This is a genomic window from Escherichia sp. MOD1-EC6819 (assembly GCF_002965765.1).
Taxonomy (GTDB): domain Bacteria; phylum Pseudomonadota; class Gammaproteobacteria; order Enterobacterales; family Enterobacteriaceae; genus Escherichia; species Escherichia ruysiae.
In genome coordinates, this window is the sequence record NZ_PTRG01000006.1 from 171,557 (window position 1) to 286,899 (window position 115,343).

Annotated in this window: 93 protein-coding genes (2 of these 93 running past the window's edge); 30 read left to right on the top strand and 63 right to left on the bottom strand. The window is 51.8% G+C overall.

What is annotated here, in order from left to right; all coding sequences use genetic code 11:
* Positions 1–787: the 5' portion of an NADP-dependent oxaloacetate-decarboxylating malate dehydrogenase gene (gene maeB / locus A7Z06_RS10620; protein ID WP_000342666.1), read on the bottom strand. 1,493 nt of this gene lie to the left of the window's left edge; 787 of the gene's 2,280 nt are visible here — the first part of the coding sequence; it begins with the start codon at positions 785–787; the stop codon falls past the left edge of the window.
* A gap of 285 nt (positions 788–1,072) precedes the next feature.
* Between maeB and tal the strand changes: the two genes are divergently transcribed.
* Both tal and tkt read left to right on the top strand, forming a co-directional pair.
* A complete protein-coding gene (gene tal, locus A7Z06_RS10625; RefSeq protein ID WP_001003728.1) occupies positions 1,073–2,023 on the top strand; it encodes a transaldolase in 951 nt (316 codons plus the stop codon).
* Positions 2,024–2,042: 19 nt separating this feature from the next.
* A complete protein-coding gene (gene tkt, locus A7Z06_RS10630; RefSeq protein WP_000087340.1) occupies positions 2,043–4,052 on the top strand; it encodes a transketolase in 2,010 nt (669 codons plus the stop codon).
* Between the two features lie 89 nt (positions 4,053–4,141).
* Here the strand turns inward: tkt and A7Z06_RS10635 are convergent, their stop codons facing one another.
* The 3 genes from A7Z06_RS10635 to aegA all read right to left on the bottom strand — a co-directional run bounded on the left by A7Z06_RS10635 (position 4,142) and on the right by aegA (position 7,933).
* Positions 4,142–5,185: a DUF1176 domain-containing protein gene (locus A7Z06_RS10635; protein ID WP_001270499.1), complete on the bottom strand. Its 1,044-nt coding sequence runs from the start codon at positions 5,183–5,185 to the stop codon at positions 4,142–4,144.
* 125 nt (positions 5,186–5,310) lie between these two features.
* Entirely contained in the window at positions 5,311–5,886 is a 576-nt protein-coding gene (gene nudK / locus A7Z06_RS10640) for a GDP-mannose pyrophosphatase NudK (RefSeq protein WP_010344584.1), read from the bottom strand.
* Positions 5,887–5,953: 67 nt separating this feature from the next.
* Positions 5,954–7,933, bottom strand: a complete 1,980-nt coding sequence (aegA, locus tag A7Z06_RS10645; RefSeq protein ID WP_001078905.1) for a formate-dependent uric acid utilization protein AegA — start codon at positions 7,931–7,933, stop codon at positions 5,954–5,956.
* A 205-nt stretch (positions 7,934–8,138) separates the two neighbouring features.
* Between aegA and narQ the strand changes: the two genes are divergently transcribed.
* Positions 8,139–9,839 (top strand): nitrate/nitrite two-component system sensor histidine kinase NarQ, encoded by a 1,701-nt coding sequence (gene narQ, locus A7Z06_RS10650; protein WP_024212552.1) that lies wholly within the window; start codon positions 8,139–8,141, stop codon positions 9,837–9,839.
* Positions 9,840–10,002: 163 nt separating this feature from the next.
* Complete coding sequence (gene acrD, locus A7Z06_RS10655; RefSeq protein WP_001263108.1) at positions 10,003–13,116, top strand: multidrug efflux RND transporter permease AcrD; 3,114 nt, start codon at positions 10,003–10,005, stop codon at positions 13,114–13,116.
* A 98-nt stretch (positions 13,117–13,214) separates the two neighbouring features.
* Here acrD and ypfM read toward each other — a convergent pair whose 3' ends face one another.
* Positions 13,215–13,274 carry a protein YpfM gene (gene ypfM, locus A7Z06_RS10660; RefSeq protein WP_001386977.1) on the bottom strand — a complete coding sequence of 20 codons (60 nt, stop codon included), beginning with the start codon at positions 13,272–13,274 and terminating at the stop codon, positions 13,215–13,217.
* Positions 13,275–13,652: 378 nt separating this feature from the next.
* On the opposite strand from ypfM, the gene A7Z06_RS10665 reads away from it, so the two are divergent.
* From A7Z06_RS10665 to A7Z06_RS10675, 3 genes are read left to right on the top strand one after another with little or no spacing between them, the layout of a single operon-like run.
* The gene (locus tag A7Z06_RS10665) at positions 13,653–14,009 is read left to right on the top strand and encodes an ArsC family reductase (RefSeq protein WP_000258248.1); all 357 of its coding nucleotides are present in this window, start codon (positions 13,653–13,655) and stop codon (positions 14,007–14,009) included.
* 3 nt (positions 14,010–14,012) lie between these two features.
* On the top strand, positions 14,013–15,140 hold the full coding sequence (gene dapE / locus A7Z06_RS10670) for a succinyl-diaminopimelate desuccinylase (protein ID WP_001277782.1): 1,128 nt from the start codon (positions 14,013–14,015) through the stop codon (positions 15,138–15,140).
* 27 nt (positions 15,141–15,167) lie between these two features.
* Positions 15,168–15,368 (top strand): YpfN family protein, encoded by a 201-nt coding sequence (locus tag A7Z06_RS10675; RefSeq protein ID WP_000383836.1) that lies wholly within the window; start codon positions 15,168–15,170, stop codon positions 15,366–15,368.
* Between the two features lie 128 nt (positions 15,369–15,496).
* Here A7Z06_RS10675 and ypfH read toward each other — a convergent pair whose 3' ends face one another.
* From ypfH to dapA, 6 genes are all read right to left on the bottom strand, one after another.
* A complete protein-coding gene (gene ypfH / locus A7Z06_RS10680; RefSeq protein WP_000679839.1) occupies positions 15,497–16,195 on the bottom strand; it encodes an esterase in 699 nt (232 codons plus the stop codon).
* A 73-nt stretch (positions 16,196–16,268) separates the two neighbouring features.
* Positions 16,269–18,284, bottom strand: a complete 2,016-nt coding sequence (tmcA, locus tag A7Z06_RS10685) for a tRNA cytosine(34) acetyltransferase TmcA (RefSeq protein ID WP_105279418.1) — start codon at positions 18,282–18,284, stop codon at positions 16,269–16,271.
* A gap of 14 nt (positions 18,285–18,298) precedes the next feature.
* Positions 18,299–19,162, bottom strand: coding sequence for a KPN_02809 family neutral zinc metallopeptidase (gene ypfJ, locus A7Z06_RS10690; protein WP_001267512.1), 864 nt, complete (start codon positions 19,160–19,162; stop codon positions 18,299–18,301).
* 167 nt (positions 19,163–19,329) lie between these two features.
* On the bottom strand, positions 19,330–20,043 hold the full coding sequence (gene purC, locus A7Z06_RS10695) for a phosphoribosylaminoimidazolesuccinocarboxamide synthase (protein WP_010344579.1): 714 nt from the start codon (positions 20,041–20,043) through the stop codon (positions 19,330–19,332).
* 212 nt (positions 20,044–20,255) lie between these two features.
* Positions 20,256–21,290 carry an outer membrane protein assembly factor BamC gene (bamC, locus tag A7Z06_RS10700; RefSeq protein WP_010344578.1) on the bottom strand — a complete coding sequence of 345 codons (1,035 nt, stop codon included), beginning with the start codon at positions 21,288–21,290 and terminating at the stop codon, positions 20,256–20,258.
* A gap of 16 nt (positions 21,291–21,306) precedes the next feature.
* Positions 21,307–22,185: a 4-hydroxy-tetrahydrodipicolinate synthase gene (gene dapA / locus A7Z06_RS10705; RefSeq protein ID WP_010344577.1), complete on the bottom strand. Its 879-nt coding sequence runs from the start codon at positions 22,183–22,185 to the stop codon at positions 21,307–21,309.
* 146 nt (positions 22,186–22,331) lie between these two features.
* On the opposite strand from dapA, the gene A7Z06_RS10710 reads away from it, so the two are divergent.
* Both A7Z06_RS10710 and bcp read left to right on the top strand, forming a co-directional pair.
* Complete coding sequence (locus A7Z06_RS10710) at positions 22,332–22,904, top strand: glycine cleavage system transcriptional repressor (protein WP_000176182.1); 573 nt, start codon at positions 22,332–22,334, stop codon at positions 22,902–22,904.
* Positions 22,904–23,374 (top strand): thioredoxin-dependent thiol peroxidase, encoded by a 471-nt coding sequence (gene bcp / locus A7Z06_RS10715; RefSeq protein ID WP_001068678.1) that lies wholly within the window; start codon positions 22,904–22,906, stop codon positions 23,372–23,374. Before A7Z06_RS10710 ends, bcp begins: the two co-directional genes overlap by 1 nt.
* Positions 23,375–23,449: 75 nt before the next feature.
* Here the strand turns inward: bcp and A7Z06_RS10720 are convergent, their stop codons facing one another.
* Positions 23,450–24,511: an AI-2E family transporter gene (locus A7Z06_RS10720; RefSeq protein WP_000892038.1), complete on the bottom strand. Its 1,062-nt coding sequence runs from the start codon at positions 24,509–24,511 to the stop codon at positions 23,450–23,452.
* A gap of 212 nt (positions 24,512–24,723) precedes the next feature.
* On the opposite strand from A7Z06_RS10720, the gene bepA reads away from it, so the two are divergent.
* Positions 24,724–26,187, top strand: coding sequence for a beta-barrel assembly-enhancing protease (gene bepA / locus A7Z06_RS10730; RefSeq protein ID WP_105279419.1), 1,464 nt, complete (start codon positions 24,724–24,726; stop codon positions 26,185–26,187).
* A gap of 20 nt (positions 26,188–26,207) precedes the next feature.
* Entirely contained in the window at positions 26,208–26,567 is a 360-nt protein-coding gene (gene arsC / locus A7Z06_RS10735; protein WP_000166470.1) for an arsenate reductase (glutaredoxin), read from the top strand.
* A 137-nt stretch (positions 26,568–26,704) separates the two neighbouring features.
* Here the strand turns inward: arsC and A7Z06_RS10740 are convergent, their stop codons facing one another.
* The 3 genes from A7Z06_RS10740 to upp all read right to left on the bottom strand — a co-directional run bounded on the left by A7Z06_RS10740 (position 26,705) and on the right by upp (position 29,502).
* Complete coding sequence (locus A7Z06_RS10740) at positions 26,705–27,406, bottom strand: DnaA inactivator Hda (RefSeq protein ID WP_001307333.1); 702 nt, start codon at positions 27,404–27,406, stop codon at positions 26,705–26,707.
* Between the two features lie 94 nt (positions 27,407–27,500).
* Complete coding sequence (gene uraA / locus A7Z06_RS10745; protein WP_000198328.1) at positions 27,501–28,790, bottom strand: uracil permease; 1,290 nt, start codon at positions 28,788–28,790, stop codon at positions 27,501–27,503.
* An 85-nt stretch (positions 28,791–28,875) separates the two neighbouring features.
* Complete coding sequence (upp, locus tag A7Z06_RS10750; protein ID WP_001295473.1) at positions 28,876–29,502, bottom strand: uracil phosphoribosyltransferase; 627 nt, start codon at positions 29,500–29,502, stop codon at positions 28,876–28,878.
* A gap of 324 nt (positions 29,503–29,826) precedes the next feature.
* On the opposite strand from upp, the gene purM reads away from it, so the two are divergent.
* From purM to ppx, 4 genes are all read left to right on the top strand, one after another.
* On the top strand, positions 29,827–30,864 hold the full coding sequence (gene purM / locus A7Z06_RS10755) for a phosphoribosylformylglycinamidine cyclo-ligase (protein ID WP_010344571.1): 1,038 nt from the start codon (positions 29,827–29,829) through the stop codon (positions 30,862–30,864).
* A complete protein-coding gene (gene purN, locus A7Z06_RS10760; protein WP_001028605.1) occupies positions 30,864–31,502 on the top strand; it encodes a phosphoribosylglycinamide formyltransferase in 639 nt (212 codons plus the stop codon). Before purM ends, purN begins: the two co-directional genes overlap by 1 nt.
* Before the next feature lie 170 nt (positions 31,503–31,672).
* Entirely contained in the window at positions 31,673–33,739 is a 2,067-nt protein-coding gene (ppk1, locus tag A7Z06_RS10765; protein ID WP_010344570.1) for a polyphosphate kinase 1, read from the top strand.
* A 4-nt stretch (positions 33,740–33,743) separates the two neighbouring features.
* The gene (ppx, locus tag A7Z06_RS10770) at positions 33,744–35,285 is read left to right on the top strand and encodes an exopolyphosphatase (protein ID WP_105279420.1); all 1,542 of its coding nucleotides are present in this window, start codon (positions 33,744–33,746) and stop codon (positions 35,283–35,285) included.
* Positions 35,286–35,329: 44 nt separating this feature from the next.
* Here ppx and A7Z06_RS10775 read toward each other — a convergent pair whose 3' ends face one another.
* Positions 35,330–37,573 carry a bifunctional diguanylate cyclase/phosphodiesterase gene (locus A7Z06_RS10775; RefSeq protein WP_085461011.1) on the bottom strand — a complete coding sequence of 748 codons (2,244 nt, stop codon included), beginning with the start codon at positions 37,571–37,573 and terminating at the stop codon, positions 35,330–35,332.
* Positions 37,574–37,754: 181 nt separating this feature from the next.
* The gene (locus A7Z06_RS21865) at positions 37,755–37,907 is read right to left on the bottom strand and encodes a hypothetical protein (protein ID WP_000019880.1); all 153 of its coding nucleotides are present in this window, start codon (positions 37,905–37,907) and stop codon (positions 37,755–37,757) included.
* 17 nt (positions 37,908–37,924) lie between these two features.
* Here A7Z06_RS21865 and A7Z06_RS10785 point away from each other — a divergent pair, with 17 nt between their 5' ends.
* The 3 genes from A7Z06_RS10785 (at position 37,925) to A7Z06_RS10795 (ending at position 39,499) form a co-directional block, all read left to right on the top strand.
* Positions 37,925–38,116: a YfgG family protein gene (locus A7Z06_RS10785; RefSeq protein WP_000075999.1), complete on the top strand. Its 192-nt coding sequence runs from the start codon at positions 37,925–37,927 to the stop codon at positions 38,114–38,116.
* Between the two features lie 309 nt (positions 38,117–38,425).
* Positions 38,426–38,944: a glycine zipper 2TM domain-containing protein gene (locus A7Z06_RS10790; protein WP_010344568.1), complete on the top strand. Its 519-nt coding sequence runs from the start codon at positions 38,426–38,428 to the stop codon at positions 38,942–38,944.
* Between the two features lie 15 nt (positions 38,945–38,959).
* Positions 38,960–39,499, top strand: coding sequence for a DUF5384 family protein (locus A7Z06_RS10795; protein ID WP_000756785.1), 540 nt, complete (start codon positions 38,960–38,962; stop codon positions 39,497–39,499).
* Between the two features lie 92 nt (positions 39,500–39,591).
* Here the strand turns inward: A7Z06_RS10795 and guaA are convergent, their stop codons facing one another.
* The gene (guaA, locus tag A7Z06_RS10800) at positions 39,592–41,169 is read right to left on the bottom strand and encodes a glutamine-hydrolyzing GMP synthase (RefSeq protein WP_000138265.1); all 1,578 of its coding nucleotides are present in this window, start codon (positions 41,167–41,169) and stop codon (positions 39,592–39,594) included.
* 68 nt (positions 41,170–41,237) lie between these two features.
* The gene (gene guaB, locus A7Z06_RS10805) at positions 41,238–42,704 is read right to left on the bottom strand and encodes an IMP dehydrogenase (RefSeq protein WP_001299507.1); all 1,467 of its coding nucleotides are present in this window, start codon (positions 42,702–42,704) and stop codon (positions 41,238–41,240) included.
* A gap of 161 nt (positions 42,705–42,865) precedes the next feature.
* Here guaB and xseA point away from each other — a divergent pair, with 161 nt between their 5' ends.
* A complete protein-coding gene (gene xseA / locus A7Z06_RS10810) occupies positions 42,866–44,242 on the top strand; it encodes an exodeoxyribonuclease VII large subunit (RefSeq protein WP_000937959.1) in 1,377 nt (458 codons plus the stop codon).
* Between the two features lie 68 nt (positions 44,243–44,310).
* Here xseA and A7Z06_RS10815 read toward each other — a convergent pair whose 3' ends face one another.
* From A7Z06_RS10815 to yfhM, 14 genes are all read right to left on the bottom strand, one after another.
* Complete coding sequence (locus A7Z06_RS10815; protein ID WP_105279421.1) at positions 44,311–50,760, bottom strand: adhesion domain-containing protein; 6,450 nt, start codon at positions 50,758–50,760, stop codon at positions 44,311–44,313.
* Positions 50,761–50,875: 115 nt separating this feature from the next.
* A complete protein-coding gene (locus tag A7Z06_RS10820; RefSeq protein WP_000683616.1) occupies positions 50,876–51,841 on the bottom strand; it encodes a SinI family autotransporter-associated protein in 966 nt (321 codons plus the stop codon).
* 55 nt (positions 51,842–51,896) lie between these two features.
* On the bottom strand, positions 51,897–54,077 hold the full coding sequence (gene sinH / locus A7Z06_RS10825; protein WP_000946974.1) for an intimin-like inverse autotransporter SinH: 2,181 nt from the start codon (positions 54,075–54,077) through the stop codon (positions 51,897–51,899).
* 211 nt (positions 54,078–54,288) lie between these two features.
* Complete coding sequence (locus tag A7Z06_RS10830) at positions 54,289–54,504, bottom strand: zinc ribbon domain-containing protein (RefSeq protein ID WP_000422358.1); 216 nt, start codon at positions 54,502–54,504, stop codon at positions 54,289–54,291.
* A 62-nt stretch (positions 54,505–54,566) separates the two neighbouring features.
* Positions 54,567–56,039 carry a ribosome biogenesis GTPase Der gene (gene der / locus A7Z06_RS10835; protein WP_024165069.1) on the bottom strand — a complete coding sequence of 491 codons (1,473 nt, stop codon included), beginning with the start codon at positions 56,037–56,039 and terminating at the stop codon, positions 54,567–54,569.
* A gap of 117 nt (positions 56,040–56,156) precedes the next feature.
* Positions 56,157–57,335 carry an outer membrane protein assembly factor BamB gene (gene bamB / locus A7Z06_RS10840; RefSeq protein WP_001177079.1) on the bottom strand — a complete coding sequence of 393 codons (1,179 nt, stop codon included), beginning with the start codon at positions 57,333–57,335 and terminating at the stop codon, positions 56,157–56,159.
* A gap of 10 nt (positions 57,336–57,345) precedes the next feature.
* On the bottom strand, positions 57,346–57,966 hold the full coding sequence (yfgM, locus tag A7Z06_RS10845) for an ancillary SecYEG translocon subunit YfgM (protein ID WP_000409213.1): 621 nt from the start codon (positions 57,964–57,966) through the stop codon (positions 57,346–57,348).
* A 17-nt stretch (positions 57,967–57,983) separates the two neighbouring features.
* Positions 57,984–59,258 carry a histidine--tRNA ligase gene (hisS, locus tag A7Z06_RS10850; protein ID WP_001107176.1) on the bottom strand — a complete coding sequence of 425 codons (1,275 nt, stop codon included), beginning with the start codon at positions 59,256–59,258 and terminating at the stop codon, positions 57,984–57,986.
* A 110-nt stretch (positions 59,259–59,368) separates the two neighbouring features.
* Positions 59,369–60,487, bottom strand: a complete 1,119-nt coding sequence (gene ispG / locus A7Z06_RS10855; protein ID WP_000551807.1) for a flavodoxin-dependent (E)-4-hydroxy-3-methylbut-2-enyl-diphosphate synthase — start codon at positions 60,485–60,487, stop codon at positions 59,369–59,371.
* Between the two features lie 26 nt (positions 60,488–60,513).
* Positions 60,514–61,521: a cytoskeleton protein RodZ gene (gene rodZ, locus A7Z06_RS10860; protein WP_001090827.1), complete on the bottom strand. Its 1,008-nt coding sequence runs from the start codon at positions 61,519–61,521 to the stop codon at positions 60,514–60,516.
* Between the two features lie 284 nt (positions 61,522–61,805).
* Positions 61,806–62,960, bottom strand: a complete 1,155-nt coding sequence (locus A7Z06_RS10870; protein ID WP_000003318.1) for a bifunctional tRNA (adenosine(37)-C2)-methyltransferase TrmG/ribosomal RNA large subunit methyltransferase RlmN — start codon at positions 62,958–62,960, stop codon at positions 61,806–61,808.
* Between the two features lie 149 nt (positions 62,961–63,109).
* Positions 63,110–63,541: a nucleoside-diphosphate kinase gene (gene ndk, locus A7Z06_RS10875; RefSeq protein ID WP_000963837.1), complete on the bottom strand. Its 432-nt coding sequence runs from the start codon at positions 63,539–63,541 to the stop codon at positions 63,110–63,112.
* Between the two features lie 148 nt (positions 63,542–63,689).
* A complete protein-coding gene (gene pbpC / locus A7Z06_RS10880) occupies positions 63,690–66,002 on the bottom strand; it encodes a peptidoglycan glycosyltransferase PbpC (protein WP_105279422.1) in 2,313 nt (770 codons plus the stop codon).
* Positions 66,003–70,961 (bottom strand): alpha2-macroglobulin, encoded by a 4,959-nt coding sequence (yfhM, locus tag A7Z06_RS10885; protein WP_105279423.1) that lies wholly within the window; start codon positions 70,959–70,961, stop codon positions 66,003–66,005.
* Between the two features lie 205 nt (positions 70,962–71,166).
* Between yfhM and sseA the strand changes: the two genes are divergently transcribed.
* Complete coding sequence (gene sseA / locus A7Z06_RS10890; RefSeq protein ID WP_000108601.1) at positions 71,167–72,012, top strand: 3-mercaptopyruvate sulfurtransferase; 846 nt, start codon at positions 71,167–71,169, stop codon at positions 72,010–72,012.
* A gap of 602 nt (positions 72,013–72,614) precedes the next feature.
* Positions 72,615–72,740, top strand: coding sequence for a small toxic inner membrane protein TimP (gene timP / locus A7Z06_RS22250; RefSeq protein WP_249940739.1), 126 nt, complete (start codon positions 72,615–72,617; stop codon positions 72,738–72,740).
* A 31-nt stretch (positions 72,741–72,771) separates the two neighbouring features.
* On the opposite strand, the gene sseB is transcribed toward timP, so the two are convergent.
* The 11 genes from sseB to trmJ all read right to left on the bottom strand — a co-directional run bounded on the left by sseB (position 72,772) and on the right by trmJ (position 81,766).
* Complete coding sequence (sseB, locus tag A7Z06_RS10895) at positions 72,772–73,548, bottom strand: enhanced serine sensitivity protein SseB (protein ID WP_024212542.1); 777 nt, start codon at positions 73,546–73,548, stop codon at positions 72,772–72,774.
* Positions 73,549–73,689: 141 nt separating this feature from the next.
* Positions 73,690–74,973, bottom strand: a complete 1,284-nt coding sequence (pepB, locus tag A7Z06_RS10900) for an aminopeptidase PepB (RefSeq protein ID WP_000133564.1) — start codon at positions 74,971–74,973, stop codon at positions 73,690–73,692.
* Between the two features lie 57 nt (positions 74,974–75,030).
* Positions 75,031–75,231 carry a Fe-S cluster assembly protein IscX gene (gene iscX, locus A7Z06_RS10905; RefSeq protein ID WP_000523619.1) on the bottom strand — a complete coding sequence of 67 codons (201 nt, stop codon included), beginning with the start codon at positions 75,229–75,231 and terminating at the stop codon, positions 75,031–75,033.
* Positions 75,232–75,242: 11 nt separating this feature from the next.
* Positions 75,243–75,578 (bottom strand): ISC system 2Fe-2S type ferredoxin, encoded by a 336-nt coding sequence (gene fdx, locus A7Z06_RS10910; protein WP_001124471.1) that lies wholly within the window; start codon positions 75,576–75,578, stop codon positions 75,243–75,245.
* 1 nt (position 75,579) lies between these two features.
* Positions 75,580–77,430 carry a Fe-S protein assembly chaperone HscA gene (hscA, locus tag A7Z06_RS10915; protein WP_105279424.1) on the bottom strand — a complete coding sequence of 617 codons (1,851 nt, stop codon included), beginning with the start codon at positions 77,428–77,430 and terminating at the stop codon, positions 75,580–75,582.
* Positions 77,431–77,446: 16 nt separating this feature from the next.
* On the bottom strand, positions 77,447–77,962 hold the full coding sequence (hscB, locus tag A7Z06_RS10920) for a co-chaperone HscB (protein ID WP_000384413.1): 516 nt from the start codon (positions 77,960–77,962) through the stop codon (positions 77,447–77,449).
* A 95-nt stretch (positions 77,963–78,057) separates the two neighbouring features.
* Positions 78,058–78,381 carry an iron-sulfur cluster assembly protein IscA gene (iscA, locus tag A7Z06_RS10925; RefSeq protein WP_000028953.1) on the bottom strand — a complete coding sequence of 108 codons (324 nt, stop codon included), beginning with the start codon at positions 78,379–78,381 and terminating at the stop codon, positions 78,058–78,060.
* Between the two features lie 16 nt (positions 78,382–78,397).
* Positions 78,398–78,784: a Fe-S cluster assembly scaffold IscU gene (gene iscU / locus A7Z06_RS10930; RefSeq protein WP_000331707.1), complete on the bottom strand. Its 387-nt coding sequence runs from the start codon at positions 78,782–78,784 to the stop codon at positions 78,398–78,400.
* A gap of 27 nt (positions 78,785–78,811) precedes the next feature.
* A complete protein-coding gene (gene iscS / locus A7Z06_RS10935) occupies positions 78,812–80,026 on the bottom strand; it encodes a cysteine desulfurase (RefSeq protein WP_001295373.1) in 1,215 nt (404 codons plus the stop codon).
* Positions 80,027–80,266: 240 nt separating this feature from the next.
* A complete protein-coding gene (gene iscR, locus A7Z06_RS10940) occupies positions 80,267–80,755 on the bottom strand; it encodes a Fe-S cluster assembly transcriptional regulator IscR (RefSeq protein WP_001241355.1) in 489 nt (162 codons plus the stop codon).
* Positions 80,756–81,025: 270 nt separating this feature from the next.
* Positions 81,026–81,766: a tRNA (cytosine(32)/uridine(32)-2'-O)-methyltransferase TrmJ gene (trmJ, locus tag A7Z06_RS10945; protein ID WP_000940019.1), complete on the bottom strand. Its 741-nt coding sequence runs from the start codon at positions 81,764–81,766 to the stop codon at positions 81,026–81,028.
* 118 nt (positions 81,767–81,884) lie between these two features.
* On the opposite strand from trmJ, the gene suhB reads away from it, so the two are divergent.
* The 3 genes from suhB (at position 81,885) to csiE (ending at position 85,142) form a co-directional block, all read left to right on the top strand.
* Positions 81,885–82,688: an inositol-1-monophosphatase gene (suhB, locus tag A7Z06_RS10950; RefSeq protein WP_000553455.1), complete on the top strand. Its 804-nt coding sequence runs from the start codon at positions 81,885–81,887 to the stop codon at positions 82,686–82,688.
* 144 nt (positions 82,689–82,832) lie between these two features.
* The gene (locus A7Z06_RS10955) at positions 82,833–83,693 is read left to right on the top strand and encodes an alpha/beta hydrolase (protein ID WP_001207720.1); all 861 of its coding nucleotides are present in this window, start codon (positions 82,833–82,835) and stop codon (positions 83,691–83,693) included.
* A gap of 174 nt (positions 83,694–83,867) precedes the next feature.
* The gene (gene csiE / locus A7Z06_RS10960; protein ID WP_000983033.1) at positions 83,868–85,142 is read left to right on the top strand and encodes a stationary phase inducible protein CsiE; all 1,275 of its coding nucleotides are present in this window, start codon (positions 83,868–83,870) and stop codon (positions 85,140–85,142) included.
* On the opposite strand, the gene A7Z06_RS10965 is transcribed toward csiE, so the two are convergent.
* Positions 85,143–86,282 carry a 3-phenylpropionate MFS transporter gene (locus A7Z06_RS10965; protein WP_000244207.1) on the bottom strand — a complete coding sequence of 380 codons (1,140 nt, stop codon included), beginning with the start codon at positions 86,280–86,282 and terminating at the stop codon, positions 85,143–85,145.
* Positions 86,283–86,538: 256 nt separating this feature from the next.
* Here A7Z06_RS10965 and A7Z06_RS10970 point away from each other — a divergent pair, with 256 nt between their 5' ends.
* Positions 86,539–86,961, top strand: a complete 423-nt coding sequence (locus A7Z06_RS10970) for a DoxX family protein (RefSeq protein WP_001094720.1) — start codon at positions 86,539–86,541, stop codon at positions 86,959–86,961.
* Positions 86,962–87,008: 47 nt separating this feature from the next.
* Here the strand turns inward: A7Z06_RS10970 and A7Z06_RS10975 are convergent, their stop codons facing one another.
* From A7Z06_RS10975 to A7Z06_RS11000, 6 genes are all read right to left on the bottom strand, one after another.
* Complete coding sequence (locus A7Z06_RS10975) at positions 87,009–87,881, bottom strand: aldose 1-epimerase (RefSeq protein WP_001029469.1); 873 nt, start codon at positions 87,879–87,881, stop codon at positions 87,009–87,011.
* 11 nt (positions 87,882–87,892) lie between these two features.
* Positions 87,893–88,987 (bottom strand): zinc-dependent alcohol dehydrogenase family protein, encoded by a 1,095-nt coding sequence (locus A7Z06_RS10980; protein WP_000700831.1) that lies wholly within the window; start codon positions 88,985–88,987, stop codon positions 87,893–87,895.
* Between the two features lie 32 nt (positions 88,988–89,019).
* Complete coding sequence (locus A7Z06_RS10985; RefSeq protein WP_001276660.1) at positions 89,020–90,018, bottom strand: ABC transporter permease; 999 nt, start codon at positions 90,016–90,018, stop codon at positions 89,020–89,022.
* Positions 90,019–90,042: 24 nt separating this feature from the next.
* Entirely contained in the window at positions 90,043–91,554 is a 1,512-nt protein-coding gene (locus A7Z06_RS10990; RefSeq protein ID WP_105279425.1) for a sugar ABC transporter ATP-binding protein, read from the bottom strand.
* Between the two features lie 22 nt (positions 91,555–91,576).
* The gene (locus A7Z06_RS10995) at positions 91,577–92,560 is read right to left on the bottom strand and encodes a substrate-binding domain-containing protein (protein WP_001124876.1); all 984 of its coding nucleotides are present in this window, start codon (positions 92,558–92,560) and stop codon (positions 91,577–91,579) included.
* A 96-nt stretch (positions 92,561–92,656) separates the two neighbouring features.
* Positions 92,657–95,938 (bottom strand): DUF5107 domain-containing protein, encoded by a 3,282-nt coding sequence (locus tag A7Z06_RS11000; RefSeq protein ID WP_010344297.1) that lies wholly within the window; start codon positions 95,936–95,938, stop codon positions 92,657–92,659.
* Between the two features lie 117 nt (positions 95,939–96,055).
* Here A7Z06_RS11000 and A7Z06_RS11005 point away from each other — a divergent pair, with 117 nt between their 5' ends.
* Entirely contained in the window at positions 96,056–97,249 is a 1,194-nt protein-coding gene (locus A7Z06_RS11005) for an ROK family protein (protein WP_010344299.1), read from the top strand.
* A gap of 63 nt (positions 97,250–97,312) precedes the next feature.
* Here A7Z06_RS11005 and glyA read toward each other — a convergent pair whose 3' ends face one another.
* Complete coding sequence (gene glyA / locus A7Z06_RS11010) at positions 97,313–98,566, bottom strand: serine hydroxymethyltransferase (RefSeq protein WP_000919164.1); 1,254 nt, start codon at positions 98,564–98,566, stop codon at positions 97,313–97,315.
* 327 nt (positions 98,567–98,893) lie between these two features.
* Between glyA and hmpA the strand changes: the two genes are divergently transcribed.
* Entirely contained in the window at positions 98,894–100,084 is a 1,191-nt protein-coding gene (hmpA, locus tag A7Z06_RS11015; protein WP_000883132.1) for an NO-inducible flavohemoprotein, read from the top strand.
* Between the two features lie 43 nt (positions 100,085–100,127).
* Here the strand turns inward: hmpA and glnB are convergent, their stop codons facing one another.
* The 5 genes from glnB to purL all read right to left on the bottom strand — a co-directional run bounded on the left by glnB (position 100,128) and on the right by purL (position 108,694).
* On the bottom strand, positions 100,128–100,466 hold the full coding sequence (gene glnB / locus A7Z06_RS11020; RefSeq protein WP_000717694.1) for a nitrogen regulatory protein P-II: 339 nt from the start codon (positions 100,464–100,466) through the stop codon (positions 100,128–100,130).
* 60 nt (positions 100,467–100,526) lie between these two features.
* Complete coding sequence (gene glrR / locus A7Z06_RS11025) at positions 100,527–101,861, bottom strand: two-component system response regulator GlrR (RefSeq protein ID WP_000018522.1); 1,335 nt, start codon at positions 101,859–101,861, stop codon at positions 100,527–100,529.
* Complete coding sequence (gene qseG / locus A7Z06_RS11030; RefSeq protein ID WP_010344382.1) at positions 101,851–102,564, bottom strand: two-component system QseEF-associated lipoprotein QseG; 714 nt, start codon at positions 102,562–102,564, stop codon at positions 101,851–101,853. Before qseG ends, glrR begins: the two co-directional genes overlap by 11 nt.
* A gap of 164 nt (positions 102,565–102,728) precedes the next feature.
* Positions 102,729–104,156: a two component system sensor histidine kinase QseE/GlrK gene (gene qseE, locus A7Z06_RS11035; protein ID WP_024165054.1), complete on the bottom strand. Its 1,428-nt coding sequence runs from the start codon at positions 104,154–104,156 to the stop codon at positions 102,729–102,731.
* A 650-nt stretch (positions 104,157–104,806) separates the two neighbouring features.
* On the bottom strand, positions 104,807–108,694 hold the full coding sequence (gene purL / locus A7Z06_RS11040) for a phosphoribosylformylglycinamidine synthase (RefSeq protein ID WP_000970149.1): 3,888 nt from the start codon (positions 108,692–108,694) through the stop codon (positions 104,807–104,809).
* Positions 108,695–108,951: 257 nt separating this feature from the next.
* Here purL and mltF point away from each other — a divergent pair, with 257 nt between their 5' ends.
* On the top strand, positions 108,952–110,508 hold the full coding sequence (gene mltF / locus A7Z06_RS11050; RefSeq protein ID WP_000734183.1) for a membrane-bound lytic murein transglycosylase MltF: 1,557 nt from the start codon (positions 108,952–108,954) through the stop codon (positions 110,506–110,508).
* Here mltF and tadA read toward each other — a convergent pair.
* Entirely contained in the window at positions 110,505–111,008 is a 504-nt protein-coding gene (tadA, locus tag A7Z06_RS11055) for a tRNA adenosine(34) deaminase TadA (protein ID WP_024165055.1), read from the bottom strand. The two genes, mltF and tadA, sit on opposite strands and share 4 nt — an antisense overlap.
* Before the next feature lie 57 nt (positions 111,009–111,065).
* Positions 111,066–111,701 (bottom strand): phosphatidylglycerophosphatase C, encoded by a 636-nt coding sequence (yfhb, locus tag A7Z06_RS11060; protein ID WP_000190664.1) that lies wholly within the window; start codon positions 111,699–111,701, stop codon positions 111,066–111,068.
* 208 nt (positions 111,702–111,909) lie between these two features.
* On the opposite strand from yfhb, the gene A7Z06_RS11065 reads away from it, so the two are divergent.
* Together A7Z06_RS11065 and yfhL are read left to right on the top strand one after the other, a co-directional pair.
* On the top strand, positions 111,910–112,758 hold the full coding sequence (locus A7Z06_RS11065) for a MurR/RpiR family transcriptional regulator (protein ID WP_001013782.1): 849 nt from the start codon (positions 111,910–111,912) through the stop codon (positions 112,756–112,758).
* Between the two features lie 55 nt (positions 112,759–112,813).
* Positions 112,814–113,074 (top strand): 4Fe-4S dicluster ferredoxin YfhL, encoded by a 261-nt coding sequence (gene yfhL / locus A7Z06_RS11070; protein ID WP_001196294.1) that lies wholly within the window; start codon positions 112,814–112,816, stop codon positions 113,072–113,074.
* 193 nt (positions 113,075–113,267) lie between these two features.
* On the opposite strand, the gene shoB is transcribed toward yfhL, so the two are convergent.
* From shoB to recO, 4 genes are all read right to left on the bottom strand, one after another.
* Positions 113,268–113,348, bottom strand: coding sequence for a type I toxin-antitoxin system toxin ShoB (shoB, locus tag A7Z06_RS11075; RefSeq protein ID WP_000128779.1), 81 nt, complete (start codon positions 113,346–113,348; stop codon positions 113,268–113,270).
* 441 nt (positions 113,349–113,789) lie between these two features.
* Positions 113,790–114,170 (bottom strand): holo-ACP synthase, encoded by a 381-nt coding sequence (gene acpS / locus A7Z06_RS11090; protein ID WP_000986026.1) that lies wholly within the window; start codon positions 114,168–114,170, stop codon positions 113,790–113,792.
* Positions 114,170–114,901 (bottom strand): pyridoxine 5'-phosphate synthase, encoded by a 732-nt coding sequence (gene pdxJ / locus A7Z06_RS11095; RefSeq protein WP_001309669.1) that lies wholly within the window; start codon positions 114,899–114,901, stop codon positions 114,170–114,172. The genes acpS and pdxJ overlap by 1 nt, the downstream gene beginning before the upstream one ends.
* Before the next feature lie 11 nt (positions 114,902–114,912).
* A protein-coding gene (recO, locus tag A7Z06_RS11100; RefSeq protein ID WP_000399406.1) for a DNA repair protein RecO crosses the window boundary here: on the bottom strand, positions 114,913–115,343 show its 3' portion. It continues 298 nt past the right edge of the window; the window shows 431 of its 729 coding nt (coding positions 299–729); its start codon lies off the right edge, out of view — the gene reads right to left on this strand; the stop codon is at positions 114,913–114,915.

The following is a 115,343-nucleotide window of genomic DNA, read 5'->3' on the forward strand; positions in this document are numbered from 1 at the left end:
AGCCAAGGAAAATATCCGCGCCTTCAATTACATCGTCGAGAGTACGTTTACCGTCATCCACCACCGCATAAGCGGCTTTGGTTTCCGCCATGTTCGGCTCTCGACCCTGATAGATAACGCCTTTCGAGTCACAAACCACGATGTTATGTTTTTGCAGCCCCAGTGCCACCAGCAGGTTCATACAGGCGATGGCGGCTGCCCCCGCGCCGGAAACCACCATCCGCACGTCGGAGATGTTTTTCTCTACCACGCGCAAGCCGTTAAGGATAGCGGCGGTGCTGATGATTGCCGTTCCGTGCTGGTCGTCGTGGAATACCGGAATGTTCATCCGCTGGCGCAGTTTCTGCTCAATATAGAAGCACTCTGGCGCTTTAATGTCTTCGAGGTTGATGCCGCCAAAGGTCGGTTCCAGCGCAGCGACCACTTCGATAAATTTGTCCGGATCGAGTTCATCAACTTCAATGTCAAACACATCAATCCCGGCGAATTTCTTAAACAGAACGCCCTTGCCTTCCATCACTGGTTTGCCTGCCAGCGCGCCAATGTTGCCTAACCCCAGTACCGCCGTACCGTTGGAGATCACCGCCACCAGGTTACCGCGCGCAGTATATTTGTAGGCTTTTAACGGATCTTTCTCGATTTCAAGACAAGGCGCGGCGACGCCAGGTGAGTAGGCCAGCGCCAGATCGCGCTGCGTGGCCAGAGGTTTAGTGGGAGAAACCTGGATTTTCCCTGGAACTGGAAATTCATGGAAATCAAGTGCACTTTGTTTTAACTGGTCATCCATTTGGTTGTTCCTTTCACGTAACGTTCACAAAAATGCGTGGGCAACTGCCTCAGCCCACAACATGGCGCACATTATTACCTTGCCGGAGCTTTCAGACTTTGAGCAAGTCCAAACTCTCCTCATAAAAATAATATTTTGGCAATAATCCTATAACACTGATGTTACCTGCTTAATCCGGCAATACCATGCCTGTCTGCTATGCTTTTTTGATGCGATTAGCAAAATTTCTCAGAAGTGTGAATTAACGCACTCACCTAACACTTTACTTTTCAAGGAGTATTTCCTATGAACGAGTTAGACGGCATTAAACAATTCACCACTGTCGTGGCAGACAGCGGCGATATTGAGTCCATTCGCCATTATCATCCTCAGGATGCCACCACCAATCCTTCGCTATTACTCAAGGCTGCCGGATTATCACAATATGAGCATTTAATAGACGATGCTATCGCCTGGGGTAAAAAAAATGGTCAAACGCAGGAACAACAAGTGGTAGCTGCCTGCGATAAGCTGGCGGTCAATTTCGGTACAGAAATTCTCAAAATCGTACCCGGTCGTGTATCGACAGAAGTTGACGCACGCCTCTCTTTTGATAAAGAAAAGAGTATTGAGAAAGCGCGTCATCTGGTGGATTTGTACCAGCAGCAGGGCGTTGAGAAATCACGCATTCTGATCAAGCTAGCTTCAACCTGGGAAGGGATCCGCGCGGCAGAAGAGCTGGAAAAAGAAGGCATTAATTGCAATCTGACGCTGCTGTTTTCCTTTGCTCAGGCACGCGCCTGTGCAGAAGCGGGCGTTTTTCTGATTTCGCCATTTGTCGGGCGTATTTATGACTGGTATCAGGCGCGCAAGCCGCTGGATCCGTATGTGGTGGAAGAAGATCCGGGCGTTAAGTCGGTGCGTAATATCTACGACTATTTCAAGCAGCACCGCTATGAAACCATTGTGATGGGCGCAAGTTTCCGCCGTACCGAGCAAATCCTCGCTTTAACCGGTTGCGATCGTCTGACTATCGCGCCGAACTTGCTGAAAGAGTTGCAGGAAAAAGTCTCGCCAGTCGTCCGCAAATTGATCCCGCCTTCTCAGACGTTCCCACGCCCTGCCCCCATGAGCGAAGCGGAGTTCCGTTGGGAGCACAATCAGGATGCGATGGCGGTAGAAAAACTGTCTGAAGGCATCCGCCTGTTCGCCGTCGATCAACGCAAACTGGAAGATCTTCTTGCCGCCAAACTATAAACCAGCCACGGAGTGTTATATGTCCCGAAAAGACCTTGCCAATGCGATTCGCGCGCTCAGTATGGATGCGGTGCAAAAAGCCAATTCTGGTCATCCCGGCGCGCCGATGGGCATGGCCGATATTGCCGAAGTGCTGTGGAACGATTTTCTTAAACATAACCCCACCGATCCAACCTGGTATGATCGCGACCGCTTTATTCTCTCCAACGGTCATGCCTCGATGCTGCTCTACAGTTTGCTGCATCTGACCGGTTACGACCTGCCGCTGGAAGAGCTGAAGAACTTCCGTCAGTTGCATTCGAAAACCCCAGGACACCCTGAGCTTGGCTATACGCCAGGCGTTGAAACCACCACAGGGCCGCTGGGGCAAGGGCTGGCGAACGCGGTTGGACTGGCGATAGCAGAACGTACGCTGGCGGCGCAGTTTAACCAGCCGGATCATGAAATTGTCGATCACTTCACTTATGTGTTTATGGGCGACGGCTGCCTGATGGAAGGTATTTCTCACGAAGTCTGTTCGCTGGCGGGCACGCTGGGGCTAGGCAAGCTGATTGGTTTTTACGATCACAACGGTATTTCCATCGACGGTGAAACCGAAGGCTGGTTTACCGACGATACGGCAAAACGTTTTGAAGCCTATCACTGGCATGTTGTCCATGAAATCGACGGTCACGATCCGCAGGCGGTGAAAGAAGCGATTCTCGAAGCGCAAAGCGTGAAAGATAAGCCGTCGTTGATTATCTGCCGCACGGTGATTGGCTTCGGTTCGCCTAATAAAGCGGGTAAGGAAGAGGCGCACGGCGCACCACTGGGGGAAGAAGAAGTGGCGCTGGCACGGCAAAAACTGGGCTGGCACCATCCGCCATTTGAGATCCCTAAAGAGATTTATCACGCCTGGGATGCCCGCGAAAAAGGCGAAAAAGCGCAGCAGAGCTGGAATGAAAAGTTTGCAGCTTATAAAAAAGCCCATCCGCAACTGGCAGAGGAGTTTACCCGCCGGATGAGCGGAGGTTTGCCGAAGGACTGGGAGAAAACGACGCAGAAATATATCAATGAGTTGCAGGCGAATCCGGCGAAAATCGCTACCCGTAAGGCGTCGCAAAATACGCTTAACGCTTACGGCCCCATGCTGCCGGAACTGCTCGGCGGTTCGGCGGATCTGGCTCCCAGTAACTTAACCATCTGGAAAGGTTCGGTGTCGCTGAAGGAAGATCTGGCAGGGAATTATATTCACTACGGAGTGCGTGAATTTGGTATGACCGCCATCGCCAACGGCATCGCGCACCACGGTGGATTTGTACCGTATACCGCGACGTTCCTGATGTTTGTTGAATACGCCCGCAACGCCGCACGTATGGCGGCGCTGATGAAAGCGCGGCAGATTATGGTTTATACCCATGACTCGATTGGTCTGGGGGAAGATGGCCCGACGCACCAGGCGGTTGAGCAACTGGCCAGTTTGCGCTTAACCCCGAATTTCAGCACCTGGCGACCGTGCGATCAGGTGGAAGCAGCGGTGGGCTGGAAGCTGGCGGTTGAGCGCCACAACGGACCGACGGCACTGATCCTCTCAAGGCAGAACCTGGCCCAGGTGGAACGTACGCCGGATCAGGTAAAAGAGATTGCTCGTGGCGGTTATGTGCTGAAAGACAGCGGCGGTAAGCCAGATATTATTTTGATTGCTACCGGTTCAGAGATGGAAATCACCCTGCAAGCGGCGGAGAAATTAGCAGGAGAAGGTCGCAATGTTCGCGTGGTTTCCCTGCCCTCGACCGATATTTTCGACGCCCAGGATGAGGAATATCGGGAGTCGGTGTTGCCTTCTAACGTTGCGGCTCGCGTGGCGGTGGAAGCAGGCATCGCCGATTACTGGTACAAGTATGTTGGTCTGAAAGGGGCAATTGTCGGGATGACAGGTTATGGGGAATCTGCTCCGGCGGATAAGCTGTTCCCGTTCTTTGGCTTTACCGCCGAGAATATTGTGGCAAAAGCGCATAAGGTGCTGGGAGTGAAAGGTGCCGGATGCTGATCGCCTGATGCTGATTGCCGGATGCGACGCTGACGCGTCTTATCCGGCCTACAGCGTCTTATCCGGTCTACATGTCCCCGCCATTTTGTTTAACGGGTGATCCACAACGTGGGCCAGGCGTCTGGCCCATGCCAGTTATCGCAGGTGGGTTCGGCAGCGTAACGCACCAGACGAAAACGCTGGCCGTCAAAACGCCAGCGCGTCTGGATACCACAATCGCTTAATCCACGGCCTTTCGCTAACGTCACCAGTTCACGCGATTTTTCATCAAATGTCGCGTTCATCAGTTCCAGTTCATTCGTCTCCTGACCGTTATTGAACGGCAAACGCAACCGTACCGGACGCGAGGCCAGCGGCTTTTTACGCGACACAATCCATGCCAAATCAATGGTGTTATAGGCCCCTGCCTCACAGCTAATCATCATCAGCGCTTTATCATCAGTCAGCGCAGTGACATTCACCTCACGACGCAATGGATCAAGCGAGCAGCGCAGACCATTCATCCGCCAGTTTCCATAATCCAGCAAATCGTTGCGTTCTTCGAGTGAGAGTGGCGTCGGCGTTGGGTTAACCACCACAACCTCTTTCAGCGCAGGCGCGGGCGGTACGCTGAGTGGCGGCTCGTCTCCTTTCTTGATCCACGCAGTTTCACTGCCAACGCGCTTTTGCTGGGCATCAATAAACAACAACGCCGCTTTTAATCCATTAAGAGAAATGGTCTGATCGCCGTCGCGTAAGGTAATTGCCTTCCCTTCCTGAATCATTTGCAAAAACGCGGTGATGGTCGCCGTATCATCGGTCACTAATAACCACGGCGAAATCCGCCACTTGTCCCCGCTTAACGCCAGCGGCTCGCCATCTAACAGCAGTCGTGGCGCTATCGCCTCTTCCGACGCATCCGGCGACTTCAACCCGCCGCGCTCAATACGTAAAACGGCATCGGTATGCGCCCCGGCACTGCGACTGAGAGTCATCACCAGTCCATTATGATTGCCAGTGTTGCGCGCTACGCAGAAATTTTGGTTGTTACAGGTGACCTGCCAGTCGGAAAACGTCCGCTGCGCTGGTGCTGCCCACGCGAAAGACGTCGGCAACAAAGCGAAAAAAAAGAGAAGGAAAATGCGATAGCGCATGGACGGTACGACCCCAGAAGTTCAAACAAACAGCACAAGTCGTATCTTCGTTGCGCAGGTAGCGCGGCTCAATCGGATTTATCGGATTGAGCCAATAATAAACAACGAAATATTATTGTTATTTTTCAGTCCATTAAATGTGACGTTTGTAAATAGTTAAGCAATAACACCGTCTTACCGTCACGTATCTCGCCGGTATTAATCATCTCAAGCGCCTGGCTGAACGGCAGCTCAAGCACTTCAATATCTTCATCTTCGACGCCGCCCCCCGCGTTAGCACGCTGACTGTCACTGTATTCGGCGATAAAAAAGTGGATTAGCTCGGTCACACCGCCAGGCGACATATACAGTTCAAATAATTTGCGTACTTCGCCAACCTCATAACCCGTCTCTTCAATCGCTTCTTTGCGAATGCACACTTCGGGTTCGTCGTTGTCCAGCAGCCCGGCACAGGTTTCAATCAACTGCCCGCTTTCATTGCCATTAACCCAGGTCGCGACGCGGAACTGACGAATCAGAACTACGGTCTTTTTCTTCGCGTTGTACAGGAGGATCGTCGCGCCATTGCCGCGATCGTAAACTTCACGTTTATGGCGGATAACTTCGCCATCTTTGCGGGTGAGATCGTAGGTAATGTTGTGCAGGGTGAAATAGTTATCGGAGAGAATTTGGTCTTTGATGAGGGTGATTTGTTGCGTCATACCGACTCCACAGCGCGAAATGAACAAGTATCTTACGCTGTGAAGTCGGGTTTGTCTGCGGATGGAATTAGTGAGATTTGACTGATTTTATCCCCAGCCAGTCAATAATTCCCTGCGCCGCATGGCGCCCTTCCGCCATTGCAGTCACCACGAGATCCGCACCGCGCACGGCATCGCCACCAGCGAAGATTTTCGGGTTCGTCGTCTGGTAACGGTACTGACTTTCAACATCAGCCACGATGCGCCCCCATTTATCCACCGTTACACCGTGTGACTGAAGCCACGGCATATCATGCGGATTAAAACCAAACGCCATAATCACCGCGTCGGCAGGCATGACAAATTCACTGCCTTCCACCGGCACCGGACGCCGACGCCCTTGGGCATCCGGCTCGCCAAGACGCGTGCGCAGGAAACGAATCCCGCAGACGTGACCTTGCTCATTCAATTCAAGCGCCACTGGCTGGACGTTAAATTCGAAGTTAGCCCCCTCTTCGCGGGCGTTCTTCACCTCTTTTTTCGAACCGGGCATGTTAGCTTCATCACGACGATAGGCGCAGGTGACGTTACTTGCGCCGTGGCGCAGCGCGGTGCGCACACAGTCCATCGCGGTGTCGCCGCCGCCCAGTACAACGACATTTAGCCCGGCTGTATTGATAAACGGCTCTTCCGGTAGCTCTTCAAGCCCCATCACCTGTTTGGTGTTGGCAATAAGGAACGGCAGAGCGTCATAAACGCCCGGCGCATCTTCATTGGGTAAGCCCGCTTTCATGGAACGGTAAGTGCCGACGCCAACGAAGACTGCGTCGTATTGTTCGAGCAGCGAATCCAAAGAGACATCTTTACCCACTTCACAATTGAGTTTGAAGTGAATCCCCATTGCGCTGAAGATTTCCCGACGGCGCGCCATCAGCGATTTATCCAATTTGAAAGAAGGAATGCCAAAGGTGAGCAAACCACCGATTTCTGGATGGCGATCGTATACCGTCACCTCCACGCCGCTGCGGGTCAGGACGTCCGCACAGGCCAGCCCCGCAGGCCCCGCACCGATAATCGCCACTCGCTTGTCCACTTTGGTGACATGGCTTAAGTCAGGACGCCAACCTTTCGCCAACGCCTGATCTGAAATGTAGCGTTCAATGTTGCCGATAGTCACCGCGCCGTGCTCATCGCGAATGGTGCAGGCGCCTTCACACAAGCGATCTTGCGGACAGACGCGTCCGGTAATTTCTGGCAGGGTGTTGGTCTGGTGAGAAAGCTCGACGGCGGCGTCGATATTTCCGGCTTTCACCAGTTCAATCCACTGCGGAATATGGTTATGCAGCGGGCAGGTCCATTCACAGACGCTATGCTCGCCGCACTTCAGGCAGCGCGAGGCTTCCCGTTGTGCCTGGTCGGTGCGGAATGGCAGATAAATTTCATCAAAGCCGGTTTTGCGCGCTTCAATTGCCAGTTTATCCGGCTCGCCGCGCGCGGGCGTTGCCTGCATTTGCTCGACTTTACTCATTACCGGCATTTCTTGTGCCGCTGTACTGGTATGCCACGGTTGATGTTCCTGACGTGCAGTGCGCAAGCGGCGAGATTTCGCTATGCCGGAGAGTGCGGCGTCGGTGACCAGTTGCAGCGCATCCGCCGGGCAGTTTTCGACACAGGCGGGGCCGTTTTCTCGCCCTGCGCACAGGTCGCATTTATGTGCCGTGGCTTTCACTTTACCCGCTGTGACGGGTGTCAGGACAATCTGCATGGTGCCAAACGGACAGGCCACCACACAGGATTTACAGCCAATACACTTTTGCTGATTGACCTGAATGCTGTCATCAACGTGGCTGATTGCGCCATTGGGGCAGCTACGGGCACAGGGCGCATCTTCGCAATGGTGACAGGTCACTGCACTACGTTGCTGCTGATGTTTGATAACCGTAATTCGGGGATGAAAATGGTGTTGGCTCAGGACATGTTGCTCATCATTGTGAGCCATGACACAGGCGATTTCACAAGCATGACAACCCAGACATTGCTGACTGTTGGCCATAATAAAACGATTCATAACGACCTTCTTTTTTGGTTGTAAAAACCTTATTCTTTATATGAGTGTTGTTATTACCCGACTTGCAGGGGAATCGGCAATGTCCATGTGCCCAGAATAAGTAACTATTTCGCTATAAACTGTGGCAGATCAAATAATCCCATCACTGACTAAATTGCGTTTCAACAACCTGGAACATTAATGATTTTATGTGGAGAAGACGCGTGTGATTGTTAAACGCCCCGTCTCGGCCAGTCTGGCCAGGGCCTTTTTTTACATTGTGCTGCTGTCGATTCTTTCCACGGGTATCGCTCTGCTAACTCTGGCGAGCAGTTTGCGCGACGCTGAGGCGATCAATATTGCCGGATCGCTGCGTATGCAGAGTTACCGCCTGGGCTACGACTTGCAAAGTGGCAGTCCACAACTCAATGCGCATCGCCAGTTGTTCCAGCAGGCACTGCATTCACCGGTATTAACCAATCTCAACGTCTGGTATGTGCCAGAGGCAGTAAAAACCCGCTATGCGCATCTGAATGCCAACTGGCTGGAGATGAATAATCGGCTCAGCAAGGGGGATTTGCCGTGGTATCAGGCCAATATCGATAATTATGTCAATCAGATAGACCTGTTCGTGCTGGCTTTACAGCACTACGCTGAACGCAAAATGCTGCTGGTGGTGGCGATTTCGCTGGCTGGCGGCATCGGTATTTTCACGCTGGTCTTTTTTACTCTGCGCCGCATACGCCATCAGGTCGTTGCCCCACTGAATCAACTGGTTACCGCCAGTCAGCGTATTGAACACGGTCAGTTCGACTCACCGCCGCTGGATACCAGCCTGCCCAATGAGCTGGGACTGCTGGCCAAAACCTTTAACCAGATGTCGAGCGAACTGCATAAATTGTACCGTTCGCTGGAAGCGTCAGTAGAAGAAAAAACCCGCGATCTCCACGAGGCCAAGCGCCGTCTGGAGGTGTTGTATCAGTGTTCGCAGGCGCTGAACACCAGCCAGATTGATGTGCATTGTTTCCGCCACATTTTGCAGATTGTTCGCGACAATGAAGCGGCTGAATATCTGGAGTTAAATGTCGGTGAAAACTGGCGGATTAGCGAAGGAAAGCCCAACCCGCAACTGCCGATGCAGATTTTACCGGTGACCATGCAAGAGACGGTTTACGGCGAGCTGCACTGGCAAAACAGCAACGTGTCGGCCTCCGAACCGCTGCTTAATAGCGTTTCATCGATGCTGGGGCGCGGTTTGTACTTTAACCAGGCACAGAAACATTTTCAGCAATTGCTGTTGATGGAGGAACGCGCGACCATCGCCCGCGAATTACACGACTCGCTGGCTCAGGTGCTTTCTTATTTGCGTATCCAGTTGACGTTACTGAAGCGTTCGATACCGGAAGATAACGCCACCGCACAAAGTATCATGGCCGATTTTTCCCAGGCATTGAATGATGCGTATCGGCAGTTACGCGAGCTGCTGACCACTTTCCGCCTCACGCTGCAGCAGGCGGATCTCCCTTCCGCGCTGCGGGAAATGCTGGATACATTACAAAATCAAACCAGCGCCAAACTGACCCTCGACTGCCGCTTGCCAACCCTGGCGCTGGATGCGCAAATGCAGGTGCATCTGTTGCAAATTATTCGTGAAGCGGTGCTGAATGCGATGAAGCACGCCAACGCCAGCGAAATCGCTGTTAGCTGCGTCACCGCACCGGACGGCAACCACACGGTCTATATCCGTGACAACGGGATTGGCATCGGTGAACCGAAAGAACCTGAAGGCCATTATGGTCTGAATATTATGCGCGAGCGCGCGGAACGACTGGGCGGAACGCTGACATTTTCGCAACCTTCCGGCGGCGGCACGTTAGTGAGTATTAGCTTTCGCTCTGCGGCGGGTGAGGAAAGTCAACTGATGTAATACCTCTTGTTGACCAAAGAATACGGGCACTTAAGGTTCAGTATAAAAGGGCATGATAATTTACATTATCTCCTTTTTTTCTCCACGATTGGCTCGTACCTTGCCGCTACAGTGAAGCAAGTCAAGCCTACAACGATACGCAGAAACACGAGGTCCTCTTTTAATGGCGAATTTCTTTATTGATCGCCCCATTTTTGCCTGGGTGCTGGCAATCCTGTTGTGTCTGACAGGTACCCTGGCGATTTTTTCATTGCCCGTTGAACAATACCCCGATCTCGCGCCACCGAATGTGCGAGTGACCGCTAACTATCCCGGCGCATCGGCCCAGACGCTGGAAAACACCGTGACCCAGGTTATCGAGCAAAATATGACTGGCCTCGATAACCTGATGTATATGTCGTCACAAAGCAGTGGCACCGGTCAGGCATCTGTCACCTTAAGTTTTAAAGCCGGAACCGACCCGGACGAGGCGGTGCAACAGGTGCAAAACCAGCTGCAATCGGCCATGCGTAAACTCCCACAGGCGGTACAAAACCAGGGCGTGACAGTACGTAAAACCGGCGATACTAACATCCTGACCATTGCTTTCGTCTCTACCGATGGTTCGATGGATAAACAAGATATTGCCGATTACGTTGCCAGTAATATTCAGGATCCGTTAAGCCGCGTTAACGGCGTTGGTGATATCGACGCCTATGGTTCACAGTACTCGATGCGTATCTGGCTTGATCCGGCAAAACTGAACAGCTTCCAGATGACGGCTAAAGATGTAACCGACGCCATTGAGTCACAGAACGCGCAGATTGCGGTCGGACAGCTTGGCGGTACACCTTCTGTAGATAAACAAGCATTGAACGCTACCATTAACGCCCAGTCGCTGTTGCAAACGCCTGAACAGTTCCGCGATATCACCTTGCGGGTAAATCAGGATGGTTCGGAAGTGAAACTGGGCGATGTTGCCACCGTCGAAATGGGGGCGGAGAAATACGATTATCTTAGTCGCTTTAATGGTAAGCCTGCCTCCGGTCTGGGAGTAAAACTGGCTTCCGGCGCGAACGAAATGGCCACGGCGAAGCTGGTACTGAACCGGCTCGACGAACTGGCGCAATACTTCCCCCCCGGTCTGGAATATAAGGTGGCGTATGAAACCACCTCGTTTGTTAAAGCCTCCATTGAAGACGTGGTGAAAACCCTGTTAGAAGCTATCGCGCTGGTTTTCCTCGTCATGTATCTGTTCCTGCAAAACTTCCGCGCTACATTGATTCCAACTATCGCCGTGCCGGTGGTGTTGATGGGCACTTTCTCCGTGCTTTACGCCTTCGGTTACAGCGTCAACACCTTAACCATGTTTGCGATGGTGCTGGCGATCGGTCTGCTGGTGGATGACGCCATCGTGGTAGTGGAAAACGTCGAACGTATTATGAGTGAGGAAGGACTCACTCCTCGCGAAGCTACACGTAAATCGATGGGGCAGATCCAGGGGGCACTGGTCGGGATTGCGATGGTGCTGTCGGCGGTATTTGTGCCAATGGCCTTCTTTGGCGGCACGACCGGAGCTATCTATCGCCAGTTCTCTATTACCATTGTTGCGGCGATGGTGCTGTCGGTGCTGGTGGCGATGATCCTCACTCCGGCGCTGTGTGCCACGCTACTTAAGCCACTGAAAAAAGGTGAGCATCACGGGCAGAAAGGCTTTTTTGCCTGGTTTAACCAGATGTTCAACCGTAACGCCGAACGCTACGAGAAAGGGGTGGCGAAAATTCTCCACCGCAGCCTGCGCTGGATTTTGATTTACGTCCTGCTGTTAGGCGGTATGGTGTTTCTGTTCCTGCGTCTGCCGACGTCATTCCTGCCACTGGAAGACCGTGGCATGTTCACCACGTCGGTGCAGCTACCCAGCGGTTCGACCCAGCAACAGACGCTGAAAGTGGTGGAACAGATCGAGAAGTATTACTTCACTCATGAGAAAGACAATATCACGTCGGTATTTGCCACGGTCGGTTCAGGCCCTGGCGGCAACGGGCAAAACGTGGCGCGTATGTTTATCCGCCTGAAAGACTGGAGTGAGCGCGACAGTAAGACCGGCACTTCGTTTGCCATTATCGAACGTGCAACGAAAGAATTTAATAAGATTAAAGAAGCCCGCGTTATCGCCAGCAGCCCGCCGGCAATTAGCGGTCTTGGCAGTTCTGCGGGTTTTGATATGGAGTTGCAGGATCACGCCGGAGCGGGTCACGATGCGCTGATGGCTGCACGTAACCAGTTGCTGGCGCTGGCAGCGGAAAATCCGGAATTAACCCGCGTGCGCCATAACGGTCTTGATGACAGTCCGCAGTTGCAGATTGATATCGACCAACGTAAAGCTCAGGCGCTGGGCGTTGCCATTGACGATATTAACGACACGCTGCAAACCGCGTGGGGTTCAAGCTATGTAAATGACTTTATGGATCGCGGTCGCGTGAAGAAAGTCTATGTGCAGGCCGCCGCGCCGTATCGGATGCTGCCGGATGATATCAACCTGTGGTATGTGCGTAACAAAGACGGTGGGATGGTGCCCTTCTCTGCCTTCGCGACCTCTCGCTGGGAGACAGGTTCGCCGCGTCTGGAACGCTATAACGGCTATTCTGCGGTAGAGATTGTCGGGGAAGCCGCACCGGGCGTCAGTACGGGTACAGCGATGGATATTATGGAATCGTTAGTGAAGCAGTTGCCGAACGGCTTTGGACTGGAGTGGACGGCGATGTCGTACCAGGAACGACTTTCCGGTGCGCAAGCTCCGGCGCTGTATGCCATTTCATTGCTGGTGGTATTCCTGTGTCTGGCTGCACTTTATGAAAGTTGGTCAGTACCGTTCTCGGTAATGCTGGTTGTACCGCTGGGAGTTATCGGCGCACTGCTGGCAACCTGGATGCGTGGGCTGGAAAACGACGTTTACTTCCAGGTGGGTTTATTAACGGTCATTGGTTTATCGGCGAAAAACGCCATCCTCATTGTCGAGTTCGCTAACGAGATGAACCAAAAAGGTCACGACCTGTTTGAAGCGACGCTTTATGCCTGCCGCCAGCGTTTACGCCCGATACTGATGACCTCGCTGGCGTTTATCTTCGGCGTACTGCCGATGGCAATCAGCAGCGGTGCCGGTTCCGGTGGTCAACATGCGGTGGGTACTGGCGTAATGGGGGGAATGATCTCCGCCACCATTCTGGCGATTTACTTCGTGCCGCTGTTCTTTGTGCTGGTACGCCGTCGTTTCCCTCTGAAGCCACGCCCGGAATAAGCAATAAAAAAGGCGACATGCCAACGTGTCGCCTTTTTCAACTTTCTGATAAAGAACCTGTTCATCAGGTTCTTTCATTTTACCTTCTGTCCTGGTAATTACTTGCGAAGCATAACTTCGATAAAGTCTTTCCAGTTCCCCAGTTCACGTTCAATCATAACAACCTCTCTTATAATTATGGGTATTCTACGGAAACAATATACCGTGGTGAAGCTAATTTATTCGATTGCAGTGATTACTACCTCCGGGGCAAAACCTATGTAAATACTATGGCCCTGAGACAGGGATTTTTATGTGATGCAAAGCAACATTTCAACAGATTCATACGGATTCTAATACTTGCTTAATTCTGTTTGAAATACATACAGATACCTAGGGGAATATTCTTAATAATTACATTCAAAATGCTCACAATTATTTAATAATTGTTAAGTGAAACACCTTAATAATGTTATATTCCCTGGTATTCATTTGTCGGGGAAATGTATTGACCGTTAAATGAGTATTTATTCTTATAAATCGAAAAAGGATTCATTATGGTTACACTTTACGGCATTAAAAATTGTGACACCATTAAAAAGGCTCGCCGTTGGCTGGAAGCCAATAACATCGACTATCGTTTTCATGATTATCGCGTTGATGGGCTGGACAGCGAATTATTGAACGGTTTTATCAACGAATTAGGCTGGGAAGCGTTACTCAACACCCGTGGTACTACCTGGCGTAAACTGGACGAAACCACGCGCAATAAAATCACCGATGCGGCTTCTGCGGCGGCATTAATGACTGAAATGCCTGCAATTATCAAACGCCCATTGCTCTGCGCGCCAGGGAAGCCTATGCTGCTTGGTTTCAGTGAATCCAGTTATCAGCAATTTTTCCATGAGGTGTAGTCTATGTCGTGTCCGGTTATTGAGCTGACACAGCAGCTTATTCGCCGCCCATCCTTAAGTCCTGATGACGCAGGATGTCAGGCAATCATTACCGAACGTTTACAGGCGATCGGTTTTACCATCGAACGCATGGACTTTGCGGATACGCAGAATTTTTGGGCGTGGCGTGGACAGGGAGAAACGTTAGCCTTTGCCGGACATACCGACGTTGTACCGCCTGGCGATGCCGACCGTTGGATCAATCCACCATTTGAACCGACCATTCGCGACGGTATGTTATTTGGGCGCGGCGCGGCAGATATGAAAGGGTCGCTGGCGGCGATGGTGGTAGCAGCAGAACGCTTTGTCGCTCAACATCCCAACCATAAAGGTCGACTGGCGTTTCTGATCACCTCAGACGAAGAAGCCAGCGCCCACAACGGCACGGTCAAAGTGGTCGAAACCTTAATGGCACGCCGTGAACGGCTGGATTACTGCCTGGTTGGTGAACCGTCGAGTATCGAAGTGGTCGGTGATGTAGTGAAAAATGGCCGTCGCGGATCGTTGACCTGTAACCTTACTATTCATGGCGTGCAAGGGCATGTGGCCTACCCACACCTTGCAGATAACCCTGTACATCGTGCAGCCCCTTTCCTCAATGAGTTAGTGGCTATCGAGTGGGATCAGGGCAATGAATTTTTCCCGGCAACCAGTATGCAAATAGCCAATATTCAGGCGGGTACTGGCAGCAATAATGTCATTCCGGGTGAGCTGTTTGTACAGTTTAACTTCCGCTTTAGCACCGAACTTACTGATGAAATGATCAAAGCACAGGTGCTTACCCTGCTTGAAAAACATCAACTGCGTTATACGGTCGATTGGTGGCTTTCCGGGCAGCCATTTTTGACTGCGCGCGGTAAACTGGTAGATGCGGTCGTCAACGCGGTTGAGCACTATAATGAAATTAAACCGCAGCTACTGACCACAGGCGGAACGTCCGACGGGCGCTTTATTGCCCGCATGGGGGCGCAGGTGGTGGAACTTGGGCCGGTCAATGCCACTATTCATAAAATTAATGAATGTGTGAACGCTGCCGACCTGCAGCTACTTGCCCGTATGTATCAACGTATCATGGAACAGCTCGTCGCCTGATGAGTGGTTCTGCAAGAGGAAAAAAGCATGGACTGGCTGGCTAAATATTGGTGGATTCTGGTGATTGTCTTTTTGGTGGGCGTCCTGCTGAATGTTATCAAAGATCTCAAGCGCGTCGACCATAAGAAATTTCTCGCCAACAAGCCGGAGCTTCCCCCGCATCGTGATTTCAACGATAAATGGGACGATGACGACGACTGGCCGAAGAAGGATCAACCGAAGAAGTAAGCTGGAGGGGCCGGATAATGTCTGGCGCTCAACCGTAGGCCGGATAAGACGCGTCAGCGTCGCATCAGGCATCATAGCCGGATGCGGCGTGAACGCCTTATCCGGCCTACGCGTCCGGCACCTGTCTTTTACATCATTTCAATCACATCATCATCGCCAGGCTTACCGCCGCTTAACGCCTCGTCGAAGTAATGTTTCGGAATGGTATAACGCAAGTGATCCAGGGCAAATTGCATACTGCGATTATCGATCGCATGACCTAAATCCTCCACGATATCCAGCGTCACATCTCCACCGGCGTTAATTAACGCTTCCTGCGCCGCAACCGCGTGAGCCAGATCGATAACCGGATCTTCACCACCGTGGATCAGGTGAATTGTTGTAGCAGTAGAAGGCGTTTCCGGCAGGCTGGCATAGCGTCCGTTAAAGGCGATGACGCGTGAGGCAAGTCCCGGTTCGGCTTTAATACTCTCCAGCGCCATAATGGCCCCTTGTGAGAACCCGATCAGCGCCGTAGCGTTAGCCCCTACTCCGCTCTGTTTCTGCCAGTAGCGTACCGTCTCAATAAACGTCGGCATTATGGCATCCACCCGCGCCTGGCGATTCTCTTCCGTTACGCCCTGCACCGAAAACCATTGACGCCCTGCCGGATTACCGCTCGGCTCAGCACCACCGACACTTACCACCAGCGCATCTGGAAACAACGGTGCAAACCAGCTACCGATTTCCCCCATTGCCACCGGGTTATCCCCGACACCGTGGAAAAGCAGTAACAACTGTTGGGCAGGTTTATCCGGGCTTTGAACAACAAAATGGTCATGTTTCATGGCGAACTCCTTAACTGATGTCATTAATTTTACGCCGCTGACTCACAATGACCATGGGAGAAAATTGAAGGAGTCAGTGAAAAAATTGCCATTGTGTTATGCGATTGCGCAGGCGTTCAGTGCGGACATCATCAAGTGCGAATAGCGCCTGCGCGGCTTCTTCGCGTTGGCAAACCAGCAATGCCTTACGGCCTGAAAGTTTAAGTGTGGTACATAACTGCGCGTCGCTGACGTTTTTCTGCAACCGTCCTCGCAGCGCCGGTAATGCCCGTTCACTGGTTTGCAGCAGGCGTGTTAAACAACCTAACGACGTTAAAAGGGGACGATGGGCGAAAGCAAAACCGGCCAGTTCAAGCCAGTCATTATCAGAAAGCATGATGTCGTTTAACGGATCAACCGAGATGCTTTCACCATTCCATTGCGAGAGAATTTGTGCGTCGCGGCGTAAACGATAATGCTCACATTCTGCCAATTGTTTACCCGCTTCGCTAATGGGTAATAGTGCCATCGCCGTATAACAGCCGCTACTGGCTTCGCGATGATTACCCATCCGTACCAGCACAAAACCGCAGCGTTGCCAGAAACGCCATAATTCCTCGGTGTAGCCAAAACTCACCGAAAGATAGTCGAGGCCATGCATATATTGCACAGCGTCAGCAATAAGTTGCTGCCCTGTACCTTCCCGCTGACGCGCCGGATGGACGGCAATGCGGCTGACACGCCGTCCGCGTAACGTTGCTGCCAGTGGATTGCTACCGTGTGCCGCCAGCGACTGAGCCACCAGGTTGCCACGCGGGCGACGAAAACCCGCCCATACCGCCTGACTGAGCTCTTCAGATAATCCCCCCTCATCCACCAGCCACAGCGCCCCGGCAATCTCGTTTTCGCAAGTAGCTTGTAAAAAATGTTGTCCAGGCGCGTCCATCATCCGGCGTAAATCCAGCGGTGAAGTCCGGTAGTGCGCACCAGACAATAACTGGTAAACCTTTAACGGCGTTTCTGGCTTGCTTCGCCATGAAGTCTGTTCAAATGCAGAAATGGTGATCTTGCCTTGTGGTACGCGCGTGAAGGTTTCATCGTCAAAAACCAGTGCCTCGCTAACCATTTTTTCCAGCGGGCATCCCTGCGCCCAGCGGATCGGCTGTTGCAATTCAAAACGCTGCAAATGCGGGAAGCGGGCGCAAAATTTCAGCAAAAAGCCACGCCCGGTGCCTTCATAGCCCTGCACCGTAGTGGTTAACAAAGTACGCGGAAAGCGTGATACCAGTTGATGTAATAGTGGGGCGGGTATTGCAGCAGCTTCATCGACAACCAGCCAATCAGCTTTTTCATCACTGGACAGCAATGCATCCGGCGCAACAAAACGAAACTTCTCTCCGGCAAATTGTGCCAGCACATTCGTTGCGGCTCTCGCAGGCGCAGTGACTATCGCACTGCCAGCGATACGGGAAATGAGTTGCCCTGCCAGCGCCGACTTACCGCGTCCGCGCGCAGCAGTTACCGCTGCCACGCCCGGTGGCATAGTCAGAAGCTGTTGTAGTATCTGTTGTTGTTCTGGTTGCGGTGCGCCGGTAGCGGATTGCCAGTCAGTACGGGGAGCAAAATGCGCCAACGTGAACGGCTGATTTTGCCACCAGAGGATAGCGTCGTTATCCGCCGTAAGTACGCGTTTGAGATGCTGGACAAAATGCGGTGTAGCGATGGGACTGGCGCAATCACTCCAGCGCAGCGAATCAGCATCGGGATGGTTTTCCCATTCTTCCCATACAGGGAGTAACAAAACCAGCCAACTGCCCGCTTTCAGCGTTCCACCAAGCGCCGCAAAGGTTGCGGCATCAAAGCCCTGGCGAGCATCGAATACCGAATGCTGGAACTCGCGCCCAAGTAAAGTTTGTAGCGCCGCTGGCGTACAGTGGTTTTCAGAAGTTGGCTGCGGCGATACCCACAGCCAGTCGCCAGGTAATGCGTCACGCAATTTGAGTGCATGTTCACAGCACCAGCACGCATCCCCGCTCAACACCAACAGGCGGCGAATCCCTTCGCGTTTCATTTGCGCTGTGAATGTGTGTAGCGCGGTCAGTTCAGCCATCCCTGCCCCGAAAGTTAAATGCTTTTACCGAAAGTATTGCATTGTGCCGGATCGCCGCTGTCGAAACCACGTTTAAACCAGCTATAGCGTTGTTGGGATGTACCATGAGTAAAGCTGTCCGGCACTACCCGCCCCTGACTTTGCTGCTGTAAGCGGTCATCGCCGATGGCTTGCGCCGCATTCAGCGCCTCTTCCAGATCGCCAGTTTCCAGAACGCCTTGTTGCTGCATACTGTGCCCCCAGACACCGGCAAAACAGTCGGCCTGGAGTTCCATACGCACAGATAAGCGGTTCACTTCCGCCTGCGTCGCGTTTTGTTGCAATTGACGGACTTTCGGTTCAATGCCTAACAGTTTCTGCACATGATGACCGACTTCATGGGCGATAACGTATCCCTGAGCGAAATCACCATCCGCGCCCAGTTTGTCTTTCATGTCATCATAGAAAGAGAGATCGATATAGACCGTACCATCCGCCGGGCAATAGAACGGCCCCATAATGGACTGTCCGGCGCCGCAACCGGTGCGTGTCATTCCGCGATACATCACCAGCTTCGGTTGCTGATAAGTCTTACCCATCTTCTCGAATTGCTGTCCCCAGGTGTCTTCCGTGGTTGCCAGAATTACCGAGGTGAATTTTGCTGCTTCATCTTCATTTGGGCTAATTGAGCGCGTTGATTGCTGTTGGGAAATCGGCTGTCCGGTCATCAACCCAGTTAAATCAACACCATAGTAGCCAGCAACCAGCACCACTACCAGTAAAATCAGCCCACCTTTACCGCTTGGCAGACGGAAACCGGGACCGCCCATTGACGGACCACCAGAGCTGTTTCGCCTGTCTTCAACATTGTCACTTTCACGACGCCCTTGCCAGCGCATAGATACCTCAACAATATATTCATTATAGTGATGATCGTAGGTGCTTCAGAGGAAGATTACCACAGAAAAACGGGAGGAAATGATGGAGGAATGAGCGTTCAATTCACGTATTACAAGAGCGGTCATCTTGCCGTGCCAGCAGCACGGCAAGATGATGAACAGAAAAATCAGTCCAACTGTACACCCAGGCGGCGGGCGACGGCTTCATAGGCCTCGATCAGGCCACCGAGGCTCTGGCGGAAACGGTCTTTGTCCATTTTCTCCAGCGTTTCTTTGTCCCACAGGCGGCTGCCGTCCGGGGAGAACTCATCGCCCAGTACTACTTCACCTTTGTACAGGCCAAACTCCAGCTTGAAGTCGACCAGAATCAAACCAGCATCATCGAACAGTTTTTTCAGCACGTCGTTCGCTTTGTAGGTCAGCTCTTTCATACGCGCCAGGTTCTCTTTGCTCACCCAGCCAAAGGTTTCGCAGTAAGATTCGTTGACCATCGGATCGTGCATGGCGTCGTTTTTCAGGAACAGATCGAACAGCGGCGGGTCCAGCTCAATACCTTCTTCGATTCCAAGACGTTTCACCAGAGAGCCAGCAGCACGGTTACGCACGACACACTCAACCGGCACCATATCCAGCTTTTTCACCAGACATTCAGTATCGGAGAGCAGACGCTCCATTTGAGTCGGGATACCCGCTTCAGCCAGTTTGCTCATAATGAAGTAGTTGAACTTGTTGTTCACCATACCTTTGCGATCAAACTGCTCAATGCGCGCGCCATCACCTGCTGACGTATCATTGCGGAATTCGAGCACCAACAGATCCGGGTTTTCCGTGCTGTATACGGTTTTCGCTTTACCACGATACAACTCAGCTTGCTTTTGCATCTTTATCACTCCTGGGTGTGAATTAACGTTTTAAAATCTTTTGCTGTCTGGTGTGCCGGATATTTTGTCGGATGCGGCGTGAACGCCTTATCTGACCTGTGTCCGACAAACAAATTTCGTGCGAATTAACGCTAAAATCGCGTTTTTCTGCCGACGCACACGTTTGCGTATCATAACAGAAAAAAGGGCCGGATTACTCCAGCCCTGTATTTTTACTTGCTAAACGCTGCCTGGAAGACAGATACCAGTGCGTCGTTTTGGCTTTGAGTCAGCGTATGGCCTTTCGGATCGATGAACTGCAAGCTGCTGCGGTTATCCAAATCACCGACTTGCAGTTTATAGTCACCGGATGCCAGGCCTGGATCGCTCGCGCCCAGTTCCTGCCAGTCACTGTCAGACAACGGCTTATAGGTCACGGCCATGCTGCCCTGCGAACGGGTGCTGTCGGTCACTTTCATGCCCACTTTTTCCAGCGCCGCTGGCAGACGTTGCCAAACCACGTTGAACGGCCCGCGAACGACCAGCATTGGTAAGCCTGTGTCATCAGCAGCACTTTGTACGTCCATGGTGGTGGAAGCGCGGTTTTGTGCCGCATTAGCCGCATCGGTCACGGATTTATCCAGACCGGCGGAAATGACGTTCATCATCTCCGTGCTGTAACGCTGCATGGAAGCCGCGTCTGCAACCGGTTTGCCCGCCTGCTCCAGGTTCAGCAGTTTCACCGTTACCGCCTGCTGATAACCCTGCGGTTTAACAGAGATTTGATAACGACCGCGATACTGCTCGTCTTCGTCCAGACGATTCCATTGCACCCAATCGGTAGTCAGCGTCTGACCAGCATCATCGCGTTGGGTAATGGTGTAGTTTTTCGCCTGCAGCACGCTAACAACCTGCGGCCACAAAGTATTACCACGACCATTTTCTACCAGCAGCGAGGCGGTGTCGCCCGTAAACTGGGTACGTGCGCCGGAAATCAGCGCCAACGGCTGGGCAGGTGGACGAATGTCCAGCGCCTTACCGACAGCACCGCTACCGTTGGTCACCGGTATTGCATAATCACCGGAAGTCACCGGCAAAATCATTCCTGCCGGGGCATGAAGCTCCGCAAGCGGTGCCGCTTCCAGATAGGCTTCATCACCACTCACCTGACGCTTATAGCGTGAGTCAGAACTACAGGCTGCGAGTAACAGAACAAGCGATACACCCGCAACCTTTGCCAGGCGCGACTTTTGAACAGAGTAAGCCATCAAATCTCCCTAAACTTTACAGCAAACCGGCATACTTAAGCGCCGCTCTGACCGTCTCACGACCACTGTCGGTGATTGGTGTCATTGGCAGGCGCAGCGTATCGGTCGCCACAAGACCCAGTTCCTTACATGCCCATTTCACCGGGATTGGATTGGGTTCGACAAATAGTTTGTTGTGTAATGGCATCAGACGCTGGTTAATAACGCGTGCCTCGGCAAAATGCCCTTCTGCCGCCAGTTTGCACATCTGAGCCATATCACGCGCTGCGACGTTAGCAGTAACGGAAATAACGCCATGACCACCTAACTGCATGAAGTCCAGCGTGCTCGCATCATCGCCGCTCAGCAGAACAAAATCGTCTGAAACCAGCTCTTTGATCTGGTTAACACGCGTTAAGTTCCCTGTTGCCTCTTTGATTCCGATAATATTTTTTACTTTCGCCAGACGGCCCACCGTTTCTGGTAGCAGATCGCAGCCAGTACGGGACGGCACATTATACAGGATTTGCGGCAGGTCAGTATGTTCAGCGATGGCTTTGAAATGCTGATACAGACCTTCCTGCGACGGGCGGTTGTAATAAGGGGTCACCGTCAGGCAGCCAGCAATGCCACTGTCATTGAAACGCTGTGTCAGGCTAATGGCTTCCGCAGTAGCGTTAGCGCCGGTTCCGGCAATCACCGGAATACGCCCGTCAGCCAGCTCCAGGGTCATCATCACCACATCAACATGTTCGTCATGATTCAGGGTAGCGGACTCACCAGTGGTGCCAACAGAAACAATCGCCGAAGTACCGCTGGCGACATGATAATCAATCAGTTTTTTTAAGCTAGCCCGACAGACATTACCTTTTTCATCCATCGGAGTAACAATCGCGACAATACTTCCCGTGAACATGGGCCATCCTCTGTGCAAACAAGTGTCTCAATGGTACGTTTGGTATGGCATTAAAAGCAAGCAAACAGAACCGTTCTGATTGTTGTATGCATGTTTTTTTTATGCTTTCCTTAAGAGCTACTCTCCCCCTTGAAGGAATAACCGGTTTGACACTGTCATCGCAACATTATCTGGTGATCACTGCGCTGGGTGCCGATCGCCCAGGAATTGTGAACACTATCACCCGTCATGTCAGTAGTTGCGGCTGTAATATTGAAGACAGTCGCCTGGCGATGCTGGGAGAAGAGTTCACCTTTATCATGCTGCTTTCCGGTTCATGGAATGCAATCACCTTGATCGAATCAACGTTACCGTTGAAAGGTGCCGAACTGGATCTTTTAATCGTGATGAAGCGCACGACGGCTCGTCCGCGTCCGCCGATGCCCGCATCTGTCTGGGTTCAGATCGATGTGGCAGATTCACCGCATTTAATTGAACGCTTTACCGCACTTTTTGACGCGCACCATATGAACATTGCGGAGCTAGTGTCTCGCACGCAACCTGCTGAAAATGAACGAGCTGCGCAACTGCATATTCAGATAACCGCCCACAGCCCGGCGTCTGCGGATTCAGCAAATATTGAACAAGCTTTCAAAGCACTATGTACAGAACTCAATGCGCAAGGCAGTATTAGCGTCGTCAATTATTCCCAACATGATGAACAGGATGGAGTTAAGTAATGAATCCACTGAAAGCCGGTGACATCGCACCGAAATTTAGCTTGCCGGATCAAGACGGAGAACAAGTTAATTTGACCGACTTCCAGGGACAGCGTGTTCTGGTTTATTTCTACCCGAAAGCCATGACCCCCGGCTGTACCGTACAAGCCTGTGGCTTACGCGATAACATGGATGAGTTGAAAAAAGCCGGTGTTGATGTACTGGGTATTAGCACCGATAAACCCGAAAAACTCTTCCGTTTTGCGGAAAAAGAGCTGCTCAACTTTACGCTTCTGTCTGATGAAGACCACCAGGTGTGCGAACAATTCGGCGTCTGGGGAGAGAAGTCCTTCATGGGCAAAACCTACGATGGTATTCACCGCATCAGCTTCTTGATCGATGCTGACGGCAAAATCGAACATGTCTTTGACGATTTCAAAACCAGCAATCACCACGACGTAGTGATTAACTGGCTGAAAGAACACGCCTGATTACTTTGCTCCATTCCGTGCTGGCTGCGCTTGCGGCCAGCACTCCTCACCTCCGGCGATATAGCGGAATGAAGGTTAATCTTGCGCAATTTGACCATCGGGCCAGGCATGGATTACCGCTTTAATTAGCGTCGCCAGAGGAATGGCAAAGAACACCCCCCAGAATCCCCACAAACCACCGAAGATCACCACCGATAAAATAATCACCAGCGGATGCAGGTTAACCGCTTCGGAGAACAACACCGGTACTAACAGGTTGCCATCCAGCGCCTGAATAATCAGATATACCGCGAAGCAGCTCCAGAATTCAGTGCCAGCGCCAAACTGGAATAGCGCCACGCCGACCACCGGAATGGTCACCACAAATGCGCCAATGTACGGAATAAGCACAGAGAAACCGACCAGCACCGCCAGCAGCAGTGAATAGTTCAACCCGAAAAGCAAGAACCCCAGCCAGGTGGCTATCCCCACCACAATCATCTCCAGTACCTTGCCACGGATGTAGTTGGTGATTTGCTGGTTCATCTCCTTCCAGACCTGACCTGCCAGCCCACGGTTACGCGGAAGCACCCGGCGGACGGCATTCAACATTTGCTCTTTATCTTTCAGAAGGAAAAAGACCATCAGCGGCACCAGAACAAGATAGACGGCAATGGTCAGCAGGCCCACCAGCGATGCGAGAGAGATTTTCACCACCGAATCGCCCATGGTGAGCATCCGGCTGCGCATATTGTCGGCCATCGCATCAATAATGCCCGCATCCATTAACGCCGGATAACGGCGCGGCAACGTGGCGGCAAAATCAGATAGCTTATTGAGCATCCCCGGCATATCGCGGATTAAATATATGCCCTGCTGCCAGGCGATAGGCAGTACCACGAACGCCATCAGCAGCAAAATTCCAACGAAAACCACCAATACAATCGACGTCGCCCAACGGCGGGAACAGCCAATAGATTGCAGGCGCACGGTTGGCCATTCAAGCAAATAGGCCAGCACAATAGCCACCAGCAACGGTGCGAGTAGGCCACTAAAGAAAAAGATAATGCCAAATCCGGCAACTAAAATAACCAGCAAGGCAATCGCTTCCGGGTCGCTAAAACGGCGGCGATACCATTGCATCAACATTTCGAGCATAAAGACCTTCCCTGAACCTCAAGAGCGGGATTGCGATCCGCAATTGTATCGAAATGTCACAAAAAAGACTTCGCTTTTTATGACGGATTCAGGAAACTGAAAAGTCATTTGAGTGGGTTAATCTTCGCCGTTACACTCAAAGGCGGCGCGGTGGGAACGATATTTTACAGTATCGGTCAAATGACTATCTCCAGAAATACAGGACAGAGGTTATGTTCAGGCAGTTGAAAAAAAACCTGGTTGCAACCCTCATTGCTGCTATGACCATCGGTCAGGTAGCCCCGGCGTTTGCCGATAGCGCAGACACCTTGCCGGATATGGGAACCTCCGCAGGAAGCACGCTTTCCATTGGTCAGGAAATGCAGATGGGCGACTATTATGTCCGCCAGCTACGCGGCAGCGCACCGTTAATTAATGACCCGCTATTAACGCAATATATTAATTCGCTGGGGATGCGCCTGGTTTCACATGCCAACTCAGTTAAGACACCGTTTCATTTCTTTCTGATCAACAATGACGAAATTAACGCCTTTGCTTTCTTTGGCGGCAACGTGGTGCTGCACTCTGCCCTGTTCCGTTATTCCGATAACGAAAGTCAACTGGCTTCAGTTATGGCGCACGAAATCTCCCACGTCACCCAACGTCACCTGGCGCGAGCGATGGAAGATCAGCAGCGCAGCGCGCCACTGACCTGGGTCGGGGCGTTAGGTTCTATTTTACTGGCAATGGCCAGCCCGCAGGCGGGGATGGCGGCGCTGACCGGTACACTGGCGGGAACGCGCCAGGGGATGATCAGCTTCACCCAGCAAAATGAACAGGAAGCGGACCGCATTGGTATTCAAGTGCTGCAACGCTCGGGGTTCGATCCGCAGGCGATGCCGACCTTCCTCGAAAAACTGCTCGATCAGGCGCGTTACTCTTCGCGTCCGCCGGAAATTTTGCTGACTCACCCGCTGCCGGAAAGCCGTCTGGCTGATGCCCGTAACCGTGCCAATCAGATGCGCCCAATGGTGGTGCAGTCGTCGGAAGATTTCTATCTGGCGAAAGCGCGCACACTGGGGATGTACAATTCCGGACGTAATCAGCTCACCAGTGATTTGCTGGATGAATGGGCGAAAGGAAACGTTCGTCAGCAACGAGCGGCGCAATATGGTCGTGCTTTGCAGGCGATGGAAGCCAATAAATACGACGAGGCACGGAAAACGCTGCAACCGTTACTGGCGGCAGAACCCGGCAACGCGTGGTATCTCGATCTGGCTACCGATATCGATCTTGGGCAAAACAAAGCCAATGACGCGATCAATCGCCTGAAAAATGCCCGTGATTTGCGCACCAATCCTGTGTTGCAGCTCAACCTGGCGAATGCTTATCTGCAAGGGGGGCAACCACAGGAAGCCGCCAATATTCTGAACCGCTACATCTTTAACAATAAAGATGACAGCAATGGCTGGGATTTACTGGCACAGGCGGAGGCCGCGCTAAATAATCGCGATCAGGAACTGGCAGCGCGAGCAGAAGGTTATGCGCTCGCCGGGCGACTCGATCAGGCCATTTCCTTGTTGAGTAGCGCCAGTTCGCAGGTGAAATTAGGCAGCCTGCAACAAGCGCGTTACGATGCGCGCATCGACCAGTTGCGCCAGTTGCAGGAACGCTTTAAGCCTTATACCAAGATGTAATTTGCATTAAAGGAAGAACAATGACCAAACAGGTAAAAATCTACCATAACCCACGCTGTTCAAAGAGCCGGGAAACGCTGACACTGCTGAAAGAAAACGGCGTGGAGCCAGAAGTGGTGCTCTATCTTGAGACTCCCGCCGATGCGGCAACGCTGCGCGATTTGCTGAAAATGCTGGGGATGAATAGCGCCCGTGAATTGATGCGCCAGAAAGAAGATCTTTATAAAGAGCTGAACCTGGCTGACAGTTCGCTTAGCGAAGAGGCGCTGATTCAGGCGATGGTGGATAATCCGAAGCTGATGGAGCGCCCGATTGTGGTCGCCAATGGCAAAGCGCGGATTGGACGTCCACCGGAGCAAGTGCTGGAAATCGTGGATTAAGATGTGCCCCATCGCTAGTTAAGGCACATTGCCGGATGCGACGCTTGCCGCGTCTTGTCCGGCCCAGGAATACTATGGATTAACTTCGCGTAGGTCGGATAAGGCGCTCGCGCCGCATCCGACAATAAACACCTTATCTACAACTTCAGAATTTCTTTCACAAACGGAATGGTCAGCTTACGTTGCGCGGTAATCGACGCACGATCCAACTGATCCAGTGTCATAAATAGCGTGCGCATCTCTCTGTCGAGCCGCTTCAGCAAGAAGCGTCCCACATCTTCCGGTAGTTCAAAACCACGCAAACGCGCGCGTAACTGTAGCGCCTGCAACTTATCTTCATCAGAAAGTGGCTGCAATTTGTAGATCTGCCCCCAGTCAAGACGCGACGCGAGATCCGGTAATCCCAGATTCAACTGACGCGGTGGACGATCGCCGGTGATCAACAACCGTGTTTTGCCCGACTCCAGAATCCGATTGTAGAGATCGAAAATCGCCATCTCCCACAACTCATCGCCGGCAATACACTCGATATTGTCAATGCAAACCAGCGACAAATGCTCCATACCGTCGAGCACTTCCGGGACAAACCAGGTGCGTTTATCCAGCGGGACATAGCCCACCGCATCGCCACGCTGCGACAATTCCGCGCAAGCCGCGTGCAGCAGATGGCTGCGCCCCGCGCCTTCGCGTGCCCAGAGATAGATGTAACCGCTATGTTCCTGACGCAGCACGTTTTGCAGCGCGGCCAGTAGAGAGGAGTTATCCCCCGGCCAGAAACTTGCAAAGGTTTCGTCGTCAGGAAGATAAAGTGGCAAAGAGAGCTGTGCCGGTGTGTTCAGAGATACCTCAACCAGGATTTCACAAAATCGCGAGAAGTTTACCACAGAATCCCATGATGTTTGAACCGGGCAGCAGCACTGCCCGGTCGGTACATTATTTGTCTGTTATATCTGCGTCTTCTGCGTCCAGCACCACTTCTTCAGGGCGCAGCACGCTAATCAGTTTGAAGATCAGGCTTAAGCCGATACCGACGATAGTCGCCAGCGCCATGCCTTTCAGCTCCGCCGCGCCGATGTTTACCTTGGCACCACTGACGCCGATGATCAAAATCACGGAAGTCAGGATCAGGTTCTGTGCTTTGTTGTAATCCACTTTCGATTCGATCAACACACGAATACCGGAAGCACCGATGACACCGTAAAGCAGCAGCGAAACGCCGCCCATCACCGGCAATGGGATCATCTGGATAGCAGCCGCCAGTTTACCGACGCAGGAAAGCAGGATAGCAAAAATCGCCGCGCCGCCGATAACCCAGGTACTGTAAACACGGGTGATCGCCATCACGCCAATGTTTTCCCCGTAGGTGGTGTTTGGCGTGGAGCCAAAGAAGCCGGAGATCACAGTCGACAGGCCGTTAGCGAACATCGAACGGTGCAGACCTGGATCGCGCAGCAAATCCTTTTTGACAATGTTAGCCGTTACTACCAGGTGACCTACGTGTTCGGCAATAACCACTAATGCCGCTGGCAGAATAGTCAGAATAGCGAACCACTCGAAGCGCGGCGTATAGAGGGTTGGCAGCGCAAACCAGTGAGCATTAATAATCGGCGTGGTATCGACAATTCCCATGGCGAAGGAGAGCGCGTAACCCACCAGCACGCCAATTAAAATCGGGATAATTGCCAGGAAACCACGAAACAGCACGGAACCTAAAACCGTAACCGCCAGGGTGGTAATGGAGATGATGATGGTTTTGGAGTCTGGCGTTTGCCCTTCAGCCGGGAGTAACCCCGCCATACCGGCAGCTACGCCCGCCAGCTCCAGACCGATGACGGCAACGATTGCGCCCATTGCCGCAGGTGGAAACAGCACGTCCAGCCAGCCGGTTCCCGCTTTCTTCACGATGAAAGAGACCAGGCAGAACAGCACGCCGCACATAATAAAGCCGCCCAGCGCGACTTCATATCCCAATGGCAACAGTAACAATACCGGTGAAATAAAGGCAAAGCTGGAACCAAGATAAGCCGGGATTTTCCCTTTACAGATGAAGAGATACAGCAGCGTCCCGATACCGTTAAATAACAGTACAGTCGCCGGGTTAATATGAAATAAGACGGGCACCAGGACGGTTGCACCAAACATGGCGAACAAATGTTGCAAACTAAGCGGGATTGTCTGTAAAAGTGGCGGTCTTTCACTCACCCCGATAGCACGGCGCGTCATAGTATATTCCTCTGTATTATGTGTTATAGGCGCTTTACTCAAAAAAAAGCCGACTCTTAAAGTCGGCTTTAATTATTTTTATTCTTTATTTTGTACCAAAGATTTTGTCACCGGCATCGCCAAGACCCGGAATAATGTATCCGTGCTCGTTCAATCCCTGGTCAATCGATGCAGTATATAGCTCGACGTCCGGGTGCGCTTTTTCCAGCGCAGCGATACCTTCTGGTGCAGCGACCAGCACCAGAACTTTGATGCTGCTGCAGCCCGCTTTTTTCAGCAGGTCGATAGTCGCGATAACGGAACCACCGGTTGCCAGCATTGGGTCAACGATCAGCGCCATACGCTCATCGATGTTAGAAACCAGTTTCTGGAAGTACGGTACTGGTTCCAGCGTTTCTTCATTACGGTACATACCGACTACGCTGATGCGCGCGCTCGGAACGTTTTCCAGCACGCCATCCATCATCCCCAGACCAGCGCGCAGAATCGGCACCACGGTAATTTTCTTACCTTTAATCTGGTCGATTTCCACCGGGCCGTTCCAGCCTTCGATGGTTACTTTTTCAGTTTCGAGGTCAGCGGTCGCTTCGTAAGTCAGCAGGCTACCCACTTCGGAAGCGAGTTCGCGAAAGCGCTTGGTGCTGATATCTTGCTCACGCATCAGTCCCAGCTTGTGTTTGACGAGTGGGTGTTTGACTTCCACGATCTTCATACTCTTTCTCCTTTGAGGGCAGCCACAAAAAAAATCGACGGATTATACCGCCTTTCTTCAAGGCGGCAATATTATTTTCGTTGACCTCAGTCAAGATCATAAAGATTTTAGATAAAGTTATTTTATAATCAAATAGTTAATAGTGGTAATTATCCTGGCAAAAAATCATTCATCCGCTCTATGTACACATTTTTTTTGTCACTCTCTCGGTAAAAAGAGGTTAAAAAAGGTTATGTAAAGCAGTCTCGCAAACGTTTGCTTTCCCTGTTAGAATTGCGCCGAATTTTATTTTTCTACCGCAAGTAACGCGTGGGGACCCAAGCAGTGACCGATAAAACCTCTCTTAGCTACAAAGATGCCGGTGTTGATATAGACGCAGGTAATGCTCTGGTTGGAAGAATCAAAGGCGTAGTGAAGAAAACGCGTCGCCCGGAAGTGATGGGCGGTCTGGGCGGCTTCGGTGCGCTGTGTGCGTTGCCGCAAAAATATCGTGAACCCGTGCTGGTTTCCGGCACTGACGGTGTAGGCACCAAGCTGCGCCTGGCAATGGACTTAAAACGTCACGACACCATTGGTATCGATCTGGTCGCCATGTGCGTTAATGACCTGGTGGTGCAAGGCGCTGAGCCGCTGTTTTTCCTCGACTATTACGCAACCGGAAAATTAGATGTCGATACTGCTTCATCAGTGATCAGCGGCATCGCCGAAGGTTGTCTGCAATCCGGGTGTTCGCTGGTAGGTGGCGAAACGGCGGAAATGCCGGGGATGTATCACGGTGAAGATTATGACGTTGCGGGTTTCTGCGTTGGCGTGGTAGAAAAATCAGAAATCATCGACGGTTCTAAAGTCAGCGACGGCGATGTGCTGATTGCGCTTGGCTCCAGCGGCCCGCATTCGAACGGCTATTCGCTGGTGCGCAAAATTCTCGAAGTCAGCGGTTGTGATCCACAAACCACCGAACTTGATGGTAAGCCATTAGCCGATCATCTGTTGGCACCGACCCGCATTTACGTGAAGTCAGTGCTGGAGTTGATCGAAAAGGTCGACGTGCACGCTATTGCGCACCTGACCGGTGGCGGCTTCTGGGAAAATATTCCGCGCGTATTGCCGGAAAACACTCAGGCAGTCATTGATGAATCCTCCTGGCAGTGGCCGGAAGTGTTCAACTGGCTGCAAACGGCGGGTAATGTCGAGCGCCATGAAATGTATCGCACCTTCAACTGCGGCGTCGGGATGATTATCGCCCTGCCTGCTCCGGAAGTGGACAAAGCTCTCACTCTGCTTAATGCCAACGGTGAAAACGCGTGGAAAATCGGTATCATCAAAGCCTCTGATTCCGAACAACGCGTGGTTATCGAATAATGAATATTGTGGTGCTTATTTCCGGCAACGGAAGTAACTTGCAGGCAATTATAGACGCCTGCAAAACCAACAAAATTAAAGGCACCCTACGGGCAGTTTTCAGTAATAAGGCCGACGCGTTCGGCCTTGAACGCGCCCGCAAAGCCGGTATTGCAACGCATACGCTCATCGCCAGCGCGTTTGACAGTCGTGAAGCCTATGACCGGGAGTTGATTCACGAGATCGATATGTACGCTCCCGACGTGGTTGTACTGGCCGGTTTTATGCGCATTCTCAGCCCGGCGTTTGTCTCCCACTATGCTGGTCGTTTGCTGAACATTCACCCTTCCCTGCTGCCAAAATATCCCGGTTTGCACACCCATCGTCAGGCGCTGGAAAATGGCGACGAGGAACACGGTACATCGGTGCATTTCGTTACCGATGAACTGGACGGTGGGCCGGTTATTTTACAGGCAAAAGTCCCGGTATTTGCCGGTGATACAGAAGATGAAATCACCGCCCGCGTACAAACCCAGGAGCACGCTATTTATCCGCTGGTGATTAGCTGGTTTGCCGATGGTCGTCTGAAGATGCACGAAAACGCCGCGTGGCTGGATGGTCAGCGTCTGCCGCCGCAGGGCTACGCTGCCGACGAGTAACGCCGCCGTAGTTAAAGCGCCAGCCCTGCGTTGGCGTTTTTCAATTCACCTGTAAATCGCAGGCTCCAGCAGTTTTTTTCTCCCTTTTCTGGCATAGTTGGACATCTGCCAATATTGCTCGCCATAATATCCAGGCAGTGTCCCGTGAATAAAACGGAGTAAAAGTGGTAATGGGTCAGGAAAAGCTATACATCGAAAAAGAGCTCAGTTGGTTATCGTTCAATGAACGCGTGCTTCAGGAAGCGGCGGACAAATCTAACCCGCTGATTGAAAGGATGCGTTTCCTGGGGATCTATTCCAATAACCTTGATGAGTTCTATAAAGTCCGCTTCGCTGAACTGAAGCGACGCATCATTATTAGCGAAGAACAAGGTTCTAATTCTCATTCCCGCCATTTGCTGGGCAAAATTCAATCCCGCGTGCTGAAAGCCGATCAGGAATTCGACGGCCTCTACAACGAACTGTTGCTGGAGATGGCGCGCAACCAGATTTTCCTGATTAATGAACGCCAGCTCTCTGTCAATCAACAAAACTGGCTGCGTCATTATTTTAAGCAGTATCTGCGTCAGCACATTACGCCGATTCTAATCAACCCTGACACTGACTTAGTGCAGTTCCTGAAAGATGACTACACCTATCTGGCGGTAGAAATTATCCGTGGCGACACTATTCGTTACGCGCTGCTGGAGATCCCCTCAGATAAAGTGCCGCGCTTTGTGAATTTGCCGCCGGAAGCACCGCGCAGACGCAAGCCTATGATTCTTCTGGATAACATTCTGCGTTACTGCCTTGATGATATTTTCAAAGGCTTCTTTGATTATGACGCGCTGAATGCCTATTCAATGAAGATGACCCGCGATGCTGAATACGATTTAGTGCACGAGATGGAAGCCAGCCTGATGGAGCTGATGTCTTCCAGTCTGAAGCAGCGTTTAACCGCAGAACCGGTGCGTTTTGTTTATCAGCGCGATATGCCCAGTGCTCTGGTTGAGGTGTTGCGCGAAAAACTGACGATTTCCCGCTACGACTCCATCGTACCCGGTGGTCGTTATCATAATTTTAAAGACTTTATTAATTTCCCCAATGTCGGCAAAGCGAATCTGGTGAATAAGCCACTGCCACGTTTACGCCACATTTGGTTTGATAAAGCCCAGTTCCGTAACGGTTTTGATGCCATTCGCGAACACGATGTGCTGCTCTATTATCCTTATCACACTTTTGAACATGTGCTGGAACTGCTACGCCAGGCCTCGTTCGACCCAAGCGTACTGGCGATTAAAATTAACATTTACCGCGTAGCGAAAGATTCGCGCATCATCGACTCGATGATCCACGCCGCTCACAACGGTAAGAAAGTCACCGTGGTGGTTGAGTTACAGGCGCGTTTCGATGAAGAAGCCAACATTCACTGGGCAAAACGGCTGACTGAAGCGGGCGTACACGTGATTTTCTCTGCGCCGGGGCTGAAAATTCACGCCAAACTGTTCCTGATTTCACGTAAAGAAAACGGCGAAGTCGTGCGTTACGCGCATATCGGAACCGGGAACTTTAATGAAAAAACCGCGCGTCTTTATACCGACTACTCACTGCTGACCGCCGATGCGCGCATCACCAACGAAGTACGGCGGGTGTTCAACTTTATTGAAAATCCATACCGTCCGGTGACTTTCGATTATTTAATGGTGTCGCCGCAAAACTCCCGTCGTTTGCTGTATGAAATGGTGGATCGTGAGATAGCCAACGCTCAACAAGGGCTGCCTTGCGGTATTACCCTGAAACTGAATAACCTGGTCGATAAAGGTCTGGTCGATCGACTGTATGCGGCCTCCAGTTCCGGCGTGCCGGTAAATCTACTGGTACGCGGAATGTGTTCGCTGATCCCCAATCTGGAAGGTATTAGCGACAATATTCGTGCTATTAGTATTGTCGATCGTTACCTTGAACATGATCGGGTTTATATTTTTGAAAACGGCGGCGATAAAAAAGTTTACCTTTCTTCCGCCGACTGGATGACACGCAATATTGATTATCGTATTGAAGTGGCTACACCGCTACTCGATCCCCGACTGAAGCAGCGGGTGCTGGACATCATCGAAATTCTGTTCAGCGACACGGTCAAAGCGCGTTATATCGATAAAGAACTCAGTAATCGCTACGTCCCCCGTGGTAACCGCCGCAAAGTACGGGCGCAATTGGCGATCTACGACTACATCAAATCACTCGAACAATCTGAATAACCCTATGCCAATACACGACAAATCCCCTCGCCCACAGGAGTTTGCTGCGGTCGATCTTGGTTCAAACAGTTTCCACATGGTCATTGCCCGTGTGGTTGATGGCGCAATGCAGATTATTGGTCGCCTGAAACAACGGGTACATCTGGCGGACGGCCTGGGGCCAGATAATATGTTGAGTGAGGAAGCGATGACGCGTGGCTTAAACTGCCTGTCGCTGTTTGCCGAACGCCTGCAGGGTTTTTCTCCTTCCAGCGTCTGTATTGTCGGAACCCATACTCTACGTCAGGCGTTGAATGCCACTGACTTTCTGAAGCGAGCAGAAAAGGTTATCCCCTACCCAATTGAAATTATTTCCGGCAACGAAGAAGCGCGTCTGATTTTTATGGGCGTGGAGCATACCCAGCCGGAAAAAGGCCGCAAACTGGTTATTGATATTGGTGGCGGCTCAACAGAACTGGTGATTGGTGAAAATTTCGAACCTATTCTCGTGGAAAGTCGCCGGATGGGTTGTGTCAGCTTTGCCCAGCTTTATTTCCAGGGCGGCGTCATCAATAAAGAAAATTTTCAGCGCGCACGCATGGCAGCAGCGCAAAAACTTGAAACCTTAACCTGGCAATTCCGTATCCAGGGCTGGAATGTGGCAATGGGCGCTTCCGGCACCATTAAAGCTGCTCATGAAGTGTTGATGGAAATGGGCGAGAAAGACGGGATAATTACCCCGGAACGTCTGGAAAAACTGGTAAAAGAGGTTTTACGGCACCGTAATTTCGCATCGCTGAGTTTACCGGGTCTTTCCGAAGAGCGGAAAACTGTCTTCGTTCCTGGACTGGCGATTTTATGCGGTGTGTTTGATGCCTTAGCCATCCGTGAACTGCGACTTTCTGACGGGGCGCTTCGTGAAGGCGTACTGTATGAGATGGAAGGACGTTTTCGCCATCAGGATGTGCGTAGCCGCACCGCCAGTAGTCTGGCTAACCAGTATCATATCGACAGTGAACAGGCACGACGGGTGCTGGATACCACTATGCAAATGTACGGACAGTGGCGAGAACAACAACCGAAGCTGGCGCATACGCAACTGGAGGCGCTACTGCGATGGGCCGCCATGCTGCATGAGGTCGGGTTGAATATCAACCATAGCGGTTTGCATCGCCACTCCGCTTATATTCTGCAAAACAGCGACTTGCCGGGTTTTAATCAGGAACAGCAGTTGATGATGGCGACACTGGTGCGCTATCACCGTAAAGCGATTAAGCTCGACGATCTGCCGCGCTTTACCTTGTTTAAGAAGAAACAGTTCCTGCCACTGATTCAGCTATTACGCCTTGGCGTATTACTCAATAATCAACGTCAGGCTACCACCACGCCGCCAACATTGACGCTGATTACCGATGACAGCCACTGGACCCTGCGTTTTCCGCATGACTGGTTTAGCCAGAACGCGCTGGTATTGCTTGATCTGGAAAAGGAACAAGAATACTGGGAAGGCGTGGCTGGCTGGCGACTAAAAATTGAAGAAGAAAGCACGCCTGAAATTGCGGCTTAATATGAAATGAAAACGGGCCAACATGTTATGTTGGCCCAAATAAATTACGCGCTTTCCCGGACTGGCTCTCTTTCACCCAGTATCGCCACTAACGGCTGAGGTTCACCAATCAAAAATCCTTGCAGATAATCAATACCTAAAGAATGCACCGCTTTGCGAATCTCTTCATTTTCAACATATTCCGCAACCACTTGCATTTTCTTCATTCGCGCCAGATGACAAATTGACGCCACTATCTGGTAATCCAGACTATTCGAGGCAATATTGCGTATGAAGCTGCCATCAATTTTTAATAAATTGGCATTCACATTTTTTAGCCGCGCATAACTGGCGTAGCCGGTGCCGAAATCATCAATTGCAATTTGACATCCTAACTCCTGAAGATGCAGCAACGTATTCTGCGCCTGCTTAACATTAGTCAGGGTATTACTCTCGGTTACCTCAAAGATAAGCTGCCACGCTTCTATTTGATATTTACTTAAAAATTTACTGATATCTAAAGGGAAACTCGCCTGACAAACGGAAGTTGGCGACAGGTTAATAGCAAACCGACGAGCTGGCATTTTTTCTCTATTTTCTGCCATAAATTGCAGTGTATGCTCGATAACCCACATGTCTATACTGGACGATAAGCCAAACTCATGCGCGACCGGTAAGAAATTGTCAGGATTGATGAGTTCGCCATTATCTCCTTTCATGCGCAGCAGAATTTCATGATAAACATCACCGCGCACCCCTGTAATCGGCTGAGCCATCAGGCAAAAATCGTTATGCTCAAGCGCCTGTTGTAGCCGATTCATCATCGCCACCTTGTCTTTCAATTCACGTTGTAAATACATTGCCCCGCGACGCTGCATATTTTCCGGGGTATTGGTCACGATAGAAAGTTCGGCAACCGTATTTAGCTCTCCCAGCAGCAGATATATATGATTAACCGGTGAGCGGACATAGCAATAACTGACGCCAATCTGAGGCTGTAACGGCATTCCATCCCAAAAGAAACGAAACTGCTTCAGATGATTATCCAGCGTGGTAATGCGCTCCTGGTATGATTCTGTATTCAGTCGCAACGCAAGGTCGTTACCGGAAAGCTGATAAACAGCTTCGCCCGGTTCCAGCAACGGTGTCAGCCAGTGTGAAAGTTTTTGTTTATATTGAATGCGTAGCATGATGCCATAGTTCTTTACCAGCATTTCCATGCCAGGGATGCGTAAATAACATAGCGCGGACCAGGGAGCATCACGCAATGCGCGATTCAGGGCACGAATGTTTGGCAGATGAACAACCGGATCCACATATGCAAGCCGTTGAATGCGTCTGACCACCGCTCGCTGACGGGTTGCCAGAACAGCCATATAATTCACAATAAAAGAAAATACCAGATAACTGGAGGAAGTTATGGTCAGTTGCGTGGTATATCCAGGATAAAGGGGAATGTAATTCTGATAGCTGTGAATGCTGATCATCAGCACTACCGCCCAGAGCAGTGATATAAACTTATAGCCATAGCGCATTGCTCCCCACATCATCAGCGGTAGCAATAACGATAACGTATAGTTGGTGCTAAAAATTGTGCTTTTTTCATTTAATGGCATACATAGCAACAACAACAACGCACCCAATGCAAGCAACCAGATCGCAAATTCTTTTTTGGTAACCTTTTTGTCAACCTGCTGTTTTAATTGCGAATAATAGCTACGTAAATAAAACGGATTCCGCACCACCCGAATGATGAAGTAGCACAGTGGGACGCCGATAAGATTACCTACCAGCAAGGCCTGGTAATTGATTAATGTCCCGAGGTTAAAGGGCATAACCCCTACCAGATTATCTCTGCTCGCCAGTAACCCTACAAATGCCGCAAACTGGAAAAGTACCAGAAACAACGTTGCAGGAAAAACAATCTGCCAGAAAATTCGCTGGGAAATTAAGCGGATATCACCATGTGAAACGTTGTTACGCCGGGGAGAAAAGACCCTGTAACCGCCCCAACAAATAATAATAATGATAATAAAATTAGCTGTTAAGGAAAGCGTTTCATAAAGGCCAAGCTCCGCATACTTACGAACAAAAATGCCTAATGCTATACCCGGTAATGCAGCCCAGCTAAAAAACATCATCATGCTGATCATCAGAGCCAAGGGCAGATAAAAGAGAAAGACTTCACCGGAGGAAATATGCGCAAAAGTATTTATTTGTGCGAAAATGGGCAAGATTAAAGAAGGCAGGATCAGCGGAAGCCCCCACCATTTATCACGTATTTTTATATAAGTTGCATTCAGTTTCATAGATGCTCAACAGAATTCCCCACATCCTGAAAGGGGTGTATTCAGACAGGCATCCCACCTGAATTCGACGGATGATTATTCATCACTATAGAGAGTATCGATTCTAAGTGTCATATGAAAGTTCCAATTTATATATATCAAACAAAATAACCATGATTAATGAATTATTACGTTTATCATGTTAAGCCATCATTATTACATCATTGTTGTAAATAATTAAATCAATTTCCATAACATTAGAATATGTATCCGCTGACGCTTTTTTACATAATAGAGAATTGACCATTTTGCCCAGGTGTGCCTTAATGTAAGTACCGTCCACAGAGTGGGACATACTTCAAGGAACCTTTTGTGAGTCAGGCAACCAGTATGCGAAAACGACACCGATTTAACAGTCGCATGACCCGTATCGTACTGCTCATCAGCTTTATCTTCTTCTTTGGTCGCTTTATCTACTCGTCCGTGGGTGCCTGGCAGCATCATCAGAGCAAAAAAGAAGCGCAGCAATCCACTCTCTCTATCGAATCCCCGGTACAACGTTAGCGGTTACCTTCTCCATTTTAACTTAACAAGACGGCGCATTGCTGCCCGATGTTTTTGCTCTTTGTAGTTAACAAAGCGGCAGGCATTCTTTCACCTTAAATTTCACCCATTGTCCCGACTGCCGTAGATCCTGCCTTAGAAGGCATAAGCTCTAAATTAATACATATATTTAAATTATATTTATTTAATAATTTATTTCTCGCATGAATTTTCATAAATTTAATCTATTACTTTATACGCAATACATTTACTTTCCTCTTTTGATGATCTTAAATATCTTATTTTTCGTAATGCGTATAACAAGGAATAGTGATGAAATTTAAAAAATGTCTTCTGCCTGTGGCAATTTTAGCGTCATTCACCCTGGCTGGATGCCAGTCAAACGCTGACGATCATGCCGCCGATGTTTATCAAACCGATCAACTGAATACAAAACAAGAAACCAAAACTGTTAATATTATTTCTATTCTTCCTGCCAAAGTTGCCGTAGACAACTCACAAAATAAACGGAACGCACAAGCCTTCGGCGCACTTATTGGCGCAGTCGCTGGCGGCGTTATTGGCCATAACGTCGGCTCCGGCAGTAACTCTGGAACGACGGCAGGTGCAGTTGGCGGCGGAGCCGTAGGTGCGGCGGCAGGTTCTATGGTGAATGATAAAACCTTAGTGGAAGGTGTTTCTTTAACATACAAAGAAGGCACCAAAGTGTATACCTCCACCCAGGTGGGTAAAGAGTGCCAGTTCACGACGGGTTTAGCCGTTGTTATTACCACTACGTATAACGAAACGCGTATTCAGCCAAATACAAAATGTCCTGAAAAAAGCTAATAATCAGGAGGATTCATGAAGAAGGTTTTACTTTGCGCCATCTTAGCCGCCTTAAGTAGTTCAACTTTCGCCTCTTCATTACAGGATCAACTCTCTGCTGTCGCAGAAGCGGAACAGCAAGGCAAAAATGAAGAGCAAAGGCAGCATGACGAATGGGTAGCGGAGCGCAACAGGGAAATCCAGCAAGAGAAGCAACGGCGTGCAAATGCCCAGGCCGCCGCTAACAAAAGAGCGGCAACGGCAGCGGCAAATAAGAAAGCTCGTCAGGATAAACTGGACGCCGAAGCCACTGCGGACAAAAAACGCGATCAAAGTTATGAAGATGAGCTGCGCAGCTTAGAGATTCAGAAACAAAAACTGGCGCTGGCGAAAGAAGAAGCCCGCGTTAAGCGAGAAAACGAATTTATCGATCAGGAACTGAAGCACAAAGCCGCGCAAACCGATGTTGTGCAGTCAGAAGCTGATGCTAACAGGAATATGACTGAAGGCGGTCGCGATTTAATGAAGAGCGTAGGTAAAGCAGAAGAGAATAAATCGGACAGTTGGTTTAATTAATCGATGTTAGTAACTTCAAGCCTATAATTCTTGAGGATAAAAAACCCTCTGTAGTAACAGAGGGTTTTGTTCATTCATAGTGCAGGGTCAAATCATTCCCACTCAATAGTCGCAGGCGGCTTGCCGCTGATGTCATACACCACGCGGGAAATACCGTTCACTTCATTGATAATGCGATTGGAAACACGACCGAGGAAATCGTACGGCAGGTGCGCCCAGTGTGCGGTCATAAAGTCGATAGTTTCGACAGCACGCAGAGAAACAACCCAATCATACTTACGACCATCGCCCATTACGCCAACGGAACGAACTGGCAGGAAGACAGTGAACGCCTGGCTGACTTTGTCGTACAGATCCGCTTTACGCAGCTCTTCAATGAAGATGGCATCCGCACGGCGCAGTAGGTCGCAGTACTCTTTCTTCACTTCGCCCAGAACACGAACGCCGAGACCCGGCCCCGGGAACGGATGACGGTACAGCATGTCGTACGGCAGGCCCAGCTCCAGACCAATCTTACGCACTTCGTCTTTGAACAGCTCTTTCAGCGGTTCAACCAGGCCCATCTTCATCTCTTTCGGCAGGCCGCCAACGTTGTGGTGAGATTTGATAACGTGCGCTTTACCGGTTGCAGACGCGGCAGATTCAATAACGTCAGGATAGATAGTTCCCTGCGCCAGCCACTTCACATCTTCCAGTTTCAGGGCTTCTTCATCGAATACTTCAACAAAGACACGACCGATGATTTTACGTTTTGCTTCCGGATCGTTTTCGCCAGCCAGTGCTGACAGGAAGCGATCTTCTGCCGGAACGTGAACAATGTTCAGGCCGAAGCGATCGCCAAACATATCCAGAACCTGCTCTGCTTCGTTGAGACGCAGCAGGCCGTTGTCGACAAATACGCAGGTCAGGTTTTTACCAATTGCACGGTGCAGCAGCATCGCAGTAACGGAAGAGTCCACGCCACCAGAGAGGCCAAGGATCACTTTATCGTCGCCCACCTGCTCGCGGATGCGGGCTACCGCGTCGTCGATAATTTTCGCCGGTGTCCACAGGGCTTCACACTGGCAGATATCACGCACAAAACGCTCCAGCATACGCATACCCTGACGGGTGTGAGTCACTTCCGGGTGGAACTGCACACCATAGAAGCGTTTTTCTTCGTTAGCCATAATGGCAAACGGGCAGCTTTCGGTGCTGGCTACGGTGACGAAATCTTGAGGAATCGCAGTTACCTTATCACCGTGGCTCATCCACACGTCAAGCAGCGGTTTGCCATCTGCGCTTAATGCATCTTCGATACCATGAATCAGCGCGCTATCAGTTTGTACTTCAACCTGCGCATAACCAAATTCACGTTCGTTAGAGGCTTCAACATGACCACCTAACTGCATCGCCATAGTCTGCATACCATAGCAAACGCCAAATACCGGTACGCCTGCTTCAAAGACATACTGCGGCGCACGCGGGCTGTTTTCTTCGGTGGTACTTTCCGGGCCGCCGGAAAGAATAATGCCGCTTGGATTGAAGTCACGAATTTGTGCTTCTGTCACATCCCACGCCCACAGTTCGCAGTAAACACCCAGTTCACGCACGCGGCGCGCAACCAGTTGAGTGTACTGAGAACCGAAGTCCAGAATGAGGATGCGATGCTTATGAATGTTTTCCGTCATTGACGCTTATTCCGAGGCAAGTGAAACAGATAATATAAATCGCCCGACATGAAGTCGGGCGAAGAGAATCAGGAGCCCAGACGGTAGTTCGGGGACTCTTTGGTGATGGTCACGTCGTGAACGTGGCTTTCCTGAATGCCCGCACCGCTGATACGTACAAACTCCGCTTTAGTACGCAGTTCGTCGATAGTACCACAGCCGGTCAGCCCCATACAGGAGCGCAGACCGCCCATCTGCTGGTGGATGATCTCTTTCAGGCGGCCTTTGTACGCTACGCGACCTTCGATACCTTCCGGCACCAGTTTGTCAGCGGCGTTGTCGCTCTGGAAATAACGGTCAGAAGAACCTTTGGACATTGCGCCCAGAGAGCCCATCCCACGGTAAGATTTGTAAGAACGCCCCTGGTAGAGTTCGATTTCACCCGGAGATTCTTCAGTACCTGCCAGCATGGAACCTACCATCACCGCGCTTGCACCAGCAGCGATAGCTTTCGCAATATCGCCAGAGAAACGAATACCACCATCAGCGATAACCGGAATACCGGTGCCTTCCAGGGCTTCTACTGCATCAGCAACGGCAGTGATCTGCGGAACACCTACACCAGTAACGATACGAGTCGTACAAATAGAGCCAGGACCGATACCGACTTTAACCGCGCTGCAACCTGCTTCTGCCAGCGCGCGAGCACCAGCAGCCGTTGCCACGTTGCCGCCGATGATTTGCAGATCCGGATATTTAGCACGGGTTTCACGGATACGCTGCAGAACGCCTTCAGAATGGCCGTGAGAGGAGTCGATCAGCAGAACGTCAACGCCTGCGGCAACCAGCGCATCAACACGCTCTTCGTTTCCAGCACCCGCGCCAACCGCTGCGCCAACACGCAGACGACCTTGTTCATCTTTACACGCGTTCGGTTTACGTTCCGCTTTCTGAAAGTCTTTCACGGTGATCATGCCGATCAGGTGGAATTCATCATCAACCACCAGCGCCTTCTCAACGCGTTTTTCGTGCATTTTTGCCAGCACAACTTCGCGGGCTTCACCTTCACGCACGGTCACCAGACGCTCTTTCGGCGTCATGTAAACGCTAACCGGTTGGTTCAGATCGGTCACAAAACGCACGTCACGACCGGTGATGATGCCGACCAGTTCGTTTTCTTCAGTAACGACCGGGTAGCCCGCAAAGCCATTACGTTCAGTCAGTTCTTTCACTTCGCGCAGCGTCGTGGTTGGAAGAACCGTCTGTGGGTCAGTCACCACGCCAGATTCGTGTTTTTTCACACGGCGAACTTCTTCAGCCTGGCGTTCAATAGACATGTTTTTGTGGATAAAGCCGATACCGCCTTCCTGAGCCAGAGCAATAGCCAGGCGCGCTTCCGTTACGGTATCCATTGCTGCGGAGAGCATAGGGATATTCAGACGAATAGTTTTCGTCAGCTGGGTGCTGAGGTCAGCAGTATTCGGCAGAACGGTAGAATGAGCAGGAACGAGGAGAACGTCGTCAAATGTGAGAGCTTCTTTAGCGATACGTAGCATGGGCAATATCTCGACCAGAGTGGTTAATAAATATTGCCGTGGCATTATACAGAGCGTAACCGATTGCATCTACCCCTTTTTGCAAATAATGCTTGCTATCCCCAGAAGGCGGGTTACTATCGATTGAATAACTTGCTGATTTAGAATTTGATCTCGCTCACATGTTACCGTCTCAATCCCCTGCAATTTTTACCGTTAGCCGCCTGAATCAAACGGTTCGTCTGCTGCTTGAGCAGGAGATGGGACAGGTGTGGATCAGCGGTGAAATCTCGAACTTCACACAACCGGCCTCCGGTCACTGGTACTTTACGCTCAAAGACGATACCGCCCAGGTTCGCTGCGCGATGTTCCGCAACAGCAACCGCCGGGTTACCTTTCGCCCACAGCACGGGCAACAGGTTCTGGTTCGCGCCAACATTACGCTGTATGAGCCGCGCGGTGATTATCAGATTATCGTCGAGAGTATGCAGCCAGCCGGTGAAGGCTTGTTGCAACAGAAATACGAACAGCTAAAAGCGAAGTTGCAGGCTGAAGGTTTGTTCGATCAGCAACTAAAAAAACCTCTCCCCTCCCCCGCGCACTGTGTCGGTGTGATTACATCCAAAACCGGCGCGGCGCTGCACGATATTTTGCATGTGTTAAAACGTCGAGATCCTTCTCTGCCGGTGATTATTTACCCTACCGCCGTACAGGGCGATGATGCGCCGGGGCAAATCGTTCGCGCAATTGAACTGGCGAACCTGCGCAACGAATGCGACGTCTTGATCGTCGGTCGCGGCGGCGGTTCGCTGGAAGATTTGTGGAGTTTTAACGACGAGCGCGTGGCGAGGGCGATTTTTGCCAGCCGTATTCCGATTGTCAGCGCCGTCGGTCATGAAACCGATGTGACTATCGCCGACTTTGTTGCCGACCTACGCGCACCAACCCCCTCTGCCGCCGCCGAAGTGGTGAGCCGCAATCAGCAGGAGTTACTGCGCCAGGTGCAATCTTCCCGCCAGCGGCTGGAAATGGCGATGGATTATTATCTCGCCAACCGTACCAGGCGCTTTACGCAGATCCACCATCGTTTACAGCAGCAACATCCGCAGTTACGTCTGGCGCGCCAGCAAACCATGCTGGAGCGGCTGCAAAAGCGGATGAGCTATGCACTGGAAAATCAACTCAAACGAGTCGTGCAGCAACAGCAACGGCTTGAACAGCGTCTGAATCAGCAAAATCCTCAACCACGCATTCATCGCGCGCAGACTCGCATTCAACAACTGGAATATCGCCTGGCAGAAACTCTGCGAGCACAGCTTAGTGCAACGCGTGAACGCTTTGGTAATGCAGTGACACATCTGGAAGCCGTGAGTCCACTATCCACGCTGGCGCGTGGCTATAGCGTCACCAGCGCCGCCGATGGGACAGTGCTGAAGCAAGTTAAGCAGGTGAAAACGGGCGATACGTTGACCACGCGGTTAGGTGATGGCGTGGTGATTAGCGAAGTCAGTGCTGTAACAAAAACGCGTAAACCGCGTAAGAAAGCGGCTAATCCGTAGGCCGGATAAGATGCGCCAAGCATCGCATCCGGCACAGGCTCTCGCTCATGCCGGATGCGGCGTAAGTGTTACTGGAAGCAGGTGGCAAACCCTGATGTCGTCGCCGGGGAGATTGCACAGTCCAATGAGCCCGCCGGTTCAATGATACCGCAATAGAGGCTGCCAGAGCGGCTTTGCGATAAATACGGGAAGCTGGGCGATGACGGCCATCCCAACGCGCTAAAGCTGGAATGCAGCGTTTGCAGTTCGCTGTATTCCGGTGCATTCCCCAGTCTGCCGCACTGTTTCGCCAGATCCCATTTACTGCTGTCAACCGTATGCGCCAGCGCCCAGATTTCATTATTGACGACCGGCGTTACCGCTGCGACAGCATTCGACGGCAGTTCTGACTTCAGCAACGGACGGTGCAATGTTTTGCCGCTTACCGTCTCGGTGTCGCTCATATGCCCCCAGAAGTAGGCACTTGCCACGTTCGGGCTGGTCACTACTGTGAAAATGGCATCCATCGTCGCGGTGATGCTGGTGTTATCGGTCAGCGTCACCGTCAGCGGCGTTTTATATCCAGGCGTATTATCCTGTTTAATCATAAACGTCGCCGTACCGTCAGAACCGGTGGTTCCCTGAAGTGTATTACCGCTATCGGATAACGTGACCATCGCGCCAGTGAACGGCTGAACGCGCAGGTCATCCATCGCCGCCACGTCGCCATACAAAGTCGCCCCTGGGTTGCGTGGCACGGCATCACCGCGCGTCAGTGTAAAGGCCACGTTCGGCACCGGTTTCCCGGCGCTGTCTTTCACTGTGACCGTCACCGGCATAGATTCCCCTTTCTTCACCTTCGCAGCCTGAGTGGTAGCGTCAAATACCGTTGAGGTGAGCGTTACGGTAGACACCGAAACGTTAGGGTTCAGCAAGCAGGCCTGCAATGCGCGGCTTCTGCTCGCCGCCTCAGCCTGGCCATTATACAAATCGACAGTCGCGCATCTGTTGGCTCCGCTGGTATCACACGTCGAGTCCACTGCCCACCAGGCATACCCCGATGACTCCACCGGCCAGCCGGTATCAGCCATCAATGTTCCATTGGGATGACGGTTATACAGCGATATAAGTTGCTCGTTGGTCGGCCAGCGCGCGGCCTCACACGCCGCCGTGCCGCTACGTTCCCTTTCCAGAACAGTAGGCACAAGCCAACTTTCACTATTTAAATCCTTAACGTGAACGCCTGAGGTGTTCGTTAACTCAGCCTTTATTTTAGGCCGCACAAAAACGGTGCCATCTGCCGCCGTCACCGTTTCCGCCATATGCCCCCACATGTTGGCTACGCTAACGTCCGGGCTGGTGAGAACCGTGAAAATTGCGTCCAGCGAGTCGGTTAGCATAGGGCTACTGCCAAGTGCTGATGCGGTTATCGGTGTTCTAAGACCGGTCGAGCTATCCTGGTGAAGATTCAGCGTCGCTTTACCCTGAGCATCGGTCTGAATAACCAGATAACTGGTATTACTCCGACCATTCATGCTGGCGCTTTGTATGGTTTGTGCTGGGTTGAACGTATCGGCCACCAAATCATCCGTCGTTACCGTTTCGCTGAGCGATGTGCCCGCACGATTGTAACTGGCGGCACGCAAAATCCCCACCGACTCAAATGCCGCAGGAGAGCCATCTGGTCGGGTCACCGTAATCGTCAGCGGCAGCGGTGAGCCTTTATGCGCTTTTCCGGCCGGCAACGAACTATCCCAGTTTTCCGCCGCCGTGGTCAGGGTAATTTTGCCTACCGACTCCGCACTCTCCAGGCAGGTCTGGAAGTTGAGATCTGTAGCATCTGAAGCTGCCTGCCCTGTCGTTCCCGATTTGAGATTAATGTACTGATAACTGATCTTCGCTGTGCCTGGACTGGTGACTACGCTTCGCGACCAGAAGTACGGTCTTGGCAATGTTGACTTATCGAGCGGCCAGCCCTGTGCCGTTTCAATGGTTCCCGAAGGATACGCTTCATATAACGATTGCAAATCGTTAATAGACGGCAGTTTATCTTTACAACCTCCCTGCATACCACTCAGCGCATTAGCGATAGTCAGTCGCTGCCAGTTCTCATTGTTGACAATAAGCCCGTTTGAAGAACCTGCCTCCACTTTTAACAATGGACGTTTAAATACCTTGCCGTTATGTGCTGTTAAGGTTTCCGGCATATGCCCCCAGAAATTCGCTTTTGGCGTATCCGGGCTGGTGATGGCAGTGAAAATAGCACTCAGGGTATTCGACGTTATTGCGCTACCGTCATCGATTTCCGCCGTCAGTGGAATACGCGTCCCCTTCCCATTATTGGGCTGATATAGCGTAAATGTCGTCGAACCATCAGCCCCAGTCACGCTGTAATATTTATTGCCATCATCAAGGTAGTCGCTACTGTTACTGTAGCTGTCCCCTACATGTAACAACCGTGACTGGTTATCCATGCTAATCGAATTCGGGTTACGGGGCAGTGTGATACCATGATTCAGCGTAAACGGTACATAGCCCAGCGGGTTACCCTGCGCATCTCGGGTCGTCACTACCATAGTGATTTGATCCCCGACTTTGTTGTAATCCGTTCTGACTTTTACCGCATCGTTACCATCATATTTAGCCGCCTGGGCTGACCTCAACTCAATGGTGCTAACCGACGGGTTTGCCGTTGTCTGACAGGTCAAATACCCGTTGTCCGTTGCCGCCAGACTACTGCTGGTGCCGCCGTTAAGCTGCACGCCTTTGTATTTACGATCGTCAATACTGTTCTGGTCCGGCGTACTGGAGTCATAGGATTTCAGTATCGGCCAGCCGTCAACCGAGTGCCCGTGCCAGGCGCCAGAGAGCGCGACCAGCGAGTTCATGGAGGGGACATAATCCGTACCACAGCCGCCATTACTGTTCTTCGCTGCCTGCGCTTCTGTAAACAGCGCCCAGATTTCGTTATCTTCTTCCGGCCCCTTGCGTTTATTGCCGGGGCTACCGGTCAACTCTGAAAACAGGATCGGGCGCTTAAACGTCAGACCACCTGCCGTTAGCGTTTCCGGCATGTGCCCCCACATTTTTGCTTTTGCACTATCCGGGCTGGTGACGACGGTGAAAATGGTATCCATCGATGCATTTTTTGTTGGATCGGAATAGAGCGCAGCGGTGAGTGCCGTTTTCGTGCCGTAGGTATCCGGGCGCGTAATGTTGAGTATTTTACTGCCATCGCTACCTGTCAGGGCGGCATACGCCGTAGCGGTATCATTGAGCGCCATTTCATCTGGCAGACCAGCATCAACCACCACCGATGAGACAACCCCATCGCTGCTGCCTGCCGTATGACGCTCACCTGGGCGGGTATAGCCATCACCGCGTTTCAGGGTAAACGGCATATCTGCCATCGGGTTACCAGCAGCGTCTTTTACCGTCACTTTCACCTGCAACGTCTCGCCCTTTTTCAGCTTCGCTGCGTTAAGCAAACTGTTCCACTGCGCCTGGTTCACAACTTCAAGCATGATGATACTTGCAGGCGGATTAGCGGTAGCTAAACACGTCATATACGTTGGCGTGGTATTCGCACTCTCTATACTGCCGTTATTCAACCAGACCGCCGCCAGATGCGGCACTTTATCGACAGGTGTGCTGCTCCAGTACTCTTCACGCTGGGTTGGCCAACCGTGAACCGTCTGGATAGTATTATTGTCGTTGGCGGCATAAAGCATATTTAGCTGTTCTTTGCGCGGCACTTTATTGACTCCGCAACCGCCCGCCGCCGTATTTTCAATATCCGCCTGCGCCACGCGTACCCAGGTTTCGTTATTTTCAGCCAGTTGACTGGTTTCACCACTGACTTCATTAATCAGTTTTGGGCGTTCAAAGGTTAGCGACCCAACGGTGATGGTGTTATCCATGTGACCCCACATTTTCGCACCGGTCACATCCGGGCTGGTGGGAACGGTAAAGATCACGTAGTAGTTGATTGTGTTCGGCAGCACGGAATTGGTCGGTGTGACGATAAGTTTGGTTCTTAAACCTACCCCCTGCGGCTGCTCGATAACGACGGTCGCCATGCCCTGCGCGTCCGTGGTGCCAGAGTAGACCATCGAAGGCTGTGAGGTGCCATATTGCGTGCCGTTCAGGGTTATCGCACCATTGCTGGGATCGCTATAGTCGGTTGCCTTTCCTTCTCTATCAAGGCTGATATCTTTCGTGATAGTAAAGTCAGCATAAGGGATGGGCGCATTATTTTGACCATTGACTGTACGCACCGTCATGGTGATTTTTTCGCCGACTTTTGCTCTTGCCTGTTTAGAGGTGGGTGAAACATCTTTATCGGTTTCCACCACCACCCGCGCAATCAGTTCGTTGGCAGAACAGGAGAGATAGTTGGGTTTAAAACCGGAATAGGTATCCACTCCCCCCGTTCCCAGGTCTACAGACGAATGCAATTCGGCTTGCTGGGCGGCGGTAAGATAATCATAGTTTGCCGTCGGCCAGCCATGTTCAGTGCCTATCGTATTTCCCTGATGACCCGCAAATAAAATCTCCAGAGAACTTTGCGAGGGAATATGCCCCACACCGCATTCCGCCTGCATACTGGTATTCTGGTCAAACAATGCCCAGTCTTCATTATTTTCACGCATCACCCCTACTTCATGCGTCGTTTCATCCGCCAGGCGTGGCCGTTTATAGAGATTCCCCTCCGCCATAATCCCACTGCCCATATGGCCCCACATGCGGGCATATTCGCTGTCCGGGCTGGTGACCACGGTGAAGATGACGTCTTTGGCATCCGATGCGTTATAGTTACTACGCATCGCCGCCGTGATGTGTGTTTTCACACCAACGCCGTCTGGCTGACTTAACGTCAGCGTGGCCTGGCCATTAGCGTCAGTAATCCCTTCGTAATTATGCGTATCTACCTGTTGTAGGTTGGTACCACCACTGATTTGAACCGGGTGCGTCTCCCAGGTGGGATTGGATTGATTTTTACGGTTAACGCCGTCGTCCAGATGCAAAGAGAAATAGTAATACGCTAACGGCTGATCGTTATTTTTGTTGTCAGTAATAGTCAGACGCATGATGGCGTCTTCCCCAACCTTCGCTTTCATCGCCTGCGCCGTATCATTAAAACTCGCGGGCGTGAGAACAATTTTCGGTTCGACGTCCGGAGCTTCTTTATCGACACAACTGACCAGGAATTTCGTCGCATCTGGTTTTTGCGCCTCGCTACGGTTAGAAACGTCAGCCGCGTGGTGCATTCCATTTGCCCCCGCCAGCGAAGACCAGTAATAGTTTCCCTGCATTGGCCATCCCGCCACTTCCTGAATCGAGGTGGGAATGACCGTTGCCAACGCGCCGAACTGACGCATACCCGGCAAAATGTCACAGTGGTTATCAGCCCCACTCCAGACAAACGTGGACCAGGTTTCATTGTGATCGTCTGCGGTGCCATCCTCATTGCTGACTTCCGCCGCCAGTTTTGGTCGGCTGAAGGTGTACTGCTGCGCTTTCAGCGTATCCGGCATGTGACCCCACATACTGGCGACCGCAACGTCCGGGCTGGTCAGAACGGTAAAAATCACTGCCGTTTCGCTGGTTTGTGTAATGCCTGGCAGACTGACAACCAGCGGAGTTTTTACGCCTGGTCCGGCAGGCTGCGTGACGGTGACGGTCGCGGTGCCGTTGGCATCGGTTGTGCCGTGATACTCTGTTGTGGTCGTGGTAAGTTCCGTGCTATCGATGCTCACCGGGCCGGTGTTATTGACAACATCCTGGCGATTCCTTGCGTCTTTCCGTTTGATAACAAAGGGAAGATTTCCTGTTGGGTTACCCTCGCAGTTTTTGGTGGTCACCGTTAAGGTTATCGTACTGCCGACGGTGGTTTTTGCTGCCTTTAGCGTATCGTCATAACCACTGACGCTTGCACTCACTAAATCACCCTGGGCTGCGGCAATATTGAGCGTCACCTGCTTTTCGTTCAACAACACCGAACCCTGATTTGGCACGCCGGTCAGGGTAAAAAGATTCAGCGTCGGAAGCGTTTCTTTAGAGTCAAACTGTGGAATGACTACCAGCTTATGCCCCGCCAGGTTTTGCGCGCAGAAGGAGCGATCGGCGCGAGGCTGCGGGTCGAGCGGCACATCAGACGTGGCAGCCTCCGCCCATACCAGCGAAACGTCAGGTAGCGTTTGGTTTTGCCAGCGCAGCAGCGGCGGAGTGCTGAACATGTCACCTTCGGTATCGCCCGGGTTAATTAAAATCATACTGGTTGCGCTGGCATCCACGCTGAAGTTCCCCGGCATGGCCGTACTGGCGACATTATGCTCTTTGGCGGGATCAAGCTGGACACTGCCCTGATAAACGGGCACGCTGGCGCTGTCTGCTATGGGAGGGGTGCCATTTATGGCATCCGTTGAAACGGCGGTATGTTGCCACTGGCTCCCTTTCAATGCCGCTACTGCTGGCGTAGCCAGAGTAAGCATTAAACATGCCATCACCATTTTTACGCGTTTCAATTTCCCGTCCATGAGTGAAACCTGCCCGTTAACGTTACTTTCTTACCTCAACCCACTTTGCTTAACGTTGGCTAAGCAAAGTGTGCGGAAAAGCACCATTCCCATACGGGAATGGTGCCGGTAAAGATTATTTTCTCTGGTAGTCGATAGACAAACCGTAGCCCTGAACACCGTCTGCGCCAATAGTGAGGCCGCCTTCGGAATAGTCGAAAGAGGTCTTCGCTTCGGCGTTGGTAACCGGGATGACCAGGTCGTTGTTGTTGTGGCTCGGGTTGACAATCCCGCCGTTAGTACCCAACTGCAAACTGGTGCCTGTAAAGCGCCAGCGGTAGTTGTACTGGTTGGTAACTTCTTCACCCGTATCATAGGTTCCATTGCTGTTTCCATCTTTCCACAGCATGACCTGATAGGTGGTATTGGTTTTGAGTTTGGTTGCTTTGCCCAGCAGGTTGGTATTAACGCCCTGTTCATGAATGACCACTTTAACCGCATCATCAAACACCGGACCTTCAGGAATATCATCGCTGTCAGAACCACCACCAGCATTTGTCGAGAGGTCAAGCATCACCAACTGTTCTGCGACGTTAGGGTCACCGGTTGTGGTGGTTGGTGTGATCTTCAAGCCGATGTATCGATCCGCATCTGCTGCAGCGATGGTGTAAGTGTCACTGCCAACTGTACCAATCTCTCTTGGGTCACCACCCGCTTGATCTTTGTAGCTCATCCATTGCAGCGTGGCTTTTGTCGCTGTGTTGTTGTCATCAAGATCGCCCTGGGTATCGCCAATGGCCCAGTTTGCCGTTAACTTATCGCCAACATGAAATTGCTTTTCGCCATCCGTTGAAGCAGTTCGCGCACCGCGATCAATAGTAATAGTCACATGAGATTTATCAGCATCGCTCGTTTCTGTCGCGCTACGAGTTATCCACGGCACTGTACCCTGAATCGTTCCGGTTGATTGCGTCTCTGATTGCCACTGACCAGCTCTTAGATTACCCTGCCCTTCTGCCATGGCTGCTGGCACTGCGCAGTACCCTGCTAAAGCCAGCGCCAGCGCAACTTTGGTCATCGGTCGCTTTAAATAATGTTTCATTCAACTCTCTCCTTGATTAATATCCAGTGACTGGCCGATCGGCCATTACGCCGATCTAGTGCTTGCTGTAAACCACACGTAATCCATACCCTTGCACGCCATCTTGTTTTTGGGCACCAAATTTCTGCACGGCTTCTTCGTTAGTGGCAGGGATGACAATATCTTCATTGCTGGTATTTGTTTGGGCGCCGGTGTAGCCGTTAACGCTTTGCCCGGTAAATTCCCACTGGTAGTCGTATTGCGTCATTTCCTCTTCCGTCAGTTTTTCCGACTGCTGGAAAACGCCATCTTTGTTGGCATCGCGCCACAAAACAAAGCGGTAGGCGTTATCCACAGGCAAATGCTCTTTCTCATTGTCGATAAGATTGACGGGATTAGTCGCAGATACACGGTAGATAAACGCATTAACATCATTCCCTCCCGCACCAAGGAATGTCACATCCACATAGTTGCTGTCGTCATACGGAGCAGCTTTTGCTTTCCAACGGAAAGTGCCGGGTAACGTACTGGAGAGTGTGACGGTTCCTTTTTCTTTATCTTGTTTGGCGATAAAGACGCAGGGATTCTCGGTTGAACAGGGTTTATTGGTGAGCGTGACTTTTTTATCCTGCGCATCGTAAAGCTGCGGGGAAAGGTTATCTTCTGGCAGTGTATTGCCGTTGCGGTCAGTGTCATCACCGAAGCTGTCAGTGACGTCGAGATCCATCACCACGCCATCAACGCCGTCTGCCTGGGCGCTGGCTTCGTGGCTGTGATTGTTCTCTTCAGGTACATCCGCAATATTGTTGACGATCAGCTCAATTTTACGGTCTTGCTGCACGGTGATTTCCACCACACCGGAATTCTGCCGATTACCCTTTTCATCCTCCAGCGCCAACCGTACCCGCCAGGTATTCAGCTTTTCCTGCTCTGCTTTATCGGAACTGTACTGCCAGGCGGGCAGCACCAGATTCCAGTGGTTGTTGTTACCTTCAGTGATGGTATTCGCTTTAACAACAGGCATGACCAGCGTGCGGGCAGCGTTATTTTTCGCCTGCCACGAGGCGGAAATAATTTTGTAATGATGGTTGATCAGCGCGTTGATGGTCCATTTACATTTTTCCAGTCCAACCGCTTCTTCTGGCGTGTCTTTAATCACACATTCCGGGTGCTCATTGGTGGCGTCCGCTTTAAGCCACAAGGTGACATCAAGTGGGTCTTTTTCTTTGTATTCCAGCACGATAAAGTTATTACGTTCGACGAAGTCATGGCGGCTCCCCATCAGCGAGTGAGCGACTTTGACGTTATCGCTATTCAGTTGATCTTTTAGCGGAACACCGAACTGATAATTAATCGTGGCGTTAACACTAAGATCACTGTTATCTCCAGTGCCTGCTTTATAGTCCGCCCCGACTGTCAATAACGGAACTGGTTGATAGTTCACGCCGAGCGTCACTGCATAGGGATCTTTTTCTAAATTATCGGTGCCGAACAACGCAACTTCGTCACCATAATATTGCTCGAAAACAACTTTGCCCCCCAACTGTGGATAAGAAGGTAGCCAGGCTTCCGCACGAACATCCCAACCACGCGCAGGTCGTTCTAAATAGAAGTCGAAATCTTTTGAATCTTTCCAGTCAGAAAGTGGATGATAATAGTTACCAGAAAGTTTTAAATAATCCGTCCAGGCTTCAGTCCCTAACCCTAAACGGCGATGTCCACGAGTGAAATCATAATCATAAAATATATTTCCACCCAATAACCATTTGTCAAAATTATGTCTAACGCCGAAGCCAATATTACCTATCGTGCGTTCCTCTTTACGTTGAGCGGATAACTGGCTGAAATAAACACTTTTTTGAGAATCATATAAAGGAACAAAATAGTCGATTGAACTGCCGTCCAGCGAGCCATCCTGACCGATAGAAAGATTCGAACGGACTTTACCGTATGGAGAAAGCGCACCTTCGATATAAGACTGTGCAGATGAGGTGATTTGCCCTTGCAGATAGCTTCTTGCTTGAGATTCCAGAGCTTCTGGGGTCAGGTTCTCAAATCCCTGCTGGGCGGATTCGGCGACGTAGTTGACACCACGCTCTTTCAAGGATTTACCTTTATTATTTTGTTCTTCTTGTAAGGCAGCTTCGCTTCCCAAATCCGGTAATGAAGAGTCACTTTGCTTAACATTTATCTCTGGTGTCGCATAAGCAGCACCAGAGATAAAAATTAGCATAAAATAGCGTATCCATCGCAACATGCCTTTTCCCTGTAACGATTTTATAATCTGAAATCAGCTTCGGCATTGTATTCCAGATAGTTCAGATATTACACATCAGAAATGCTAAATATATTCTTAAAGTTATAACAATGGGAGTTTGTTCACTCTAATTACGTGTTAAGCTAATAGAAATTGGCTCATTATATTTATACTAGGAATATATAAAAGAAAAATATATATTCCCGTGATATTAAGCAGTGGTAAATTCAACGCGCTTTTTAGAAATTAAACCGTGTCCATTCTGGCAGAAATAATCCACCGCGCCACAGGCTTTTAATACCTGTAACGGCTGATGACAGTCAGGGCAAAGCGCCTGAACAGTGAAATCTTTATCGCAAGTTGTGCAGTGAGCCGTCTCGCCATTGCGTTCGAGAGGGTTTTGGCAGACAGGGCAGTTGAGTTCCATATTTGTTCCTCGCGATTGGTTGGGTTTCTCTTCCTGGATGGCAAGAGAAACCCAATAAGTAATTACTTACTTTTCTTGATGTGCTTCATCAGACGCTTACGTTTACGCATCTGGGTCGGCGTCAGAGTGTTACGCTTGTTCGCATACGGGTTTTCCCCTTCTTTGAACTGAATACGAATCGGCGTACCCATCACGTCCAGAGATTTGCGGAAGTAGTTCATCAGGTAACGTTTGTACGAGTCAGGCAGGTCTTTCACCTGGTTGCCGTGAATCACCACAATCGGCGGGTTATAACCACCGGCGTGGGCATATTTCAGCTTCACACGACGACCGCGTACCAGCGGCGGTTGGTGATCTTCAACAGCCATCGTCATGATGCGCGTCAGCATAGAGGTCCCCACACGACGGGTGGAGCTGTCATACGCTTCACGTACTGATTCAAACAGGTTACCAACACCGCTACCGTGCAATGCAGAAATAAAATGCACACGGGCGAAGTCGATAAAGCCCAGACGGAAGTCCAGCGTCTCTTTCACCTGCTCTTTCACTTCCTGGCTCAGGCCGTCCCACTTGTTCACCACAATCACAAGTGAGCGCCCGCTATTGAGAATAAAACCAAGCAGGGAGAGATCCTGATCGGAAATACCTTCGCGTGCGTCAATCACCAACATCACAACGTTGGCATCTTCAATCGCCTGCAATGTTTTGATTACCGAGAACTTCTCTACCGCATCAGTAATTTTTCCGCGTTTACGCACGCCCGCAGTATCAATGAGTACATACTCACGTCCGTCACGTTCCATCGGAATGTAGATACTGTCACGCGTCGTGCCTGGCATGTCGTAAACCACGACGCGCTCTTCACCCAGGATACGGTTAGTGAGTGTAGACTTACCGACGTTTGGACGACCAACAATCGCCAGTTTGATCGGCAGACTTTGCGGGTCGAAGTCGTCTTCCTCTTCTTCTTCACCGTTCTCTTCCGCTTCAAATTGCGCCCAGTATTCAGCGTCTTCGTCGACTTCTTCTTGCGGTGCGAGATCTTCCATCCACGGCAGCAGCACGTGCTCCAGCAGACTTAATACGCCACGACCATGCGAAGCGGCAATTGGGTAAATTTCACCTAAACCAAGTGAATAAAAATCAACAATTGCTTGATCCGGGTCCAGTCCATCGGTTTTGTTCGCCACCAGGAAGGTTGGCTTTTCACGGGAACGCAAATGTTTGGCAATGGCTTCATCCGCAGGCATCAGACCCGCGCGCGCATCGACCATAAACAGTACAACGTCCGCCTCTTCAATCGCCAGCAGCGATTGTTCCGCCATGCGGGTTTCTACACCGTCTTCTGTACCGTCAATCCCGCCGGTATCAATACAGATAAACTCGCGGCCTTCAATTTCCGCACGACCGTACTTACGGTCACGAGTCAGACCCGGGAAATCCGCAACCAGCGCATCTCGGGTGCGAGTTAGACGGTTAAATAACGTGGATTTTCCTACGTTAGGGCGCCCGACAAGCGCGACCACAGGTACCATGTTTAAAGCCTCATTTTTATAAATCATCAGACAACGCACGCTATTTTCGCGTCGTTGTTAAAAACAGGAAAACGGCTCCTGTCCAGGAGCCGTTTTCAAAGTGAACGACAGAGACGATTAACGTGTAATGGAGTACACGGTTCCGTCTTTTGCCTGGATCAGCAGTTTGCCATCAGCGGCAACCGGGTCAGTCTGGAAACCAGAGCTATCAACTTTTTGTTGGGCAACGAAACGTCCATCTTCCACATTAATCCAGTGCAGATAACCTTCGCTATCACCCACCACCAGGTTGCCATTATACAACACCGGGGAAGTCAGCAGGCGGTGCAGCAGATCGCTTTGTGTCCACAGCGTCACGCCACCATCGATGGTCAACGCCATTACCCGGTCATTTTGATCAACCAGATAGATACGGTTACCGTCAACGATGAAATCATTCACCGAGCCCAGTTCGCGTTTCCACATAATCTGACCACTGCGCAAATCAAGCGCCGTCAGGTTACCATTATAGGCCAGCGCGAAAACAACACCGTTCACAACTACAGGCGTAGTATCAACATCGCTCAGACGGTCAATTTCGGTAGAACCCGTCGCCTGGGAGATACGCTGTTGCCAAATCATCTGTCCCTGCTGCATCAACACAGCACTGACGCGACCATTATCGCCACCAACGACTGCCGCACCAAATGCGGTTGCTGGCGCAGACTCGCCACGCAGAGAGAGCGAAGGCATATCAAGGTTAACGGTCCATTTAACAGCGCCATCAGCTTCGTTCAGCGCCTGCAACTGGCCGTTGCTGGTGTGAATCAACACCAGACCATCGCTGACCACCGGGCGAGAAAGTGCTTCACCCGCTACTTTGGTTTGCCATGCCACAGTACCATCGCTGGTATTCAGCGCGTAAACCTGCGCTTTTTCGCTGCCAATATAGACATGACCACCTGCGACGGTCACGCCGCCGGAAAGTAATGCCGGCTCTTTAGATAACCAGCCATCTTTTTCAGCCAGGCTGACAGACCAGATTTCTTTACCGTCATCCGCATTCATCGCCTTTACCAAACCAGCGCGATCGGCTGCATAGACAACGTTATCCGCCAGTGCCGGATGAAGATTAGAGTAGAAGTTACCAATGCCGCTACCAACGGAAGTGCTCCACGCCGTGGTCGGCGTAAACTGGTTTTCAACGGTCGGCAATGGGGACATCTTGACCACATCTTCTTCACTGTTAAACAGCGAACAGCCGCTTAAAAGGGTAACGGAAAGCACTCCTGGCAGCAGTAATTTACGCAATTGCATCGGGTCCCTCTCAGATGGACAAATTATTAATTTTCATCTGCATCATTTCACTCAGTGCCGGGGTCACATCGCTTTTCACGCCTGCTTCCCACGCACTACGCGCACCTTGCTTATCACCTTTGCTCAGTAATGCTTCACCACGCAAGTCGGCAACAATAGCAGCCCAACCTTCACCTTTAATGGTATCGAGGGTTTTCAGCGCGGCATCAGTCTGCTTGAGCTGCACCTGAACTCGGGCAAGACGCAGATTTATCACGGCTTTGAGATTTTCATCGCTCGTGTCCGCCAACCCTTGTTGCAATTGAGCGGCGGCTTTCTCTAGTTCATTTTTGTCAACAAATTGCTGCGCAAGTTCCAAAGAAGCCAGCGCGCCGTAAGTATTTTTATTTTCAGCAGCGAATTTTTCCGCCGCCGGGATGCTGTCAGGTTTGCCTTCGCTAACTGCGGTAACCGCATTTTGATAGGCAAGAGAAGCGGAGCGTGCAGACTCAACCTGATGGCTGTTCCAGTAGCGCCAGCCAATCAGTGCGCCAACGCCTAAAATCACCCCAACAGCCAGTGCCTTTCCATTTTCAGCAAAAAAGCGTTTAACCGCTTCAACCTGGTCGTTTTCGTTCTCGTAAATTTCCACGCTGTCCTTCTCCTTCCTTAACTCAGTAACGTGTGCAAATGCGCGGCTACGCTATCCTGCGCAACTGCCGTTTGCTCACCAGAGCGCAAATCCTTCACTACTGCCGTACCATTAGCCACTTCGGACTCACCCAGCACCACAGCAACGCGGGCACCCCATTTATCAGCGCGGGCAAACTGTTTCTTAAAGTTGCCGCCGCCGTGGTTGGTCATCAGTTTCACGCCCGGTAATTCATCACGCAGACGCTCTGCTAATGCCATAGCCGCAGATTGTGTATCAGTACCCGAAGCCACCAGGTATATATCGACAACAGGATCGGCTTTAAATTCCGGATTAACTGCCTGAACTAACAACACCAAACGTTCCAGGCCCATCGCAAAACCGACTGCCGGTGTGGCGCGACCGCCCAGTTGTTCCACAAGACCGTCATAACGACCGCCTGCGCACACGGTGCCCTGGGAACCGAGGCTGTTAGTGACCCATTCGAAAACGGTACGATTGTAGTAATCCAGACCACGCACCAGACGCTGGTTTACGGTATAGGCAATACCTGCGCTCTCAAGCAGTTTGCACAAACCGTCAAAATGCTCGCGAGACTCCTCATCCAGATAATCGCCCAACGCCGGAGCGTCGTTGAGAAGCGCCTGCACTTCCGGATTTTTAGAATCCAGCACACGCAGCGGGTTGGTATACATGCGACGTTTGCAGTCTTCGTCCAGTTTTTCTTTATGCTGTTCAAGGAACGCAACCAGCGCATCGCGGTAATTGGCACGTGCTTCCAGCGAACCGATAGAGTTCAGCTCAAGAGTTACGTGTTCGGAGATACCCAGCGCGCGCCACCAGCGGGCAGTGAGCATAATCAGTTCGGCGTCGATATCGGGGCCTTGCAGACCGAAAACTTCGCACCCCAACTGATGGAACTGACGATAACGCCCTTTCTGCGGACGCTCGTGACGGAACATCGGCCCGATATACCACAGACGCTGTTCCTGATTGTACAGAAGACCATGCTCGATGCCGGCGCGTACACAGCCCGCCGTCCCTTCAGGGCGCAAAGTCAGGCTGTCGCCATTGCGATCCTCAAAGGTGTACATCTCTTTTTCAACCACGTCGGTGACTTCACCAATCGCACGTTTGAATAGCGGGGTCTGCTCTACAATCGGCAAGCGGATTTCACTGTAACCGTAGCTGCCGAGCACGTTTTTCAGTGTGCCTTCAATGCGCTGCCAGATGGCCGTTTCGCCAGGCAGGTAATCGTTCATGCCGCGAATGGCTTGAATGTTTTTTGCCACGTTTATTCTCTTTCTGAATATAAAAATGAACCCTCAACGCTTCCCTCAATGTTTCGGGAGCCATGCGGGTTCAATCATACACGGGAAGCGAGGCGCTTCCCATCACGTTATTATTTTTCAACCTGCTGAACGTCAATTCGACGCGCTTCGTCCAGTTGGCTGGCTTTCGCACGAATGCGTGCTTCCAGCTGGTCGATCATGTCGTTGTTGTCCAGACGGTCTTTGCGCACGCCATCTTCATAGAGGCCGCTTTTCTTGTTGCCGCCCGTAACGCCAAGCGTAGAAACCAGCGCCTCGCCCGGGCCATTCACCACGCAGCCAATAATCGAAACGTCCATCGGGGTAATGATATCTTCCAGACGTTGCTCCAGCGCGTTAACCGTACCGATAACGTCAAATTCCTGACGCGAGCAGGTCGGGCAGGCGATGAAGTTGATGCCGCGCGAACGGATGCGCAGCGATTTCAAAATATCAAAACCGACTTTGATCTCTTCGACCGGATCAGCCGCCAGCGAGACGCGCAGTGTGTCGCCAATACCTTCCGACAACAGCAGACCTAAACCAATAGCCGATTTCACCGCCCCGCTGCGTGCGCCACCGGCTTCGGTGATCCCCAGGTGCAGCGGCTGATCGATCTGTTTTGCCAGCAGACGATAAGACTCAACGGCGAGGAAAACGTCAGACGCTTTCACGCTGACCTTGAATTGATCAAAGTTCAGACGATCGAGATGATCAACATGGCGCATGGCAGATTCCAGCAGCGCCTGCGGCGTCGGTTCGCCATACTTTTCTTGCAAATCTTTTTCCAGCGATCCGGCGTTAACACCAATACGAATCGGAATGTTTTTATCGCGCGCACAGTCAACCACCATGCGAATGCGTTCTTCATTACCGATATTGCCAGGGTTAATGCGCAGACAGTCAACACCGTATTCCGCTACTTTCAGCGCAATGCGATAGTCGAAGTGGATGTCGGCTACCAGCGGCACGTTAACCTGCTGCTTGATGAGCTTGAACGCTTCTGCCGCGTCCATCGTCGGTACAGAGACGCGAACGATATCAGCGCCGACACGTTCCAGCGCCTTAATTTGATTGACCGTAGCTTCGACATCTGTCGTACGCGTATTGGTCATGGACTGTACGGCGATGGGTGCACCATCGCCAATCGGCACATTCCCAACGTAAATACGTGTTGATTTTCTACGTTGAATTGGAGCCTGGTTATGCATGAAAAATCTCCCGCGTTACCCGTCTGTTACTGCGCCGGTGATTGTTCGGCATTGAGGGTCAGACGCGCAACCTGGTTAGTTCTGATAAAACGACTCAGATCGACAGGTTTCCCTTGATACTGGATCTGCACTGCAGCTGGGGCACCAATTTTCAGTTTATACGGTGCCTGACCGCTTAAATTCAAATTACCGCCTTTACGCTGCATCCCGCTAAACAGTTTTTTGCCGGTAGAATCGGTGACTTCCAGCCAGCAATCAGCAGTAAAGTTCATCACCAGCGCATTAGGATCAGCCGCTGGAGTGGTCACGCCAGCCTGATCGATTGGCAACGGCGCTGCGCCATCTGGCGTTGTTGTTGCGACCGGAGCCGCTGGTGTAGTAGCCGCGATATCAACATTTGCCTGTGAAGGAGGAACAACTGCGTCCTGCTGCGGCGCTACAGCGGGTGCTGGCGTCGTCACGGCTGGCGTTTGCGTGTTCGTGGCGGTGGAATCTACAGCCGCAGGCGATGTAGTCATCTGGGTTTCGGTAGCAGACGTATCTAACGGTACACTCTGGCTCTGGTTATTATTCAGCTCCGCAGTGGATTGATCAGCCATAGTGCTGATCTCTTCCTGCTGGGCTTTGTGATCCTGCCACCACCAGGCGCCGCTCAGGCCAATCACCACAAACAGCACCAGCCAGGTGAAAGTCATCAGCCAGCCATCGCGTTTTTTGCGGCGTTTGCCGAGGGAAAAACTCTGCATTGGCGCAACTTTTGCCGCCCGCAGTGGTGCCTGCTTTTCCAGTCCCGGCAGCAGTTCTTCTTCCGGAATATGAACCAGACGCGCATAAGAGCGGATATACCCGCGCAAGAATGTTGAAGCAAGATCGGCTGGCGCCTTATCTTCTTCAATGTCGCGTACCGTGGAAACCTTCAAACAAAGTCGTTCGGCAACGGCTTGCTGGCTAAGTCCAAGTTGTTCACGGGCATTACGCAAGCGAGCGCCGGTGGTAAGTGCTTCATTTTGGTCGTGCGTGGCTTCAGTATTCATTCGCTGCAGGTACGTTTAAAAGAGAATTGGGATGCCGGTGAACCATCACGCCCACCCACACCGCGAAACATCCGTAAAGTTAACCTTTATCATACAGTATAAGACTGTCTGTGTGCTCGTGACAAAGCCCACATGAATCAAAGCTAACTTACTGTTGCATCGTTACATACTGCCTTAAAGTCAGCAAAAACGCACCGTTAATATTGATCAGACAATTGCAACTTAATGCTACATTCATAAAACATTACGCCACGGTACATAAAGTAACCGTGGCGTAATAACTATCAGACCGTTTTAATGTCGATAGCTTCACCCTGCATCCGTTTACGCAGAGTACGTTTAGTACGGTCAATGACATCACCTGCCAGCTGACCACAGGCGGCGTCGATATCATCACCACGAGTTTTACGCACAATGGTGGTGAAACCGTAGCTCATCAGCACTTTTGAGAAACGGTCGATACGGCTGTTCGAACTGCGTCCATACGGCGCGCCGGGGAACGGGTTCCATGGGATCAGGTTAATCTTACACGGCGTATCTTTCAGCAGTTCAGCCAGTTGGTGCGCATGTTCAGTGCCATCGTTAACGTGGTCAAGCATCACGTACTCGATAGTGACGCGCCCCTGGTTCGCATTGGATTTCTCCAGATAACGGCGCACTGCAGCAAGGAACGTTTCGATATTGTACTTTTTGTTGATTGGTACAATTTCGTCACGAATTTCGTCGTTCGGCGCGTGCAGGGAAATTGCCAGTGCAACGTCAATCATATCGCCCAGTTTATCCAGCGCCGGAACTACACCGGAAGTGGAAAGCGTCACGCGACGTTTAGACAGGCCAAAACCGAAATCATCAAGCATGATTTCCATCGCCGGAACGACATTGTTCAGGTTGAGCAGCGGCTCGCCCATACCCATCATCACTACGTTAGTGATCGGACGCTGACCGGTGACTTTTGCTGCGCCGACGATTTTCGCCGCACGCCACACCTGGCCGATAATTTCCGACACCCGCAGGTTGCGGTTAAAGCCCTGCTGGGCGGTGGAACAGAATTTACACTCCAGCGCACACCCCACCTGCGAGGAGACGCAAAGCGTGGCGCGGTCGTCTTCCGGGATATACACCGTTTCGACGCGCTGATCGCCAACGGCAATCGCCCATTTAATGGTGCCGTCAGATGAACGCTGTTCTTCAACCACTTCCGGTGCGCGGATTTCCGCCACCTCTTTCAGTTTGCCACGCAACACTTTGTTGATGTCGGTCATCTCATCAAAGTTGTCGCAGCAATAGTGATACATCCACTTCATCACCTGATCGGCGCGGAAGGGTTTTTCACCTAAATCTTTAAAAAACTCCCGCATCTGCTGACGGTTGAGATCCAGCAGGTTGATTTTTCCATCTTTCGTGGTGACGTTTTCAGGTGTGACTAATTGTTCAGACATATGCTATTCCGGCCTCGTTATTACACGTTATGGCCCCTGGAGGGTTGAAAAAAGAAACGCCCCGGTGAGCGGCTGCTCGTCCGGGGGCGCTGCATTGTACAAATTCTGGCGCACGGATGCCACGTTTGCACGCGGCATTTACGAAATTATTAACGAGTGCGCGGGCACACTTCGCCTTCACCGAAGAAGTAGGCGATTTCGCGAGCGGCAGATTCTACGGAATCAGAGCCATGTGTGCCGTTTTCGGTCAGGCTGTCAGCGTAGTCTGCGCGCAGAGTTCCCGCCAGAGCGTTCGCCGGGTTGGTCGCGCCCAGCAGATCGCGGTGACGCTGAACGGCGTTTTCACCTTCCAGCACGGAAACGACGATCGGACCAGAGGTCATGAACTCAACCAGACCATCAAAGAACGGTTTCCCATCGTGTTCAGCATAAAAGCCACGAGCCTGTTCAACGGTCAGGTGCAGCATTTTGGTGCCGACAATTTTGAACCCTGCAGCTTCAAAGCGCGCAAAGATATTACCAATGACGTTTTTTGCTACCGCGTTCGGTTTGATGATGGAAAAAGTACGTTCAATAGCCATTTTTACCTCTGTAAATTATTCTGTTGTTGTCTGTACCAGCGTACGAGATGGCGCGGATTATAATGAGCAACAGAGCCGTTGACCATTGACGAAGGTAACATTTTTTTAAAATAAACCTAGTTTAAGCAACAAACATGGTGAAAACAGACTATTGCATAACAAATCTCACTGTCGCTACCTGCCCCACTTCATCCATTACCAGCAATTGATAATTGCCTTTTTCCGTTAAATGCAGAGTCACACTGCGCCCACGTTCAGCTAACGGTTCGCCATTCAGAAACCACCAGCGTTCTCCGGCACCACCGCTGGATTGCACCGGCAAAGTCGCTTCCGCCGCACCAGGTAAACGCTTGATAATGGCGCCATCACGGATGCCAGTCAGTTGCAGCGGGAGTTGGGCGTCGTGACCATACGGTGGGCAAATTGTCGAGACCGCTGGCAAGCGTGCGGCACGGCGTTCCGATGCGGGCAGCCAGGGTTCCAGCGGTAGTGGCCAGACATTCATCATTTCTTGTCGCGCCTGCGGGCAATCGGCGGCAACGCGTTTGCCATTATCATCCAGCCAGATGGGAAAGCGGATGCCATTAATCCCTTCTTGCTCTGGCAGTAACAGGGGTGGCGGCTGGCTTCCATCCAATAACCAGGTTGCCAGACGACGACGGCAATTACTGTCACCCACGGGCAAAGACTGCCCACCTGGCCAACAGATAACACCACGAGTGACGGAATTCGGGCGCGGATCTTCCGGCAGATTTGCACTGCGTGACAGTAAGATATTATTGACCTGATTCATCAACGGTACGGCGCTGGCAAAACCAAACTGACCGACAACGGGCGTGCCATCCGGCCTGCCAGTCCATATTCCTATCACATAGCGAGCATTTACACCTATCGCCCATGCATCGCGATAGCCATAACTGGTTCCTGTTTTCCACGCCAGTGGTACAACGCGCGGCAAGGCGCCGTCCGGCAGGGGCTGCGCTTCATCAGCCATGATCCGGCGAATGATCCACGCGGCGCCCGGCGACATTAAGGGGCGTTCAAGCAGGGGATCGTCAGGCTGTAAGCGCAATTTGCCTGCCTTGCCGTGGCGAGCAAACGCGGTATACGCTGCCGCCATATCTTCCAGTTTTGCACCTGCGCCGCCGAGGATCAGCGAAAGGTTCGGCGCAGCACCGTTGGGCAGGTACAACGGCAATCCAACATTGCGTAATTTTGCCGCAAACCGTTTCGGGGCATAGGCTTCCAGCACCTGCACGGCAGGTAAGTTCAGCGATCGCACCAGCGCCTCACTCATGCTGATCGGGCCATGAAAACCGCTATCAAAGTTACCTGGTCGGTAATCACCGGTGCGCCGGGGGACGTCTTGCAACAGTGATGCCGGGTGGATCAAGCCTTCATCCAGCGCCAGTCCATAAACAAACGGTTTGAGCACCGATCCTGGCGATCGGATCGCATTGACCATATCGACATGACCAAAGCGTGAATCATCGTTGAGATCAACCGATCCCACCCAGCCGCGAACACGCATATCGGTATGATCAACCACGATCATCGCCAGTGAGCTGCGCGGTGGTAATCGTCCTTTCCAGTTTTGCGCCAGTTCTTCCAGACGTCGTTGAAGACCGGCATTCAGCGTAGTAACGATTTTGTCGCTTTTGCTTTTACCGAGCATCATGCGCGAAAACAGCGGTGCCAGTTGCGGCATTTGTCGGGGTGCCAGCCAGATGGGTTCTTCCCTTGACTCTTTTACCTGCTCACGGGACCACACACCTTGCGCAGCCATCCGTTCGAGCACTTTATTACGCGCGGCTTCGGCACGCTCCGGCCAGCGATCCGGACGAAGACGGCTGGGTGCTTGCGGCAACACAGCCAGCATCGCCGCCTCGGAATAGCTTAAATTCGCAGGCGCTTTTCCGAGGTAAGCCCAGCTTGCCGCACCTATCCCCTGCAACGTACCGCCAAACGGAGCGCGGTTAAGATACAGGGTCAGAATGTCACGTTTAGACAGATGCCATTCCAGTTGAAACGCGCGCCAGAGCTGGCGAATTTTACCGCCAAACGTTTTGGGGTGAGGATCAAGCAGACGAGCAACCTGCATAGTGAGCGTGCTCCCGCCGGAGATAACTCGACCAGAAGTCAGATCCTGCCAGGCAGCGCGCGCCACCGAGAACGGGTTTACGCCTGGATGCTTCCAGAACCAGCGATCTTCGTAATTGATCAGTGCTTCAAGGTAACGCGGAGAAACATCTTCGATAGTCACGGGATAACGCCAGATACCGTCAGCATCGGCGAAACGCCAGAGCGGCGTACCATCCTGCGCCACGACCACACGTGCGGGATTGACTTCATGCAGCGGCAGAGGCCAGAGTTTATCTGCTCCCCACGCCGCCAGAATGATAATAAAGGGCGCGGCTGCCAGCGTTATCCAGCAGCCGCGTTTACTTACCAGACGAGGCATTTACGGTCTGACAATCAACAGATCTTCAGCCGCGCCGGTCGCCCGCCATTGAGGAACATACATCGATTCCACCATCGGCTGCGGCACCTGATACGTTCCCGGCGTCACCGCCCGCGCCAGATATACCAGTGTAACCGGCTGGTATTCATCAACGGCAACCGCCGCCACAAAGCGATCATCACGAAACTCAATGTGCTTAATGCTCGCCTGCTGCATTTGATTAAGCAGGTTTTGCACTTCGCTACCACTTTGCTCCAGACTGGCGTTGCCGTTAGCCAGGTTCTGGTTTTCCAGCTCCAAACCCGCTGGCAGCAAATCAACCACCAGCGCATCTGGCACGCTGTTACTGGCTTTTACCTGCAACCAGACCAGTACCAAATCACCGCTACGTAACGAGTCCAGCGATTTGCTCTTACCGTCAGTACCAAGAATATGGCGCTCGATTTGCAGCACATTACTCGCAGGTAAAGGTGCGGATTGCGGATAACCGCTGGCATCCACACGCAACCATAACGGCTGGGAGCCACTGTTAGTTACCTGCAAAGTTGCAAGTTGATCGCTATTCAGATTGCTGTTTTGCGTTTTCTCGCCAGTCAGCGGCTCGGCAGAGAAAGAGGTTTGCGCCTGCCATTTACCCGGTAAATCCTGTATCGAACGGGCAGCCAGGAACAACGCGTTACTTTCCTGAGTTGATAGCCAGCGTTCACCAAACACCTGCTGCGAAAGTGTATTCAGCAAGGTGTTCTGCTCATCTGGCAGCAGTTTGTTCTCTTCCAGCAAGGAGAGCATTAACGCGTTGTCGCGCAGTGGGCTACCGTAATCGCCCAGCCATTTCCGCTCATCATTACGCGGCGTTTTCAGCGCCAGCGCAATCGCTTCTTCACCACGCGTCGCATCACCCATGGTTTTCAGCGCAACGCCAAGTTGCAGCAGCGGTAAACCAGAAGCGGCATCTGCACGATGCTCCCAGATTTCACGCAGCGCACCCAGCGGAGCCTTTTGCTGACGGGACAACACCAGCGCAGCGTAAGACTGTACGGCGAATTTACTGGCTTTGAGATTATCGGCGTAAGGGATCGACATCATGCCCGGATCTTGTAAATAGCGCAGCAGACGCTCATTCCCTTGGTTAATGGCTTCTGTCGGCACGCTGTAACCCTGCTCACCTGCGCGAACCAGGAAATCCATCACATAAGCCGTCAGCCAGTACTCTTCGTCGCTGTATTTATCCCATAGCGCAAAACCGCCATTATCGCGTTGCATTTGCAGCAAGCGGGAAATGCCAATATCAACTGCCGCACGGCGTTTATCATCACTGTCGCCTTTGATGCCCAACGCCTGTAGCTGGGCTGCATTGGTATAGAGCGACGGGAACAGACCGCTGGTGGTTTGCTCCAGACAGCCGTACGGATATGCTTTTAACTCTTTGATATAACGTGCAATGTTCAGCGGTGGCTTGCCGCTCAACAACAATTGCCCTTCCAGCGTAACAGGCGAGAAGTTTTGCAGTCCGCCAGCCGGAATCGCCCATGTTTCACCAGGCTGCAACACCGTACCATAATTGACTGTTTGTGCCGGGAATGCCGGACGGACGCCAATTTTCCACTGCTTATGCTGATCGGCAACGGTTTCTCCTGGCAAATTCAGGCCACTGATAGTCGCCTGAATTTCACCATCGCCATAACCCGGCAATGCTCGCACCGGGATAAACAGCGTGGTTCGCACGCCTGGCGCTAATTCAACAGGTGCGGGTGAATCGCTTACCAGTTCAACCAAGCCGCTGGCGGTCAGGGCAACGTTCATTTTTTGCGGTTTATCAGTAAGATTAGTGATATCCAGCGTCAGACGCGAAGTGTCGCCACTCGCCATAAAGCGCGGCATGTTCAGTTCGGCTATCACCGGTGCAGCAACAATCACTTTGCTTTCGTTGCTGCCGAAGTCATCTGCCGTCCAGGCTTGCGCCATGACGCGCAATTCACCGTTAAAATCGCCAATCGGCAGTGTAACCGTACCTTCGCCCTGTTCGTTGAGCGTTACCGGCTGTGCCTGTTGCGCGACAATATTGACGTGATTGACCGGTGGCTTACCACCACGTTTCAGTTCATCGCCATCGCCACCAAAACGCAGTGCTGCCAGGCGTCCCTGTCCTTCAATGACCTGACCGTAAATATCGTATATGTCTGCGCCATAGCGTTTCTGACCGAAGAACCCCTGCCACGGATCTGGCGTAACGTAATCAGTAATATTCAACACACCGCTATCAACGGCAGACACCAGCACATTCACCTGTTTTGGCATCTCACCATTTTTATTGCTGGCTTTGATTTTCACAGTTAATGGCTGATTGGGGCGCATTTTTGCCGGTGTTTCCAGCGCCAGATCAAGACGACGGTTTTCATCGCCAAGCGGCAAATGCAACACACCAACCGCACGTTTTGGCGTCGCGGAGCGAGATTTATCGCCAGGACGCACCACCAGCGTACTCAAATAAAGATCATGACGATTCCAGGTTTTATCGACCGGAATCGTCAGATCCAGCCCTTGTGCCGGAACATCAATCTCTTGCCACCACAGCGGCCCTTCACTGGACTCAACCATCGCGTAGCCTTTACCCGCCGTTGGCGCGGCAATATGCAACTTAATGGTATCGCCAGGGCGATAACTGGCTTTATCCAGTTTCATCGTGACGCGATCTGGACGCACCGCACCGCCACCGTCGCTGTTGTCCTGCCAGCTATAGCCAGCCCAGAAACGCACACTACTGACCGCTTCATTCGGCGCTTTGACTTCCAGACGATAAGCGCCCCACTCTACCGGAAAACTGACCTTACCGGTTTCATCCGCCTGAAGATCCAGCGTTTGTTCATTTTCGATCAGATCTTTTTGATCAAACTGAGACTGCCAGCCTTCATCTTCTGACCAGTTCCAGAAGTAATCACGGCGTTCGCGAATCAGACGCACCTGCAAGCCCGACACGGCTTTTTTCACGCCCTGCGCATCGCTATAAACGATATCAAAAGCGGCGTTGCTGCCTTCATCAACAATGGGTTGTTTTACAGTCGTGTCAGTACGGTAATTGTAAACCGATTTCGAGGCGAACTGCGGGCGGATCCCCGGCAATGCATCGGCAGGCCAAATAGCCTGTTCAGCACGGCGCGTCACCGGGCGACCACCCGATTCCAGCAAACTCCCCTGGAGAATAACCTGCAATGGGGAATGCGTTTCCTTCCACTGGCTTTCTGTAGATACTTCGCCGCGCCCTTTATCATCCAGCGTTAACTGAACTTCATCCAGCGTGCGGGAAAGGTTTTCGGCAGCGATATCGCCAAATTCGAAGCCGGGTAATGCAGAAACCGCTTCACGCAGAGGGCGCAGGAAAAGCTGCCCTTGTAATGTGTTGCCGTTCGCGGGCGCACCATAAAGGTAGTAACCCACTACGGAGAATTTCACTTCATCTTTCGGCGCTAACGGGGTTTTCTCGCCAGTCAGATTCAACGCCATGCGCTCTGGCATAAAATCTTCGACGTGGAAATCCCACATCCGATACTGGTTATCGCCAGTGTTAGCGCGAATATGCCACATGCCGGTTGCCGCACTGCTATCCAGTTGCCAGGTAAAGTGATAGAGGCCATTCTCCGGCTGACTAACGACACTACGCAGTACCTGCCCGTCAGGTTTAATCACGTCTAACTTGATGGGTTGATCCGGCAGAGCTTTACCGTCTGCATCACGCAGTAAGCCGTTGAGGATTACTGTTTCACCCGGGCGATAAAGATCGCGCGGGCCAAACATAAAGAACTGTTTGCTATAACCCGGTGCACCAGCAATGTTAAATTCCGCTAAGTCCAGCGCCGGAAGTTTTAAATCGAGCAGCGTTGTCTGACCATCTTTACGTGCCAGCAGTAATGCCGCGTTTTTATTGTTTTCCAGCTGTACATGACCCTGTGCATCACTGGTCGCCTGAGTCAGAATCTGCCCTTTCTCATTTAATAACGAAACTTCAATTCCTTGCTGAGCCGCGCCGTTTTCCAGGCTTTGGGTAAAGATATCCAGACGATTGTGATAACGGTGAGCTGAAATGCCGATATCACTTAACGTAAACAGCGTCGCGGGATTACTGTAATCGTAACGTCCAGCCTGATTCATCACAGCAAGATACACGCCCGCCTGCTGAAGCGGTTTGATATCGCCCAGCGGCAGCAATAATTTTTCACGGGTATTACGCGCAGGATTGAGATCAAAACGTCCGGTGTAAACAAGATCCGCCATCTGCAGGAGTTTGTCTGACTGCCAGTTCGCCAGCGAATTGCGGTATTCCCATTGGCTAATGAATGCTGGCAGAGATTCGGGTTTAACACGGAAGAAGTTAACATCGACATTGTTAACGTTGAGCGCCATTACCGGCAGTCCTTCAACGACTTTTCCAGGCAGCAGCGAACCACGGCTGGCAAAACCGACGCTGGGTTGAATATCGCGGGTGGTGATCGTTTTTTCGTAATCTTTACTGAAGGTTGCGTTATTGAGCGCCTTCATTTCCTGCCCAATAGTCACGATCAAATCACGTTTAGGTTCGAGGTGGCGTAAACGCAGCTCTTTAAGATTATCTGACAGCTCCCAGGCACCATCCACTTTACCGCTCTTTTTATCGACGACATGAACAACACGCGAGAAATCCTGATCCGGGTCGAGGGGGATAGAGAAAGTCAGCACCAGCGTGGCTGCACCATCGAGTTGAACCTCAGAGAGATCAAGCAATGTCAGTGTCTTACCGGCACTCTGTTGTGCCAGCTTTTGCCTCTCCGGTGCAGAGAGTTTTGCAGAACTCGCGTTTTCCGAAGATGTACCTTTAGCAGCTTCAGAAGGGGTATCTTTTTTCACCGCTGTTGGCGCGTTATCGTTGTTGTCGCACCCTGCCAGCGCCAGCATTAACATGCAGGCGGCTATGCGTAACTTTTTCATTTATCATCCCTGCCACAATGGCCCGTTAGCAACGTCGAATAATTATTATGCGTGAGAATTAGCGGTATGTAATTCAGTATCACGTCCACAGAATCTGAATTTTGGTGATAAATGTGGCTCAGGCAGCCAAATCAGCCTCTTTTGCTTGTCGCTTTTCACTAAACGTCCGACAATTTAGCCTACCCCGGCAAAAATGGAGATGCCTATGTCCACGACATGGTTTGTAGGAGCCGACTGGCTCGCCGAACATATTGATGATCCTGAAATTCAGATTATTGATGCCCGCATGGCACCGCCCGGACAGGAAGATCGTAACGTTGCCCAGGAGTATCTCAATGGGCATATCCCCGGCGCAGTATTTTTCGATATCGAAGCTCTTTCCGATCACACCTCCCCGTTTCCGCACATGCTGCCGCGCCCGGAAACGTTCGCCGTAGCGATGCGTGAGTTAGGTGTTAATCAGGACAAACATCTGATTGTCTATGACGAAGGTAATCTTTTCTCAGCCCCGCGAGCATGGTGGATGCTGCGCACCTTTGGCGTGGAGAAAGTGTCGATTCTTGGTGGTGGACTGGCGGGCTGGCAGCGTGATGACCTGCTGTTAGAAGAAGGCGAAGTAGAACTGCCAGAAGGAGAGTTTAACACCGCCTTTAACCCGGAAGCCGTGGTGAAAGTAACCGATGTATTGCTGGCAAGCCATGAAAAAACGGCACAAATTATTGATGCCCGTCCAGCTGCGCGTTTTAACGCTGAAATTGATGAACCTCGCCCTGGTTTACGTCGCGGGCATATTCCTGGTGCGCTAAATGTTCCCTGGACGGAGCTGGTGCGTGAAGGTGAACTGAAGACGACAGATGAACTCGATGCGATATTTTTTGGTTACGGTATCAGCTATGACAAACCGATTATTGTCAGCTGCGGCTCTGGTGTAACGGCCGCCGTTGTGTTGCTGGCACTTGCTACGCTGGATGTGCCAAACGTGAAACTGTACGACGGCGCATGGAGTGAATGGGGGGCGCGAGCAGATTTACCGGTCGAGCCAGTGAAATAAGCTTTCTACAGGCAACAAAAAACCGCCGAATTTGGCGGTTTTTTGTTGCTGGTCTGGTTCGCGGCCTTTCCAGCAGGTTGTATTACTGCAAGTGTATCTCGTCTACTTAATACTCGCGTTAAGCTTCAACGATGTCAAGTAGATAAAAAAGGATAGGTTTTGAATTCATTTGGCTTATTAGTCCGAATTCAGACAAATATAAACAAATCCCGCTCAATATTTAAAATACTAACCGGTAAAAGATATTACTTAAACGTGTAAATTCACTTTTCTTAAAAAAACAAAAAACCGCCAAAATCAGGCGGTTATTTGTTGCCGGTTTGGTTCGCGGCCTTTCCAGCAGGTTGTATTACCGTAGTAATGCAAGCGCGTCTCAGCGGAGACAATACTCGCCAGTAACTCTCTTTTTGTCAAGCAAAAGAGAGTTATTATTGTTCTGTTAGTGTATTATCCACTGCGGCCCTTTCCGCCGTCTCGCAAGCGGGCGCTGGCTTAAGGAAAGGATGTTCCGCGACCGTTAAGGCAAGCGCGTCTCAGTGCTTGCTATCGCGGCAATATCGCCAGTGGTGCTGTCGTGATGCGGTCTTCGCATGGACCGCACAATGAAGATACGGTGCTTTTGTATCGTACTTATTGTTTCTGGTGCGCTGTTTTCCGAAGTAAATAATAACCGGAGTCTCTCTGGTAATAATTTACTGGTGGCTAACATCCTTCAGAGCAGCAAGTAAGCCCGAATGCCGCCCTTTTGGGCGGCATATTTTAGATTATCCGATTCTGTTTAAAATCACGCAGAAATCCACCCCAGCGACGTTCATAGAATGGCGCAATATGTTCGGTAATAAAGTGGCTAATTCCTTTTTCCCCTTTTTTCACCTGGCAAATATCAATAGGTTCATCGCCAGGTAATGTATCGGTCGCTACACTTCCCGCCGCCTGAATAATTTCTTCGATATCACCATCGGCTTCAATGCCAATAAGCAAATTAGGCTGTGCCTCTTCGCTCTCTTTAATTGAACAAATGAAAGCGCGCTTCACCGGCTTAATGGTTTTAAATAAGGTAGTGAGTGAATCAATCATTTGTGCTGGCGGCTCTGCGACTTCCGATAATATCAGCGATTCACCGCCCTCCAGTACTTCCTGGCTGCTCAGCGGATTTCCTTCTTCACCAATCAACAAACTGATTTCACGCGGCATAAATTCTTTACCGGTTGGCAGTTTGGCATTAAGGAAGAGCGTTTCGCCAAGGGTCATCTCAAACAATGTGCGAACGGGCATTACGACAAATGCCTGTTCGTCTTCAACCGCCTGTTGAAGTGCTTCTAACGAGGTAAAAAAAGGAATGACGCTGGTGCCGTCTTCTTTTTCCCAGTGCTGTAAATCAAGCGCGCTATCTTCAACCACAGCCTCGCCCTGCGCCGCCGTACCCGGCACCCAGACGGTGGATTCCAGTAGAGTACGGAAAAAGGCCGGGCGGTGCGCCGGTTCGGTTGCTGCTTTTTCCAGCAGGTCTTCAAGTTCGTTTTTTGTTTCGGACATAAGAACCACAATTCATTCAACGTTCGGGGCACAAGTGCCTGATGCGCCACGCTTATCAGGCCTACAAGGGAGTCGCAATCTATTGGATTTTCGCAATTTGTAGGCCGGATAAGGCGTTTACGCCGCATCCGGCATATTAGTTTACGCCGTTAACAGATTAGCAATCGTGCGCACACCTAGCCCGGTCGCGCCCGCAGACCACTGTTCAACCGGCGATTTACGGTAAGTCGCCGAGCAGTCGATATGCAGCCAGCCTTGCTGATAGTTCTCAACAAAGTGCGACAGGAAGCCCGCCGCCGTGCTCGCGCCTGCCGGATACGCCGCGCTTCCGGTATTGTTCAGTTCCGCAAAGTTAGACGGCAGCTGGCTGCGGTGGAACTCCGCCAGCGGCAGACGCCAGAACGGTTCATTCTCCTGCGCGGCACTCGCCAGCAAGCGACCGGCAAGCGCATCGTCAAAACTGAACAGCGCGTGATAATCATTACCCAGCGCAGTTTTCGCCGCCCCGGTGAGGGTCGCCGCATCAATGATCAGTTCCGGTTTCTGCGCACTGGCATCAATCAGGCCATCGGCCAGCACCAGACGCCCTTCGGCATCGGTGTTCATCACTTCGACTTTTTTACCGTTGCGATAGGTAATAATATCGCCCAGTTTGAACGCGTTGCCGCTGATCAGGTTATCCGCACAGCAGAGGAACAGCTTCACGCGCTTGTTCAGTCCGCGCGTAATGGCAAACGCCAGCGCCCCGGTAACCGTTGCCGCGCCGCCCATGTCCGACTTCATCGAGTCCATAAATGCGGTCTGTTTGATGCTGTAGCCGCCGGAATCAAAGGTGATGCCTTTACCAACCAGGCACGCGTACACTGGCGCTTCTTTATCGCCAGTTGGGTTGTAATCCAGCGCCAGCAATACCGGCGAACGTTCTGAACCGCGTCCGACGGTGTGCAGCCCCATATAGCCTTGTTCGCGTAGATCTTCGCCTTTGGTGATCCGATAAGTCACACGATCGCCTGCGACGTTGCTGATCAGATCAACAGCACGCTGTGCCAGTTGTGATGGCCCCAGTTCTTCCGCCGGTGCGTTGATGGTGTCACGCACCCAGTCGATGATCATTATACGATTATCCAGTTCCTGGCGTTGGGCATCGTCCAGATCCGGCCACTCTACTTTACGCGTGCCTTTCGGAGCTTTGTAACCTTGCCAGAATGCCCAACAACGATCCGCATCCCAGCCTTCACCGCTTAGCTGAACATGTTTGATGCCCAGACCGTCAATTTTGCGCGCTGCACGTTGGATCAGCCCCAGATCGTCTGCCCCGTTCAAATGCAGGGTAATGCCATCATTATTAATGCTGTAAGTCGCTTTTTCTCCCCAGCGCGCGTCGGCAGGTTGGGTAGAGAGGGTAATTTTCATCGCTTCTGTCATTTTAGTTATCCTTATTTGTTTAACAGCAAAACGGGCTACCCCAGGCAGCCCGTTTATTCACTCAGCTTCGTCCAGCCAGACTAACAAAATCGCTTCGAGGATTTTCTCGTTAGATGCCTGCGGGTCGTCGTCGAAATCTTCCAGCTCGCAAATCCACTGATGCATATCGGTGAATCGAACCGTTTTCGGGTCGAGATCGGGATACGCATCGTACAGTGCTTCGCCAATTTCGCGGCTATCGGTCCACTTAAGTCCCATACTAACCTCTGTTAATGCTCACGCGCATGGTTGATAGTGTAACGCGGAATTTCGACCACTAAATCTTCGTCAGTGACACGCGCCTGGCAGCTTAAACGGCTTTCCGGCTCCAGTCCCCAGGCTTTGTCCAGCATGTCGTCTTCCTGCTCAGAACTTTCCGGCAGCGAGTCAAAACCTTCACGCACGATGCAGTGGCAGGTGGTGCAAGCACAGGATTTTTCACAGGCGTGTTCAATCTCGATACCGTTACGCAGCGCAACGTCGAGAATGGTTTCACCGCTATTCGCTTCCAGAACAGCGCCATCAGGGCAGAGATCCTGATGAGGCAAAATAACAATCTTTGGCATATTAAACCTCGTCCACGGAATGGCCTTTCAGCGCACGACGAACCGACTGGTCCATGCGGCGAGCGGCGAAATCCTGGGTTTGTTTGTCTACGTTTTTAATCGCTTGTTCAATGGCATCAACATCATCGCCCTGCGCCACTTCACTCAGGTGAGCGGCAGCATCGTCAATAACCTGACGCTCTGCGGCACTTAACAGCGCGGCATCAGCAGCCAGCGCGCCGTGCAGACTTTCCAGCACACGCGCCGCTTCTACTTTTTGTTCTGCCAGCATTCGGGCTTTTACGTCCTGCTCGGCATAGCTCATTGAGTCTTTGATCATCGAAGCGATTTCGCTATCGGTCAGACCGTAAGAAGGTTTGACCTGAATAGACGCCTCAACGCCGGTGGATTTCTCCATCGCCGTCACGCTCAAAAGACCGTCGGCATCGACCTGGAACGTCACGCGAATATGCGCGCCGCCAGCCGGTAGCGCCGGAATACCACGCAGCGCAAAACGCGCCAGCGAGCGGCAGTCCTGCACCAGTTCGCGCTCACCCTGCATTACATGGATAGACATCGCCGTCTGACCATCTTTAAAGGTGGTGAAATCCTGGGCGCGGGCCACCGGAATCGTGGTATTACGCGGGATCACTTTCTCCACCAGGCCGCCCATGGTCTCGAGGCCCAGCGACAGCGGGATCACATCCAGCAACAGCATTTCGCTGTCCGGCTTGTTACCCACCAGAATATCCGCCTGAATCGCCGCACCAATAGCGACGACTTTATCCGGATCGATGGAAGTCAGCGGCGGACGACCGAAAAATTCGCCTACCCGTTCACGCACCAGCGGCACACGGGTAGAACCGCCAACCATCACCACTTCCAGGACTTCATCAGTCTCAACACCCGCATCTTTCAACGCACGACGACAGGCCAGTAAGGTCCGTTTAACCAGCGGTGCGATCAGTTTGTTGAATTGTTCGCGGCTGATTTCGCCCTGCCAGCCAGCGACGTTAACGGTCACAGAATCCGCATCGCTCAGCGCGATTTTGGCAGCAATGGCGGCATCCAGCAGTTCACGCTGAACACGGTTATCGCTACGGTCAGGAATGCCCGCCTGCTCGCGAATGTAATCTGCCAGCAGATGGTCAAAGTCATCGCCGCCGAGCGCGGAATCACCGCCGGTCGCCAGCACTTCGAACACGCCGCGACTTAAGCGCAGAATGGAAATATCAAACGTCCCGCCGCCGAGGTCATAAACGGCGATCACGCCTTCCTGACCGGAATCCAGCCCGTAGGCGATAGCCGCAGCGGTCGGTTCGTTAAGTAAGCGCAGAACATGCAACCCTGCCAGACGCGCCGCGTCTTTGGTGCCCTGACGCTGGGCATCGTCAAAGTACGCCGGAACGGTGATAACTACACCGTCCAGCTCGCCTGCCAGGGCTTCAGTTGCCCGCGCCGCCAGTGCTTTGAGGATGTCCGCAGAAACGCGCACCGGGTTCAGCAGCCCCGCCGCCGTTTCAATCATCGGCAGGCCGTTTTCGCTGGCCTGGAATTGATAAGGCAGATGTGGATAGCGTTGCTGGATATCAGCCAGCGAGCGCCCCATCAGGCGTTTAACAGAACTAATGGTGTTGGCGGTGTCACACGCTGCGTTAGTACGCGCGTCATAACCCACCGAATGCCCTTGCTGTTGATAGTGAACAACAGACGGCAGCAGGTGACGGCCTTCATGGTCGGCTAACGTTTCGGCCTGACCGCTGCGTACTGTCGCCACCAGCGAGTTGGTTGTGCCCAGGTCGATACCAGCCGCCAGACGACGCTGATGCGGCGCAGCACTCAAACCAGGTTCACTAATTTGTAATAAGGCCATGTTTAGCTTCCAGAAATTAAAAATCGAGCAGTTTTTCTTCGAGTTGTTCGGCACTGCTTCGCAGTTTATCGAGAAAACGCAGCTTACGCACGGTATCCGCCGCCGCGTCCCACGTCTCGTTGTCTAACTGTTCAACCATCAACTGATGGCGCGTATCAAACATCTTTTTAACGCGTTTGATAAAGCTTTCCAGCCGCGCTTCGTCTTTCGCCTGTTCGATCTCGTCCAGTTCTTCACGCAGTTCCAACTGTTCCATCAGGAACGCGGTGTCGCGCACAGTATGCTGCTCGCTGGCGAGATCAAAACCGTGCAATGAAAGCAGGTATTCTGCCCGCATCAATGGATGACGCAGCGTTTGCCATGCCTGGTTAATGGTTGCGGATTGCTGTACGGCGGCGAGTTGTTCCGCCTGGCTTCCGCTGGCGAATTTATCAGGATGATACTGACGTTGTAGATCCTGAAAACGCAGGCTCAGTGCCTGGGTATCGAGTTGATAACGGGCAGGCAAGCCAAAGAGGGTGAAGTAATCCATAACATTCTCAGGGCTGCGATCCGCCGCGATGGCGGCGAATCAGGTAAAACAAACCCCACGCGCAGGCGACCACGGTGGGGTTATCGGTATGCGCATCAGACGTGGAAGCTTTCGCCGCAACCACATTCATCTTTTACGTTCGGGTTGGTGAATTTAAACCCTTCGTTCAGGCCTTCTTTTACGAAGTCCAGTTGCGTACCGTCCAGAAATTGCAGGCTTTTGCCATCGACCACGACTTTCACGCCTTTGTCTTCAAACACGATGTCTTCCGGCGTCGGTTCGTCAACAAATTCCAGTACATAAGCCATACCTGAACACCCGGAGGTTCTCACGCCCAGACGCAGGCCAAACCCTTTACCACGGTTAGCCAGAAAGGTATTTACTCGCGCTGCTGCACTGTCGCTCAGTGTAATCGACATAACCAAACCTCAACTCTTATTTTGCTTCACGTTTGCTTTTATAGTCCGCAATGGCGGCTTTGATCGCGTCTTCTGCCAGAATAGAACAGTGAATTTTCACCGGTGGCAGTTCAAGTTCTTCTGCAATATCGGTGTTTTTGATCGCCTGTGCTTCGTCGAGAGACTTCCCTTTCACCCATTCGGTCACCAGGGAGCTGGAAGCGATAGCGGAACCGCAGCCATAAGTTTTAAAACGCGCGTCCTCAATGATACCTTCATCGTTGACTTTAATCTGCAACTTCATCACGTCGCCACAGGCCGGTGCACCCACCATGCCGCTGCCCACGTTCTCGTCGTTATTGTCAAAGGAACCCACGTTACGCGGATTCTCGTAATGGTCGATAACTTTTTCGCTGTAAGCCATTATAAATTCTCCTGATTCCGATACCGATTAATGATGAGCCCATTCGATGCTGTTCAGATCCACGCCCTGCTTGTACATTTCCCACAGCGGAGAAAGGTCACGCAGACGACCGATGGATTTACGAACTAACTCGATGGTGTAGTCGATCTCTTCTTCAGTAGTAAAACGACCTAAAGAGAAACGGATAGAGCTATGTGCCAGCTCGTCGTTCAGCCCCAGCGCGCGCAGCACGTAGGACGGTTCAAGGCTTGCCGACGTACAGGCGGAACCTGAAGAAACCGCGAGGTCTTTCAGCGCCATAATCAGCGACTCACCTTCAACGTAGTTAAAGCTGACATTGAGAATGTTCGGCGCGCCGTGTTCCAGGTCACCGTTCAGGTAAACTTCTTCGATATCTTTGATGCCGTTCCACAGACGGTTACGCAGACCGCGCAGACGTTCCATCTCGGTCGCCATCTCTTCTTTTGCGATGCGATAGGCTTCGCCCATACCGACGATCTGATGAACAGGCAGTGTACCGGAACGCATACCACGCTCGTGACCACCGCCGTGCATTTGCGCTTCGATGCGTACGCGCGGTTTACGACGCACATACAGCGCACCGATACCTTTCGGGCCATAGATTTTGTGACCGGAGAATGACATCAGGTCAACTTTCAACTGGCTCAGGTCGATAGGCAGTTTGCCCACGCTCTGGGTTGCATCAACGTGATAGATAATGCCACGAGCACGGCACATTTCGCCGATAGCCGCGATATCCTGCACCACGCCGATTTCGTTATTCACGTGCATGATGGAAACGAGGATGGTGTCATCACGCATCGCTGCTTCGAGTTCTTTCAGGTCGATAATACCGTTACGCTGCGGTGCCAGGTAGGTGACTTCGAAACCTTCGCGCTCCAGCTGACGACAAGTATCCAGTACCGCTTTATGTTCAGTTTTACTGGTGATGATGTGCTTGCCTTTTTTCTGATAAAAGTTGGCTGCACCTTTGATCGCCAGGTTGTCAGATTCGGTTGCACCAGAGGTAAAGACGATTTCACGCGGGTCAGCGCCGACCAGATCGGCAATCTGATTACGGGCGATATCTACGGCTTCTTCAGCCTGCCAGCCGAAACGGTGAGAACGGGAGGCCGGGTTACCAAAGGTTCCGTCCATCGTCATAAACTGCATCATTTTCTCGGCAACACGCGGGTCCACCGGCGTGGTTGCGGAGTAGTCGAGATAAATCGGTAATTTCATTGCTCTATAAACTCCGTACATCACTCAATGCAAGGAATCAGGCTACCGGCTGGATGTACGACCGTGTTTACGGAGCGCGATACGCCCCGGCCTGATTCTAATATCTTGTTATCTTTAACCTAACTGTTTCGGGTTTCAGCAAGTTGACAAACTTACGAATCTCCGGGAGCTTACATAAGTAAGTGACCGGAGTGAGTATGTGCAGTCAACGCAGATGCAACACGAAACAGGACGGTTAAATTAAGCGCGTAACTTAACGTCGATCGCGTCTTGTGTGCGGCTGCGTGGCGCGTCGTGAGTATGCTGACGACCAGACACATCCAGCACTTCCTGGTTATTAACCAGTTCGCCTAAAGTAATGTTGTTGAGAAAACCGGTGAGACGGTCGCTCAAATCACGCCACAGCGCGTGGGTCAGGCATTTATCGCCGCCCTGGCAGCCGCCTTTACCCTGACAACGGGTAGCATCTACAGATTCGTCAACGGCGCTAATCACTTCGCCAACGGCGATGCTGCTGGCATCTTTGCCTAACAGATAACCACCGCCTGGTCCACGTACGCTGGAAACCAGACCATTTTTACGCAGACGGGAAAACAGTTGTTCCAGATAAGAAAGGGAAATTCCCTGACGTTCGGAAATATCAGCCAACGGTACCGGGCCTGCTTCGGAGTTGAGCGCAACGTCCAGCATTGCGGTCACAGCATAGCGCCCTTTAGATGTCAGTCTCATGTCTTACTTCACCTCAAACTCGCCCCTGCCCGGGGTTTTTTATTGTAAAAGTGGGGGTATTGCATAGCAGGGTCAAGTCTGACATTCCCGAGTAATTTGGTCAACTATTTACTTGACTGATTTAGTCAGGTATTTAACCTTCAGTGCCATTTTACTATCGCGGTATTTGTACCCATTGTCGGATGCGGCGTGAACGCCTTATCCGACCTACGGTTCTGTACACTTCCAGGACTGATAAGACGCGTTAAACGTCGCATCAGGCGACGGCTGTTATTCGGCCTTGTTACCTTTATTCTGCTGCTCAATAGAAGCCAGAATCCCGCGCAGGATATTCAACTCCTGACTCTCCGGGCGCGCACGGGTAAACAGACGGCGCAGCTTATTCATCACCTGTCCCGGATGGTTTTCACGGATAAAACCAGTTGCCAACAGCGTTTGTTCCAGATGACCATAAAAACGCTCCAGATCATCGACCAGCGGATACGGCGTCTCTTCATGCTCAACTTGCTCACCGTTTTCCTGAGTCGCCAGCCAGGCCATACGCACTTCATAGGCGATAACCTGAACCGCCATCGCCAGGTTCAGCGAACTGTATTCCGGGTTCGCGGCAATGGCGACATGATAATGGCATTTCTGCAACTCTTCATTGGTCAAACCGACACGCTCGCGACCAAAAACCAGCGCCACCGGCGTATTTGCCGCTTCAGCGACGCTTTTCAGACCACATTCGCGCGGGTCGAGCATCGGCCACGGCAGCGTGCGGGAACGTGCGCTGGTGCCAACCACCAGGCTACAACCGGCTAACGCTTCGTCGAGCGTATCGACGATGTGAGCATTACCAATCACATCACTGGCACCCGCTGCCAGCGCGATGGCCTGAGAGTCAGGTTTCACCAGTGGATTAACCAACCACAGATTGGTTAATCCCATTGTTTTCATGGCACGGGCAACGGAACCCATATTGCCGGTGTGTGACGTCTCCACCAGCACAATTCGAATATTTTGCAGCATTGTCTTTCTTCGTCTAAAGATTATTTGCGCATCTTATCATAAAACGAAGACAGATGCCGATCTCGCTGCTATACTCTGCGCCGTTTTCCCGTTCTTTAACATCCAGTGAGAGAGACCGATGCATCCGATGCTGAACATCGCCGTGCGCGCAGCGCGCAAGGCGGGTAATTTAATTGCCAAAAACTATGAAACCCCGGACGCTGTAGAAGCGAGCCAGAAAGGCAGTAACGATTTCGTGACCAACGTAGATAAAGCTGCCGAAGCGGTGATTATCGACACGATTCGTAAATCTTACCCACAGCACACCATCATCACCGAAGAAAGCGGTGAACTTGAGGGTACTGATCAGGATGTTCAATGGGTTATCGATCCACTGGATGGCACCACCAACTTTATCAAACGTCTGCCGCACTTCGCGGTATCTATCGCTGTTCGTATCAAAGGCCGCACCGAAGTTGCTGTGGTTTATGATCCTATGCGTAACGAACTGTTCACCGCGACTCGCGGTCAGGGCGCACAGTTAAACGGCTATCGTCTGCGCGGCAGCACCGCTCGCGATCTCGACGGTACTATTCTGGCAACCGGCTTCCCTTTCAAAGCGAAACAGTACGCAACCACCTACATCAATATCGTTGGCAAACTGTTTAGCGAATGCGCTGACTTCCGTCGTACCGGTTCTGCGGCGCTGGATCTGGCTTACGTAGCCGCTGGTCGCGTTGACGGTTTCTTCGAAATTGGTCTGCGCCCGTGGGACTTCGCCGCAGGCGAACTGCTGGTTCGTGAAGCAGGCGGGATCGTTAGCGATTTCACCGGTGGTCATAACTACATGCTGACCGGTAACATCGTTGCAGGTAACCCGCGCGTAGTAAAAGCCATGCTGTCAAATATGCGTGACGAGTTAAGCGACGCTCTGAAGCGTTAATGACTCTGGCGGGTGGTATCACTCACCCGCCCTCGCCTTTCAGGCGCTATTCCGAAATACTTCCTCACCACTTTACTTTCTTTCGCCACTCTCCCACCATCTTCCGCCGATTAATGGATTATAAAGAAGTCGCAAGGAAAGGTTATGGCACTGCCCGTGAACAAACGCGTTCTCAAAATTCTGTTTATCCTCTTTGTTGTTGCCTTCTGTATTTATTTAGTACCACGCGTAGCCATCAACTTCTTCTATTATCCTGACGACAAAATTTACGGCCCTGAACCCTGGTCTGCAGAATCCGTCGAATTTACGGCTAAGGACGGTACTCGTCTGCAAGGCTGGTTTATCCCCTCTTCGACGGGTTCCGCTGACAACGCCATCGCAACCATCATTCATGCTCACGGCAATGCCGGAAACATGTCCGCCCACTGGCCGCTGGTCAGTTGGTTACCCGAGCGCAATTTCAATGTTTTTATGTTTGACTATCGCGGGTTTGGTAAATCAAAAGGCACGCCGTCCCAGGCTGGATTACTGGACGATACGCTAAGCGCCATCAGCGTGGTGCGCCATCGCAGTGATGTAAACCCACAACGGCTGGTGCTGTTCGGGCAGAGTATTGGCGGGGCAAATATTCTGGATGTTATTGGTCAGGGAGAACGTGAGGGCATACGTGCGGTGATCCTCGACTCCACGTTTGCCTCTTATTCGACCATCGCCAACCAAATGATCCCTGGCAGTGGCTATTTACTTGATGAGAGTTATAGCGGCGAAAATTACATCGCCAGCGTCAGCCCGATCCCGCTTTTACTGATTCACGGTAAAGCCGATCATGTTATCCCGTGGCAGCACAGTGAAAAATTGTATGGCCTGGCGAAAGAGCCAAAACGCCTGATTCTAATCCCTGACGGCGAACACATTGATGCCTTTTCGGAACGTCATGGTGATGTTTACCGCGAGCAGATGGTGGATTTTATTCTCAGTGCATTGAATCCCGGGAATTCCCACTAAGAATAAAACAGCAATAAATCACATTAACACATGGTATTAAACTGATCATATCGGTTTAAATCGATAAAAATTCTGTGATGTCTGCCAGCATTTCTGATAATTAGCATTCCATTCACCATTTCCCTAAGCAAACTTTAGCTATTCTTATCAATTATGCTTATGGGAGATCTACAGATGATGCCTACACTTGCTCCACCATCTGTCCTTTCTGCTCCCCAGCGCCGCTGCCAGATCTTGCTGACACTATTTCAGCCGTGGTTGACCGCCACCACGGCCACTCTCAGCGAGCTTAATGGTGTGGATGATAATATTGCGGTTCGCGATATCAGCGAAACAGGACGGGAAATCCTCCGCTATCACCAGCTCACGCTCACCACTGGCTATGACGGTAGCTACCGGGTCGAAGGTACAGTACTTAACCAACGTTTATGTTTATTTCACTGGCTACGACGCGGTTTCCGTTTATGTCCATCATTCATCACTAACCGTTTCACTCCGGCCTTAAAGGAAGAACTGAAGCGCCGTGGGATTGCTCGTAACTTTTACGACGATACCAACCTGCAAGCTTTAGTTAATCTCTGTGCACGACGGTTGCAAAAATGCTTTGAAGCACGTGATGTTCATTTTCTGTGCCTGTATCTGCAATATTGCCTGCTACAACATCACGCCGGGATCTCGCCACATTTTAACCCGCTGCAACGTCGATGGGCTGAGTCCTGTCTTGAGTTTCAGGTAGCACAGGAAATTGGTCGCCACTGGCAACGCCGGGCACGCCAGCCTGTTCCACCAGATGAACCGTTGTTTATGGCGTTGCTCTTTTCCATGTTGCAAGTTCCCAACCCGCTGCAGGATGCTCATCAGCGCGATCGGCAATTACGTCTGGCCATTGTTCGTTTGGTACAACGTTTTCGTGAGCAGGGAAATGTTCGTTTCTATGATGAACAGGGGTTATGCGATCAGCTTTATACTCATCTCGCTCAGGCATTACGTCGTAGTTTGTTTGCCATCGGTATTGATAACACCTTGCCAGAAGAGTTCAGCCGACTTTACCCACGCCTGGTTCGTACAACTCGCGCGGCGCTAACCGGGTTTGAAAATGAATACAATGTCCGTTTTTCCGATGAGGAAAGTGGCCTGGTAGCGGTGATTTTCGGCGCATGGCTGATGCAAGCAAATGAAATTAACGAAAAAAAGATTATTTTGTTGACGGGCAATGACAGTGAAAGAGAAGCGAATATTGAGCAGCAATTGCGCGAACTTACACTATTGCCACTCAATATTAAGCATATATCGGTGAAGACATTTTTACGAAATGGCGCCCCGAAAAATACGGTGCTGATTATTACCCCTTATACCATCCCTTTGCCGCTCTTTTCGCCGCCGCTGATTCATACGAATCAGATCCTGACCGCACACCAACAGGAGCAGATCCGTAAAATGCTGGAATAATCAGCATGAGGGAACCACTTTCGGGCGCAAAAAAATTGCCGGAAGCGCCACCAGCGCCATCACCCAAAACACGCCATGTCCGAGATATTGATACAGGAAACCGGCGAAAACGGTCATGATAGCGATACTGCCGCCCATCGCGACGGCAGAATAAACCGCCTGTAAACGGATAACCTCGCTTCCCTGACGAGCGGCAATGTAGCGCATGGCGGCCAGGTGGCACACGGTAAAGGTGCCGCAATGCAGAATTTGCACCACTATCAGCCACGGTAGCTCAGTGCTTGCCCCCATAATGCCCCAACGTACTACCCCGCAAATCGCCGAAATCAACAACATATCGCGGGCGCTACAGCGACGGAAAAGTTTGTTACTCAGCGCAAAGATAATGACTTCCGCCACCACACCAAGCGACCATAAATAGCCCACCGCCGAAGCCGAGTAACCCGCCGCCTGCCAGTATATGGCGCTAAAACCGTAATATGCTGCGTGCGCCCCCTGCAATAGACAAACGCAGGCCAGAAAGCGCCAGTTCTGGCGAACCAGCGCCAGCCAGGCCGGCCACCCCGTGCTCTCCTGCTGGCGGCTCTCCCCTTGCGGTTGAATGGTCGGGCGAATCAGAAAACCAAGTAGCATGGATGCCACGCCCAGCGTCAACATCGCGAGAATCACCCGATAATCAAACACGCTGACCAGTTTGCCCGTCAGCGCCGAACCAATGACAAACGCCACTGAGCCCCAAAGTCGCACTTTGCCGTAATCAAGCGGAAACTGCTTTTGCCAGGTATTCGCCAGCGCGTCAGTTAACGGCACCAGCGGTGAGAAAAAGAGGTTAAAACCGACCATCACAAGCATCAGCCACGCCACATGTGCGCCAGCCCAGAAGGCGACGGCGAACAGCAGTGTCAACAACGCCAGTACACGAAGTGCAGAAATCAGGCGAGAAGGATCGCTGACGCGGGGCGCGATGAGCAAACTACCGAGAAAACGGGCAACCAGCCCTGCCCCCAACAACAGGCCGATAGTTTCTGGCGTTAAGCCAATCCCCTTAAGCCAGACGCTCCAGAAAGGTAGAAAAATACCGTAGCTAAAAAAGTATGTGAAATAACCGAGCGCCAGCCAGCGCGTGGATTGCAAAACCATGAGTCCCTCCCGTCAGGAGGCGTAAGTCTGAGGTTAATCGAATGTTGTTGCAAGTTGAAAAATAAGAAAATCAGGGCCACTTCCAGTACACCATTCTGGAAAAAATTATCGTTAATACCGCTAACAAAATATCACCTACAGAAAATGCGCTGGATGCTGACCTGGATAATTACCAAATTTCTCATCTGCTGAGGCGTGGCGAGGTGCGAGTGTGTGTATTACGTTTAAATCACATTATCTTGCAAAGGGATTGGTTATGAACACACTACGTTATTTTGATTTTGGCGCCGCCCGCCCCGTTTTGTTATTAATTGCCCGTATCGCCGTCATCTTAATTTTCATTATTTTTGGTTTTCCCAAAATGATGGGCTTTGACGGTACGGTACAATATATGGCCTCGCTGGGCGCACCGATGCCGATGCTGGCAGCGATTATTGCGGTAGTTATGGAAGTGCCTGCCGCGATATTAATCGTGCTTGGCTTTTTCACCCGTCCGCTGGCGGTACTGTTTATTTTCTACACGCTGGGCACGGCGGTGATTGGTCACCATTACTGGGATATGACCGGAGATGCGGTCGGACCAAATATGATTAATTTCTGGAAGAATATCAGTATCGCTGGCGCATTCCTGCTGCTGGCAATTACCGGGCCGGGGGCGATTTCTCTCGATCGACGTTAGAAAAGATGCCGGATGCGGCGTGAACGCCTTATCCGGCATTTTATAAATTACAGCAACGCCACCCGCAACGACATCGCTGAGGTTGTCGATTCCCCCGGTGCAAGCGCAATGAGGTCACCACCGTCCTGGCGATGATGGTCATCTGGCGCATGACTCATTGGTTCCAGACAGAAGAAATCAAACGCATAACCTTTATCAAACGCCGGGTCGGAAACAAAGATGAAATAGCATGGCGCGGGTGGCGTCGTTTCCATGATGATGGCGTAACCCTCCTGCGGCTGCTCAATGCGTGCCTGACCATTCCAGCCGGCAAAACCATTGTTCACCCACTGGCGCGGCAGCGGCGCGAGCTGGTTGAAATCCAGTTCCTGCGGTAACTGCGCACAAAACTCGCCCGCCAGCCACTGTTCCCGCTCCAGCCAATAACCGCTCGCCTGTGCCTGAATCCGCGTTTGCGGCGACAACGGAAAATAAGGATGCCAGCCCGTACCAAACGGCAAAGATTCTGCCCCTTGATTGGTGACTGAGAACGTGACCGTCAGCGTATCCGCCGTCAAATGAAACGCCTGACTTGCCCGATAGTGATAAACACCACTGCGATGTTCATACACCAGGCACAAGCTATCATCACTGCGCGTTACACATTGCCACTCGCCCAGCCAGCCATCGCCGTGCAGATAGTGCGCATCCCACTCAACATTCGGTTGCAGTTGATGCTCACGCCCCTGCCAGACAAAACGGTTGCCGCTCACCCGGTTTGCAAACGGCACCAGCGGAAAACAGGAGGCATCGGTTGCCACACCGCTTTTTTTACCGGGACGTAGCAGTGGCGTCGTATCGCGCCAGAAACCTTCAATGACACCACCCTGGTCAGAAACGTCCAGCTTTAGCGCCCCGTGAGATAAGGTATAGATGGCCATTCGCTAACTCCTTAATCCGGGAAGTTAATCACGACTTTGCCGCATTTGCCGCTTGCCATCAGCGCATAGGCATCACCAGCCTGTTCCAGCGAGAAGCGGTGGGTAATGGCGTTACGCGGCCATAGTTTCCAGTCGGTCAAATCGTGGGCGCATTTTTCCATATGGAATAAACTGGTTACCCAGGAGCCAATAATCCGCCGTTGATGATGCATCAGGTCGGCGCTAACCTCGAACTCCACTTTTCCGGTTTCTCCGATGTAGACCACGCGTCCCCAGTCGGCAGTGGATTGCAATGCCAGCAAACGACCTGCGGCATTACCGGAACAATCGAGCGCAACATCTGCGCCGCCGTGGGTGAGTTCAGCAATAATCTGCGGCAGACCTTCGGTGGTTGCTAAATAACCATGATCCATCACGCCTAACTGTTTCGCCATCGCCAGACGTTCCGGCAGCATATCAACGCCGATGATCCGTTTTGCACCGCGACCTTTCGCCAGCATCATCGCCATCATGCCGACAGGCCCCAAACCGACCACCAGCACGTTATCGCTGCCAGAGACTTCGCCGCGCAAGATCCCTTCATACGCCGTGCCAACGCCGCAACTGATAAACGCACCATCTTCGTAGCTCAACGCGTCCGGCAGGAGAATCAGGTCTTTTTCTTCCGCCAACAGATATTCGGCATGACCACCATCACGCTGCCAGCCGTAAGCGGCTTTTCCTTCGCCAGTACAAGAAATAGGAAAACCGCGACGGCAGTTCTGGCAAAAACCACAGCCAGAAATGTGATACACCAGCACACGGTCGCCCTCTTTAAAATGGCGGCAACCCTGCCCCATCGCTACAATCTGCCCGCACGGTTCATGACCGTTGATAAATCCCTGGTATAACGGTTTATCGGGCGCCGCCGCCGTGGCGCGGTGTTGATGATAGATATAGTGGACATCGCTCCCGCAAATTCCGGAGGATTTCATTTTGAGCAGTACCTGGTTAATCCCCGGCGTTGGCACCGCAACTTCCCGCAGATCGACGGTGGAATTTCCTGGTAAATAAGCTGCCAGCATCGTTTTCATAAATCCCTCATTAACAATACGATTAATTTTCATCCCTGCCGCACCCGCGCCAGGGGCGTTAAGGTTTAGCGTTTCGCTTTAGTGCTTCGCTGAGTCAGCAAGATATTCGCCAGCACCGCCACCACGATGATGACGCCGCGCACCACCTGCTGGAAAAAGGAGTTAATCCCGAGCAGCACCAGACCGTTACCGATTAGCGTAATCACCAGTACGCCAAGCAGCGTACCGAACAGCGAGCCACGACCGCCGGAAAGTGCCGTACCGCCGACCACGACCGCAGCAATGACATCAAACTCCAGACCGTTTGCGGCGCCTGCGTTACCGGAACCGAGGCGGGCTGCCAACAAAATCCCGGTGACTGCCGCCAATACTCCCGAAAGAGTAAAGATAAGAATGCGCACCCGACGAACGTTAATGCCGCACAACTGTGCCGCTGTGGCATTACCGCCAACAGCAAACACCGAGCGTCCGAAAGCGGTTTTACGGCTGATGAACACAAACAGCGCAAACAACACCATCATGATCAGCGCGGATACCGGCACGCCGAGAAATTGCCCGCCCAACCAGTCCAGCACCTCGTTTTCGTCAATTGGCACGGGCAGGGCGTTCGTCATAAACAAGCCCATTCCGCGCAGGGCGCTCCACAGCCCCAGCGTGGCAACGAAACTTGGCACGTTAAACACGCCGCGCAGCACCCCGGCCAGCGTTCCCATCAGCGCGCCTAACAGCAACACCAGCAGACACGCCACCGCCAGCGGAACGTCAAATTGCAGTAAAAACGCCAGGCACACCGAGACAAAGGCCACCATCGGCCCAACGCTGACATCAATTTCACCGGAGATAATAATCAACGTCATCGCCCAGGCAGCGATCCCGATGGTGGCAGCATCGCGCAGAACGTTCATCTGATTATTCAATGAGATAAAGCCAGGCGCGTTCAGGGAGAAGACCAGATAAAGAATGGCAATCACCACCAGCAGACCGATCTCATTAATGTGGCGACTGACAAATTGTTTGAGCGAGACGCTCTTGCCCTGCGGCAATGGTAATGACGAAGCAGACATCTTCAGGTTCCTCGGTAAAATTCATCAGTGCACAGACAGAATGGCGGACATCAGCTCATCCACATTGACCGGCGAGTGAAACTCCTGCGAGAACGTACCGTGCTGTAATAACAGGATGCGGTCACACACCAGCGGCAATTCCTCCACTTCACTGGAGATAAACACCACGCTTTTTCCTTCGGCAGCCAGCTCGCGGACAATACGGTAAATCTGCTGTTTGGCTTCGATATCGACGCCACGCGTTGGCTCGTCGAGCAATAAAATCTGACTGGCGGCATAGACCCAACGACCAATCACCACTTTTTGCTGATTGCCGCCAGAAAGCGTGCCAATAGGCGTTTCGCTACTGGCAGCCTTGACCGTCATCCGCTGCATCACCTCTTCGGTCAGGCGGCGGATGGAGGACCATTGCAGCACGCCGTTGGCGCTGATTTTTTGCCGATTGGTCAGCACTGTATTTTCATCAACGCCCAGCCAGGGAATGATCCCCGCTTCTTTGCGATTTTCTGGGGTATAGCCAATGCCGCGTTTCAGCATGTCACCGTAATCGGGGCGCGTGATTTTCTCGCCGTTGATAACAATTTCGCCCTGCTCATACGCTTCCAGCCCAACAATCGCTTTCAGCAACTCACTGCGCCCAGCCCCCAGCAGGCCAGCAATGCCGAGCACTTCGCCACGACGCAGCGTAAAGCTGATATCGTCCAGCTTAGGCTTATGGCGTAACGCGCGAACTTCCAGCACGGCCTGATCCACAATTTTCTGAGGGACAACCGGCGCAATATCAACGTGATCGCGCCCAAGCATCAGCGACACAATATGATGCGTGGAGGTATTTTCGAGCATCACATCGCCCGCCACCTGCCCGTCGCGCATAACGGTGGCACAGGAAGCGATGCGGCGAATTTCTTCCATCCGGTGGCTGACATAAATCACCGCCACGCCCAGTGCCGACATCTTTTTCACGGCGCTGATCACCAGTTCAACTTCCGCACTGGCAAGTGAACTGGTAGGTTCATCAAGAATGACCACGCGCGGCTCGCCCTTCATCACCCGCGCAATTTCCACCAGTTGCTTTTGCGCCGGGCTTAGCGTTGAAACAAGTTGTTCAGGGCTAACATCAACACCCAGCGCCTGTAAGCAACGTTGGGCATCCTGCGCCATTTGCGGATAATCAATCATGCCGTTGCGGCGGGGCCACTGACCGAGACAGAGGTTTTCCGCCACCGTCAGCCCTTCCACCAGACTTAATTCCTGATAAACCGCACGTACCCCCAGTTCAGCGGCACGGCGAGTCAGCGTAGCTTCGTCACCTGCCAGTCGCGTCTCGCCAATCCAGATATCACCGCTGTCCGGACGTTCGCTGCCGGTAAGCATTCGAATGAGGGTCGATTTGCCCGCGCCGTTTTTACCTAACAACGCGCGAACTTCGCCTTTATTGAGCGTGAAGTTAACGTTATCCAACGCAACGACGCCGGGATAACGCTTATTTCCTGCCACCATTTTTGCTACCGGAACTGCCTCTGTTGCCGTGAACATAGGAACCTCTGCGAATCAGCTATTAGGGCAGACCATCAACGTGCGTTGCCAGCCACTGTTTACCGTCTTCCGTTTTGGTATAGAGGTCGATAGGCACCTGAATCACTTTTTCACCGTCGGCTTGTTTATTGATAACTTTCAATGTTTGCGCGAAAACAGCATTGCCCATTTTCTTACCGGAAATATCCACCACCGCTTTCAGCACCTGGTTGTTTTCCAGTTCCTGAGCAATTTCAGTGGTCATATCCGAACCGAAAACAGCAATTTTTCCGGTCTGATTTTGATTACGTACCGCTTTTACCGCGCCGAGTGTCGCACCGCCCGATTCCCCCATAATGGCGTTCAGATCCGGCGTGGAGATAATCAGTTTTTCACCAACGGAAATCGCTTTATCTAAAACAGTCCCTTCCTGATTAGCGACAATTTGTGCGCCGGGAACCCGGGCTTTTAATACTTCTTCAAATCCTTTACGACGTTGCACACAAACTTCAAAGGCTTCGCAATTGATGACGGCAATTTTTGGCTGGTCAATTTTATTGGCAATAAAATAATCGGCGGCAGCGTTACCCAGTTTTTTACCAAATTCCAGCGGATCACCGACCAGATACGCCGAGACATATTTATCGACACCTTTTTGATTAATACAGGTGTTGTAGCAAATCACCGGAATACCCGCCTCACTGGCGCGACGAACGGTGCGACTGCTGCCATTTTCAGAAACAGCAGACAAAATAATGGCATCGACATTACGCGCCACAAGCGTATCAACAAATGTACTTTCTTTCGAAATATCGCCCTGGGCGTTAGTTTCTATTAACTGAACCTGTACTGAAGAATCTTTTGCTGCATCCTGAACACCCTGACGCACACCGGCATAATATCCCTGAGTATCAAGATATATTGCGCCAATGGTCATTTCTTTTTCCGCAGCCCTGGCAAATAGGGCGCTACCTAATAGCGTAGCCATTAAAATTATATTACGGGTTGTTCTCATTTTTTTAGGCATAGAGCCTCCTGTAGGGTTTTTATTTACAACAGCTTATTTTAATTATTTAGTGATGAGCGGCAGCGCGTGCCGCTCAAAGATTACAGTTAATAGGGTTTAGTGAACGTAGTTAAAAATAAAAGGCATCACGGTAGTGAATAATGCTGCTTTCGGCCAGGCCGGATTAATCGCCGTCAATTCAGCGCGAACAGATTCATATTGCGCAATCTCCCCTAATCCCGCTGCCGCCAGCATCGCCACCATCAGGCATTTTTCTTTATGCTGCTGTTGTAAATCGCCATACAGCGACAATAAATCAGGTTGTGAAACAGCGAAGAAATCCGCTTCGATACTGGTTTTCGCCATCTCTTGCGCCCACTGTTTCATTTCACTAAACAGTTGCTGTGCAGTTTGCTTTTCACCCAGCAGTCGCAGCGCCATCCCTTGCCAGAAGAGATAATCAACTGGCTGATCGTTGTAATAACTGTGGATATTGATGGTGCGATCGCCGGTCGCCGCCAGGCGTAAACAACACGTCGCCTCAACTTCATCACCCTGTGCTTTGGCGCATACTGCCTGCCAGAACCAGATGTCGTTATCAGTCTGCCCCGGTAGTCGGCCTTCGCTCAAATTCTCCGGGTAATGCAGCGCGGCATGAAGCAGTTCGCTGGCCTGCTGCGGCTCTCTGGCATCAAGATGTTGCCAGGCGCGTAACAACTGGTTGAGGATAAACTGACTGGTCACCTTCCCTTCCCCGCCTTCCCACGGGTGGAATTTGCGCGTGGCGAGAATGTCCGCCGCTTTGTTTGCCTGACCGGTGAGATGCCACAAATTGAGCAGTTCTGCGGTCATGTCGTCGCGTTTCAGGGCAATTGCCAGATTATTTTCCAGACGCGCCAGCCGTTTCTCCGGTGCGGCTCCGATTAACTTATCCAGCAAATCCCGTTCGAAAAGCAGACGTGCATCCTGCGGCGCAAGTTGATAAGCATTATCAAGATAACGGGCGGCCTGTTCATAATCATGCTGCTTATTCCACGCATGGATCGCCAACCCGCGCCAGCCGTCGGCAAACTCCGGCGACATCTCTACGCAACGTTGCCATAACGCTATCGCTTTGCCATAACTGCACTTGTTGTAGTGGAAACAGGCCAGTAAATGACGGGCGAACCAGCACTCTTCAATACTCTCCAGCGCCGCGACTTCTTCCAGCGTATTAGGGAAACGAACAAACTTCGGGAACACGTCAATGGCTTTCGCAATCAATTCGCCGCGCTCAGCTTTCGGCAACAAACTGGCTTGCAGATAAAGCGGCAGCGTTCGCTGGCAGTCCAGAGCGTTCAGCATCTCTGCCGCCAGAGCGGGCATTCCCCAGTTAATCAGTTGCCCGGCGGTCATCAGGGCGTTAACGTCACGCCCCTGACACAGACCACGCCACTGCGTGAGGGCAGACTCGGTACGACCATCGAACCAGTTCAGCCACCACAAGGTGGCGTTCAGCGGGTAATCGCGCAGCAGTTTCTCACGCTGTAAACGCGCATTGTCCTGACGACCGCTTAATACCAGCAGCAGGTTATGCAGGCACAGCACTTGCTGATTGGTTGGGCAGACGCGCAGACTTTGTTGGCAAAAATCCAGCCCTGCATCGAAGTTGCCATTACGCGCCGCCAGCCGTGCCAGACCGTAATAGCCCCCCGCTTTACTGTTGCCGCTCCAGACCGCTCGCCAGAAATCCTCTTCGGCTTGTTGATATTGTGCCTGACGCTCATACGCACTGGCGCGGATCAAACTGGCTTGCCCACACTGCGGGTTTTTGTTCAGCGCATGTGCGCGTTTCAGCGCCTGAGTGGCATACGCCACCGCTTGCAGGAAATCGGCACGGTTATATTCCAGCATCGCCAGCGCCAGGTTACAGCGATAATCCAGCGGATCCAGCGCCACGCCGCGCAGGTAGTAATCGAACGGTGAACGGCTGGCGTGATGATATTGCTCCAGATGCTGACCGATAAACCAGGCTTCATCTGTACTGGTAATGTCTTGTGCTGCCAGTGGTGCTTTGGCGACGTCCGGCAGCGGCAACTCTTGTGGCTGATGTTCCTGATAACTCAGTACAATATTGCCATCCGCATCGGAAAGTTCGATGGTCATTCTGTCCGGATCAATACCGTGCAACACACCCTGGATGGCGGTCGCTGGCGTCAGGGCAACGGCATCATCAAGTAACGCTTCGCGCTTGCCTATTTCACGGATCGCCAGTCGGTATCCGTTCAACGGGGAGATGGCATACAGCCCCCACTCAATCCCCCGCTCGCTACGCTGTAATTTAATTACCGCATCGCGGGAGGCGTTTTGCACCATGCCTAAAGAATGGTAAGGCAGGAAATACTGCTCAAAACGCTTCTCTTCGTAAGCATCAAGCCAGGTAAAATCGGGCTGGTTATCGGCAAAAATGCCGGTCATCAGCTCGATATACGGGCCGTTATTGTCGGTCAGACTCTTATCCCACGCCTGACCAAATTCACTGTGTCCCCAGCTCCACTGTTTTTTACCCGGCGCAATGTGGTGGTTGGCAACGTGTAATAAACCGCCATCTTCATCGTGACACCACGCGCCAACAAAATCGTACTGCGATTTTTCAGCCATATATGAGGTAGGAACAGGCACGTTTTTATAACGCGAAATGTCCACGCCGGCGGAGTAGTCCACTTTGTAATAGGTGCCGGTGGCGATGGGAAAAGCAGACACTGCCCGTTTGCCGTGATCAAACACCGCAGTCACATCGGGCGGGAAAACGCTCTGATGCCCTTCCCCCCCTTTCACTGCCGGGTTGGCCCACCACAAGAAATGACGCGGCGTGGCGTTGCCGTTATAGACGCGGCTGGCGATTTCCAGCGCCGCACGGTCAGGGCGCAGCGTGAAGCCGGTCATCACCTGTAGACCGTGCATCGGCTCCGTTTCGCCAACCCATACAGTCTGTGCGCCGTCTTCATGGGCTTCAATGGTGAAATCGACGGGCATAAAGGTCGTCGGGCGATGATGTTGCGGCCAGTTAAACTCAATCCCGCCGGAAATCCACGGCCCCAGCAGCCCCACCAGCGCAGGTTTAATGACTTCATTGTGATAGACAAAATCGCGCTGTTTCACTTTATCCCACGCGCGATGCACACGACCGCCCAGTTCCGGCAGGATCATCACTTTGATGTAGTCGTTTTCCAGCCACACTGCCTGCCAGGATTTCAGGGTTTTCTGCTCATTCAACGTATCGGTCACGCCGTAGGGATAAACCGCGCCGGACGATCCCTGATAAACGCGATTTTCCAGGAACATGGGATGTATATCCTGCGGCCCGGTTTCATAGGTCGGGATCTCAACGCGCTCTTGCCACACTTTTACTGGAGTCATGGTGCCCTCAATATTAACAAGACATACTGAATTAAAAGATTTGTGGCAGTGTATTGAACAATCTGGCAATGTTTTCGCGGAATAATCACGCAATTAACTAAACAAGGTTTAGTGAAGATGAGAGCCTGCATTAACAATCAACAGATCCGCCACCATAACAAATGCGTGATTCTGGAACTGCTGTACCGGCAAAAACGCGCCAATAAATCGACGCTCGCCCGGCTGGCGCAAATTTCGATTCCGGCGGTCAGTAACATTTTGCAGGAGCTGGAAAACGAAAAGCGGGTGGTGAATATCGACGATGAAAGCCAGACGCGCGGGCATAGTAGCGGCACATGGCTGATTGCGCCGGATGGCGACTGGACGCTGTGCCTGAACGTTACGCCCACCAGCATTGAGTGCCAGGTCGCTAATGCCTGTTTAAGTCCGAAAGGTGTATTTGAATATTTACAGATTGATGCACCGACGCCGCAGGCTCTGCTGTCCGAAATCGAAAAATGCTGGCATCGCCACCGTAAATTGTGGCCGGGTCGTACCATCAATCTGGCGCTGGCAATCCACGGTCAGGTTGATCCAGTGACCGGTGTGTCGCAAACCATGCCGCAAGCGCCGTGGACTACGCCGGTTGAGGTGAAGTATCTGCTGGAAGAGAAGCTCGGCATTCGGGTGATGGTCGATAATGACTGTGTGATGCTGGCGCTGGCGGAGAAATGGCAAAATAATTCGCAGGGACGGGATTTCTGCGTAATCAACGTTGATTACGGCATTGGCTCGTCGTTCGTGATTAACGAGCAAATTTATCGCGGCAGTCTGTATGGCAGCGGACAGATTGGTCACACCATCGTTAACCCGGATGGCGTCGCCTGCGACTGCGGGCGTTATGGCTGTCTGGAAACCGTCGCCTCGTTAAGCGCATTTAAAAAGCAGGCGCGGGTATGGCTAAAATCACAACCGGTTAATACTCAGCTTGATCCCGAAAAACTGACTACCGCGCAATTAATCGCTGCCTGGCAGAGCGGAGAACCGTGGGTCACCAGTTGGGTTGACCGCTCTGCCAACGCTATAGGATTGAGTCTGTATAACTTCCTCAACATCCTCAATATTAATCAGATTTGGTTGTATGGTCGCAGTTGCGCCTTTGGCGAGAACTGGCTTAATACCATAATTCGCCAGACGGGATTTAACCCGTTCGACCGCGACGAAGGGCCGAGCGTAAAAGCGACACAGATTGGCTTCGGGCAATTAAGCCGCGCACAACAGGTGCTGGGGATTGGCTATTTGTATGTTGAGGCGCAGTTACGACAGATTTGATGGTGTGATAACGTAAAAAGGCTTCCCGGAGGAAGCCTTTTTTCAACAGATTAACCGTTTCGCTTATGCGTAAACCGGGTAACGTGCGCAGATGTCGAGAACTTTACCTTTGATACGCTCGATAACGGCTTCATCATTGATGCTGTCCAGCACGTCACACATCCAGCCAGCCAGTTCTTTCGCTTCTTCTTCTTTGAAGCCGCGACGCGTAATCGCCGGAGTACCCACGCGAATACCGGAGGTCACAAACGGGCTCTTCGGATCGTTCGGTACGCTGTTTTTGTTAACGGTGATGTTAGCACGACCCAGAGCGGCGTCAGCTTCTTTACCGGTCAGGTTTTTATCAACCAGATCAACCAGGAACAGGTGGTTATCAGTACCGCCGGAAACCACTTTGTAGCCGCGCTCCAGGAACACTTCTACCATCGCTTTAGCGTTTTTCGCGACCTGCTGCTGGTAAGTTTTGAACTCAGGCTCCATCGCTTCTTTCAGAGCAACCGCTTTACCGGCGATTACGTGCATCAACGGACCACCCTGACCACCAGGGAAAACGGCAGAGTTCAGTTTTTTGTACAGCTCTTCGCTACCACCTTTCGCCAGGATCAGGCCGCCGCGTGGACCCGCCAGGGTTTTGTGAGTGGTTGTAGTCACTACGTGCGCATGAGGAACCGGGTTCGGGTAGACGCCAGCAGCAACCAGGCCCGCAACGTGCGCCATATCAACGAACAGGTAAGCACCGATGCTGTCAGCGATTTCACGCATTTTCGCCCAGTCCACCACGCCGGAATATGCAGAGAAGCCACCGATAATCATTTTCGGTTTGTGTTCTTTGGCTTGTTTTTCCAGATCGGCGTAGTCGATATGACCGGTAGCATCGATACCGTAAGGAACGATGTTGTACAGTTTACCGGAGAAGTTAACCGGAGAACCGTGAGTCAGGTGACCGCCATGCGCCAGGTTCATACCCAGAACGGTATCACCTGGTTCCAGCAGCGCGGTGTAGACCGCAAAGTTAGCCTGGGAGCCGGAGTGCGGCTGGACGTTAGCGTAGTCAGCGCCGAACAGTTCTTTCGCGCGATCGATCGCCAGTTGTTCGACGATATCAACATACTCGCAACCGCCGTAGTAGCGTTTGCCCGGATAACCTTCAGCATATTTATTGGTCAGCTGAGAACCCTGCGCCTGCATCACGCGCGGGCTGGTGTAGTTTTCGGAGGCGATCAGTTCGATGTGCTCTTCCTGACGTACTTTTTCCTGCTCCATAGCCTGCCACAGTTCGGCATCATAATCGGCAATGTTCATTTCACGCTTTAACATCCGCATCTCCTGACTCAGCTAACAATAAAATTTTTGGCCTTTATAGGCGGTCCTGATGGACAACGGCGAACAGTATAACCGAATCATTGTGCGATAACAGGTCTTGACAAAGGAATTTACGCAAACGATTACCTTCAGGCTGCGCAAGGCTTTGGAGAATAAAGAGCTTGCAACCGGAAACGGATTTCTTTTCAGGTTTGTGATGCAAATTTTTCACTTCATCACATTCTTTCTGAAAAACACCAAAGAACCATTTACATTGCAGGGCTATTTTTTATAAGATGCATTTGAGATACATCAATCAAGATGCAAAAAAAGGAAGACCATATGCTTGACGCTCAAACCATCGCTACAGTAAAAGCCACCATCCCTTTACTGGTGGAAACGGGGCCAAAGTTAACCGCCCATTTCTACGACCGTATGTTTACTCATAACCCAGAACTCAAAGAAATTTTTAACATGAGTAACCAGCGTAATGGCGATCAACGTGAAGCCCTGTTTAACGCCATTGCCGCCTACGCCAGTAATATTGAAAACCTGCCTGCGCTGCTGCCAGCCGTAGAAAAAATCGCTCAGAAGCACACCAGCTTCCAGATCAAACCGGAACAGTACAACATCGTCGGTGAACACCTGTTGGCGACCCTGGACGAAATGTTCAGCCCGGGGCAGGAAGTGCTGGACGCGTGGGGGAAAGCCTATGGCGTACTGGCTAATGTATTTATCAATCGCGAGGCGGAAATCTATAACGAAAACGCCAGCAAAGCCGGTGGCTGGGAAGGTACTCGCGATTTCCGCATTGTGGCTAAAACACCGCGCAGCGCGCTTATCACCAGCTTCGAACTGGAGCCGGTCGACGGTGGCGCAGTGGCAGAATACCGTCCGGGGCAATATCTCGGTGTCTGGCTGAAACCGGAAGGTTTCCCGCATCAGGAAATTCGCCAATACTCTTTGACCCGCAAGCCGGATGGCAAAGGCTATCGTATTGCGGTGAAACGCGAAGAGGGTGGGCAGGTATCCAACTGGCTGCACAATCACGCCAATGTTGGCGATGTCGTGAAGCTGGTGGCTCCGGCGGGTGATTTCTTTATGGATGTGACAAATGACACACCGGTAACCTTAATCTCTGCCGGTGTCGGTCAAACGCCAATGCTGGCTATGCTCGATACGCTGGCAAAAGCAGGCCACACAGCACAAGTGAACTGGTTCCATGCGGCAGAAAATGGCGATGTTCACGCCTTTGCTGATGAAGTTAAGGAGCTGGGGCAATCACTGCCGCGCTTTACCGCACACACCTGGTATCGTCAGCCGAGTGAGGCCGATCGCGCGAAAGGTCAGTTTGATAGCGAAGGTCTGATGGATTTGAGCAAACTGGAAGGTGCGTTCAGCGATCCGACAATGCAGTTCTATCTCTGCGGCCCGGTTGGCTTCATGCAGTTTGCCGCGAAACAGTTAGTGGATCTGGGCGTGAAGCAGGAAAACATTCATTACGAATGCTTTGGCCCGCATAAGGTGCTGTGATTTGATATTGCCGGATGGAAACATCCGGCAACCCTGACGCGGTTTAAATCGCCGCGTCGTCCTCTTCACCGGTACGGATACGAATAACCCGTGCCACGTCAAAGACGAAAATTTTACCGTCACCGATTTTGCCGGTTTGCGCAGTGCGAATAATGGTATCTACACAGGTATCGACAATGTCGTCTGGTACGACAATCTCAATTTTCACCTTCGGCAGAAAATCCACCATATATTCCGCGCCGCGATACAGCTCGGTATGGCCTTTCTGGCGGCCAAAACCTTTCACCTCGGTGACCGTCATGCCGGTAATGCCGACTTCAGCCAGTGCCTCGCGGACATCGTCCAGCTTGAAGGGTTTAATAATCGCATCAATCTTTTTCATGCTATTCCTTGAAAAGGTCGCCTGTCTTCTGATCTGCTAAACGTAACACATTACGCCGATTCATTCCTTGAAATCGTTTGCATCCAGCTCGTGTCGGGAAAGCAGTTTATAAAATTCTGTCCGGTTGCGCCCCGCCATTCTCGCCGCGTGGGTGACGTTGCCTTTAGTGATTTGCAGCAGCTTGCGCAAATAGTTGAGTTCAAACTGATTACGCGCCTCAACAAAGGTGGGCAGCGCCGTGTTTTCGCCCTCCAGCGCCTGTTCCACCAGCGCATCACTAATTACCGGGGATGAGGTCAGCGCCACGCACTGTTCAATCACGTTGACCAACTGACGCACATTGCCTGGCCAGCTCGCGGTCATCAGGCGTTTCATTGCATCAGTGGAGAACGCGCGGACAAACGGTTTATGTCGCTCTGCCGCCTGGCGCAACAGGTGATTTGCCAGTAGCGGAATATCTTCCGTGCGCTCCGCCAGTGCCGGAATTTTCAGGCTGACAACGTTGAGGCGATAATAGAGATCTTCGCGGAACTCCCCGCGCGCCATCGCTTTTGGCAGGTCGCGGTGAGTGGCGGAAATAATCCGCACGTCGATATCAATATCGCGGTTGCTGCCCAGCGGGCGTACTTTGCGCTCCTGCAACACGCGCAGCAGTTTGACCTGCAAAGGCGCGGGCATATCGCCAATCTCATCGAGAAATAACGTACCGCCTTCCGCCGCCTGGAATAAGCCCTCGCGATTGCTGACAGCGCCGGTAAACGCGCCGCGTGCATGACCAAACAGCTCCGACTCCAGCAACTGCTCGGGCAATGCGCCACAGTTAATAGCAATAAATGGTTTGCTGTTGCGCGGGCTTGCGTTGTGGATAGCCTGGGCGAAAATCTCTTTCCCGGTGCCGCTCTGACCGTTAATCAAAACGCTAACATCTGATTGCGCCACCAGCCGCGCCTGTTCCAGCAAACGCAACATCAGTGGACTGCGGGTAACAATCGCCTCACTCCAGCGTTCGTCTGTGGCTGGCGCGGATTGTTCCAGTGCATCGTCAATTGCCTGATACAACGCGTCTTTATCAACAGGTTTGGTGAGGAAACTGAACACGCCCTGCTGTGTCGCGGCAACGGCATCGGGAATGGAACCATGCGCGGTAAGAATAATTACTGGCATTCCCGGCTGCACTTTCTGGATTTCAGCAAACAGTTGCATACCGTCCATTTCATCCATCCGCAGGTCGCTGATGACTAAATCTACTTTTTCGCGATTCAGTACCCGTAATCCTTCAGCGCCACTTTCCGCCGTGACCACGCTGTAGCCTTCGCTGGTCAGGCGCAGGCCAAGCAGTTTCAGCAATCCCGGATCGTCATCGACCAATAATAAATGCGCAGGTTTATGGCTCATCAGGGGTGACCTCACTGGTAGATGGTGCGGGCGTTTCGCTCTCGTGCGGTGTGTCCGGCGCGAAATTTCCGGCCGGTTTGCGGGTCGAGAGCTGACGTTCAATATCGGTCAGGTTTTCCAGCTTGCGAGTGGTGAGTTCCAGTTGTTGCTGTAGAAAGTGATGCTGCTGGCGCAAGGTATCCAGTTCGCTGTCGCTGGACTGCTGGAGTTTACTGTAGCGTTGACGCTCTTGTGCCAGTTGCAATTGTAACGCCTGATCGTCGCGCCAGAGTTGATACAGCGGGCGAACCTGCGCCGGGATCTCAGTACTTAACGCGTCTATGCGCGCGACCATCTGGCGACGCTCATACGGCGTAATTTTAGCGTCGGCGAGCAAAATCCCCTGTTTAAAGGTATTTTGCCAGCTGCCATCGCCATACTTACGGGCTTGCTGGCGCGACTGCGCTGGCATTAAACGGTTGGCGCAATCCATCGCCCGTAGCCAGTAAAGCGGATTAGTTTCGGTTGATTTACCTTGCAGCGCCCAGATGTCGCTACATTCGGTAGAAAGATAATCAGCCAGTTGATAAACCGGAATTTTTTCTTCTGCTGACGTATCTATGGCAGGCTTATCGTGACTCTGCACACAACCCAGCAACGCCAGACAAGGCAACCCCGCCAGCCACAGCCGTCGGGGCAATAATCGTTGAAAAATGTGTCGCATATTCACCAGACTTAGAGCCTTTCCCAGTAGGCGTAATCGTTGCAGGCAGTTTGGACACGGACAACGCGGAGAAACCGGAGCGTACACGTAGTACGTGAGGATTTCGAGCACCGCCCGGAGCCAAACTGGCAAATAAAATAGCCTAATGGGATAGGCTCTTAACATTATTTCGTGTTTTTCGACGACGGTAATTCAATGCGGAAACAAACGTCTTGCCCGCTCTCGTCGACCAGATACAGTTCCCCCTGCATACGGCGAATACAATCCCTGGCAATGCTTAATCCCAGACCGCTGCCCTTTACCGCCCCTTTTCGCTGGTGGCTTCCCTGAAAAAAGGGTTCGAAGATCATGGCGCGCTCCTCTTGCGGAATGGGCGTGCCTGTATTGATGACATCAATATAAACCCGCGCACCATGTAAACTACTGCGAAGGCAAATGTTACCGGATTCAGCCCCGTAGTGCACCGCATTGGAGTAAAGATTATCCAGTACGCTCATCAGCAGCATTGGCTCCGCCAGGCAAGTTGTTGCTTTGAGATCGACGTCGGTATGCATCATTTTAGCCCGTGCTGGCAAGCTGTGAGCGGAAACCACCATCTCTACCAGCGGTGCCAGCTCTACGTTCTCCAGCTCCACCGCGCCGTCCGCCTGTTTACGGTTGTAATCAAGCAGTTGTTCGATCAGTTTTTGCAAATTGCGGCTACTGCTATCAAGAATGCTCACCACCTCTTTTTGCTCTGGCGTAAGCGGCCCGACAACCTGGTCAGCCAGTAATTCAGTGCCCTCGCGCATACTCGCCAGTGGCGTTTTTAATTCATGAGATAAATGTCTTAAAAATTGATGGCGTTGGGATTCCAGCCATGACAGGCGCTCACTTAACCAAAGAATACGTTGCCCAACCGAGCGTAATTCACTCGGTCCACTGAACGAAACGCTATTGCCCAGTGAGCGCCCCTCCCCCAGACGGTTGATCATCCGTTCAATATTTTTCACCGGGCCGATAATCATCCGCGTGAAAAGCAACACCATCACCAGACTCACCAGAAATAGCACCAGCGACTGCCAACCAAAATATTGCCCACGTTCGGCGATTTCGCGTTGTAACTGCTGCCCGCGAGAGAACACCACAGTGCGAGTGGCTTGTACCATTTCGGTATTGGCATTGGCGAAGGCTTCCAGACGCGCGGCGGCGGCAGCATCAGGACCGCTGTTGTTACACTGAAGTTGAGCCAGATTATTCAAATCCTGACGCAATGCCTGGTAAAGTTTATCGTCCGGCAGCACACCTGCGTGGGCATCGAGCATTTCGCTGTAACGCTTGCGCTGGCTTTGATAAACCTTCGCAAGCGTAGGGTCGTCCAGCACGCAATACTGACGGTAGCTACGCTCCATCTCCAGCGCCGCGTTGGTCATCGCTTCACTGCGCCGGGCATCGATAAGCGTAGTGCGGTTAACCAGCGCCGCCTGATCGCTAAGCGCATTCAGGCTTTGCCAGGCTTGCCATGCCAGTACCAACAGAGGGAGCAAAATGAGCAAGAATGCCAGCATTACCAGTTGTCGTAATGAGCGGGGAAAAACGGGCCAGCGTTTCAAGGTGTTACTCTCGTCAGACGCGAATAGAGTGATGCTAACCGAGGGGACGTTCAGATACAACAAAGCCGGGAATTACCCGGCTTTGTTGTGGAATAAGGCGGTGCCTAACTCGACGTTTCGCCCGATGGTTGATATAGCTAAGCTGATATCAGAAGTTGGACGGCAGGCACCTTGTTGTGCGTCATTCTAATTTTATGTAGCACGTCCCGAAGGGGCTGACATAAGCGGATGAATGAGCCACTGGTTATTATTATGCAGTAACTGTGCCAATAAATAAAATAGTTTGGTAACGTACTGATAAAGCGTGAGTTTGATGGATTAATGGCTGCCCCACTGCTTGGCTATAAATCAGCCACTGTGTCGCTTAAAAGAGACATCTGAAGCTAAAATTATTCGTTTTAAATTAAATCAATAAGTTAAGTGTCACCTATAAGCGACACGATAACTCACACATTGTCGTGATTTACAGACACAAAAAAGCTCCCGGAGCTGGGAGCTTATAACTGTTGGCTAAGTGGTTGTGTAATGCCGGATGCGGCGTAAACGCTTTATCCGGCCTACAAAATCTTGCGAATTCAATATATTGCAAAACCATCCGAGCCAACCAGGTAAGCATAGCGCATCAGGCGATGCGCATATTGCCCGATACCTTAACCCAGCTGCTTACGCGCATTGCGGAAAATACGCATCCACGGACCATCCTCGCCCCAGTTTTCCGGATGCCAGGAGTTGCTGACAGTACGGAAAACACGCTCCGGGTGCGGCATCATAATGGTGACACGACCGCTTTCAGTCGTGACCGCCGTAATGCCGTTCGGGGAACCGTTCGGGTTAGCCGGGTAAGTTTCGGTGACCTTGCCGAAGTTATCGACATAACGCAGCGCCACCAGCCCTTTGCTTTCCAGTGCTGCCAGATGCGCCGCATCGCGTACTTCAACACGCCCTTCACCGTGAGAAACGGCAATCGGCATCTGTGAACCCACCATCCCCTGCAACAGCAGCGACGGGCTTTGGGTTACTTCTACCAGGCTGAAACGCGCTTCAAAGCGATCGGAGGTGTTACGCACAAAACGTGGCCACAACTCGCTACCCGGGATCAGTTCACGCAGATTAGACATCATTTGGCAACCGTTACATACCCCCAGCGCCAGCGTTTGCGGACGGTGAAAGAAGGTTGCAAACTCATCGCGTACACGATTATTGAACAGGATTGATTTCGCCCAACCTTCACCGGCACCCAGCACATCACCGTAGGAGAAACCACCGCACGCCACCAGAGCGTGGAAATCCTCCAGGCCAGTGCGTCCAGCCAGCAGGTCGCTCATATGCACGTCGATAGCATCGAAGCCCGCACGGTGGAACGCTGCCGCCATTTCCACATGCGAGTTCACGCCCTGCTCACGCAGTACGGCAACTTTCGGGCGCGCGCCAGTAGCAATAAACGGTGCCGCCACATCTTCGTTGATATCGAACGACAATTTCACATTCAGACCCGGATCGGCGTCATTAGATTTCGCCTGATGCTCCTGATCGGCACACTCCGGGTTGTCACGCAGGCGCTGCATCTGCCAGGTGGTTTCTGCCCACCAGACACGCAACGTAGTACGGCTTTCGCTGAATACAGCCTGCCCGTTGGCGGTAATCACAAAACGGTCTCCAGATACCGCCTGGCCGACATAATGGACGCAATCAGCAAGGCCATACTGTGCCAGTACGGCTTCGACCGCTTCACGGTCAGCGGCACGTACCTGAATCACTGCCCCCAGCTCTTCGTTAAACAACGCCGCCAGGCGATCGTCACCCAGAGTGGCGATATCCGCTTCAATACCGCAATGACCGGCAAACGCCATTTCCGCCAGCGTCACCAGCAGGCCACCGTCAGAGCGGTCGTGGTACGCAAGCAGTTTACGCTGTGCAACCAGCGCCTGAATCGCGTCATAGAAGCCTTTCAGTTGCGCGACGTCACGCACATCTGCCGGTTTGTCGCCAAGCTGACGATAAACCTGCGCCAGCGCCGTTGCGCCCAGCGCGTTATTGCCTTTGCCCAAATCAATCAGCAGCAGTGCGTTATCTTCGGTAGAAAGCTGCGGCGTGATGGTGTGACGCACATCTTCCACGCGGGCAAATGCAGAAATGACCAGTGACAGCGGCGACGTCATTTCGCGTTCTTCGTTACCTTCCTGCCAGCGGGTTTTCATCGACATGGAGTCTTTACCCACCGGGATCGTCAGGCCCAGCGCCGGGCAAAGCTCTTCACCCACCGCTTTTACGGCTTCATACAGACCCGCATCTTCGCCAGGATGACCTGCAGCCGCCATCCAGTTGGCGGAAAGTTTGATGCGTTTGATATCGCCAATCTGCGTAGCGGCGATGTTGGTTAACGCTTCACCAACTGCCAGACGGGCAGAGGCGGCGAAATCCAGCAGCGCAACCGGCGCACGTTCGCCAATTGCCATCGCTTCACCGTAGTAGCTGTCGAGGCTGGCGGTAGTGACCGCGCAGTTAGCGACCGGCACCTGCCACGGACCCACCATCTGATCGCGCGCCACCATGCCGGTTACGCTGCGGTCGCCAATGGTCACAAGGAAGGTTTTCTCTGCCACAGTCGGCAGATGCAGCACGCGTTTCACCGCGTCAGCAATGGTGATCCCTTCACGAGCCAGCGCATCGCCCTTCGCTTTCAGCGTTTGTACATCGCGGGTCATCTTCGGCGTTTTGCCAAGCAGCACGTCCAGCGGCAGATCGATTGGCTGATTATCAAAATGACGATCGTGCAGAGAAAGATGCAGTTCTTCGGTCGCTTCACCAATCACCGCGTATGGCGCACGTTCACGTTTACACAATTCGTCAAACAGCGGTAACTGATCGGCTGCAACCGCCAGCACGTAGCGTTCCTGGGATTCGTTACACCAGATTTCCAGCGGGCTCATGCCCGGTTCATCGCTCAGAATATCGCGCAGTTCGAATTTACCACCGCGTCCGCCGTCGCTCACCAGTTCCGGCATAGCGTTAGAAAGACCGCCCGCGCCAACGTCATGGATAAACAGAATTGGGTTGGCATCACCCAACTGCCAGCAACGGTCGATCACTTCCTGGCAACGACGCTCCATCTCCGGGTTATCGCGCTGTACGGAAGCAAAATCGAGGTCGGCATCAGACTGACCAGACGCCATGGAAGACGCCGCGCCGCCGCCAAGGCCGATGTTCATTGCCGGGCCGCCGAGAACGACCAGCTTCGCGCCGACGTTGATCTCACCTTTTTGTACGTGATCGGCGCGAATATTGCCGATCCCGCCCGCCAGCATGATCGGTTTGTGATAACCGCGCAGCTCTTCGCCGTTGTGGCTGTTCACTTTTTCTTCATACGTACGGAAATAGCCGTTCAGTGCCGGACGACCAAATTCATTGTTAAACGCCGCGCCGCCCAGCGGGCCTTCGGTCATGATATCCAGTGCAGTAACAATACGTTCAGGCTTACCGAAATCTTCTTCCCACGGCTGTTCAAAGCCAGGGATACGCAGGTTGGATACGGAGAAACCGACCAGGCCGGCTTTCGGCTTCGCGCCGCGTCCGGTTGCGCCTTCATCACGGATTTCGCCGCCGGAACCAGTCGCCGCGCCCGGCCACGGAGAAATCGCCGTCGGGTGGTTGTGGGTTTCTACTTTCATCAGGATGTGCGCCGGTTCCTGATGATAGTCGTAGCGACCTGTTTCGTGGTCAGCAAAGTAGCGGCCCACTTCAGAACCTTCCATTACGGCGGCGTTATCTTTATAAGCAGAGAGAACGTGATCCGGCGTGGTTTCGAAGGTGTTTTTGATCATCTTGAACAGCGATTTCGGCTGCTGTTCACCGTCAATAATCCAGTCTGCGTTAAAAATCTTATGACGGCAGTGCTCAGAGTTCGCCTGGGCGAACATATAAAGCTCTATGTCGTTCGGGTTACGACCAAGCTTCGTGAAAGCATCCTGCAGATAGTCAATTTCATCTTCCGCCAGTGCCAGGCCAAGACGCAGGTTAGCGTCGATTAGCGCCTGACGCCCCTGCCCCAGCAAATCAACGCTGGTAACCGGAGTCGGTTGATGATGAGCAAACAGCTGCTCTGCATCATCTAAAGCGAAAAAGACCGTTTCCATCATGCGGTCGTGCAGTTCAGCGGTAACCTGCTGCCATTGGTCATTGGTCAGCGTACCGGCTTCTACATAGTAAGCAACGCCGCGCTCAAGGCGGTTTACCTGTTGCAGCCCGCAGTTATGGGCGATATCGGTCGCTTTCGAAGACCAGGGAGAGATGGTGCCTGGACGCGGGGTCACCAGCAGGAGTTTACCTTGCGGGGCGTGGCTGGCGAGTGCCGGGCCATATTTCAGCAGGCGTTCAAGTTGTGCGTGCTCATCATCGTTTAACGGCGCATTGAGGTCAGCAAAATGGACATACTCGGCGTAAATGTTGTGAACCGGGAGCCTGGCAGCCTGAAAACGTGCCAGCAGTTTGTTGATTCGGAATGCCGACAATGCAGGCGAACCACGCAGAATTTCCATCATAAGTCTCTCGTCTTCTAAGCTTTCGGTGTACCCAAGGGGGGGAAACGGGCGTCATTATAAAGAATCTGATGCGCTGACGAAACCGTTTGCGTGGAAATAAAATCGCCCTCATGAATTAGCAACGCGTGCCGCCAATCTCTGTAATAAGTTGCCAACTGGCGCAAGTTTACGCAAAATGCCGCTCATTTATGAGTAAACCTTTCAATAGCATTACGATCTTTCAGGCTGGGACGCGCACGACACAGAGAATTAACTAATTGAAAAAATTAAAGATTAATTATCTGTTCATCGGCATTCTGGCACTGCTTCTCGCGGTCGCTCTCTGGCCATCCATTCCCTGGTTTGGTAAAGCCGACAATCGTATCGCCGCCATTCAAGCGCGGGGAGAGTTGCGCGTGAGCACCATTCATACTCCCCTGACATATAACGAAATCAACGGTAAACCTTTTGGCCTGGATTACGAACTGGCAAAACAGTTTGCCGATTACCTCGGCGTAAAACTGAAAGTCACCGTACGGCAGAACATCAGCCAGTTGTTTGACGATCTCGATAACGGTGATGCCGATCTGCTGGCGGCGGGACTGGTCTATAACAGCGAAAGGGTTAAAAATTATCAGCCTGGCCCAACCTATTATTCCGTTTCACAACAACTGGTCTATAAAGTAGGTCAGTATCGACCACGGACGCTGGGCAATCTGACGGCGGAACAGTTGTCCGTCGCTCCCGGGCATGTTGTCATTAACGATCTGCAAAAACTGAAAGAGACTAAGTTCCCGGAATTAAGCTGGAAAGTGGACGACAGAAAAGGTTCTGTGGAGTTAATGGAAGATGTTATCGAAGGTAAGCTGGATTACACCATTGCCGATTCTGTCGCTATCAGCCTGTTTCAGCGCGTTCACCCGGAACTTGCTGTGGCACTGGATATCACCGATGAACAACCGGTAACCTGGTTTAGTCAATTAGATAACGATAATACGCTTTCTGCGGCTCTGCTCGACTTCTTCAATGAAATGAATGAGGACGGCACACTGGCGCGTATTGAAGAGAAATATCTCGGACATGGCGATGATTTTGATTACGTTGATACGCGCACATTTTTACGCGCCGTTGATGCAGTACTGCCGCAGTTAAAGCCGCTGTTTGAGAAATACGCCGAAGAAATTGACTGGCGTTTGCTGGCCGCGATTGCTTATCAGGAATCGCACTGGGATGCACAGGCCACTTCGCCGACCGGTGTACGCGGCATGATGATGTTAACCAAAAATACCGCGCAAAGCCTGGGCATTACCGACCGCACTGATGCCGAACAAAGCATCAGCGGTGGCGCGCGTTACTTACAGAATATGATGAGTAAAGTGCCAGAGAGCGTGCCAGAAAATGAGCGGATCTGGTTTGCGCTCGCCGCCTATAATATGGGCTATGCGCATATGCTGGACGCCCGCACCCTGACGGCAAAAACCAAAGGCAATCCTGACAGTTGGGCCGATGTCAAACAGCGTCTGCCTTTACTTAGCCAGAAACCCTATTACAGCAAGCTGACTTACGGCTACGCGCGTGGGCATGAAGCCTATGCTTATGTCGAAAATATTCGTAAGTATCAGATTAGCCTGGTGGGTTATCTGCAAGAGAAAGAGAAGCAGGCTACAGAAGCGGCGATGCAACTGGCGCAGGATTATCCGGCGGTATCACCTGCTGAATTAGGAAAGGGAAAATTTCCCTTTCTCTCGTTTCTTTCGCAGTCGTCATCTAATTATCTGACGCACTCCCCTTCTCTACTGTTTTCCAGGAAGGGAAGTGAAGAGAAACGAAATTAATCTGTAGCAGGTTGCGCTTTTTTCTGCGCTTTGATTTCCTGGCGGCGCATTCGGAAAAAATCGCTGAGTAGCGCCGCGCACTCATCTGCCAGTATTCCTTCCGTAATTTCCACTCGATGATTCATACCAGGATGGTGCAGCACATCCATTAATGATCCGGCGGCACCAGTTTTCGCATCACGAGCGCCAAAGACTACGCGACCAATGCGGCTGTGAATCATCGCTCCGGCGCACATCACGCATGGCTCCAGCGTGACATACAACGTGGCGTCGATCAGGCGATAATTCTGCAACACCAGCCCTCCTTGCCGCAGCGCCATGATTTCTGCATGTGCAGTAGGATCATGACGGCCAATCGGACGATTCCATCCTTCGCCGATTACGCGATTGTTATGCACTAATACCGCGCCGACCGGCACTTCTCGCTCGTCCCAGGCACGTTTCGCCAGCGTCAGCGCATGACGCATCCAGTATTCGTGGCTAAATTCGACTTCAGACAAAAAGAAAACTCCGGTTATAAAAGCGCGGCGCATTATACACGGACGCTATGCTTTACTCTATTCCAGTTGCTGGAGTTCACCGCGAGGCGTTACCCGCCAGCGATGCTGACAAAAATAGAGTAGCGGATTGTCCTGATTACTGTCGCTATAGCCACTGTACAGCCGCAGCGGTGTGCCGATTTTGCGTTCCAGTTGCGCGACTTTTTCATAACCGAGACAGCGCATGGTCAGCACCCAGCCACCATAGCCGCGCTGGATCTGACTGGCGATAAGATTAACGCGTGGCAGCCACGGCGTATCGAAATAAACCGCTTCGACCAAAGCCTGAGGGGAACCGGTAATCAACCAAATATCAGCATCGGAGCTTAGCAGATAGCTGGTCAGACGTTCCTGCACTAGCGGGAAAGCAGTGACATTGTCGCGAAACCAATGCACGAAATTGGCTTGTAACGCCTGTAAACGTGCTTCGCTATGACCAAAGGTACAACCCCATAGCAGCAGACTCATCGGCCAACGTGCCGCTCGCCCCTTGATTAATAATGCAATGACAATGACCGGCAACAGCGGCAGAACAAGTAACGCATTCAGCGGCTGTCGGCGCAGTAAGTAGCGCAGAAAACTGCCAAACATATCCTGTTGATGCAATGTTCCATCTAAGTCAAAAAACACCACACGACGCTCGTGAGTTGCCAAACCACACCCCTCTGGACTGATACATCCTGATTAATTTTCACTACCAGATAGCCTAACAGATAGATCATCACTTTTCCGGCAACAATCTATCGCATAATGGTTGACTGGAATTTTTAATTCATGGCAATTAACTTTGATGGAATATAATATTCTCTCGCTTGTGTCTCATATTGCCTGTTGTCGCCATTAATTCATCGCGAGGAAAGATATGAACGGCCTACTTCGTATCCGTCAGCGTTACCAGGGGCTTGCCCAGAGTGATAAAAAGCTGGCGGATTATCTCCTGCTACAACCGGACACTGCCCGCCACCTTAGTTCCCAACAACTGGCCAACGAAGCCGGAGTCAGTCAGTCAAGCGTAGTGAAGTTCGCGCAAAAACTTGGCTATAAAGGTTTTCCGGCACTTAAATTGGCGTTAAGCGAAGCTCTGGCAAGCCAACCGGAATCACCTTCCGTACCCATTCATAACCAAATTCGCGGTAATGATCCGTTACGACTGGTTGGCGAAAAACTGATTAAAGAAAACACGGCTGCCATGTACGCAACACTGAACGTCAATAGTGAGGAGAAGCTACATGAATGCGTGTCGATGCTTCGTTCTGCGCGACGGGTTATTCTGACTGGTATCGGCGCTTCCGGTCTGGTGGCGCAGAATTTTGCCTGGAAGCTGATGAAGATTGGTTTTAATGCTGCCGCTGAGCGTGATATGCACGCGTTGCTTGCTACAGTACAAGCTTCGTCACCGGACGATTTGTTATTAGCCATCTCATACACAGGTGTACGGCGCGAGTTAAACCTGGCAGCAGATGAAATGCTACGAGTGGGTGGAAAAGTGCTGGCAATCACCGGTTTTACCCCCAATGCCCTGCAACAGCGCGCTTCTCATTGCCTGTATACCATTGCCGAAGAACAAGCGACAAACAGTGCTTCGATCTCCGCATGTCATGCTCAGGGAATGTTAACGGATTTGCTGTTCATTGCGCTGATCCAGCAGGATCTGGAACTGGCACCTGAACGTATTCGTCATAGTGAGGCGCTGGTGAAAAAACTGGTTTGAGTAAAGAATGCGCGTATAATGCCCGCCCGGTTTGTGTTGTTTTGAGAGTTTCCTTATGGCGCTGTTAATCACTAAAAAATGCATCAATTGTGATATGTGTGAACCCGAATGCCCGAATGAGGCGATTTCGATGGGTGAACATATCTACGAGATTAACAGCGATAAGTGTACCGAATGCGTAGGTCACTACGAGACGCCAACCTGCCAGAAAGTGTGCCCGATCCCCAATACTATTGTGAAAGATCCGGCGCATGTTGAAACAGAAGAACAGTTGTGGGACAAATTTGTGCTGATGCATCATGCGGATAAGATTTAGTATTTTGCCTCTGGAGCAGGATATTACTTATTCACTCGTGTAAAAACGAAATTATTATATTTATTTTCATGATGTCATTAATAAAAACATTCGTTGAATGAATTTCTATAATATCTGCGCAGACACTTAATTATCATTATTAAAGGCGCGTCAGACTGGTTAAGCCGACGCGCCTTAAGTACGTTTCCTGATGTTATAAGAACAGAAGGATCAGCTGTAAAACAGCAATGACGACTTTAATTACCCGTTTAATAAGGTATCGACAATCAGTCATTCGTTTTTCCTTAAACAAGGAATGCAGCCGTTCAGATTAGCCCTTACATCTCCCCAAAACTGAACGTGCGAGTTATTGAGGGTACATGCTGCACTCCGCACCAGAGCTTTGACGACACCACTCGTTTCAATGGGGGAATTCAGTGATATGGTGTAAAGCACAGCAAAATCTCCAATAACGAAGCCAATTTTAAAGTGCTTATGAATTAGCAGTCACGTTAATCTTTCCATCACTATCGAATTCTTCGTCAAGGCTCGAGTTTTTATGCTAAAGATTGCAAGTTGCTTGTAAAAGATAACCCCCCTGATCCATAATCACTCTCGTTGAGGGTGCGTGCTGCACAATATTATTTAAGTTAAAAAGTAAAACCCCCGTTCCTTACCAGTTCGGGGGTTTTACTTTTTAAAAGAACGGTATTATTTAGGTGTTCGAGAAAGAGTTTTAACTTTCAATTATTACCGTGGCGCAAGCATAGTGGCGTTCATCTGCCAGCGTCACATGCATATGTGCGACACCCAGCTTTTCTGCCAATTTTAACGCCTCGCCCCACAACCGCAACCGTGGCTTGCCGAGTTCATCGTTGAACACTTCAAACTGATTAAATGCCAGGCCATTGCGGATCCCTGTACCAAACGCTTTTGCCGCCGCTTCTTTCACGGCAAAACGCTTCGCCAGAAAACGCACCGGCTGATGGTGCGTTTTCCAGATCTCCCATTCATTATCGCTTAATACGCGTCGTGCCAGGCGATCGCCGGATCGGGCGATCACCGCTTCAATACGGGCGATCTCCACGATATCCGTGCCTAAACCTAATATTGCCATTAGCCACGCGCTTCCAGCATCAGACGCTTCATTTCTGCCACCGCATCTTTCAGTCCGGTCATCACTGCACGACCAATAATGGCATGACCGATATTCAGTTCATGCATCTCAGGGATGGCGGCAATGGCTTTCACGTTGTGATAGGTCAGACCGTGTCCGGCGTTAACTTTCAGACCGAGACTTGCGGCAAAGGTCGCGGCTTTGGCGATACGCGCCAGCTCTTGCGCCTGTTCGGCGTCAGTTTTGGCATCAGCATAGCAACCGGTGTGGATCTCGATAAACGGTGCGCCAACCTCTGCCGCAGCTTTGATCTGCTCTTCATCGGCGTCGATAAACAGTGAGACCTGAATCCCGGCCTCCGCCAGACGCTTGCAGGCATCGCGCATTTTGTCACGCTGCCCTGCGACGTCCAGGCCGCCTTCGGTTGTTACTTCCTGACGCTTTTCCGGTACCAGGCAGCAAAAATGTGGCTTCGTCTCAACGGCGATCGCCAGCATCTCTTCGGTCACCGCCATCTCCAGATTCATGCGGGTATCCAGCGTCTGACGCAGGATGCGCACATCGCGGTCAGTAATGTGGCGGCGATCTTCACGTAAATGCACGGTAATGCCGTCTGCTCCCGCCTGCTCGGCAATAAACGCCGCCTGCACCGGATCCGGGTAAGCAGTACCGCGCGCGTTACGCAGCGTTGCAATATGGTCAATGTTGACGCCTAACAGTAATTCAGCCATGACAATCCTCATCAGTCATTATGTGTTTTCACTGTTCGCTTAGGCATAAACTGCCGGAACAGTTCCCTGCTTTTTAAAGGTTTACCGCCAAGATAAGGCTTAAGCGCCATGCGGGTAAAGCGTTTCGCGGCACGCAATGTGTCGGCGTCAGGAAACTCCCGCTCGTATAACGCTTTCAACTGTCTCCCGGTGAAAGTTTTATTGTCGATAACTACGCTGGCGATAAATCCTTTTTCTTCGCGATAACGATACGTCATGGTGTCATCTACCGGCTCACCGCTACCCGCACAATGGGTAAAGTTGACGCCATAACCCAGATGCCCCAACAACGCCAGCTCAAAGCGACGCAACGCCGGTTCTGGCGTACCAGTGGCACCTGCCAGAGACTGAATGCAGTGCAAGTAATCAAAAAAGAGTTCCGAGAAGCGGGTCTCGTATTCCA

Excerpts from the sequence above, each read along its gene's own strand:
- tal (WP_001003728.1), top strand. The coding sequence starts at position 1,073 with ATGAACGAGTTAGACGGCATTAAACAATTCACCACTGTCGTGGCAGAC.
- tkt (WP_000087340.1), top strand. The coding sequence starts at position 2,043 with ATGTCCCGAAAAGACCTTGCCAATGCGATTCGCGCGCTCAGTATGGAT.
- A7Z06_RS10635 (WP_001270499.1), bottom strand. The coding sequence starts at position 5,185 with ATGCGCTATCGCATTTTCCTTCTCTTTTTTTTCGCTTTGTTGCCGACG.
- nudK (WP_010344584.1), bottom strand. The coding sequence starts at position 5,886 with ATGACGCAACAAATCACCCTCATCAAAGACCAAATTCTCTCCGATAAC.
- aegA (WP_001078905.1), bottom strand. The coding sequence starts at position 7,933 with ATGAATCGTTTTATTATGGCCAACAGTCAGCAATGTCTGGGTTGTCAT.
- acrD (WP_001263108.1), top strand. The coding sequence starts at position 10,003 with ATGGCGAATTTCTTTATTGATCGCCCCATTTTTGCCTGGGTGCTGGCA.
- A7Z06_RS10665 (WP_000258248.1), top strand. The coding sequence starts at position 13,653 with ATGGTTACACTTTACGGCATTAAAAATTGTGACACCATTAAAAAGGCT.
- dapE (WP_001277782.1), top strand. The coding sequence starts at position 14,013 with ATGTCGTGTCCGGTTATTGAGCTGACACAGCAGCTTATTCGCCGCCCA.
- A7Z06_RS10675 (WP_000383836.1), top strand. The coding sequence starts at position 15,168 with ATGGACTGGCTGGCTAAATATTGGTGGATTCTGGTGATTGTCTTTTTG.
- ypfH (WP_000679839.1), bottom strand. The coding sequence starts at position 16,195 with ATGAAACATGACCATTTTGTTGTTCAAAGCCCGGATAAACCTGCCCAA.
- tmcA (WP_105279418.1), bottom strand. The coding sequence starts at position 18,284 with ATGGCTGAACTGACCGCGCTACACACATTCACAGCGCAAATGAAACGC.
- ypfJ (WP_001267512.1), bottom strand. The coding sequence starts at position 19,162 with ATGCGCTGGCAAGGGCGTCGTGAAAGTGACAATGTTGAAGACAGGCGA.
- purC (WP_010344579.1), bottom strand. The coding sequence starts at position 20,043 with ATGCAAAAGCAAGCTGAGTTGTATCGTGGTAAAGCGAAAACCGTATAC.
- bamC (WP_010344578.1), bottom strand. The coding sequence starts at position 21,290 with ATGGCTTACTCTGTTCAAAAGTCGCGCCTGGCAAAGGTTGCGGGTGTA.
- dapA (WP_010344577.1), bottom strand. The coding sequence starts at position 22,185 with ATGTTCACGGGAAGTATTGTCGCGATTGTTACTCCGATGGATGAAAAA.
- bcp (WP_001068678.1), top strand. The coding sequence starts at position 22,904 with ATGAATCCACTGAAAGCCGGTGACATCGCACCGAAATTTAGCTTGCCG.
- A7Z06_RS10720 (WP_000892038.1), bottom strand. The coding sequence starts at position 24,511 with ATGCTCGAAATGTTGATGCAATGGTATCGCCGCCGTTTTAGCGACCCG.
- bepA (WP_105279419.1), top strand. The coding sequence starts at position 24,724 with ATGTTCAGGCAGTTGAAAAAAAACCTGGTTGCAACCCTCATTGCTGCT.
- arsC (WP_000166470.1), top strand. The coding sequence starts at position 26,208 with ATGACCAAACAGGTAAAAATCTACCATAACCCACGCTGTTCAAAGAGC.
- uraA (WP_000198328.1), bottom strand. The coding sequence starts at position 28,790 with ATGACGCGCCGTGCTATCGGGGTGAGTGAAAGACCGCCACTTTTACAG.
- upp (WP_001295473.1), bottom strand. The coding sequence starts at position 29,502 with ATGAAGATCGTGGAAGTCAAACACCCACTCGTCAAACACAAGCTGGGA.
- purN (WP_001028605.1), top strand. The coding sequence starts at position 30,864 with ATGAATATTGTGGTGCTTATTTCCGGCAACGGAAGTAACTTGCAGGCA.
- ppk1 (WP_010344570.1), top strand. The coding sequence starts at position 31,673 with ATGGGTCAGGAAAAGCTATACATCGAAAAAGAGCTCAGTTGGTTATCG.
- ppx (WP_105279420.1), top strand. The coding sequence starts at position 33,744 with ATGCCAATACACGACAAATCCCCTCGCCCACAGGAGTTTGCTGCGGTC.
- A7Z06_RS10775 (WP_085461011.1), bottom strand. The coding sequence starts at position 37,573 with ATGAAACTGAATGCAACTTATATAAAAATACGTGATAAATGGTGGGGG.
- A7Z06_RS21865 (WP_000019880.1), bottom strand. The coding sequence starts at position 37,907 with ATGTCCCACTCTGTGGACGGTACTTACATTAAGGCACACCTGGGCAAA.
- A7Z06_RS10795 (WP_000756785.1), top strand. The coding sequence starts at position 38,960 with ATGAAGAAGGTTTTACTTTGCGCCATCTTAGCCGCCTTAAGTAGTTCA.
- guaA (WP_000138265.1), bottom strand. The coding sequence starts at position 41,169 with ATGACGGAAAACATTCATAAGCATCGCATCCTCATTCTGGACTTCGGT.
- guaB (WP_001299507.1), bottom strand. The coding sequence starts at position 42,704 with ATGCTACGTATCGCTAAAGAAGCTCTCACATTTGACGACGTTCTCCTC.
- xseA (WP_000937959.1), top strand. The coding sequence starts at position 42,866 with ATGTTACCGTCTCAATCCCCTGCAATTTTTACCGTTAGCCGCCTGAAT.
- A7Z06_RS10815 (WP_105279421.1), bottom strand. The coding sequence starts at position 50,760 with ATGGACGGGAAATTGAAACGCGTAAAAATGGTGATGGCATGTTTAATG.
- A7Z06_RS10820 (WP_000683616.1), bottom strand. The coding sequence starts at position 51,841 with ATGAAACATTATTTAAAGCGACCGATGACCAAAGTTGCGCTGGCGCTG.
- sinH (WP_000946974.1), bottom strand. The coding sequence starts at position 54,077 with ATGTTGCGATGGATACGCTATTTTATGCTAATTTTTATCTCTGGTGCT.
- A7Z06_RS10830 (WP_000422358.1), bottom strand. The coding sequence starts at position 54,504 with ATGGAACTCAACTGCCCTGTCTGCCAAAACCCTCTCGAACGCAATGGC.
- der (WP_024165069.1), bottom strand. The coding sequence starts at position 56,039 with ATGGTACCTGTGGTCGCGCTTGTCGGGCGCCCTAACGTAGGAAAATCC.
- bamB (WP_001177079.1), bottom strand. The coding sequence starts at position 57,335 with ATGCAATTGCGTAAATTACTGCTGCCAGGAGTGCTTTCCGTTACCCTT.
- ispG (WP_000551807.1), bottom strand. The coding sequence starts at position 60,487 with ATGCATAACCAGGCTCCAATTCAACGTAGAAAATCAACACGTATTTAC.
- rodZ (WP_001090827.1), bottom strand. The coding sequence starts at position 61,521 with ATGAATACTGAAGCCACGCACGACCAAAATGAAGCACTTACCACCGGC.
- A7Z06_RS10870 (WP_000003318.1), bottom strand. The coding sequence starts at position 62,960 with ATGTCTGAACAATTAGTCACACCTGAAAACGTCACCACGAAAGATGGA.
- ndk (WP_000963837.1), bottom strand. The coding sequence starts at position 63,541 with ATGGCTATTGAACGTACTTTTTCCATCATCAAACCGAACGCGGTAGCA.
- pbpC (WP_105279422.1), bottom strand. The coding sequence starts at position 66,002 with ATGCCTCGTCTGGTAAGTAAACGCGGCTGCTGGATAACGCTGGCAGCC.
- yfhM (WP_105279423.1), bottom strand. The coding sequence starts at position 70,961 with ATGAAAAAGTTACGCATAGCCGCCTGCATGTTAATGCTGGCGCTGGCA.
- sseA (WP_000108601.1), top strand. The coding sequence starts at position 71,167 with ATGTCCACGACATGGTTTGTAGGAGCCGACTGGCTCGCCGAACATATT.
- timP (WP_249940739.1), top strand. The coding sequence starts at position 72,615 with ATGAAGATACGGTGCTTTTGTATCGTACTTATTGTTTCTGGTGCGCTG.
- sseB (WP_024212542.1), bottom strand. The coding sequence starts at position 73,548 with ATGTCCGAAACAAAAAACGAACTTGAAGACCTGCTGGAAAAAGCAGCA.
- pepB (WP_000133564.1), bottom strand. The coding sequence starts at position 74,973 with ATGACAGAAGCGATGAAAATTACCCTCTCTACCCAACCTGCCGACGCG.
- iscX (WP_000523619.1), bottom strand. The coding sequence starts at position 75,231 with ATGGGACTTAAGTGGACCGATAGCCGCGAAATTGGCGAAGCACTGTAC.
- fdx (WP_001124471.1), bottom strand. The coding sequence starts at position 75,578 with ATGCCAAAGATTGTTATTTTGCCTCATCAGGATCTCTGCCCTGATGGC.
- hscA (WP_105279424.1), bottom strand. The coding sequence starts at position 77,430 with ATGGCCTTATTACAAATTAGTGAACCTGGTTTGAGTGCTGCGCCGCAT.
- hscB (WP_000384413.1), bottom strand. The coding sequence starts at position 77,962 with ATGGATTACTTCACCCTCTTTGGCTTGCCTGCCCGTTATCAACTCGAT.
- iscA (WP_000028953.1), bottom strand. The coding sequence starts at position 78,381 with ATGTCGATTACACTGAGCGACAGTGCAGCAGCGCGAGTAAATACCTTT.
- iscU (WP_000331707.1), bottom strand. The coding sequence starts at position 78,784 with ATGGCTTACAGCGAAAAAGTTATCGACCATTACGAGAATCCGCGTAAC.
- iscS (WP_001295373.1), bottom strand. The coding sequence starts at position 80,026 with ATGAAATTACCGATTTATCTCGACTACTCCGCAACCACGCCGGTGGAC.
- iscR (WP_001241355.1), bottom strand. The coding sequence starts at position 80,755 with ATGAGACTGACATCTAAAGGGCGCTATGCTGTGACCGCAATGCTGGAC.
- trmJ (WP_000940019.1), bottom strand. The coding sequence starts at position 81,766 with ATGCTGCAAAATATTCGAATTGTGCTGGTGGAGACGTCACACACCGGC.
- suhB (WP_000553455.1), top strand. The coding sequence starts at position 81,885 with ATGCATCCGATGCTGAACATCGCCGTGCGCGCAGCGCGCAAGGCGGGT.
- A7Z06_RS10955 (WP_001207720.1), top strand. The coding sequence starts at position 82,833 with ATGGCACTGCCCGTGAACAAACGCGTTCTCAAAATTCTGTTTATCCTC.
- csiE (WP_000983033.1), top strand. The coding sequence starts at position 83,868 with ATGATGCCTACACTTGCTCCACCATCTGTCCTTTCTGCTCCCCAGCGC.
- A7Z06_RS10965 (WP_000244207.1), bottom strand. The coding sequence starts at position 86,282 with ATGGTTTTGCAATCCACGCGCTGGCTGGCGCTCGGTTATTTCACATAC.
- A7Z06_RS10970 (WP_001094720.1), top strand. The coding sequence starts at position 86,539 with ATGAACACACTACGTTATTTTGATTTTGGCGCCGCCCGCCCCGTTTTG.
- A7Z06_RS10975 (WP_001029469.1), bottom strand. The coding sequence starts at position 87,881 with ATGGCCATCTATACCTTATCTCACGGGGCGCTAAAGCTGGACGTTTCT.
- A7Z06_RS10980 (WP_000700831.1), bottom strand. The coding sequence starts at position 88,987 with ATGAAAATTAATCGTATTGTTAATGAGGGATTTATGAAAACGATGCTG.
- A7Z06_RS10985 (WP_001276660.1), bottom strand. The coding sequence starts at position 90,018 with ATGTCTGCTTCGTCATTACCATTGCCGCAGGGCAAGAGCGTCTCGCTC.
- A7Z06_RS10990 (WP_105279425.1), bottom strand. The coding sequence starts at position 91,554 with ATGTTCACGGCAACAGAGGCAGTTCCGGTAGCAAAAATGGTGGCAGGA.
- A7Z06_RS10995 (WP_001124876.1), bottom strand. The coding sequence starts at position 92,560 with ATGCCTAAAAAAATGAGAACAACCCGTAATATAATTTTAATGGCTACG.
- A7Z06_RS11000 (WP_010344297.1), bottom strand. The coding sequence starts at position 95,938 with ATGACTCCAGTAAAAGTGTGGCAAGAGCGCGTTGAGATCCCGACCTAT.
- A7Z06_RS11005 (WP_010344299.1), top strand. The coding sequence starts at position 96,056 with ATGAGAGCCTGCATTAACAATCAACAGATCCGCCACCATAACAAATGC.
- glyA (WP_000919164.1), bottom strand. The coding sequence starts at position 98,566 with ATGTTAAAGCGTGAAATGAACATTGCCGATTATGATGCCGAACTGTGG.
- hmpA (WP_000883132.1), top strand. The coding sequence starts at position 98,894 with ATGCTTGACGCTCAAACCATCGCTACAGTAAAAGCCACCATCCCTTTA.
- glnB (WP_000717694.1), bottom strand. The coding sequence starts at position 100,466 with ATGAAAAAGATTGATGCGATTATTAAACCCTTCAAGCTGGACGATGTC.
- glrR (WP_000018522.1), bottom strand. The coding sequence starts at position 101,861 with ATGAGCCATAAACCTGCGCATTTATTATTGGTCGATGACGATCCGGGA.
- qseG (WP_010344382.1), bottom strand. The coding sequence starts at position 102,564 with ATGCGACACATTTTTCAACGATTATTGCCCCGACGGCTGTGGCTGGCG.
- purL (WP_000970149.1), bottom strand. The coding sequence starts at position 108,694 with ATGATGGAAATTCTGCGTGGTTCGCCTGCATTGTCGGCATTCCGAATC.
- A7Z06_RS11065 (WP_001013782.1), top strand. The coding sequence starts at position 111,910 with ATGAACGGCCTACTTCGTATCCGTCAGCGTTACCAGGGGCTTGCCCAG.
- yfhL (WP_001196294.1), top strand. The coding sequence starts at position 112,814 with ATGGCGCTGTTAATCACTAAAAAATGCATCAATTGTGATATGTGTGAA.
- shoB (WP_000128779.1), bottom strand. The coding sequence starts at position 113,348 with ATGACTGATTGTCGATACCTTATTAAACGGGTAATTAAAGTCGTCATT.
- acpS (WP_000986026.1), bottom strand. The coding sequence starts at position 114,170 with ATGGCAATATTAGGTTTAGGCACGGATATCGTGGAGATCGCCCGTATT.
- pdxJ (WP_001309669.1), bottom strand. The coding sequence starts at position 114,901 with ATGGCTGAATTACTGTTAGGCGTCAACATTGACCATATTGCAACGCTG.